The organism is Halomonas salipaludis (genome assembly GCF_002286975.1).
In the GTDB taxonomy this organism is placed as follows: domain Bacteria; phylum Pseudomonadota; class Gammaproteobacteria; order Pseudomonadales; family Halomonadaceae; genus Franzmannia; species Franzmannia salipaludis.
Map to the genome: position 1 here is coordinate 284,484 of NZ_NSKB01000007.1, position 88,215 is coordinate 372,698.

Genomic DNA, 88,215 nt, shown 5'->3' on the forward strand with positions numbered 1-88,215 from the left:
CGTGGTCAGCGCCCAAGGCGAGATCACCCTCGACTACGCCACCCTGGAGCGGCGTTCGCGTACCCTGGCCAGCGAGCTCCAGCAGCGGTTCCCGGCGGGCGAGCGTGCCCTGATCCTGCTCGACAACGACGAGCACTACGTGGTGGCGTTCTTCGCCTGCCTGTATGCCGGGGTGATCGCCGTGCCGGTGTTCCCCCCGGAATCGGCCAAACAGCAGCACCTGGCACGCCTGCTGGCCATCGCCGCCGACTCCCAGGCCGCCTGCGTGCTGACCTCGGCGGCGATCATCGAGGTACTGGCATCGGCCGGCGAGGGCTTCGGTAGCACCGAGCTGATCCCGGTGGATGGCGTGGACGAGTCCCGCGCCGACCAGTGGCGCGAGCATCGCCCGCAGCGGGGCGACGTGGCCTTCCTGCAATACACCTCGGGCTCCACGGCCACGCCCAAGGGGGTGATGGTCAGCCATGGCAACCTGATGGCCAATGAGCGGGCCATTGCCTCGGGGTTCTCGATCGGTGCCGATGATGTCTTCGTCAGCTGGCTGCCGCTGTATCACGACATGGGCCTGATCGGCGGCCTGCTGCAACCCATCTATCGCGGCATTCCCGCCGTACTGATGAGCCCGACCTTCTTTCTGCAGCGCCCGGTGCGCTGGCTGGAGGCGATCTCCCGCCACCGTGGAACCGTCAGTGGCGGACCCGACTTCGCCTACCGCCTATGCCTCGAGCGCATTCGCGACGACCAGCTCGCCGCGCTGGATCTCTCCAGCTGGCGGGTGGCGTTCTCGGGCGCCGAGCCGGTGCGCCACGCGACCCTTACCGGCTTCATCGAGCGCTTCCGCCCGGCGGGTTTCGCCGCCGACACGGCTGCCCCCTGCTATGGGCTGGCCGAAGTCACGCTGCTGGTAACGTGCAACCCACGCGGTACTGGCGTGGTGGGCACGCCGTTTTCCCAGTCGTCGCTGGCGCAGGGGCAAGCCAGCCCCGCGGCGGAGGGCAACACCCTGGTAGGCTGCGGTACGCCGCCACCCGACCACGCCATCGATATCGTCGACCCCCAGGGCCACCACTCCCTGCCGGCGGGCGAGGTGGGTGAGATCTGGGTGCATGGGCCCAGCGTGGCCTTGGGCTATTGGCAGAACAGCGCGGCAACGGCACACACCTTCGTTAGCCGCGATGGGGTGAGTTGGCAATCCGCTGACGGTCAGCAAGACGCCGACGGCAGTGTGGGGCGCTGGTTGCGCACCGGCGACCTGGGCTTCCTGCATGACGGGCAGCTGTACATTGCCGGGCGTATCAAGGACCTGATCATCCTGCGCGGCCATAACGTCTACCCCCAGGACATCGAGTGCGCTATCGAAGCCGAGGTGGAAGCGGTGCGCAAGGGGCGGGTAGCGGCCTTTGCCGTCACCACGCCGGAGGGGGATGAAGGGATCGGCGTGGCGGCGGAAGTCTCCTATGGCATGCAGAAGCTGGTGCCCGCCGATAAGCTGATCGATGCCCTGAGCGAGGCGGTGGGAACCGCCTGCCACGAGCCCCTGGCAGTTGCCGTACTGCTCAATCCCGGCGGCCTGCCCAAGACCACCAGCGGCAAGCTGCAGCGCAGTGCCTGCCGCCAGGACTGGGAGGCCGGCAGCCTGGATGCCTACGCCATTCACGCCTTCGGCCACTTCGTCAGCGGTAGCGACGATGGCGAGGAAGGAGACCCACCCGATGGCCCGGCAGCGCTTGGGCACGCTGCCGAAACCACTACGACAGCAACCTCGATCGAGAGTGAAACACAGCGCACCCTGGCAACGCTCTGGCGCCAGGTATTGAAGATTGACGACGACAAGCCGTTGGCAAGCGATGCCCACTTCTTCGCCAGCGGAGGTAACTCACTTGCGGCGGTGCAACTGGCGGGACGTATCAGTGAGCGCTGGGGCATCGAGTTATCGTTGAATGTGCTGTTCGAGCAGCCCCAGTTGTCTGCCATGGCCAGGGCCATCGAAGCGAGTCTGACGGCCTCATCGGATCAACGGGCGCTGGCCATCCCCCGTCTTGACGATGATCAGCGTCAAGGCGACCTACCGCTGTCGGAAGGTCAACGTAGCTTATGGCTGACATGGCAACTCGATCCCCAGAGCGCTGGCTACAACATGGCGGGGGCACTGCATCTCAAGGGAAGGCTGGACCTGCCGGCGTTGGAGGCTGCGCTGGAAGCTCTCGTGCAACGCCATGACATTCTACGTACCTACTACCCCACAAGTAGTGCGGGAGAGCCTGTTCAGCGTCTAGCGCAGGACTGGCAACCTGGGTTGCCCTGCATCGAAATATCTGGTGATGCCACGGAGGAGCGGGAGATGGCATTGCATGCCGCTCTCTCCAGGCTGGCGCGGCAACCTTTTGCGCTGGATCAAGAGCCGCCCTTGACCGTCACCCTCTGTCGACTGTCCCCAGAGCACCACGTACTGGCTGTCGTGCTGCACCACATCGCTGGCGACGGGTTATCGGTTCGGGTGCTGATCGATGAGCTATGTGCCCTTTATGAGAGCGCTCATACACAGCGTGATGCTGCGCTTGTGCCTCTGCCAGTGCAGTTTGCCGATTATGCCGTGTGGCAACAACAGCACCAAGCCGATGAGCGCAAGAGCCAATTGGCCCATTGGTGCGAACGGTTAGCCGGCGATCATCCCCCGCTAGCGTTGCCCTTGGATCGACCGCGGCAAGCACTATCCACACCCAGTGAAGGACAGCTGCGCTTTGCGTTTTCCCCTGAGATTAGCGAGCAGCTACGTCGCTTAGCCCGCGAGCGCAACGTCTCGCTCTACGCCGTGATCTTGGCGCTATTGAAGCTGACGCTGTATCGCTTTAGCGGTGAGACGGATATCAAGGTCGGGGCACCAATTGCCAATCGGCGTAAACCCGAACTCCAGGGCTTGATTGGCTACCTTATCAATGTCGTCGTGCTTCGCACCCAGGTAGATCCCACCGCGAATTTCGAACGACTGCTGGCGGAGGTGAATGCCACCCTGATAGATGCACAGCTGCATCAGGATGTCCCCTTCGATCAAGTGGTGGAGGCGCTACAGCTCGAACGGCAACCAGGGGTACATCCGCTATTTCAGGTGAAGTGTACTCAGCAGGAAATGTGGCAGGCGGAGCGCCATGTGGCTGGCCTGACCGTCCAAGCGGAGCAGGTATTCACGGGCATTGCCCATTTCGATCTGAGTCTCGATTTTTGTGACGAGCCAGAGGGAATAGCAGGTCTATTCGCCTACTCCGCAGAGCTGTTCGATGCCGCTACGATCGAGCGTTTCTGTCATGCATTCCGGTGCCTGGCTGAGCAGGTCGTCGCTGATCCGCAGTCTCAAACGGAGATGCTGGCGCTACCCGAGCCTATCTCCGTGCTGGAAGGCAACCAAAGCGAATTTCTTGCTCAGGATATACCCACCCTGCTGTCGAAAGCGGTGGCAGCTCATGCTGATGAGTTAGCCGTAGATGACGGGCAATACCGCTATACCTACGCCAGCCTGGATGCCCAAGCCCAGCGTCTGGCACAGGCACTAATTGCAAAAGGCGTTGGTTCCGAGGTGCGTGTTGCCATCCACGCCGAGCGTTCGTGCGAGTACGTACTGGGTATCCTCGCCGTACTCAAAGCGGGCGGGGCCTTCGTGCCGTTGGACCCACAGCTGCCGAGCGAGCGCTTGGCCTATCAACTGGCTGACAGCGGCGCTCGCTTAATGTTGAGCAGCACAGCTTGCGATTGGAACGGTGACGTTCCGGTCATGGCGCTGGCGTTTACCGACGATAAACCGGCCTCTATTGGGCCTGAACTACCCGTCATACATCCCCAGCAGACCGCTTATGTGATCTATACCTCTGGCTCCACGGGCAAGCCCAAAGGGGTGGCGGTCAGTCACGCTGCCCTGGCCAACTACGTGCAGGGCGTTCTGGAGGCGCTGGCGCTACCAGAGGATGCCCGCAACATGGCGATGGTGTCGACGGTAGCGGCTGATCTTGGGCATACAGTGCTGTTTGGTGCCTTGTGCACCGGGCGCACCTTGCACCTCATTTCCCCCGAGTGCGCCTTCGACCCGGATGCCTTTGCGGCTTATATGCGGGAACAGCAGGTGGATGTGCTGAAGATCGTACCGAGCCACCTGCGGGCACTGCTGAGTGCCGCCAACCCGGCCGATGTACTTCCGCACGAGCACCTGATTCTGGGCGGCGAAGCGACCGACTGGGCGCTACTGGCGCGTATCGCCGAACTCAAGCCAACCTGCCGGGTGCTCAATCACTACGGCCCCACGGAAACCACGGTAGGCATTCTCACCCAGCAAGCCGACATGGCCGATCGAGCTGCCAGCACGCTGCCGATCGGCAAACCGTTGGCCAACGCTCAGGCCTGGGTGCTCGACCCCTGGCTCAACCCGGTGCCGAAGGGCGTTGCCGGCGAGCTCTATTTGGGTGGTCCAGGGCTAGCGCAAGGCTATCTACAGCGGCTGGGGCAAACGGCGGAACGTTTCGTCGCCAGCCCCTTCCATGCGGGGGAACGGCTCTATCGCAGCGGTGACCGTGTGCGCCACCTGGCCGACGGTAGCCTGGAGTTCTTGGGCCGAGTGGACGAGCAGGTCAAGATTCGCGGCTATCGGGTGGAGCCGAGCGAGATCGCTGCCCTGCTGCGCGACCAGTCGGGTGTCTTGGAAGCCGAAGTGATCGCGCGGGAAAGCGAGGAAGGCCGTGCGCAACTGTATGCCTACGTGGTGATGGCAGCCGGGAGCGACCTCGATGACGCCGCGTTACTCGCGCAGCTGGGCGATCGCGTGCCGGACTATATGGTGCCCAGTGCCATGGTACGACTGGATGCCTTGCCGCTGACCGCCAATGGCAAGCTGGATCGCAAGGCGCTGCCCGAGCCAGTACAAGCCGATGGTGGTAAAGCCTTCGAAGCGCCCCAGGGAGAAGCAGAGGAGGCGTTGGCCGCGGTCTGGGCCGAGGTGATCGGCTGCGAGCAGGTAGGGCGCAACGACAACTTCTTCGAGCTGGGTGGCGACTCCATCCTCAGCTTGCAGATCGTCGCGCGCTCGCGCAAGCGTGGCTACAAGGTAACGCCCAAACAGTTGATGGAAGGGCAGACCGTGGCCGCCGTGGCGGCGATGGCCACGCCCTTGTCTACTGCGGCCCCTAAACAAGCAACTGCGCCCGATAAGGTGGCGCCCTTCGCACTGCTGCCGGTACAGCGCTGGTTCTTCGAGCAGAACTTCGCCGAGTCACACCACTGGAATCAGTCATTGATGCTGGAAGCGGCCAGTGATTTAGATGCCGCGCGGCTAAGGCGCGCCATTGAGGCAGTGGTAGATCACCATGGTGCCTTGCGGCTGCGCTTTGAGCGCATTGGCGATAGCTGGCAACAAGCCTATGGCAAGCTAGCCGATGATCTCTTCGAGCACCTCGACCTGAGCGATCATGCTGATCCGGCGCAGGCCATCACTCAGGCCGCCGATGCTGCGCAGCGCAGCCTGAGTCTGGAGCGGCCGTTCCGTGCCATCTGGATGGAACTGGGAGGCGAGCGCAGCGGGCGACTGCTGCTCGTGGCTCACCACCTGGTGGTCGACGGCGTCTCGTGGCGCGTGATTCTCGACGACCTGCAAGCGGCTTACACGCAGTTAAGTTCAGGGAATGCGATCGACCTACCACCGGCAACCACCTCGCTAGATGAGTGGGCGCGCGCCCTGGCCGACTACGCCACGTCGGAAGCCTTGGCTGAGCAACGCCCCTATTGGGAAGGCCTCGTCAAAGCGCCAGAACCCAGCCTACCGGCACGGAATTCCCAGGGCAGCAACAGCGTTGCCGATACCGCATCGCTGGCTGGCAGCTTATCGATTGATGCAACCACGCAACTGCTGGGGCCGGTGCATAAAGCCTACCGCACCCAGGTGGATGATCTGCTCCTCACTGCGCTGTCGAGCGCCCTATGCCAATGGGCTGGGCGAGACAGCGTACTGATCGAGCTGGAAGGCCATGGTCGCGAAGACCTGTTCGACGGTATCGATCTCAGTCGCAGCGTGGGTTGGTTCACCTCGCTCTACCCTGTGCGTTTGACGCCGGGCAGTACCGAACCGGGCTCGAGCCTCAAAGCCATCAAGGAGCAGCTTCGCCAGGTGCCCGACAAGGGGCTTGGCTACGGCGTGCTGCGTTATTTGAAAGAGGAACCCGCGCTGGTCGGCGGTGCCTACCCCCAGGTCACCTTCAATTATCTAGGCCAGTTTGACCGCTCCCTGCAGGGCGATGGGGCCTGGCGGCTCGCCAAAGAGAGCGCCGGGCAGCCCCGCGCGGCGCAAAGTGAGCGCCGTACCTGGATTGAGGTGGTGGCCTGGGTTCAAGAGGGCCAACTGCGCTTTCACTGGCATTACAGTCGTGAGATTCACAGCGAGGCAGAGATACATGCCTTGCGAGCAAGCTTCCAAGTGCAGCTAGAGGCACTGATCGAGCACTGTGCTAGTGGCGTTCGTGGTGTTACACCTTCGGACTTCCCACTGGCGGGGCTAAGTCAAGAGCAGCTTGACGGCTTGAGGTTGGATGCCGCCAATGTTGAGGACATCTACCCGTTGGCGCCGATGCAGCAAGGTCTGCTATTGCATACTCTGCTCAATCCGGGCGCGGGTATGTACATGATGCAGGATCGCTACCGGTTTGCTTCGCCCATTGATGTCAATGCTTTCGAGAAAGCCTGGCAGCGAGTCGTCGAACGGTATGAGGTGCTACGTACAGGGTTTGTTTGGCGCACCGAAGAGATGCAGTTGCAAGTGGTGTATCGGCAAGCCTCTTCACCAGTGGAATATATCGATTGGCGCGGTATAGACGAGGATGAGGCCGATCGTCGTTTGTCGGTGCTATTGCGTCAGGAGCTTGATGATGGCTTTGACATGGAACGGCCACCATTGCTAAAGGTACGCCTTATTCAACTGGCGGAGAATCTGTTCTACGTCGTGCAGAGTTTTCATCATATTCTGATGGATGCTTGGTGCCGTTCCCTGTTGCTCAGCGATTTTTTCCACTATTACGATGCCTATCGTCTCGGGACGAGTCGTGAGTTGACGCAACCAAGGCCGTATCGTGATTTTATCGCTTGGTTGCAGCAGCAGGATGCCAATGTGCTACGCAGCTATTGGCAACATGAGCTTGAAGGTTTCGATGAGGTAACGCCGATTCCTTATCTTAAACAGCACGGTTCGAACGAAAGTGTTGCCACGGTGGCTGATGTGTTCTCCTCGCTCTCCCACGATGAGAGTGCAAAGCTACAGAGCGTTGCCCGACAGCACCAATTGACGGTCAATACGATCGTGCAAGGAGCATGGGCTCTGCTGTTAGGGCGGCTTTCTCTGGTGGATGACATTCTATTCGGCGTGACAGTAGCTGGGCGTCCGCTAGAACTGGAGGGCATACAGGAGACGATGGGATTGTTCATCAACACTATCCCTCTGCGTGTGTCAGCCCCAGCACCTCAAACATCTGTCCTTGATTGGCTGCATGGGCTATTGGCGAAAAACCTGGAGATGCGTCAATACGAGCATCTACCGTTAGTCGAAATTCAATCGTTGGGAGAGCAGTCACAAAGACGCAGTCTATTCGATAGCCTCTTTGTATTCGAAAATGCGCCGATAGATGCCAGCATAACGGAGAAAATCCATGATCTTCATGTGTCTATCAAGGGCAACCGCACCCACACCAATTACCCCTTGACCGTAGTGGTGGTGCCTGGCGAGCAATTGATGCTGCAGCTCTCCTATGACGCTCGGAAGTTTGACGATTCCAAGGTCGAGAGGCTGCTCTCGGGCTTCCGTCAAATTCTCTTGCACATTATTGACAGGCCTGATGCTCCCTATCATGAATTGGACGTATTGCCTGTTAATGAGATGGAAATACAGCGGACGCAATCTAGAGGGCAGTCGATTGCTTATCCCTTTGAGCGAGGTTATATCGACCTGTTCCGTGAGCAGGTACGAAAGCATCCACGCCAAGTTGCCGTTCGCCATCAGGGAGACTCTCTCACTTATGATCAGCTAGAGGACACCTCCAATCGCATTGCCCAGGCGCTGCGGCAAGCCGGCGTGAAGAAGGATGATGTCGTGGCGCTGCATGCCGAACGCGGCCTGGCGTTGCCGAGCATGATCCTGGGCACGTTCAAGGCCGGCGGGGCGTATCTGGCGCTGGATCATCGGCTTCCGGATCAGCGTATCGCCGCGATACTGGCGTCCAGCCATGCATCGGTTCTTGTTGCCACTGCTGAGCAAACATCGCGTCTCGAAGCTGTGCTTGAATCCATGCCCAGCCCACCACGGATGTTCGTGTTCGAGGAACTCGCCGCGGCAGAAGATCCGAAGGGCGATGTCGCCATCCCGGTGCACCCCGATCAGGCCGCCTACGTCATCTATACCTCAGGTTCGACCGGTGAACCTAAGGGCGTGGTGGTCAGCCAGCGTGGCATGCTCAACAACCAATTGAGCAAGATTCCCTATCTGGATCTGTCGCCCCGCGATGTCATCGCGCAAACGGCCGCGCTGAGTTTCGATATCTCCGTCTGGCAAACTCTGGCGGGGCTGTTGTGTGGAGCCTGTATCGAGATCGTGCCTGATGAGATTGCACGCGACCCCAGTGCGTTGCTCCCTTATGTGCGCGACAACGGCGTCACGGTACTGCAAAGCGTACCTGCCGTGATCCAGGGGATGTTGAATACTGCCTCAGTCGACCTGCCAGCACTGCGCTGGCTGCTGCCCACGGGCGAAGCCTCCACGTCTGAGCTAGTGCGCCAATGGTTTGCACGCTACCCGACGATCCCATTGGTCAATGCCTATGGCCCTGCAGAATGTGCCGATGATGTATCCCTGCACTTGCTGCGAAGCGGCGATGACGGGTACTCCGCCGTGGTGCCGATCGGCCAGCCGGCTGATAACACCCAACTACTCGTTCTCGACAGTCAATTAAACCTATTACCTGTGGGGGTGAGCGGCGAGCTATATGTCGCTGGTGTCGGTGTTGGGCGGGGTTACCTGAATCAGCCGACGCTGACATCGGAGCGCTTTGTGCCCAACCCGTTTGCCGAGGTGCCTGGGGAGCGGCTTTACCGGACAGGCGATCTGGCCCGCTATCGCACCGATGGGGCGCTTGAATACATCGGGCGCACCGATCAACAGGTAAAAATACGGGGCCAGCGCATTGAGTTGGGTGAAATAGAGTCTCGGTTGGTGGAGTTCGATGTAATACGAGAAGCGGTTGTGGTGACCCAGGAAGGGCCGGGAGGAGCCAGGTTGGTAGCTTATACGGTCGCTCAGGCATATGAATCGATTGATGCGACCGAGCTACGCGAACGTCTGGGGCAGGTATTGCCGGACTATATGGTGCCAAGTGTGGTGATGATGCTCGATGCTTTGCCACTAACGCCCAACGGTAAGGTGGACCGCAAGGCATTGCCCGAGCCTGACTTCACCAGTCGTTCGCAATACGTTCCGCCCCAAGGTGAAACGGAAGAGGCGCTGGCGGCGATTTGGAGTGAGGTGCTGGGTGTCGAGCAGGTAGGGCGTCACGACAACTTCTTCGAGTTAGGGGGGCACTCGCTGTTGGCACTAAAGGTACAAGCTAGAGTAGAAGAACATTTCGATATACGTCTCCCTCTCCGCAGCTATTTCGAACACGCTACATTGGCCTCTATGTGTGAGCCTATTCAGGAAAGCAGGGGAGGTGCGGAAGAGCACGAGAGCGTACAGCTCGAAAAGATGGCAGCGCTACTAGATGGAATGGAGAGCTGAGATGGAACTCAATAAACACACGATTGCTGAGCGCTTCGCAAACTTGCCACGAGACAAGCAGAGCGTATTTCTTGAGGCATTAAGACAGCAGGATATCGACTTTTCGCAGTTGCCAATCGTTAGGTCTAATAATCAAGAGAGCAGAACACTCTCCTATGCTCAACTTCGTCAGTGGTTTCTGTGGCGTATGGATCCACAGAGCAGCGCTTACCATATTACGGGCGCTGTGACCCTTGAGGGATCGCTGGATGCTGAAGCCTTGCGGGATAGTTTCTCCGCTTTGGCAACCCGTCATGCAGCATTACGCACGGTGTTCCGTGACGATGGTGAGGGCGAAGTGATACAAGTGGTGCAGGCCGAGAGCAACTTCGTATTGCACGAAGTTGACCTGGGTCAGATGCCGAAGGATGAGCGAGCAGCAGCAATAGATAACCAGCTTGCTCGGCTTTGCAATGAACCTTTCAACCTGGAGCGGGGGCCGCTGTTACGGGTAGGGCTACTGCGCTTAGCAGAAGAGAAGCACCTTCTGGTCGTGGTCATGCATCACATTGTATCCGATGGCTGGTCGATGCAGTTGATCATCGATGAGTTTGCAGCGGACTACTCCGCTCGGGTTACGGGTGAGACGTGGCAGCCGCCAGCCCTGCCGATTCAATATGCCGATTATGCCCTCTGGCAGCGTCAATGGATGGAAGCGGGTGAAAAAGAGCGCCAGCTCGCTTATTGGAAGGCTGAGCTGGGAGATGAACACCCGGTACTGGAGCTACCGACAGACCGTACACGTCGCAACGATGGACACTACTATACTGCACGCCACGAAATTGTGATTCCTGCCTCGGTAGTAAGTGGATTGCGTCGACAAGCTCAGGCTAAGGGCGCTACCCTTTTTATGGCGCTACTGGCAGGCTTACAGGTGTTGTTGTATCGATATACTGAGCAGGAAAATATTCGGATAGGCGTGCCAATCGCCAATCGGCATCGTACAGAAACTCAAGGAGTGGTAGGGCTTTTCGTCAATACTCAGGTGATGTGCAACCAGTTAAATGGTCGCCTGAATTTGGCCGAAGCGCTAGAACAGGCAAAACGTGCGGCGCTTGGTGCTCAAGAACATCAGGATCTGCCTTTTGAGCAGTTAGTAGAAGCGCTGCAGCCGGAGCGTAGTCTGAGTCACACGCCACTATTCCAAGTGATGTTCAATTATCAGCAGCAGGATCATAGTGCGCTGATGGCTCTCCCAGGGTTGGAGTTGAGTACCTGGTCACTAGAAAAGAAAGAGGCGAAGTTCGAGCTGACCCTAAATGTGGATGAGTGTACTAATGACTGCCTTGAGGCAAGTTTTATTTATGCTGAAGAGCTGTTTGACTCCACCACCATTGGACGACTGGCGCAGCATTATGTCGTTTTCTTAAAGGCGCTGGCAGAGATGCCAGAAAGTGCGCTGAGTGATGTCGAGCTACTTGATAAGAATGAACAGCTGCAATTGAAGAAATGGGGAGGTATCACTCAAAGGTCCCCTGATGCTCTATCTACTCACCATCTAATTGAACGCCAAGCAGCGGCAGCCTCTGATATCACAGCGCTAGTATTCGAAGATCAGTCACTCAGCTACGCAGAACTCAATACCCGCGCCAATCGCTTGGCGCACTATCTGATTGGTTTGGGTGTAAAACCTGAAACCCGAGTAGGCATCGCCATGGAGCGCTCGGTTGAGATGGTGGTGGGGTTACTGGCTATTCTCAAGGCGGGTGGCACTTATGTGCCGCTGGATCCCGATTCTCCAGCCGAGCGGCTGACCTATATGGTCGAAGACAGCGGCATAACTATGTTGGTCACACTGCAACGCATACGTGAGACGCTGCCGGTAACTGATGGGATGAGTGTTGTTGAGGTGGATCGACTAGATGTAGCACACCACGCCTCTGCCAATCCGGAAGTGGTACTTCACAGCGAACATCTAGCCTACGTGATTTATACCTCGGGCTCTACAGGAAGACCTAAGGGAGTAGGAATTACGCATGGTGCTCTGAGCAATTACGTTGAAGGGGTACTGGAGGTTATAGCGCTACCTGATGATGCTCGTAGTTTTGCAATGGTATCGACAATAGCCGCAGACTTAGGCCATACCATGCTATTCGGTGCCTTGTGCAAGGGAAAAACTCTTCATTTGATTTCATCTGATAGTACGCTTGATCCAGATGCTTTTACTAGATACATGCATGAGCATGAAATTGATGTCCTCAAAATAGTGCCTAGTCATTTACGCGCTCTAATGAGTGTAAAGAGTCCGTTTAATACATTGCCGAGAAGATGTTTAATTCTTGGGGGAGAAGTAAGCGATTGGCCTCTGGTTAAATGGGTCTCAGACCTAAACCCATCTTGTCAAATTGTTAACCATTATGGCCCTACTGAGACAACTGTCGGAGCATTGACACAAAGATATGAAACTGCTGATCAGCGAGCATCTACGCTACCGATTGGCGACCCCTTGCCTAACATGCAAATTCGGGTACTTGACCCTTGGATGAACCTTGTGCCTCAAGGAGTGAACGGTGAACTTTATCTAGGAGGGGTGGGGTTGGCCCGCGGTTATCTGGGGCGTCTTGATATGACGGCGGAACGATTTGTAGCCGACCCCTTTGGTGAAGGAGAACGTTTATATCGCACCGGTGATCGTGTGCGGCAATTGCCAGATGGTAGCTTGGAATTCCTTGGCCGTATGGATGATCAAGTTAAAATCCGAGGTCATCGTGTGGAGCTAGGGGAAGTTCAAGCGCAGTTACTATTACAACTGGCGCTTCGCGAGGCGGTGGTGGTCTCTCAGGATGGAGCGAGCGGTTCGAGCCTAGTGGCTTATGTGGTTCCTCAGCCAGGCATTGAGCTTGACGTCACCTCAATACGCGACCAGTTAAGCCAACATCTGCCAGACTACATGGTGCCGGGAGCCGTGATCACGCTCGATGCATTGCCGCTGAATGCCAACGGTAAGGTAGACCGCAAGGCGCTGCCTGCACCGGATTTGGTCGGAAGCCAGCGGTATGAACCTCCGCAGGGGGAGGTCGAAGTTGCTCTCGCACAAATCTGGTCCGAAATATTTGACGTTAAGCGGATTGGCCGCCGCGACAACTTCTTCGAGCTGGGTGGCCATTCGCTATTGGCTTTGAAGGTGTTGGAGAAAATGCGGCATCGGAGGCTGACGGGGCAGGTACGCACGCTGTTTCAATGCCCGGAGCTAGCGGCCTTCGCCCAGGCACTGACGCAGACATCCGAGCGGCAGGACATCATCATCCCGCCCAATTGCATTTCCGATGACTGTTCGGCAATCCAGCCCGAGATGCTGCCGCTAGTCGATCTCAATGCCCAAGAGATCAGGGTTATCGAAGCAGCGGTGCCCGGCGGCGCTAGCAATATTCAGGATATCTACCCGCTGGCACCGCTGCAGGAAGGGATTCTCTTCCACCACCGGCTGCAGGAAGAGGGCGATGCCTATGTGACTCAACATTTGCTTGGCTTCGACAGCCGAGAATGGCTGGAAGCCTTTATTGCCGGTTTTAACCAGCTGATTACCCGCCACGATATTCTGCGTACCGCCGTGCTGTGGGAGAACCTGCGTGAGCCAGTGCAGGTGGTATACCGGCATGCCGAGCTGGAGCTTGAGTGGTTAGACTTGGATCATGCTTCTTCGCTTAGTGTCGCTGAGCAATTGAATGCTGAGGTGGACCCTGACCAACATTGCCTCGATGTGCGGCGAGCGCCGATGCTGCGTGCGGTAGCGGCCCATGATCCAGAGCAAAAACGAAAACGCTGGCTGTTGCAACTGCCAAGCCACCACCTGGTGATGGATCACATCACCCTTGAGCTATTGGTGGAAGAGATCGCCCTGATCCAGCAAGGCCGTGAAGATGAGTTGCCCAAGCCGCTGCCCTTCCGCAACTTCGTGGCGCAGGCCCGGCTAGGGGTAAGCCCAGAAGAACATGAAGCCTTCTTCCGCGAGCAACTGGGCGATATTGACGAGCCGACCGCGCCCTTCGGGCTACTAGACGCTCGAGGTGATGGCAGCGATATCGAAGAAGTACGTGTTCCTTTGGCAACGGAACTGGCCCTACAAGTTCGGCAGCAGGCGAAGCGCCATAGCGTCAGCACCGCCAGCCTGTTCCACCTGGCCTGGGCCTTGGTGCTGAGCAAGACCACTGGGCGGAACGATGTGGTGTTCGGCACCGTGCTGTTCGGCCGCATGCAGGGAATCGAGGGCGCCGAGCGGGCACTGGGGATGTTTATCAATACGCTCCCTGTGCGCATCAAGATGGGCACTCAGGATGTCGAGCAGTCCTTGCGCCAAACCCACGATGCGCTCTCTGAACTAATGCACCATGAACATGCCAGTCTTGGCCTTGCGCAGCGCTGCAGCGGGCTACCTAGTGGCATGCCGCTCTTTACTAGCTTGCTGAACTATCGTTACAGCTCTCCCCAGCAAGAGGGAAATCTCATCCAGGCCTGGAAGGGGATGGAAGTGCTGGGGGCCAAGGAGCGTACCAACTACCCGATTGGTATGGCGGTGGACGACCTGGGAGAAGGTTTTCAACTGGTGGGGCAGGTGAGTCGAGCGATCGGCGCGCAGCGGCTGTGTGATTACATGGAAGCCGCTGTAGCGGGCATCGTGGAAAGCCTACAAACGTCACCACGGAAAGCGATAAGTGAGATCAGCCTGCTAGGAGAAGAAGAACAGAGGTTGCTAAGCGAGTGGGGAGTGAATTCATACCAGCACCCCGACACTCAGCCAGTCCATCACTTGATCGAGCGCCAAGCTTCGGTAACGCCAGATGTTACTGCACTAGTATTTGACGATCAGTCACTCAGCTACGCCGAACTCAATGCCCGAGCCAACCAACTAGCCCACTATCTGATCGGCTTAGGTGTAAAACCTGAGACGCGGGTGGGCATCGCCATGGAACGCTCCATCGAAATGGTGGTAGGGCTGCTAGCGATCCTCAAGGCGGGGGGCGCCTATGTGCCGCTGGATCCCGAGTACCCCTCCGAGCGGCTGGCGTTCATCGCTGAAGATAGTGGCATCGAGCTGCTGCTGACCCAGCACCACTTGCGCGAGTCCTTGCCGCTAGCGGCTGGCCTTAGCGTTGTTGAGTTGGATCGACTGGACGTGGCACATCACGCCTCTACCGATCCATCGGTAACACTGGACGGCGAGCACCTCGCCTATGTGATCTACACCTCGGGCTCCACCGGGAGACCCAAAGGCGCTGCCATCCGCCATGATGCCTTGACCAACTGCATGGTGTGGATGCAGGAGACCTACCAGCTCACCGATACCGATGCCGTACTGCACAAAGCGCCATTCGGGTTTGACGTCTCGGTATGGGAGATTTTCTGGCCGCTGAGTGTTGGGGCACGTTTGGTGATCGCCCAGCCCGGAGACCATCGAGACCCCGAGCGCATCATCGAGCTGATCCAGCGGCACGGCGTGACCACGCTCAACTTCGTGCCCTCAATGCTCAAGGCCTTCCTGGCCTATCCCGACGTCAAGGCCAAGACACGGCTCAAGCATATCATGTGCGGCGGCGAGGCCGTTCCCGCCTCGCTTCAGCAGGATGTGGCGGAGTGTCTCGATGGGGCTAACCTTCACGATCTTTATGGTCCCACCGAAACCACCATCCATGTTACGCACTGGTGGTGCCGTGATGACGCTCACCGCCAGATCCCCATTGGTCGGCCCATTAGTGGTACTCGCACCTACATCATGGATGATGACCTTAACCTGGTGCCACCAGGTGTGACGGGAGAGCTGTACCTGGGTGGGGTAAGCCTGGCCCGTGGCTATCTCAATCGCAGTGACCTCACGGCGGAGCGGTTTGTCGCCGACCCGTTCAATGAGGGCGAGCGCCTCTACCGTACCGGCGACCTGGTGCGCTGGCGGGAGGACGGCCAGCTCGAGTACTTGGGCCGCCTCGATCATCAAGTGAAAATCCGCGGCCTGCGTATCGAACTTGGCGAGATCGAAGCCGAGCTGCTCTCTCAACCGGAGGTTCGCGAGGCGGTGGTGGTAGCGCAAGCAGGTTCCAACGGCTCTATGCTGGTGGCCTATGTGGTGCCCCAGGCCGACGGCGAACTAGACACCGCCGTTCTACGTGAGGGGCTGGGTCAAAAGCTACCGGATTATATGGTGCCGGGCGTCGTGATCATGCTCGAAGCACTGCCGCTGAATGCCAATGGCAAGGTGGACCGAAAGGCCCTGCCCGAGCCGGAGTTGGCCAGTGGCTCGCCGTACGAGCCGCCTCAGGGCGGGGTGGAAGAAGCGCTGGCGGCGATCTGGTCCGAGGTGTTGGGCGTGGAGCAAGTAGGTCGGCACGATAACTTCTTCGAGCTGGGTGGGCATTCTCTGCTTGCTGTGCAGATGGTGGCTCGTGTTCAAGCCGTTATATGCGTTGAGCTCAAAGTGTCCGAAGTGTTTAAACACCCACAACTCCACGGCTTAGCTGAATGTATTGCCGCATTCAACAGCGAATACTCCTTTGAGCAGTCACTCTCCGATATTGATTCCTTCATCGACAGCATGGATACCGTTCAATGAGTAATATCGATACCCGTCGTATTGCGGAGCGCTTTGCCGGATTGCCTGCCAAGCAGCGCCGTGTGGTTTACGACAAAATTCGTACTCAAGGATTGGGCATTGGCCAGTTTCCTATTCTCAGGCGCCCTGATTCTCAGTTGAGTATTTGCTCACCCTCTTATGCCCAACTGCGCCAGTGGTTTCTGTGGCGCTTGGATCCTCAGAGCAGTGCTTACCATATTACGGGTGCTCTGACCCTTAAGGGCTCGCTGGATACTGAAGCACTGCGGGGTAGCTTCGCCGATCTGGTGTCCCGCCATGAGGCATTGCGCACGGCGTTCCGTGACGACGGCGAGGGCGGGATGATGCAAGTGGTACAGGCCGAGAGCAACGTTGCATGGTGCGAAGTCGAGCTAGGCCATATGCCGAAGGATGAGCGAGAAGCGGCAATAGAGAACCAGCTTGATCGGCTTTGCAATGACCCTTTCGATCTGGAACAGGGGCCGCTGCTGCGAGTGGGGCTACTACGTTTAGCAGAAGAGCAGCACCTTTTGGTGGTGGTAATGCACCACATCATCTCCGATGGCCGGTCGATGCAGTTGATCATCGATGAGTTTGCTGCGGACTACTCCGCTCGTATGACAGGAGAGGCCTGGCAGCCACCCGCCTTACCGATTCAATATGCCGATTATGCAGTATGGCAGCGGCAGTGGATGGAGGCGGGTGAAAAAGAGCGTCAACTGGCCTATTGGCAGGCGGAACTGGGAGATGAACACCCGATATTGCAGCTGTCGACTGATCGCCCACGCCGTAACGATGGCCAATATCACGCTGCACGTCACGCAATAGTGCTCCCTGCCTCGGTAGTGAGCAGATTGCGTCAGCAGGCCCAGGCGAAGGGCGCCACCCTGTTTATGATGCTACTGACAGGCTTCCAGTCACTGCTATATCGCTATACCGGGCAGGAAGATATCCGGGTCGGGGTGCCGATCGCCAACCGCCACCGCACGGAAACTCAAGGCGTGGTGGGCTTCTTCGTTAATACGCAGGTGCTGCGTAACCCGCTGAATGGTCGCCTGAGCCTGGCCAAGGCGCTGGAACAGGGAAAACGTGCGGCGCTGGGTGCACAAGAGCATCAGGATCTCCCTTTTGAACAGTTAGTGGAAGCGCTGCAGCCAGAGCGCAGCCTGAGCCACACGCCGCTATTTCAGGTGATGTTCAATCACCAGCGGCAAGATTATGGCGCGTTGCAGACACTACCAGGACTGGAACTGAGCAATTGGCCACTAAATAAGGGAGAGGCGCAGTTCGAGCTGACGCTGGACGTGATGGAGCGCACGGATGGCTGCATAGAAACAAGCTTCGTTTATGCACAAGAGCTGTTCGACTTAACCACCATTGAGCGCCTGGCGCAGCACTATACGGCTATTTTACAGGCGCTGACAGAGACGCCGGAGTGTGCGCTGGGCGATATTGAGTTACTAGATCAAGGCGAACAGCGTCGATTACAGGAGTGGGGCGAAAGCTCTCAACGGTATCACGATTCATCGCCTATCCATCACTTGGTAGAACGCCAAGCTGAAGCAACCCCAGAGACCGAGGCACTGGTATTCGACGATCAGTCACTCAGCTACGCCGAACTCAATGCCCGAGCCAACCAACTGGCCCACTATCTGATCGGTCTAGGTGTACAACCCGAGACCCGGGTGGGTATCGCCATGGAACGCTCAATCGAGATGGTGGTGGGGCTGCTGGGTATCCTCAAGGCGGGGGGCGCCTATGTGCCGCTGGATCCGGATTACCCCAGCGAGCGGCTGGCCTATATGGTCGATGACAGCGGTATCGAGCTGCTACTGACCCAGCAGCCTCTTCGCGATACGCTGCCGGTGGCCGATGGGCTGAACGTCATTGAGCTGGATCGGTTGGATGTCGCTCACCATGCGTCGACCAACCCAGACGTGGCCCTGCACGGCGAAAATCTTGCTTATGTGATCTACACCTCGGGCTCCACCGGGTGGCCCAAGGGCGCGGCTAACCGCCATCGCGCGCTGAGCAACCGCCTGGCGTGGATGCAGGATGCCTACCGGCTAACGGCCGACGATGCGGTATTGCAGAAGACCCCGTTCAGCTTCGACGTCTCGGTGTGGGAATTCTTCTGGCCGCTGATGCAGGGCGCCCAGCTGGTGATGGCCCCACCGGGGGCGCATCGCGAGCCGGCGCAACTGGTCGAGCTGATCCGTACCCACAAGATCACCACGCTGCATTTCGTGCCCTCGATGCTGCAGGCCTTCCTGGCGCATGGCGAGGTAGAAGCCTGTACGAGTCTGACGCGCGTGGTATGCAGCGGCGAAGCGCTACCGGCGGAGCTGCAGAATCAAGTATTTGCTCGCATGCCTCACACGGCACTCTACAACCTCTATGGGCCCACCGAGGCGGCCATCGACGTCACTCACTGGACCTGCCGGGACGACGGGCGCAGCCAGGTCGCTATCGGCCAACCGATTGCCGGTGTCCGCACCTACGTACTGGATGGCGATCTCAACCTGACGCCGCCCGGGGTAGCGGGTGAGCTCTACCTCGGCGGTGTTGGTCTAGCGAGGGGCTACCTTCACCGCCCTGACCTAAGCGCAGAGCGGTTTATCGCCGACCCGTTAACCGAAGGAGAGCGCCTCTACCGCACCGGTGATCTGGTGCGCTGGCGTGAGGATGGCCAGCTCGAGTACCTGGGCCGCCTCGATCATCAAGTGAAAATCCGCGGCCTGCGCATCGAACTTGGCGAGATCGAAGCCGAGCTGCTCTCCCGGCCGGAGGTTCGCGAGGCGGTAGTGGTCGCTCAAGAAAGCTCTGGTGGTTCCAGGCTGGTGGCCTATGTGGTTCCTCAGGCTGACAGTGAACTCGACACCAGCTCACTACGTGAGGCACTGGGGCAGCGGCTGCCGGACTATATGGTGCCGGGTGTCGTGGTCGCCCTCGAGGCATTGCCGCTGAATGCCAACGGCAAGGTCGATCGCAAGGCTCTGCCCGATCCGGAGTTGGCCAGTGGCTCGCAGTACGCGCCGCCGCAGGGCGAGGTGGAAGAAGCGCTCGTGGAGATATGGTCTGAAGTCCTTGGCGTCGAACAGGTGGGGCGCCACGATAACTTCTTTGAATTGGGGGGCCATTCGTTATTGGCTTTGAAAGTGCTCGAGAAAATGCGGCATCGAGGACTGACGGCAGAGGTGCGCACGCTGTTCCAATGTCCAGAGCTGGCGGCCTTTACTCAAGCGTTGACGCAAGCACCCGAGCATACTGAGATCACCATCCCCCCCAATCTGATTCCTCACGATTGTCAGGCTCTCCAGCCCGAGATGTTGACGCTAATCGAGCTCAATGCCGAAGAACTTCGTGAGATCGAAGCCGCTGTGCCCGGTGGCGCTAGCAATATTCAGGACATCTACCCCCTGGCACCACTACAGGAGGGCATTCTCTTCCACCACCGGCTGCAGGAAGCGGGCGATGCCTATGTGACCCTGCGTCTACTGGGCTTCGATAGCCGCGAGAGGCTGGAAGCCTTTATTGCCGGGTTTAATCAGCTGATCGCCCGTCACGATATTCTACGTACCGCCGTGTTCTGGGAAGGACTCCGCGAACCGGTGCAGGTGGTCTGCAAGCATGCAGAGCTGGTACTCGAATGGCTGGACTTGGATGGTGCCCCATCACAGAGCGTGGCCGAACAACTGAATGCCGAGGTGGATCCTGAGCACCACCGCCTCGATGTTCGCCGGGCCCCCATGCTGCGCGCTGTGGCTGCCCATGATGTCGAACAAGATCGCTGGCTACTGCAGCTACCCAGCCACCACTTGGTGATGGACCACACTACTCTCGAGCTACTGGTGGAAGAGATCGCATTGATCCAGCAAGGCCGTGCAGATGAGCTACCCAAGCCCCTGCCCTTCCGCAACTTCGTGGCGCAGGCTCGGCTAGGGGTAAGCTCAGACCAACATGAAGCCTTCTTCCGCGAGCAGTTGGGGGATATCGAAGAGCCCACCGCCCCCTTTGGGCTGCTGGAGGTACGTGGCGATGGCCGCGATATCGAAGAAGTACGCGTTCCACTGGAAGCAGAGCTAGCCCAGCGGGTGCGGCAACAGGCCCAGCGCCATGGCGTCAGCACGGCCAGCCTGTTCCACCTGGCCTGGGCCTTGGTGCTGAGCAAAACGACGGGGCGGCACGACGTGGTATTTGGCACCGTTTTGTTCGGCCGCATGCAGAGCATCGCAGGTGCCGAGCGGGCGCTGGGGATGTTTATCAACACCTTGCCGGTGCGCATCAAAACGGGTACTCAAGGTATCGAGCAGTCTTTGCGACAAACCCACGAGGCCCTTTCTGAGCTAATGCATCACGAGCATGCCAGCCTCGGACTGGCTCAGCGATGCAGCGGGTTGTCTGGAGGATCGCCGCTGTTCACGAGTCTGCTGAACTACCGTTACAGCGCTCTCCAGGAAGAAGGAACGCCCACCCACACCTGGGAAGGACTGGAAGTGCTGAGCGGCCAGGAGCGAACCAATTACCCCATTGGTATGGCGGTAGATGATTCGGGAGAAGGCTTCCAACTAGTAGGACAAGTGAGCCGCACAATCGGCGCCCAGCGCCTGTGTGATTACATGTGCTCGGCCGTGGCAGGAATCGTGGAAAGTCTGCAAACGGCACCACGGCAAGCGATCAGTGAGATCAGCCTGCTAGGAAAGGATGAGCAGCAGTTGTTGAGCGAGTGGGGAGAGAATGCTCAGCAGTATTCTGACACTTCTCCAGTGCATCAGTTGATAGAGCGACAGGCGGAAGCAACCCCAGAGGCCACGGCCCTCATCTTCGACGATCAGTCACTCAGCTACGCCGAACTCAATACCCGTGCCAATCGTCTGTCCCACTATTTGATCGGTTTAGGCGTAACCCCCGAGACTCGGGTGGGCATTGCCATGGAGCGTTCCATGGAGATGGTGGTGGGGCTGCTAGCGATCCTCAAGGCGGGGGGCGCCTATGTGCCGCTGGATCCCGAGTACCCCTCCGAGCGGCTGGCGTTCATCGCTGAAGATAGTGGCATCGAGCTGCTGCTGACCCAGCACCACTTGCGCGAGTCCTTGCCGCTAGCGGATGGCCTTAGCGTTGTTGAGTTGGATCGGCTGGATGTGGCGCACCATGCCTCTAGCAACCCAGCAATAGCGCTGCACGGCGCGCACCTCGCCTATGTGATCTACACCTCGGGCTCCACCGGGAGACCCAAAGGCGCTGCCATCCGCCATGATGCCTTGACCAACTGCATGGTGTGGATGCAGGAGACCTACCAGCTCACCGATACCGATGCCGTACTCCACAAGGCGCCGTTCGGTTTCGACGTCTCGGTGTGGGAGATTTTCTGGCCGCTGAGTGTCGGGGCTCGTCTGGTGATCGCCCAGCCCGGAGACCATCGAGACCCCGAGCGCATCATCGAGCTGATCCAGCGGCACGGCGTGACCACGCTCAACTTCGTGCCCTCCATGCTCAAGGCCTTCCTAGCCTATCCCGATGTCAAGGCCAAGACACGGCTCAAGCATATCATGTGCGGCGGCGAGGCCGTTCCCGCCACGCTGCAGCAGGACGTGGCTGAGTGTCTCGACGGTGCCAATCTGCATGATCTTTATGGCCCTACTGAAACTACCATCCATGTCACGCACTGGTGGTGCCGTGATGACGCTCACCGCCAGATCCCCATTGGGCGACCCATTAGCGGTACTCGCACCTACGTCCTGGATGGTGAACTCAACCTGGTGCCACAGGGCGTCGCGGGAGAGTTGTACCTGGGCGGGGTAAGCCTGGCCCGTGGCTATCTCAATCGCAGCGATCTCACGGCGGAGCGCTTTATCGCCGATCCTTTCACCAAGGGTGAACGCCTCTACCGTACCGGCGACCTTGTGCGCTGGCGGGAAGACGGCCAGCTCGAGTACCTGGGCCGTCTCGATCATCAGGTGAAGATCCGCGGCCTGCGCATTGAACTTGGCGAGATCGAAGCCGAACTACTCTCTCAGCCAGCGATTCGTGAGGCGGTGGTGGTGGACCAGGAAGGTCCCAGCGGTTCGAGGCTGGTAGCCTATGTGGTTCCACAGGCTGACACTGACCTCGACAGCACCTCACTACGTGAAGCGCTGGGTCAAAAGCTACCGGATTATATGGTGCCGGGCGTCGTGGTCACCCTCGAGGCACTGCCGCTGAATGCCAACGGCAAGGTGGATCGCAAGGCCCTGCCCGGGCCTCATCTAGAGGAAGTCCGAGAGTACGTGGCACCCTCTACACCAGAGGCGCACCAACTCGCCGAGATTTGGCAGCAAGTGCTTGGCGTTGAGCGGATTGGCGAAACCGACAACTTCTTCGAGCTGGGTGGAGACTCCCTGTTGAGTCTACAAGTAATGAGCCGTGTACAGGCTCTAGAGGAGCCGAGACTTGCTTTTTCACTGCTCGATCTAATGCAGAAGCCGACCATAGCTTACCTATTGGGAAGAACGCCCGTTGAAGTCGAGCACGAAGGGGCCGTCATGCTCAACGGCGAGTGTGGCAGTCAGCCGCCGCTGTTCTGCATTCATGCCGTGATGGGGACGGTTTTTGACTATCAGCCGTTGGCTCGCCACTTGCAGGAAGTATGCACGGTTTATGGTCTGCCTTGCCGAATGTTGACCGACCCACGGCATCGAGATTCATCACTTGAAAAAATGGCTGATGACTACGTGGAGACGATACGTCGCATACAGCCCGTGGGGCCTTATCGGCTATTGGGATGGTCACTTGGTGGAGCATTGGCAGCTATGATCGCAGCGCGGCTTGAAATGCAAGCTCAGGAGGTGAGCCTGTTGGCGCTGGTGGATCCGTACATCCCCGGTAGCGGCCAGGAGAGTATTGATGATTGGCAGAAGGATTTTGCTGCCTATGTGTCGGTCATCTTGCCGGGTCTCTCATCTGAGATGGTCGCCAATAGTAATCACGATGCGTCCCATAAAGAGCCGAGTGAAACGGAGCTTGCCGTCAGGCTGGAGCGTCTACTCGTGGCAGACGATGCTCATGGCAGAGAAGGTTACCCTGCTCTAGGCGGTGAGGAACTGGCCCGGATCTTCTGTGTGTCACGACACTTGAAGTATCTATCACTACAGGCCGACGCCTTGCCGGCACTGAACTGTGAAGTGGACTGCTGGTGGGCGTCGGAAAGAGCCTGGGATGAGCGACAGGCGCTAGCGGATCAATTGAATCGAGCTCCGAGTACATCAATTGAGACTGCCAGTGACCATTTCTCGATAGTTGCTGATGGTGTCCTACTCTCCAAAGTGAAGAAGCGACTAAAAGTGAGTGCTGCAATACAGTCTAACGAATCTCTGCAGGCGTTATTTTGAAGATCTGTATGCGTTCGGTGAACATACCTTTCGCTGAGCCCGACTTTGGACTTGCCCCGGTGCCTCAGTGGTCGGCATCGCGTTGGAGCATGCTCTGAATGCCCATCTGGTTCACGAATGGATCCGTGAGGTTAGGTGGTCGGCGCCGGTGAGTGTCTCCCGGCGTTTGTTCCAGTGCCGATGGCAAGCACCACCACACCGGCATCGGCCAGCGCCGTGAAGCCGAGCCTATTTGCGTGCTACTTCCGAGTGCCAAAGGCACGGTGGACATCGAGTGGCGGGTGTCCGATGCGCAGGTCTGTCGGGCGCTGCCTCGGGATCTGCTGTCCTGATCCGTATCGACGAGATCTGATTGGCACCGAGCTGTTGGACATGCGCGCGACCCCGATACCGACCTGGCTCGGTTGGTGAAGGTATTCGGTACCGCCCGGCCGCATGCGCCTATCTGTTCGCCAACCGGTGCGGCAACTGCGCAGGTGCTGATCCACGATGGCCTGGGGCCTGCCTGTGTGCGCGTCGTCTCAATCAAGGCAAGTTCCATTGGGCCGACAACTGGCACCGCGACCGGGTGGAACTGTCCTGAGCAAGTGGCGGAGCTGGTCCAGGGCCTGCCCTGGCAGCGCATCGGTCCGGTGGAGGTCGTTTCAGTCCTGTAAGTCTCTCGGCGAACAGACCTCGACCATCATCGTTATCAAGGGTGAGAGCTACTAGCTAAAGGGGAAGCGACGGTTTAGAGATCCACAACCCTTAGCTTCACTAGGAAGGAAGAGCCGTCTCCCCCTCAAGCGACTTACCCTCATCCAGTGTTGACAGGATGAGGGTAAGTCTCTAGGATCTAAATGATAATTATTATAATTAAAATTCATGTTTCGTAAGGCTTAAAAAAAAGGGGAAGGTTATATGCTCAAGAGAAAATACGCTCTGTTCTGTCAGAGTGGGTTGCTTGTCACCACATTGGTTATGGTGCCGGTTTATTCTGCTGCTCAGGAAGAAGAAGCGGTCTCCGAATTGGAGAGCCTGACGGTCACCGCAGACAGGGTAGGGGCGCAGGGCCCAGATGTGGGCTATCAGGCAGAGCGAAGTCGAACAGCAACCAAAACAGACACACCTCTGTCCGAGACGCCTCGCTCGATATCGGTGGTAACAAGAAACCAGATTGAAGATCAGGGGGCACAAACGCTGGGCAACATTTTGGATTACGTACCGGGAGTCAATAGCGCTAACTACCCTGGAGGTGATGCGCTGGCTGGTGATATTTTCTATATACGTGGTATGAACCAGCGCGATTACGGATACGGTACCTATCGAGATGGTTTGCGAGTGCAATCAAATGCCTACGCGACATCTGCCGAACCCTATGGTTTAGAGCGAGTGGAGGTGCTCAAGGGGCCGACATCGATTCTATACGGTGAAAATATACCTGGTGGAATGGTGAACCTGGTCAGCAAGCGACCTACGTACGAACGCCAAGGAGAGGTCAATCTTAGCTATGGAACCCATGACCGACGGCAGTTTTCTTCTGATGTGTCGGGAGCTCTGAATGAAGATGGCAGCATCCGTGGCCGAATGGTGTCCTTGGTTCGCGAGGCGGATACGCAAATAAATAGCATGGGTGATGACCGCATCTACTTTGCCCCGTCGTTGGCCATCGATCTTAGCGACAGGGATACCCTGACCCTGCTGGGACAATATCAAAAGGACAGCACCGAGATTCAATTGGGGTTACCGGCATCGGGCACACTACTCGACAATCCAGGCGGTCGATTGGGCACCGATACCAACCTGGGGCATCCAGACTGGGATGGTTTTGAGCGGGAATTCTGGACATTGGGTTACGAATACGAGCACCGCTTTGATAATGAGTGGACGTTTCGCCAAAATGGGCGGTACACACGCTCCCTGGTAGATCGGCAAGAAACCTGGTTGCAATTCGTGGATGCTGGTTACGGTTCTAACATTGGTGCCTATAATCTTGATCGGGCCAATGAGTCTAGAATCTACTCCATCGATAACCAAGTGGTCGGCAATGTGACCACTGGATCGCTCGACAATACGTTCCTGTTTGGTGCCAGCTTCGACAAAACGTCATTCGAACAAACCCAGTATGCCAGCGACTTCGCCAGTGGTGAATTCTACCTTATCGATATTTTCGATCCCCGGTATAACAGTGAGCCGCAAACCTCTATGCTGTCTGACGATGGCGACCTCAAGCAGGATTTGGCAGGTATTTATACTCAGTGGCAAGGTAAGGTAGGCGGCTTGATCGCTCTCGCGGGCGTTCGTTACGACTGGGCGGATAGTGAATATGATGATTATATGGCAGCCAATAATAATAGCCGTCGCAGCGACGAGAAGCTAAGTTGGCAAGCGGGGTTGATGTATCAGTTTGACAACGGCATCTCACCCTACGTTAGCTATTCTACTACTTTTGTACCCGTTCAACTTAACACTGAAGATAACTTCAAGCCCATTACCGGCGATCAGGTAGAGTTAGGGGTAAAGTATGAGCCGGAAGGCTGGAATACCCAGGTGACGGTTTCTGCTTATGACATTAATAAGCAAGATGACGTTAGCTACGACGGAAGCTCAGGTGACTACCGCCAGGTTGGTGAAACCCAGTCCCAGGGTTTAGAAGTAGAGGTTAAGAGTGATATTAACGAAAGTCTGAGCCTTACCGCTGCCTATAGTTATATCGATGCCAGGATTGTCGAAGATGCTGGTTCGCGTTTAGAAGATGAGCAAATTACCGGTATTCCCCGCCATCAGGCTTCTTTCTGGGCCAATTATACTTTCCGGCAGGGGGCATTGAACGGTCTACAAACTGGTCTTGGTGTCCGCTACTTGGGAAAATCCTACGCTTATCCACCAGAAAGTCTTGATTACGGTACACTTGAGGTGGGTAGCGAGACGCTAGTCGATGCAACCATTGGTTATGATTTTGGCAATAACTGGAGCGCAAAGCTCAACGCCAAGAACCTTTTTGATCGTGAATATGTCGCTCGCTGTAATAACGGAGGGCGTTGCTATTGGGGGGCTGAACGCACTGTGCAGGGCACCATTTCATACAACTGGTAGTATGGTATAACTATGTGTCGCAACGCCGATATAGTTGGTGGTGCGACACTTATTCTTGGCGGGATGAGGTTGTAACTATGGTAAATGGTCAGCCGATAGTATAGGTTATTCAGCAGTGGTAGCATCTGAGAAGTTGCTTTCAGTCAGATGGCTGACAAGGTTGTTGGCAAAACGCTGAGCAGAAGGAAGCCCTCCCCAAGACCAATAGTTGATAGGAACGATGGTGTAATTACTCTCTTTTACGGCAGGCAAGTGTCGCCACTGGCCATTAGAGAGTAGCCGCTTCTGCCCTCCAGGTGGATCGTAGGGGCTTTCAAGAAATATCACTTTAGCGTCGATGTCAAACAGCGGCGTTGCGCTGACTGTGGTCATACCCCATTGGCCTAGATCCCCCTGCCAAGCATTCTGAAGGCCTAGACGATTTACTACCATGCCTTCAACACTTCCCTCGCCGTAAATGCGGGCATGGCGCTCATCAATCAGGCGTACTATTAATATAGGAAAGTCACTGCTGCCATCAAGCTGACTTCTTAAATCGTCAAAATAGCTATTGGTTTTCTCGATGTACTGATCAGCCCTGGCAGGGGCATGGACGAGGTCACCAAGCTGTCGAGTCAATTTTTCCACCGCTTCCCAATGGTCATGGTCGTCATTGTTACCGGAAAAATTATAAAGAAGATATTCCTTAACATCAGAGATTCTTCTAAGTCTTGGTTTTATGTTAACATGGGCAGGTGGTGAAATCAGAATGTACTGCGGTGGGTGGTTAGCAAGAAGCTCGTAGTTGGGAAGGAAGCGAGATCCAAGATTTTCCGTAAAGGGGATGATGCCACTTTGACGTGAATATGTTTCGTATCCCCTGAGACCCGCTAGGAATCTAGGCGGGTGGCCAATGGCGCTGAGTGTCTCAGCGATTGCAAAATCAAATGTCGCCAATGGTGTCTCGCTACTTATATCACCTGCCATCGTAACTTTGCTAATAGATACACCTGTTAGCATGGCGATCGATAGAATGAATATCGTATGGAGTATGGAGCGATAAAAAATGTCAATGCGATATTTCACAATTACTCCCAGTGTGTTTGGTATAAAGAAGTGTCGGCGGTCTCAAGTTTTAACAGCAATTCTACTGAAGAGGGGGCTAAACAGCTTGGCTGCCGTGATATTGTGGCCACAGTGGGAGATGGAATCAGCAAGGTGAAGTATTTTAACCGCCAGACAGGTGCCACTGGCGCGAGTCGTTGCAATCGAAGAAATGGGCTTGCCGTATCAGGGTGCCGCTGATCATCCAAGGCTGCTTGAGCAGGTCGGCAAGGCGATGTGCTCGTTGGCCAGCCGTTGCTCTGCAGATCAGCCCTTCGCCTTAGTGGGCCAGCGAGCCCTGGAAGATAGGGAGGCAGATGTTCGACCATTTGATGCTAGCTAGGAGTGAGAATTCACCCTATTTTCATGCAAAATCATTCTCATTTCAATTTTTGCTTGATGTGAGCGTGCTTACCTATCTGATTTGTCGTGGATATGGATTAGCGCGTCAACCTTGATCGTCGCTCTATAGTGAGTGCTGTGATCGCGGCATCGCCGCTGAATGCCAATGGCAAGGTAGACCGGAAGGCGTTGCCTGAGCCTCATACTAGAGAAAGTCCGGGTGCACGTCGCACTCTCCACAACAGAGGTACGCCAACTCGCCGAGATATGGTAGCCGATCATGCTGTGTGGCGCCGCTGATTGGAGTGTGTTTGACCATCTGCCAGTGTATGACATAGGCCGCTCCACCTGGAGCGGCCGGGTCATCGGGGGCTTGTCGCGTGTCAGTTGGTGCCTACCAGGGAAGCAGCTGGCGTATGCACACGGGGTGTTTGCGCTGCCGGGAGTGTGGCGTCGAGCACTTCGCAGATCTCCTGGGTGCGTGACGCCAAGATCGACAGCAGCGTATCGCTTAGGCCGTGGGTGGGCTCGCAGCAGCCCTGCAGGAAGATTGCCGGCTTGAAGTGGGGTGGGGTGAATACGCGGTAGTGACGATCGACGGCGAAGTCGCCGAGGTAGGGCTTGAGCGGGTCGAGCAGCGTCTCGTGCACGTCGCGCCGGTATCCCGTGGCCAGTACGACGGCGTCGAAGTTGGCCGTGTCCGTGGCGCCGCTATCCAGTTCGGTGATGTCCAGTCGCACGCCGTCCGCCGTCGATTCGGCATGGGTGACCTCATGGCGGCGGCGGAAGCGATGGCGCGTCTCGCCGGTGACCTTCTGCTGGTAGAAAACGTTGTAGATCTGCTCGATCAGCGCCAGGTCGGGCGCCGAGTAGTTGGTGCTCTTGTACTCCTGCATCAGCGCCTGGCGCTGGCCGGTGGGGTTGTTGAACACATAGTCGGTGTACTCGGGGTTGAAGATTTCGTTGACGAAGGGGCTGTCATCGGAGGGTTTGAATGCCCAGGCCCGGGTGATCAGGTCGACCTCGATGCCGGGGCGATTGTGGAGGTCGAGGAAGATCTCGGCAGCACTCTGCCCGGCGCCGACCACGGCGATGCGTCGCGGCGACTTTTGCCGCGCCAGCTCCTTGAGGTAGTGGCTGGAGTGGAAGACCCTGGGGTCGTCGTAGAGCCCGGCAAAGCAGGGCGGAACATTGGGTGCGCCGCCAACGCCGATCACTAGGGAGCGCGTCAGGCGCTCGTGGTGGTTGCCGTTGGCGTCTCGCGAGCAGACGCGTAGCAGCGTGATGTCATCGTCCTCGCCGTGGGGCAGCACTTCGACGACCTCTTCGCCATAGCTGCAGCGTTCCTCGAAGTGCGACGCCACCCAGGACAGGTAGTCGTTGAACTCGTGGCGGCTGGGGAAGAACGTCTGCAGGTTGATGAAGTCCTGCAGTCGGCCTTTGGCATGCAGGTAGTTCAAAAAGGTGTAGTGGCTGGAGGGCGCGCGAGGGGTGACCAGATCCTTGAGGAAGGAGATCTGCATATGGGCGTGGTCGAGCATCATGTCCGGGTGCCAGGCGAAGGCGGGCTGACGTTCGATGAAGAAGGCATCTCGTGCCTGCCCCCTTTGGTCCTGCTCTTCGAGGGCGATGGCCAGGGCGATGTTGGAGGGGCCGAAGCCGATACCGATCAGGTCGTGAATACGCATGTGAATCCTCGTGGGTGTCGTGGTTATTGAGAGAAGCGCGGGCCGGGTCTGGGGGCCGAGCCGGGGTGAGGCGGCTGGGGAATCCAGCTGCGCTCATTGAAGAAGTGCTCGCGTAGCTGCATGCCGAGCATGGCCCGCTTATGCGGGAAGTCGAATGCCTTGAGATGGGCGTAACCGCAGCGCGCCAGGTTGTGGAGCATCTTGGCGTTGTCCACGCGAGGCTCGATAACCAGGCGCTGGGTGCGGCAGTCGTCCAGAAACAGGTAATGGGAGATGGAAGGCAGCCAGGCGGCGACGTAGGGCGTGCCACGGAAGGCGGCTTCGCCGATCAGCAGATGCCAGCCGCGGTCGAAGTCATCGGCATCGTAGTAGGCACCGAGGCGGTCCTCCTTGGCCCAGTAAGCCTCGAAGTAGCCGAAGGGCTGGTCATCGAAGCAAGCGATCAGCGGCAGGGCGTTGGGATGGCTCAGGGTCGCTTCCAAGCGGTGGCGATGTTGGGCTAGGTCGCCCTGTTCCTCCCAGAAGTGGGCTACCACCGGATCGTTCATCCAGCGGCTGAAGCGCTCGAGGTCGTGTTCCAGATCGAGGACGCGAAAGCTCAGGGTGGCCTTCAACCAGGGAATATGGCGCCGATAGACGGTGCCCTCGGGCTTGGGCGGGCGGCGCGGATGGCGCTTCCCTGCGCTCAGCACCGGCTGCTGAGGGTAGGGCAACGGCCGAGGCGAGGGCAGCCACAGGCCAGGCTGTTGCCAGAACAGCTCGGCGGGCACCCAGGGCACTCCCTCGCTGTCGTCCACCACGATGCCGGTATGGCGTAGCGCCGGATACATGGCCTTCGGCCCCTGCAGCTGCAGCCACTGTGCCTCGGGGTGAAAGGCGAAGGCGGCGTCGATGGCCGCGAGGGTGGCCTCACGTCGTGGGGTACTGCCGGCGGGCCAGGTGAGCGCCAGCTGGCCGGCGCTTTGACCCAGCTGCCAGGTGGTGCTATGAGGGCCGCCCTCGATGCGTAGTCGGTGGGTCTCGGCATCGTGCTCCACTCGGTGTGGTATGTCATGGGGGTAGGAGACGAACTCGTTGGTTGCCGTGCGTTGCGCCGTGGTGTGCGGTTCTGCTTGAACGGTGGTAGACACTGCGGGGCTCCTGTCATGGGCTCGCGTAGGCAAGTGGCCTGCTCACTCTGATGACGAATGAGAATGCGCCTTGTTTAATTTTTGGGACGTCGGTCGATAACTTTTCTGGCGTGTCGCTCGTCATCTAAGGAAATGCCCCATCCGAGTGAGGTCGCTGTGCTCGCCTATCTGATTCGTCGTTCCCGTGGATTGATGCTGGCCGCTACCCTGGCCAGCGTTGCCGCAGGGCTATGCAGCGTGTTGTTGATCGCGCAGATCAACGCCGCCTTGACCAGCGATGCGGAAAACCGTGCTGGTATCGCCTGGCTCTTTGCCGCCGTAGCGGTGGCATTGATGCTGAGCCGCATGTCGTCTGCAGTGCTGTTTGAACGCCTGGGCCAGCACGCTCTGGCGGAGTTGCGCCGCTTCATCTCCAGGCGTGTCGCCGCCGCCGACTATCGTCATCTCGAGCGGGTGGGCAGTGCCCGGGTGCAGTCAGCGCTGTCGGAGCACAGCACCAATGTGGCGCAGTTCTTCGTCAGCCTGCCGGTGATCCTGACCAATACGGTGGTGGTGGTAGGCTGCCTCTGCTACCTGGCGCTGCTCTCCTGGCAGATCTTCTTGATGGCCATCGCCGTGATCGGTCTGGGGTCCATCGGCTACCACCTGGCGCACCTGCGGGCGATTCGCTTGCTCGATCAGGCATCGTCCGAGCAGGACCGCTTGTTCGGCCACTTCCGCGCTCTCACCGACGGCGCCAAGGAGCTACGCCTTAACCGGCCTAAGCGCGGTGCCTTTATCGGCGAGGTGCTGGAGGCCTCCATCGACGGCGTGCGGCGCCTGCGCACCCGAGGCATGTCGCTGTTCGTGGTCTCGACCAGTTGGGGGCAGTTCCTGATCTATGCCTTCATTGGCCTGGTGCTGTTCGTATTGGTGGGCGGTGGTCCGGATCAGACCCGGGTGATGACCGGTTTCGCTCTGGTGTTCGTGTTCATGGTGACGCCGCTGGAGGCGCTGCTGATGAACATCCCTCGCGCCAATCTGGCGCGTGTCTCGGCCACGCGTATCGGCGAGCTCACCGCGGATATGCCCGGGATGGAGGGCACTGCCGAGGGCACCGCACCGACCAGGCTGGAGCGCCTGGTGCTGAAGGGGGTCACCCACGGTTATTACCATGAGCAGAGCGACGACGTCTTCGAGCTGGGGCCCATCGACTTGACCTTCGAGCCCGGTGAGATCGTCTTCCTGGTGGGCGGCAACGGCAGCGGCAAGACCACCCTGGCCAAGCTGCTGGTGGGGCTCTACCCACCGGAAGGCGGTGAGATATGGCTCAATGGCGAGCGCATCGAGGCGCATAATCGCGATGCCTATCGGCAGCTGTTCTCGGTGGTGTTCTCCGACTTTCATCTGTTCGAGCGGCTGCTGGAGGCGCCGCGTGCCGATCTCGACGAGGAGGGCAACCGCCTGTTGGCCAAGCTGCATCTGCAGCACAAGGTACGGGTCGAGAACGGCGCCTTCTCCACCCAGGCGCTGTCCCAGGGCCAGCGCAAACGCCTGGCGCTGGTGGTGGCCTATCTGGAGGATCGCCCCTTCCTGGTCTTCGACGAGTGGGCGGCGGATCAGGAGCCGCTATTCAAGGAGGTGTTCTACCGCGAGGTGTTGCCGGAGTTGAAACGCATGGGCAAGGCAGTGCTGGTGATCTCCCACGACGACCGCTACTTCCCCCTCGCTGACCGGCTGGTGCGGCTGGAAAGCGGCAAGCTGTTGGCAGCCGAAGCGGTGGCTGGAGCGGAGGTGGTGTAATCAGAATTATCATTACTACTTGAGCGCCGGCTCATGCTGCGTCAAGTGGCTGCCCCACCGGCAGCGGTTCGTGTTGCCGGGCGGTAAAGGAGCAAGCCCGCGGCGGCGACTGCCGCGAACGATGCCCCCGCGATGAAGGTGGCCGGGGCGCCGAACAGGCTCCACAAGGTCCCGGCAATGATGCTTGCCAGCAGTAGCGCGCCCCCACTCACCAGGTTGAATATGCCGAAGGCGGTACCGCGCAGCTCGGCAGGTGCGTTATCGGCAACAAGCTTGGAGAGCAATCCCTGGGTAAGGGCCATATGCAGGCCCCAGCATGCGGCGCCAAGGAATACCGCCCACGATGATAGCGCCATGGCCAGTATGATGTCGGCGACAATCAGTGCCGCCAGCCCCAACAGCAGCAGCGCTCGTGACGACAACCGGTCGGCCGCGATCCCCGCCGGGTAGGCGAATCCGGCGTAGACGATATTCATGATGATCATGATCGCGGGTACGTAGGCAATGGTGAGCCCGACATCCTGGGCGCGGAGGATCAGAAACGCCTCGCTGAAGCGTGCCAGGATGAATACTGCCCCCAACGCAACCACCAGCCAGAAACGCAGTGGCAGGCGTGTGGCGTGTGCCAGTGTCAGGCGCTTTCGGGCGCCTGGGGGATGTTCTGGAGAGGTGGGCTCGTGCACCGTGAATGTCAGCAGCATCGCGATGAGCGCCGGTACCACCGCCACCCACAGCACGAGTTGGACATCGCCGGCGAGCCAGAGCATGAATAGCACCGCCAGCAGCGGACCGAGAAAGGCACCGACAGAATCCAGGGATTGGCGCAGGCCGTAAGCTGCCCCCCGCAGCCGTGGGGGGACGATATCGGCCACCAGAGCGTCACGCGGGGCGCCGCGGATACCCTTGCCGATGCGGTCGACGAAGCGTGCCCCGAATACCCACTCGACCGTCGGTGCGAGCGGAAATACCGGTTTGGTAAGTGCGCTCAGTGAGTAACCGAGCACGACGAGAAACTTGCGCCTGCGAAAGAAATCGCTGATCGCCCCGGAAAAAACCTTGGTGACCGCGGCAGTCGCGGCAGAGACACCTTCGATGATTCCGATCGTCAGCATGGATGCGCCAAGCACGCTGGTCATGAAGATCGGCAGCAGGCTATGGACCAGCTCCGACGAGATATCCATGAACATCGACACCATCCCGAGTACCCAGATGCTTCTCGGCAGGGAGCGATGGGCGCTTCCCGCGGCAGCCGGTGGCTGGGGGGAGTCGGGGCTTGGTGAAGCCATGTGGATTGTTCTCCTGACGCGTACTGTCCGTTCGTGCGGGCGGGGATGGTTCAGGAGGTGTGGGTTTTTGCTTGCTATGGTGCTCCCGATGCCCTGCGCGTGCTTTTGCAGGGCATTGTATGTGAATAAGAATCATTCGTGCAAATGTGTTGCGGATTTCACGGCAAATGGCGCCGTTGGCGACCTACTACTGTGATGTATCTAGCTTGGGGTAACGCTGCCGAGTATGCACCACATCGATGATAGCGACATGCTCGGTGGTAATGCGATAGACCACCAGGTAGTTAGGATGCACGACGGCTTCTCGAGTACCAGGGACACGGCCGTGACGGTATAGGTAAGGGTGTTGAGGCAGCGCCTGTACCGTCTCCTCGATCACCTCTTGAAGCGCTAGCGCCGCATAAGGATTGCGGTCACTCAGGTAATTGAGAATGGTCCACAACGACTCGCGAGCTTGGGGTTTCCACTCAATCGTTAGCATGGCGGCGACGCTTGGACTCCACCAAGGCTCGCATCTCGGCCATCACATCGTCATGTGCGATCGTGGGGCGTGGATCATCCATGCTGCGCTGGACGCGCTCACGAAACCAGCGATCATAGCGCTCTGCTTGTTCTTGAGTCTCGAACTCAGAGACAAGAGGATCTAGTCGTGTGCTCATATCCGCTCCTCTTCCATTGTCCCCAGTTTACGCCATCTTATCGGATGTGTCTGGTGTACCTAGCACGCCACGGCGATGCGATGCTCGCCGTTGGGGTGGGGCATGACCTGCATGGGCAAACCGTAGATCGCTTCCAGGGTGGCGTCGGTCATCATCTCTTCGGGGGAGCCGTGGGCCAGCACCCGGCCGCTGTGCAGGGCGAGCAGTTCGTCGCAGTAGCGCGAGGCCATGTTGATGTCGTGGAGCACGATGATCACGCATAGCTTGAGTTCGTCGCACAGCTTGCGGATCAGTGCCAGCACTTCCATCTGATGGGAGATATCCAGTGCGGCCAGCGGTTCGTCGAGGAGCAGGAAGCGACTCTCCTGGGCCAGCAGCATGGCCAGCCACACCCGCTGGCGCTCGCCGCCGGATAGGGTGTCCACCAGCCGGTCGGCGAAGTCCTCGGTATGGCTGAGTTCGATGGCGCGCTCGACAGCGGCCTTGTCCTCTTGGGTGTGGCGGCCCAGTAGCCCATGCCAGGGGTAGCGCCCGAAGCTGATCAGCTCGCGGCCGATGAGATTCTCGGCGCTAGGCAGGTGCTGGGGCAGATAGGCCACCCGGCGGGCGAACTCGCGCTGGCCCCAGTCACGCACGGGGCGGCCATCCAGCAGCACCTCGCCTTGGCTGACGGGCTGCTGTTGGGCGAGCAGCTTGATTAGGGTCGATTTCCCCGAGCCGTTATGGCCGATCAAGCCGTAGATCTTTCCCTCCTCGAAACGGTGCTCCACGGGATGGAGCAGACAGGTGCCGTTGACCTCGAAGGTAGCGCCCTTGACCTCGAACATGATGGTTTCCTTGCGCGGGTAGTCGATTCCCATAGAGTAAACGAGAATCGTTGTCTTTATCTACCGTGTTTGACTGCCTTGGGCGGATAGCCGAAGAAACGCGCGAAGGCTGTGCTGGAGAGCGTGCTTGGCAGCCGCGATTTGGCGGGCTTTACCCCCTCCTGGTCGGTTGAACATGCGTAGGGCAACAGGGAGTGTCGTTCGGAGCAAATCTGTTTTACACTGAAAGCAGTTTTGCTTCGACCTTGGAACAAAGGGTGGAATCATGTCTGCTACCAAGTCTTTCACCGCCAAGGATGTTTGTGCCGCCTTGGGCGGTATTAGCCGCTCAAGGCTGCACACATGGGCGCAGTTGCCACCTTTTTCCGACATACCGACGCGTGAGAGAAGCGCGCGACGCTATACGAAGGCCGATCTGCTGACGTTTGCCGTGTTGCAAACGCTCGAAGAGGCTTTCGGCATGAAGCGCGGGAATATGGGCAGCATTTCAGCCGCTGTCCACCATTATGTCAGCGCGCCACGCCAAGCGCCGCTGGAAGAGTGGGTCTTCATCCCGTGGGGCGAAGGATTCGTACGTTCGGTGCAGGAGAGCATCGCCAGCCCCGGTTGGGTGATTGATATGGCCAGGGAGCGTGAGCGTATCGATCTCTACCTGGGGCTCACCCCACCGCAGCAGGAGCTTCCCTTGATCACGAACGTCAAGTCGGGGCGCCAATAGGCTGGCTTATGGATGTGTTACTTGAATTCGGTGCACCTAGCGAGAGCTGCGTTGATCTGCACGACGAGCAGGATGTTCGACGCCTGAGATACACCGATCTGGTGCGGAATCGCCAAACGCCACTGGTCGACTATGTGGTCGAGCAGCAGGCTCAAGCGCTACTCTATGTTGTCGATCAAGCCCGTTTGCGTCACGACGATGTGCCGATTACGAGACTTCAGCGAACCCTGGCCATGCGTGGTGAGCCTGCCTGGCTGGGGGTATTGAAGCCGGGCCGACTGGATATTTATGCCACTGACTTGCAGCCTGCTGCTGCTGTCGAACCCGTCTGGTTTTCGCGAGACTCCCAGGAGGCCCCGAGCATTCTCCCAAGGCTAGCGCAGGGGGAAAGCCTTGCCCCGCCCGCCACGCTACGTCTACGCGATGCGCTACTCGACTTGATGACTGATGCCGGTGAAGCGCTACGTGGCCTTGGCGTATCGACTCACGAGGCCATCGCCCTGACCGGGCGAGCGCTTTTCCTGCGTTACTTGATTGGGCGCAAGATCGTACTGCCTGACCATCTGCCGAAAATCGCGCCCAGTGCTGCATCGCTGGATGCCTGTATGAGCAACGACGCCACACTGGCAGAGACAAACCTCTGGTTGGATAACACTTTTAATGGTGATCTCCTCGCACTCCCCGAAACGGATTACGCTGCTTATTTTCGTCAGCTTGTTCAACAACACGGACAGGCCGTCACGCAACCCTTGAGTGCAATCTTGACACTCGATACTGCCATTGAACCGGGGGTGTCACAACGACGCTTGGCGTGGGGGGATCTGGACTTCGACCATCTACCCATCGGTCTGTTGAGCGAGACCTATGAAGAACTGATTCATCGTTTCGATAAATCGGCGCGTCACGCCACCAGTGTCTATTACACGCCCTATCACATCGCCGAATATATGGCAGAAGAGGCGTTTCACGGGCTTCCGGAGGGTTCGGAAGCGCGGCTGCTGGATCCTGCCTGCGGCGCTGGCGTGTTTTTAGTGGCGGGGTTGCGCAAGCTGGTGGAACTACGCTTTCGTGAAACTGGCGAGCGGCCAACACGTGAGCAGATCCGGGGAATTCTCCATCAACAAGTGGTAGGTTTCGATACCAATGGCCATGCACGCACCCTGGCGGCATTGGCTTTATACCTCACCGCGCTGGAGCTTGACCCACATCCGGCGCCGGTGGAAGCACTGCGCTTCAAGAAACTGGAAGGCAGCGCCCTGATTGATGTCGCCGACCCGGGCAGCCAAACCGGTGAGTTGGTACCCATGGCAGGAAGCCTGGGCGACCATGTATTCGATCACTACCGTGACACTTTCGATGTGGTGATTGGCAATCCCCCTTGGACTAGCCTGAGCGTGAAATACGGCGCCATTGACTGCATTTTTACCCGGCGGTGCCGTGAGGTGGCTGCCCGGCGCGGCCTGGATAAGATTGCAGCCAACTACCATAATCCGGATCGTGTGCCTGACCTGCCTTTCGTTTGGGGAGCCATGGCGTGGGCCAAGCCTGGTGGTCGAATAGCCCTGGCACTGGCCGGTCGCTGGCTGTTCAAGCAGTCCTCAAAGGGCGTTGCCGCCCGCAATGCACTGTTCGAAGCGTTGAAGGTTACGGGCATACTCAATGGCGCCGCGTTGCGACAAACCCAGGTCTGGCCCAGTGTGGATCAGCCGTTTTGCTTGCTGTTTGCCGACAATGTGTTGCCGGAACCGAATGACCAATTCGTTTTCGTCAGCCCGCACTATGAGCCGGATTTGAATGATAAGGGTCTGTTGAGGGTCGATGCTAGTGATGCCAGCCCAGTGGCTTTTAGTCTGGTGATGAGCACCCCGGCTGCACTGAAGACTCTGTATCGCGGCACGGTGCTGGATATGGCCATTGTCAACAAGATCAAGCAGCGTGCGAAGTCTACGATAGGCGATTATTGGAAGGCGAGCTCCGGGCTTAACAAAGGACGAGGCTTTCAGGTGGCCAGCCGCGCCCAAGACGATACCTTTCTAGATGGAAAGCCAGAATTGCAGGCGGATTATGACCGCCACCCATTTAGAGTGCTCAATCAGACGCTGGATGGCTATATTCCGCGTGGACTTCACCGCACTAGGGCTCCTGAAATTTATAAAGCTCCATTGCTACTCGTCAGAGAGGCAAGTCGACAAGATCGCGGGCGCGGTCGAGCCTTGATAAGCGACTCTGATCTTGCTTACTCGGAGTCGTTCTGCGGCTATTCGGGTGCAGAGCATCCACAAGGCGATTTTCTGATTCGCTATCTGTTGGTCGCCATTCATAGCCAATTATTTGAATACGCTGCGCTGATGACGAGTGGAAAGTTTGGTGTCGAGCGTGAAGCCTTTCAGGTGTTGGATATCGACCGCTTCCCGTTTATTCCACCGGAGACTCTGTCAAATGAGCAGCGCCAGTCCATAGCAATTTGTGCTCAGCAGCTGATCGACAATGAACCTGACTGGCCAATGTTGGATCGCAGCGTGGCGCAACTCTATGGGTTGTCGTTGGCTGATCAGCAAGTCGTGTCCGATACCCTGGCGATCAATGCCCCCTACGCCTCTGCACGTGACAGAGGTCTAGCTCATATTTCGAAACAGCAGGCCCAAATATTCATTGATAGCCTGGAAAAAGACCTGGCCGCTGTCTTTGAAGTTGGGGGGCATAGTGTACGGGTGCAGTCGCTCAACAGCGCAAGTGAGGCTCTGCCTTGGCGTTTCTTTTCCATTTCCTTGGACGAAGCAGCCCCACCACCTGGACTTCCCGAGCAGTGGGTTAATCAGGCGGGTGGCCTCGGTGTTAGTCGAATCACCTTGCTGAGCGCAGATCAGTCAAGTCTGATCGTGGGCTTGCTCAACCGCTACCGATACTGGACGCAGAGCCAGGCCCGGCTGCTGGCATCAGAGCTGATCTGGGAATTTGGGGCACGTTTAGAGGAGCTCAGTCAGCAATGCGAGGACTGATGACAGGGGGTGGAGTGGCCGGAAGCCCCTGCGAGATTCCCATGTCTCTTATGGTGGTGGTTCAGAATACCCTTGCTCACGCTTGGCGACTTCTGCTCGAACAGGTCGACAATGGACAGTTTGCCATCTGCGGGGAAGAGGAAGATACGATCACCGAACGGCTCTATATGATCCTGGATGATCTCTACACCAATGAGCCGGATACCATTCAAGGATTTTCACTGTTTCAGCTCCCGGTTCGGGAAGGCAATTTGGCTAACCGAGCAGGGGACAAGCGCGATAACCAGCCCGATCTCGCCTTTCGCCCGCTAAGAGGGCTACTGGATACGCGAAGCAGTGCCATGGCAGCGATCTTCGTCGAGTGCAAGCCCATCGATTCGAAACATCCGGTTGGTAGCACCTATTGCAAGGCAGGTATCAGTCGGTTCGTCAGGGAGGATTACGCTTGGGCCGTGGATCGCGCCATCATGCTGGGGTATGTTCGCAATATCTGCCCACTACCCGAAGGGTTGGCGTATGTACTTAACCACGATGCTGGCCGTAAGGCATATCATGTCGAGGAAGGCTTGAGGCACCTGGGGAAGACCCCAGCGGGAGACGACGTTTACGGTAGCGTCCATCGGCGTGGAGCGAGCACTTCGCCGTGCCCTGATGAAAGCTCTCCTATCACCCTGCACCACCTTTGGCTTAGGCCCGTAGCGCCTTGCGAGCCTACCCGGTGTCACGTCCGGTAGCGCTGGAGGATAGCGGCGCACATCAACACTCCCTTATGTCACGCCTTCGGTTGCCGCCACCGCACGCTCGACGGCGCTGAAGGTGATACGCTCCTGCTCTAGTCGCACCCGCTCGCCCAAGCGGTCTGCGTGCAGTTCCTCGAACAGTGCCTGCTCGTCGGCGGTAAGCCGGGTGGGGTGGCCGGTGTAGCGCTTGTCCTCGGGCTCCTGGCCCCATAGAGGTTGGTGGGCCATCAGGGTGGCGCGGTCCATCAACAGGGAGCGCGCATGGGGCAGGCCGGCACGCAGGCGGTTGAGGATGCCGAAGCCGTGGGTATCGATGTCGCCCCAGTACCAGATGGCGGTATCGTGCAGCCAGGGGATCTCTCTCAGCCGCTCCAGGCCATAGCCCAGCCCGAAGATCACCAGGCTACCGGCGGCGTCGGGGAAGGCCAGGCCATTGGTGCGGTTCTCGGTGATGAACACGCGCCGCACCGGCAGGTTCAGCCCGGCGAACTCCTCCGGCGGAACCGCGATATCGCGCATACCGTGGATGGCCAGCGCCTGGTCGAGTAGGCGAAAGCGGGTCTGTGGCGCTTCCGTGCGCAGGCCATAGCGACGCGCGAAGCCCTTGACGCCGCTGGCATCGCGCTGGATGGCGGTCGCCGGTAGCACCACATCCAGCAGCTCGACGAGCAGGCTCCGGCGAGTTTCGATGAACTTGGTGTCGACGCCGGGGATATCCAATTGGCGCAGGTAGAGCCCCGGCCGCGGATTGGCCAGGAACCACGCCAACACGGCCAGCAGGCGTGGCCAGTCGTCGGCGTGGCGTAGCACGCTGAGGGGGCGGCGCGCTATCCAATCCCGCAGCTCGGGATGGTGGTGGAGCAGGGTGTCGGCCAGGGCCTGGAAGCGCTGGGCATCCTGTTGGCGACCAATCAGGCGCAGCGCCTGGGCCTCATCGGGGATCACCGCTGCCACCGGAATGGCGTTGCTGCCGTGGACCCGGTTGTTGACCTGCTGCCAGCGCAGGTCGTAGCCGTAGCCGCGTCTCTCCTGGCTCTGCTCCCTCAGCTCGTTCACCCAGTCCATCACCGCGCCAAAGCGCTCGGTAATATCACGTGCGCTGGGGCGGCGCAGGCGGATCTCCAGGGGGAACAGCGATTCGCCGGACATCCGGGCGGCGAGAAGGCGGCCGCTGTCCCAGGCCTTTTCCAGTTGCGCGCGGATGGTGGCGGGGGTACTCCAGCTCATGACGCGCTTATCATGTTGCGGGCGGCGCGCTCGGCGCGATACTCCTCGATGCTGAGGTTGCGCACCATGGAGTGCTGGCCGCCGTCGTTGTGCACATAGCCCACGTTGGCCACAAAGGGCTCGATGATATGGATTTTCTGCAGCGGAGTGATGATCAGCAACTGCAGATTGAGCCGCTGGAACAGCTCCAGGCCGTAGCGCGCGGATTCGTCGGAGCCGCGGCCGAAGGCTTCATCGATGACCACGAAGCGGAATGAACGTGAACTTTGCCCGCCCGTTTCGAGGCCGAACTGGTAGGCCAGGCTGGCGGCCAGCACCGTGTAGGCGAGCTTTTCCTTCTGGCCACCGGATTTGCCGCCGGCATCGGTATAGTGCTCGTGCTCGGCGTCGTCCTCTCGCCAGCGTTCCGAGGCGGAGAAGACGAACCAGTTGCGCACATCGGTGACCTTGCGTGTCCAGCGTTTGTCGGGCTCGGTCTGGCCCTCCCGCCCGCGCAGGCGCTCGATGATGGCTTTGACCTGCAGGAATTTGGCTTCGGAGTACTCCTCGGTTTCCGAGCCGGTCAGCGCCCCTTCGGTGCAGGCGCGCAGCGACTCGCGGAACTCGCGTACCTCGGGGTCCGGGGTCGGTTCGGCCTGCAGGCGGATATAGCGGTTGGGGTTGTAGTCGATGGCGTGCAGCGAGCGGTTGATAGTATCGATGCGTTCGCGGATCAGCTCGCGCTCCTGGTTGAGCTTGGCCTGGAAGCCGGCCACCTCGCGGATGGTGTTCTCCTTGAGCAGCTTGCGGAAGTCGGCTTCGAAGCGCGGCAGGTCGTCACCGACCAGCTGCTCGAGCATGCCGCGGTATTCGTCGCCGGAGGCGATGCTGACATCCACCTCGCGGGTCTCCAGTGGCCACTCGGTCTGGTAGCTACGCATGGCGTCGATGATGCGTTCGCCGAGGCGCTTGAGGCGTTTCTCCTCGGCGTCGATGCGCCCCTGAAGCCAAGTGCGCATCTCCCGCTCGGCATTGTCGCAGGACTCCACGGTCAGGCGCCGCTCGGGCAGGGCCTCGGGGCGTAGCGCGTCGAGGCGGGGAAAGTCGCTTTCGCGCACCGTGGCAGCGGTACGCTCCACCAGGGCTTCGGCCTCGGCCTGGGCCTCACCGGCCTGATCGTACTTGAGCCGTGCAGTGGCGCGTTCGTCGCGCAGCCCGGTCAGGCGCGCGTCCTGCTCCTTGAGCTCTGCTTCCAAGTCGCCGAGCTGCTGCTGGAGCAGGCGCAACGTATCCGAGGTCGCCTCGAGCGACTGGCGCTCCTCCTCGAGTCGCTGGATGAGCAGCGTCGGGGTGTGCCAGTCAAGCTCCTGAAAGTGGCGGTAGACATCGATCCGGTGGAGCAGGGTGCCGCGGGTTTCCAGTTGCTTCTGGATCTCCTGGGCCTGGCTCAGGGTGTCGGCCAGATGCTGTAGCCGTTGCTGCAGCTGATACTGCTGCTGTTCCAGGGCGGCGATCTTGGCCTCGTTGCTCCAGCCCAGCACGTAGCGAGCGCGGTCATTGATGGCGTGGCGGTCGTCCTTCTCGTGTCGCTCGCCTTTGGCCTTGATCTGGCCGCTACGGGTGATGGCGCGTTGCTCGCGGCGCAACTGCGCCAGGTCGCGGCAGCAGGCGTAGTCGAAGCGGCGGGCGAGCTCCTGTTCCAGCCAGGCGTAGAAGTCGGAGTCTGGCCGTACGGCGAGCTTGCGCACCAGGGAGTCCGGGTGCAGCTGCGGCAGGCCGGCGCCTTTCGGCTCGCGCACCCGGTAGTAGACCAGGCGTCCACGCAGGTGGGTGCGGTCCACCCACTCGGCGACCTCCTGATAGTGTGCATCCGGCACCAGCAGCGACAGGCCGAAATTGTGCAGCACGCGCTCGATGGCGCCCTCCCAGTCGCGCTCTTCATCACGCACCTGGATCAACTCACCGGCAAAGGGCAGCGACTCCACTGACAGCCCGGTGCTCTCGCACAGCCGCTCACGCAATGCCAGCATGGCGGCAGGGATGTTGGAGCGACGCTGGCGTAGGGAGTTCAGCTCGCGCTCGACCTCCTCGACACCCTCGCGGCCATCGCGGAAGGCGACCGCCGCCTCGGTTACCGCGTTCTGGGCCTCGGCCTTGCGGTCCTCCAGGGTCTCGAGGGCGTGTTCCACCCGCTGGCGGTTCTCCACAAACACCGCCTCGTCGCCCAGTGGGTCCAGCGCCAGGCGCTGGGTAAGCGTTTGGTACTCCTCGGCCCGCCGGCGGCGCTCATCGGCCCGCTCGCCCTGATCCTTGATCTGTCGCTTGAGTTGCTCCAGGCGGTCGCCGCCGTTGTCGGCAATGGCCTGCTTCAGCTCGTCGCGCTTGGCCTGGTTGTGCTGTTGCTCGCTGGCCAGCGCCTCAATACGCGAGGCCAGCCGTTCCAGCTCCCGCTCCAGCTTCTCCCGCCGCTGCTCAAGCAACTGTGCCTTGATCCCGGCGAACCAGGGTTGTAGCGCCTCGCGGCAGGCGGTGAGCTCCCGGGCCTGGTCGCTGGCCTCGGCGTAGCGGTCCAGGTTGTCGACCATCGGCTGCAGGGCGTTGATCTGCGCTTTCGCCTTGAGCACCGCCTGGTGGGCGCGGTCAAGGTCCTCGAAGTGACGGATCAGCGCGTCGATGCGCTCCTCCACCGCGAAGGCCTCCAGCATATGCCCACGCACGAACTCGGTGAGATTGCCGACCGATTTCATCGAGACCGTTTGGTTGAACAGCTCCAGTGCCTGCTCGCTGTCGAGACCAAAGCGCCGGCGGAACGCCGCCCCATAGGGCGGGAAGTGGTCGAACAGCTCCACCTGGGGCAGCTGGCGCAGGCGTTTGCGCAGGGCGTTGAGGTCGCTGCCGAAGTTGGCGAAGTCCTCGGTGATGGTCAGCGGTCGGTCGGCGACCACATAGCTGCGAGCGGGTTGCCCTTGGCTGTCGCGCAGCCAGAACAGCTGGGCCAGGGTGACATGCTGGTCGTAGCCGGCATGGTAGAACTGCGCGAGAATCACCGAGTAGCTATTGAAGTCGCGCAGGGCAACGGGCTTGGCGGCCAGGGCGCCGTCGCTGCGCTCGGTCTTATAGTAGCCAAGCACGTAGGAGCGCAGGCTACGCTCGCGCTGTTCGGCGCCGGCGGCCTTGTTGTAGGTGATGCGCTGGGCGGGTACCAGCAGGGTGGTGATGGCGTCTACCAGCGTCGACTTGCCGGAGCCGATGTCGCCGGTGAGCAGGCTGGTCTCGCCATTCGGTGCCAGGTGCCAGACTCGCTGATGAAAGGTCCCCCAGTTGTAGACCTCCAGGCGCTGGAGCCGAAACCCGGTGTGCGAGTCGCCGCCGGCGAAGTCGAACAGCGCGTTCTGCGGGTTATCCGTCATCGTCGTTATCCAGGTGCTGGCGGTAGTCTGCCAGGCGTTGGTCGAACTCGGCGAGCCACTGGGCGTCGACGAAGGCGGCGAGAATGCGGCGCACCTCGAAGCGCTCCTCCTGACCGCGCAGCCGGCGCAGGAACCCCAGCTCCACGACACGCTTGATATGGCCGTCCATGCGGTTCATCAGGCGCACTTCGTCACCGGTTTCGGGCAGGAACAGGCGCACCATGTCGGTGATCTGCTCGCGGGAGAGAATCAGCCGCGGATCGCCGCCGGTGGCGTCATGCTCGGCCAGCTTCTTGCGCAGCAGTGCCAGCAGCAGGCTGACCGGATAGCTGAGCTGGCGGCGTGGTACCAGGCGGGGCAGCTCCTCCTCGCCCTCCTCGGTCGGGCGCTGGCGCAAATAGGCGTAGCCCTCGGCTTCGTCCAGGATCAGCTCCAGCCCGAATACACCGGCATGGTCGCGTACTTGCGCCTGGAGTCGCAACAGATCCTGCCACGCTCCGGCCTGGTCATCGCGGTAGAGGACGCCTTTGAACAGCAGGATCAACACCGGAGACAGCGCCGGTTCGCGCTCGTTGGGTGGGGTGCCGGTCTCGTTCATGGGTGGGCTCCCTGGTGGCCACTAACGAAGATCACCGCGGGCAGGGTGGCGCGGCGCTGCTGGCCCTGGTCATCGGTCCAATACACGACCTGCTCCTGCGTTTCATCGACGAGGCCCAGTCCCTCCCCGGTGGCCAGGCTCAGCCAGGTCACTAGTTCCGCCAGTCCCTGCTCCAGTGGATGCCGCTGCAGCAGCGCCTCCAGGCTGATCTGGCGCTGGGTCTGCAGCGCCTGGCGTAGCCGGGCCCGCAGCCGCTCCTTGTCCACGTAGACTTGCTCGAATAGCGGGTCGGCGGCGATGTCCGCGGTTCCCTCCTCGAGCGGCGCCTGTTCGATATGTGGCTTGATGGGAGGGCTGAACAGCGGCCGATCCATGGCCAACTGGACGTCGGGGGCGGGGGCCTCCACGGTCATGAAAGGGGTGGTTGGCAGGTTCTCGCGCACCGCCAGGGCGTGCTGCTCCAACCCACGCAGCAGATCCATGATACGCCGGTTCTCCAGCCAGGCCTGGTCGTCCAGGTAGCGTCGCAGCTGCTCGGAGAGCCGGGCCACGGTGCGCTGGGTCGCCTCTCCGGCGGTCAGCCAGTCGTAGTGGATGCGGCGCAGCCTCGGGTCGGGGTTCAGCTCGGCGACCGGCTCCAGCGCCAGGATCGTCTCCAGCAGTTCGGTGAGCTCCTGCTGGCGGTCGGCAGACATCAGGAAGTCCCAGAAGGCACGAAAGCTGCGGCCCTGGTCGGAGTCTGTAATGGCATCACGCTGGCCCAGTACCTCCTCCAGTATCGCGGCCTTGCCGCCCTCCCAGGTGGCGATTCGTTCGCGTACCTGGCGATCCAGGTCACGAAAATTCTGCTCCACCTGGCGGAAGTCGGCCAGTAGCGCCCGAGCCGTGTCGGTGGCCTGAAGAAAGCGCTCGCGTAGTCGCGTGGGATCCATGAACGCCATATGGCCGGCACGAATCTCCTCGATCTCTGCGTCAATGGCGGCGCGGCGGCGGCTCAGTTCCGTGATGCGCGTCTCGGGATCCGTTTCGCTGTTCTGGGAAATGTCACGCAGCAGGTCGAAGACCAGCTTCAATCGCGACTCCGCCCCCACGAAGGTGCGCTGCTCGAGCCCGGCCAGCCACTGAATGGCTTGCTCGACGGCAGGTATCAGGTCGTAATGCGGCTCGTCCGAGTCGGCGGGAAAATAACGTCGCAGCCAGCCGCGTTCATCGCTGGCCCAGTCATTCAGATACTCCCGCGCGGGCTTGGGGAAGTGCCCTTCGCCCAGCCCCTGGCGAAGGTGGAACAGAAAGTCTTCCAGCCTTGCCGCCAGCTCCTGCTCCGGCAGGCTGCGCACATTGGGCTCGATAAAACTGCGATGCACGAAGGCAATGATCAGCGGCGCGTGGTCGGCCAGCAGCAGCCGCCAAGCGGGATGGTACTTACGTAGACTGGTGAGATAGTCGTAGTCCATGCGGCTGGATTATGCCTGACGACTAGCGGCACTTACCAACCCAGCCAACCACGCAGCCGCTGGCGAGGAGATGAGGAGGCGGCGCTGGTGCGCTGGGTGCTACTCGAGAGTTGTGCCGTGGCTTCCTTGAGCGGTGTCATGATCGCCGACAGATGGTGCTGGCAGAGTTGCCGGTTGAGGGCCGCGGGGCACTGTGCCATCAGCAGACCGCAGTGGTAAATCGCAGTATCCAGCGGCTGGTTGACCTCTTTGAAGGGCGCCGCCTCCTGACGGCAGCGCTGCAGCTCACCCAGCAGCATGCGCAGCGTTTGAGCATCCAGCCAGCAGGGCGTGTCGTCTCTTTTGGGTGAGGTAGCCACCGAGTTCTGGATCGCCTGGAAGGAGACGTGCAGGAAAACGCATGTGTAGTACAGCTGGGAGCGTTCCGCGGTCATAGGGCACCATAGAGCATCTCAATGAGATTGATTTGCATTCTGGTGCTTGGTAGCGATTATGTCAAATGCCGAAGCGAGCTACCCGGGCAGTCGTTGACACGCCGGAATATTTGAAAAAGAATAAGAATCATTTTTGAAAACAGCGTGGAGCCGCGCATGGCGACATACCGGCCGGTCGCCCCCCAGGCGTATCACACCGGTTGCCGGGCCTCTCTCGGCCAGCTCTATTACCACCACCAGCCCTGGCTGCAGCGCTTGCTGTGCCGGCGGCTGGGCTGTGATGCTGCTGCTGCCGACCTGGCCCAGGATGCCTTTGTGCGGCTGATGAGAACCCCGCGCAGTTTCGACTGCGACGAGGGCGTGAGGGCCTACCTCAGCCGCATGGCCAAAGGTCTGTGCGTTGACCACTGGCGCCGGCTCGACATCGAGCGAGCCTGGCAGGAATCCATCGCCGCCTGTGCCGATGCCGGCCTGCCCTCCGTCGAGCACCAGCAGATCGTCATCGAAACCCTATGCGAGATCGACCGCATGCTCTCTCGGCTACCGGAGAAGGTGGCGACGGCGTTCCTGGGCTCTCAGCTGCAGGGTAAGCCTTACCGGCAGATTGCTGAGGAGTTGGGCGTTTCCGAGCGTATGGTCAAGAAGTACATGGCCCAGGCCATGCTGCAGTGCGCGCTGATCGAAGCCGGGTTCGAGGCCAGCCTCTAGCATGGCGGGGGATGCCCACAGCACTGACGAAGCGGCGCAGCGGCAGGCGCTGAGTGAGGCCGCCGAGTGGTTTGCCGAATGGCAGGCGGGCGGGCTCGCTCCCACTCAGCGTGAGCGCTGGCAGGCGTGGTGGGAAGCCAGCAACGCCCACCGCTGGGCGTGGCAGCAAGTGGAGAGCGTGAGTCGGCGCTTTAGCAATGAGCTCGGCGAGTCGGATCGACAGCATGCCACCCAGGTGATTGGCCAGGCTCGCCAGCGGCGGCGGGGCCGGCGCCAACTGCTGGGCGGCTTGGCTAGCCTGGCCATGGTGGCCGTGCTGGTGGGGATTCTATGGCAATCGACGCCGCTAACCCAATGGGGGGCCCGTTGGGGTGCCGATTATCGCACCGCCACGGGTGAGATCACCCGCATCGTGCTGGAGGACGGCACCCAAGTGTGGCTGAACAGCGCCTCGGCTCTCGACGTCGACTACGACCCAGAGCGGCGGCGGTTGGTGCTGGTGGCCGGCGAGGTGTTGGTGGTCACCGGGGAGGATCCGGTGCGGCCGCTGTATCTCGATACCCGCAGTGCACGGCTCACCCCACTGGGCACCCGTTTTAGCGCTCGTGAACGGCCAGACGACGAGCTGTTGACGGTGTTCGAAGGCGCCGTGGAGATTCGCACCGGCGACCAGGCAGGGCAGCAGCAGGTGGTCGAAGCTGGCCAGCAGGCCAGCTACTCCAGTGCAGGCATTGCGCCGCCGGATGCCGCCCAAGGCGCCCGGGAGGCCTGGGCCAGCGGCATTCTACTGGCCGAAAATCTCACCCTGTCGGCCTTCGCCGAGGAGCTTGGTCACCACCATTGGGGCAGGATTCAGGTCGACCCCGCCGTCGCCGACCTGACCTTGCTGGGAGCCTACCCCCTCCACGACCTGGAGCGCACCCTGAGGATGATGGAAAGCGCGCTGCCGGTGCAGGCGCATCGCGTCGTGCCGGGTTGGATCAGGATCGAGGCTGGCGCAAAGGCAAGCGAGTAAAAACTTTGCTCTGCCCGGTTCCCCTTTTTTCGGCTGGTTCGATTCCTGAGTACAAGCTCACGAAAACAGCCACCAGGGGAACCGATCCATATGACCTACAAGCCCTCCTCGATTCAACCGCCTCTGCGCGCTCGCCGGCGCATGCTGGCAATGGCCATTCACCTTGCCGCGGCGGGGCTGGTGGCTATACCCATGACAGCGCTGGCTCAGCAAACGAGCCAGCAGCAAGTGCAGCAATACGACATTCCCCCCGGCCCGGTCAGCAGCGCACTCAACCGCTTTGCGGCCCAGGCCAGCATCTATATCAGCGGCGCCGGCGCGCTGGGGGAAGGGCGCCAAAGCCCAGGGCTTCAGGGCCAGTATGGAGTGGACGAGGGGCTGCAGCGGCTGCTGGCGGGCACTGGACTTGCCGCGGTGCGGCAGGGTGATGGGGGCTATCGGCTGGATTACATCAATAGGCAAGTTGACCAGAGCCTGGAAACGGTATCCGTCTACGGCACCCTTCCGGCCCGCTATGAAGCCCGCTACGCGGACTCCTCGGTGCGTCTTCCTAAAGATATTATTGATGTGCCGCGATCCATCGACGTCATTCCTGAGCAGTTCTTGCTCGATCAGCAGGCTCGAGAAATGGCTGATGCCTTTCGCCTATCACCCAATGTGGTTGTGGCTGATGGCTATGGTGGCACCCGGGAGCACTCATTGATTCGCGGCTTCAACCGCAACGATAACTTCTATCGTAATGGCGTTCCTTTTAGCCATGAGAGCCGTATTGATCCAGCCACTATTGATAACATTCAGCTAATCAAAGGGCCAGTTGCCGATATCGGCCGTATGTCACCAGGCGGCATCGTCAATATAGAAACCAAACAGCCGCAGTTCCAGCGCGAACATTCCATTTCGACAACCTTCGATGAGCATGGGCAACGACGTGGAACCATCGATCTCACGGGCCCCGTCGGTGAGAGCCAAAACTTGGCCTATCGGATCACGGGCTCGCTTGAGGACAGCGAGACATTTCGTGATACCAACGTTGACCGGCAGTTTTTGTCTTCTGCGCTCCTCTGGCAAGCTGATTCCGGTGCAAGCGTAGGCTTCAATCATGAGTATTCTAAAGATCGCCGAGAAATAGATAGAGGATTAATTACGGTACCAATGGGGGATTTGCGACGCCGACTAGCGGATGTTCCTTTTGATACTCGCTTCGATGGAAATATTCCCAATGAGCGCAACAGTGAATATCATCTTGCTGAGCTTGACGTTGTCATTCCGTTGGCAGATTCAGCCTGGGAAATCGACAACAAGCTCTTTTACTCGAGAGAAACGGGAGAAGACCTTCGTGCCGAAGTCATTTCTGTTGGAGCGGATGTTAGCAGCGAGCTTACTGAAGATACGCTAATTCGACGTGTCGGTGCCAACCAGAACAGTGTGCGCACATACAAATTTGCCCGCTCACAGTTGATTGGTGCAATCGATACGGCGATCCCCATTCGTGTGGCAGCGGGAGTTGAGTACCGAGAATTCAGCCATGAGTGGCGCAACTTAACCGGCGCCCCTCAAATTGGTGGTTCCGTCTCATCACCGAATTCTTTTACTCTTATCAATGATCTTGGCTCGCCCAGTAGCGACCAATTTTACGACGTTAGTCAAAAATCACATGGTATGTTTTCGTCTACCGAGTTCTCGCTAACGGACACAGTGACGCTTGACCTTGGGCTTAGATATGAAATATCTGAGAACAACTATCATAACGACAATTATTTAACAGGCTCGTCGACTGATATTGACTCAGGGAGTAGCAGTAAGTTGACAAAAGGTCTCGGGCTGGTTTGGGAGACCACGCCGGGATTGAATCTATACCTCAGCTACGCAGACACCTTCGAGCCTCAAAATATATATGTAGGAAGTCAAGAGGTATTCGAACAGGATCCCAGCGAAGGTCGGCAGGTTGAAGCAGGTGTGAAGTGGAGTTCTGCCGATAACCGTTACTTTATTACTGGTGCAGTCTTTGATCTTCGTGAAGACAATGTGGTTGAAACTATCAACGGAGAACCGGTGCCAACCGGTGGCATTACGTCTAAAGGCGCGGAATTTTCCATAGCCGCTAATCCGGTCGATGGCTTCAACCTGCGTGGCGCCGTTGGCCTGCTTGATGCCAAGATCGTTAGCGACAACGAAGCAACGAACGGTAATCAACCGCGTAACGTCCCTGATACGACAGCCAGTCTCTGGGCGAGCTACGAATTCCGGAACCCAGCGAGTGCGCTTAGGGGATTAGGTATAGGCAGTGGCATTACTTATGCCAGCAACCGCTATGGCGATAATGGCCATAGAAACAACCTTGGTGAAGCTCTCTATGGTTTTGAGCTTGGTGACTATACCGTTGTTGATGCTGGGCTCTGGTACTACCTCCCTGTTGGTAACGGCGACCGCTTGCGTTTTGACCTGGGTGTCAAGAACGTGACCGATGAAGAATATATTGTTGCTTCCGGTGGTAACACACGAATCAGTGTTGGCGACCCGCGAACATTCTATAGCGGCATACGCTTTGAGTTTTGATTGAACCCGCGACATGCTCAAGCTATAAGCGCACAAAATAGAGGAAAGGGGAGGGTCCCTTTCCTCTTTACTATCAATATTCACCGTGGTTTTATTTAAAAGTGATTTTCATGCCATGTTCCACTGTTTCCGCTAGGCTATTATTTAATGGTGTCGTGGTGGTGGCCATCATTACTGCTTTAACGCTGCCTGCTAAAAGTCTCGCGTCTTCGAATGCCTCATCCATTGCCGCACTTGATATCCGCATCGTCGAATCACTGTTGGCAATGAATGTAGTGCCTAAAGCACTCACGGGGTCTCAAACTCAAAATTTCTCTGCCGCCATGTTGTCGGATGCTACCGAGCTTGGCCTACTCTTCCAACCCAACCTGGAGCTTCTTAGCCTACTTTCACCCCGGCAGATTTTGATGTCACCAAATTTGACACAAATTACTGATAAATTATCTGGCATCGCGACGACGGTGAGCCTAACACCCTATGATAATGAAATAGGGATAGACCCCTGGCACCGACTAACCGACTTTACTCGTCAGCTAGGTAAGTACATCGGTGAGAAGAATTCCGCAGAAAACTTAGTACGCGAAAGCGAGCACCGTCTCCAGATATTGCGTGATAGGCTCCCCAGTGAACAGCCCCCCCTTTTAATCATTCGTTTGATGGATCATAACCATGCTCGGGTCTTTGGTAGCAACAGCATGTTTCAAGGTATCTTGGAACAGCTGGAGTTGACCAATGCTTGGAAAGGGCAGAACAATTACTTGGGCTTTACGACCGCCAGCCTTGACGCTTTGATAGATATAGACGCCCGCTTAGTCATCTTAGAAAGCCCATTCGCTAATAGCCCCGTTCGTGAACAGTTTTTCGCACAGGGTATTTGGAAGCATCTGCGCAGCTTGCAACGTGGTGATGAGATCTATCTGCCAGCTAATTTTATTCACTTTGGGGCTCTACCTTCTGCCCTAAGCTTCGCCGACCTGCTGGTCGAAGCCCTTGATGTGAGCAGTGATCATTGAGAACAGTATGATCGAATTATTGACGCCCATCTTCCGAGGAGAGTGGGCCCACTTCGGTGAAGGCCTGATCTGTAGGGAGGCTGTGGGGAATAACGCTTACCTGCTAGCCGACTTGCTCAATGAGCCGGAGAAGATCGACGAGATTCTGGTAAGGCGCGCTCGTTTTTATGGTGTTGACGATTTGCGACCAGTGGCATCGATCTGGTTACTGAAATACGTCACTCTTCTTGTTCCTCCTGTCGCCGTCGCGGCAACGGTGCTGCAGCATGGCTTCCCCGTCAGACCGCAGGATATATCGGTAATCTTGGATGAAGATGCCACACCAGTTACCTTCACCATTCCCCAGCTCGGCGAAAGTATTGCTGGCCTTGGCACCCAGCAACGTTATGCCCCTCTAATCAAGGAGCATCTGCAACCGTTGATTGCCTACCTCTCCTCGCACTCTGGCGTGCCGTCCAAAATTTTGTGGGGGAATGTTTCGCGGCGCTTGGAGACGATACTTACCCTTGCCCAACAACTAAACACACTGCCTCCCGAGACTACCCAGCGTGCTGCCAGCGATAGAGAGTTCCTGCTAGAGCGCCGCACCTGGCCCGACAACGAACGCAATCCGATGTTCGGCTCTAAACGGCAAGCAGCAAGGGTGACAGAGAATGGAGTAGTGCCGGTGCGGCTTCATCGCCACTGCTGCCTTGATTATCGCTTGCCAGAAGGTAGTTATTGCGGGCTATGCCCACTGTCACCTGAATTTCGCAAGCGAAAAAAACGGGTGCCTTGATCAACGGGGTCCCGATCACTGGCAAGGGCTTGTATCCTCCTGGGTCTCACAATATGATGACAATCATTATCATTTGCATAATGCTGAGGCCAGAAGGTCGCCATGTCGTCTGGGAACTACCCACTGCGCGAGCAGGTGCATACCCTGTATTCGGAACATCACCGCTGGCTGCTTGGCTGGCTGCGTAGTCGCTTGGGCTGTTCGCAGCAGGCGGCGGATTTCGCTCAGGATACCTTTGTTCGCATCCTGGGGCGTGACGACGCTGAACGCCAGGTTGAGGCTATCCGTGAGCCACGTAGCTTCCTGGCGACCATCGCCAATCGGGTCCTGATCGATTACTTCCGCCGCCACGCGTTGGAAAAAGCCTACCGGGAAAGCCTGGCCCAGCAGCCGGAACCGGTTGCCATTTCGCCAGAAGAGCAGGCCATCGTGCTGGAAGCGCTGCACGAACTGGATGCCATGCTCAGCGGTCTGGGTAGCAAAGTACGCCGTGCCTTCTTGTTGTCCCAGTTACAAGGCATGCGCTACGCGGATATTGCCCGTGAGTTGGGCGTATCGCTCAGTTCGGTCAAGAAATACATGGCCAAGGCCACCGAGTCTTGTTTGCTCTATGCGCTGGAAGCGGAACTGTAACGTTGACTGCTACAGCCCCCGATGAACTGACCCAGGCTCGGCGGGAGGCGCTACAAGCGGCTGCTCAGTGGTATGCGCGCCTGTGTTCGGAAGAGGCCGGTCCAGAAGATGAGCAGGCCCTGCGGCAGTGGTTAGGCAGCGATCCAATGCATCAGTGGGCCTGGCAGCGGGTAGATCAACTGCAGGCCCGGCTGGGGCGAGTGCCGGGCCACCTGGCGCTGAATACATTGGAGCGTGCCGAGCAGCACGTCAGTATGAGCCGTCGCGGCGTGTTGAAAGGGCTGGCATTGCTGTTGGGCACGGGGACTCTTGGCGTGGCTGCCTACCGCCATGCCCCGGTGGAGCACTGGCTGGCGGACCACCATACCGCTACTGGCGAGATCAAACAGCTGACGCTAGACGATGGCACCACTCTGATACTCAACACCGCCTCGGCCGTGGATATCCATTTTGACGTCAACGAGCGCCTGGTGGTGTTGCGCGAGGGCGAGATCATGGTGACCACCGGTAGTGAGAGTAGTGAGGACCCGCGTCCTTTTATTGTGCAAACGCCCCAGGGGAGGGTGCACGCCCTGGGCACGCGGTTCTCGGTGCGAATGCTGGAAGCGGAAACGCAGGTCGCTGTGTTCGAGCACGGTGTGGAAGTGACGACTCGCGCGGGGGCACAAAGCCTATGTGCTGCCGGCCAGCAGCTCGCGTTTACTGCCGACGCTACGTCTCCCCCGACGAGCCTGGTGCCTACGGATGACGCCTGGACTCGCCAGATGCTGGTGGTGCAAGACATGCGCCTGGATGCGTTTATCGCCGATCTGAGCCGCTTTCGAACGGGCGTTTTACGCTGCAGCCCCAGCGTGGCCCATTACCGCATCACCGGCGCTTTCAGGGTAGACGACACCGACCAGGCACTGCATGCGCTGACTAAGTCCTTCCCGGTATCGATCAATTCCCGCACGCGGTACTGGGTGGTGGTGGACGAGAAAAAATAATTTTTGCCAATGGCGGTACTTTTTTGTCCCCCGTTCGACCCACTGGTGAAGAACGCACTCTTTTGCTGCCCACCAGAGGGGACTCCATGCACGATACGAAGCTAAAAAAATCACGGCTCACCCAGGCGATTGGCGGTGCAGTGCTGTGCTCAGGGCTGTTGCTGCCCGGCGCTCTGCTGCCGCTGATCGCTCATGCCGAGCAACGAGCCCAACAAAGTGCGCAGCATTTTGAAGTGCCGGCCGGCGACCTGGGCAACGCCCTTAGCCACTTTGCCGCCAATTCCGGCGTGGTCATCTACTTTGATGCCAGCCTGACCGAGGGTAAGCAGACTCGCGGGCTATCCGGCGATTACAGCGTGGAAGGAGGGTTGCGGGCACTACTTAGCGGTAGTGGGTTGTCTTTGGTCAAGGAAACCGATGGTAGCTATCGGTTGGAAGAGCGGCCGGCTGATATGGAGTTGTCGGTCGTAGAGGTATCGGCTGAGCGCTATAGGGGCGTGGCCACAGAAGGAACCGACTCCTACACCTCTAACCGGGTAGCGATTGGCAAGCATGAGCAGTCGCTTCGGGAGATTCCCCAGTCTATTAGCGTGATCACCCGCCAGCGCATGGATGATCAGGGCATGACCTCGCTGATTGATGCCATGGAGCGTACAACGGGGGTTCACACGACACACTTTGGCGGCGATACCGCTACTTTCAGCTCGCGAGGCTACCAGATGGGTACGCTGCTACTGGATGGTAGCCCTGTGAGCGGGGGTATTGGCTACACTGATAGCAGTGCTTTCGACACGGCCTTGTTTGATCGAATCGAAGTCCTGAGGGGGCCGACAGGTATCCTGCAGGGAGCGGGAGAGCCCAGCGGTACTATCAATATGGTGCGTAAGCGCGCGCAACGGGAGTTTGGTTTCAATACATCTCTGACGGCGGGTTCGTGGGATGCCTACCGTGGGGTTATAGATACCACGGGTGCCTTGAACAGCGATGGCAGTGTGCGCGGGCGGTTTGTTGCTGTTTATGATGACCGTGATTCATTCCTCGACCATGTTGAGCGCCAAAAAACGGTGGGCTATGGCACGCTTGAGATAGATGTAACAGATAATACTACTGTATCACTCGGCGCAATTTATCAATCCGGTAAATCCACTCCTTTTTTGGGCTTGCCGGCTTATGCAGACGGCAATCTCCTGGATGTTAGTCGTTCTACCTTCCTTGGCTCTACGTGGGATGAGAAAGATGAGCAGCTGGAGCGTTACTTCATAGAGCTTGAGCATGCTATGCAGAATGGGGCTAGCTTTGTTTTGAAGGCTAATAGTTTGCACCGTGATACCGATACCGTGCAGAGTAGCGCATCAACGAGTTTCGTTGATCCGGCCACCGGCACAGTGGAAGTTTGGCCATGGCGCCATCGTTCGGTGATAGATGACAGGTCTCTCGAGGCGATCTTTAGCACTCCTTTCGCATTTTTGGATGGAGAGGGCCGCGTAACGCTTGGCGCCAGCTATCAGCGTGGTGAAAACAAGCATCCTTGGTCTGGTGGTGAGCGTTTTAATAAAAGTGTATTTAATCCAGATAATAATTCCGAAGAGGTGGGGTTCGCGCTTACGCATCGAGAACCTACAGTGGATAAGCAAACCGGACTATACGCGCAAACGAGCCTTGAGATGAGTGAGCGAACAACGCTATTGATGGGGGGACGCTTGAGTTGGTGGAAGACGACCCCGGGAGGCAGCCCTGAAGATGAATTCAAAGTAAGTGATGAATTTACACCCTATGTGGGTGTTATTTACGGTATTACTCCCGATGTTTCGACGTATGCCAGTTATACCAATATTTTTCAGCCACAAAACGATCTGAGTGCAACCGGTGATGTGTTGGAACCTCGAACCGGCAATCAGGTTGAACTCGGCTTGAAAGGGGAGCACTTTGATGGGGAGCTCAACTGGCATACTGCCATTTTCCGTATTGATGATGAAAACCGTGCCATAAACGACCCAGAGGTGCCGGGCGCTTCGATTTCAGCTGGCAAGGCCCGTAGCCAAGGCTTCGAAGCGGAAATCAGTGGCACGTTGCTATCTCGATGGGATATTTCGGCGGGTTACGCTTACACCGCTACGGAACTCGTTCGCGATCCGGGCAATGAAGGGCTTTCCTTCTCTCCCGAAACCCCCAAGCATAGCTTTAATCTATGGTCCCGCTATCGCTTCTCTGAAATGCCTAATGAAGGATGGCGCATCGGCGCTGGCATAAAAGCAGTGAGTGGTGCCCATGCGAGGCGTGGTGATGTCGTTTGGGAGAAAGGTGGCTATACACTGCTTTCCGCACAAGTAGGCTACCGGCTCAATGAGAATCTTGATTTTTCACTTAATGGTAATAATTTGACTGATAAGAAATACTATTCGCGTGTTAGCGGTAATACTCGCAATAACTATTACGGTGATCCGAGAAATGTCATGTTGACGATGCGCTACAGTTATTGATTATTGAAAATCCAAGCAGGGCGCAGGCGCTCTGCTTGATGGTTTCATGTCGGTGCTGAGTGTTGACCATTGGCTATGTTGCGCATGGCTGTTTATTGTGTGCTTTACCTGCTTGGGGTCGTTGGGGAATGGGGAGTCTTGCGCGTGCCGCTAAGTAAAAAGGCATTGATGATTATATGTGTCGTGCTGGCTTTATATGGATGTGAAGACGCCAGCGCTGAGAAATCTCCCGATGTTCTTGCTTATAGCTGGTCCATTGTAGAAACGCTCGTTGCGCTAGACCTCCCGCCCAGAGGCATGACAATGAAAAAAAGTTATGAGACTTGGGGAAGTATTGAAACTCTGCCTGAAGAGGTGATGGAAGTGGGCTTTCCGCCGAATCTCGAGCTTGTTTCGGAAATCTCACCCAGCTTCATCATGATAGGGTCAGATGGGCCTGCTCTTGATGGAAGATTGCCAGAGCACTATGCTACTTATCGCACCACACTTTACAACGAAGATGTTGATAGATGGTATGAAATATCGGAGTTTTCAATAGATATCGCGAAGATGGTTGGTCGTTTAGAGCTTGGTAATGAGTATGTAGGTTTTGTTGAAAACAGAATAGATAAAATGAAAAGGAGGGTGGCAGATTGGGAGAAGCCTCTATTGATTATTAGGGCATTAGACGATACGCACGTGAGAGTTTATGGCAAGAATAGCCTGCCTCAAGCCGTTGCCGACCGCCTTGGGTTAACGAACGCATGGGATGGTCCAACAAATGGTTGGGGGTTCTCCATAGTCACCGCTGCAGAGCTAGTAGGAATAGAGGCTCAGCTGATCATTGTGGAAGGGCCAAGATTATCAGGAGAGATGCAGGAAAAGCTCGCCGGCCATGGAATTTGGCAACATGTCCCCAGCGTCAAAGAGGGTACTGTCATCACGATTCCGCCGTTCTGGATATTTGGTGCTCTCCCCTCCGCCCTGCGCTTCGCCGAGGCCCTGGTCGAGGCGCTGGAGGCAAGCTCAGACCCTGAGGAGGCCTCCACCTGTAGTACCCTGTAGGAGCCAACATGGTCGACCTGATCCCCAACAGCTATGACGAATGGCGCTACTGCATTACCGAAATTTGCGGTATCTCGCTGACTGAATCCTATATCCGCAAGCGTATCAACTGAGGTTGTTGTTGGTACCGCCATTGTATTGAGATGTATTGTCATTTAGATTATTGCCTGTGGCGCCGCCTCGCCAGGGCGGTGTGTGCCAAACGATGACGGTGGGTGATGGCCTCTCTCAAGCAGCCGCGTGGGCAACAGGTAGCGTTCAATACTCTCTATAGTGAGCATCACGGCTGGCTGCGGCGCTGGTTGGGAAGCCGCCTGGGCTGCTCTCATACCGCCGCCGACCTTGCCCACGATACCTATCTGCGCATACTGGCGCGGGGTACCACCCCCGAGCCTGAGCAGTCACGTCGCTTCCTGACCCAGATCGCCAAGGGCTTGATGGTCGATCATTTCCGACGTCGGCGTATCGAGGCCGCCTACCTGGAAACCCTTAGCCTCATACCGGCGTCGCAGGCGCCGTCGCCGGAGGAGAAGGCGCTCACCGTCGAGGCGCTGGTCGAGATCGATGCGCTGCTCCACGAGCTTCCCGACAAGCCGCGGCGCGCCTTCCTGATGTGCCGGCTGGATGGCCTGAGCTACCGAGAGATCGCCGGGGCACTGGGTGTCTCTATCTCTTCGGTGGAGAAGTATATCGCCCGGGCGCTGTTGGTCTGCCACCACGCCATGCGTGAGTCCGCGCCATGAGTCGCCCGCCCGCCGACGCTCCTCGCAAGTGCTCTTCTCAAGAGGACGTCTCTCAAGACACCCTCTGTCCCCGCGTGTTGGAGCAGGCCAGCCTGTGGATGGCAAGGCTATGGAGCGACGATGCCACCGCGGCGCAGCGCGAGGCGTGTCTTCAGTGGCGGCAAGCCGCACCGGAGCACGAACGTGCCTGGCAGCAACTGCAGGCCATCGACGTCCGGCTCGGCGCGTTGCCTCGCCATGCCGCCCGCAGTGAGCTTTTCGAGTCCTCCCGCCAGGTATCACGGCGCGGCCTGCTGCAGTGGGGCGGTCTGGCGGTGTTGCTGGGTAGCCTTGGGTTCGGGCTGCCGCGCACGCCCCAGTGGCAGCGCCAGTTCGCCGATTATGCCACCGCTGTCGGCGAGACGCGGGAGGTGACGCTGAGCGACGGCACCCAGCTGCGCTTGGATACCGATACGGCGCTAGACGTGCGCTTCGACGCCGACCAGCGGCGTATCCGCCTACTGCGTGGAGAAGTGCTGGTCACCACCGCAGAGGCGCCGGACGTTCGCCCGCTCAGCGTGGTGACCCGGCAGGGGGCCTCCTACCCGATCGGGACACGCTTCAGCGTGCATCAGCACGACGACAGTACTCGAGTGCTGGTCTACCAAGGGCAGGTGATGCTGGAACGCCACGGTAGCAGCCAACGAATGACGCTGAATGCCGGCCAGCAAGGGGGCATGAATGCCGCGGGCATGACATCGCCGGCGCCTCTGGATCACGCCGTGCTGTCACGCTTCCAGGGGCGGCTGGTGGCTGAGCGCATGCGGGTCGCCGAGGTGGCCGAGACCTTGGCGCGATATCGCCATGGGGTGGTGCGCTGCTCAGCCGAGGTCGTCGACCTGCGAGTGAGCGGCGTCTTTTCCCTGGAGGATACCGACCGCGCCCTGGCCAGCCTCGCCGATGCCTTGTCGCTGGAGGTGGTCTACCGCACATCGCTGTGGGTCACCATTCAGCCGAGACCCGGTGGGTGAAATTGGGCGAAAAAATGTGGCGAAAGCATTGAGGGATTCGCGTTCTCGTTCGGAAGAGGCGATGTAGACATAAAAACTGCATCACTGAACGGGGATCTTCATGACGACGCAGCAAGCGCACTCACGCTTTATTCGAACGCCGTTGGCGCGAGCCATTCAATATGGTCTGCTGGCCGGTAGCCTGGCCGTTGGCCTGCCCGCGACTGGGCTGGCACAGGACGCGGCAGGGCAGGGCGCGACTACCCAGCAAGGCTATTCCATCGCAGCCGGGCAGCTCGACACGGCCCTCAACCGCTTTGCGGTGATGGCCGATATCGAGATTGCGTTCGATGCGGCGCTGACCGGCGGCGTGCAGACCGCCGGCCTGCAGGGGCATTACAGTGTCGATGAGGGATTGCAACGCTTGCTGGCCGGCACCGGGCTTGCCGCCGTGCGCCGCACCGATGGTAGCTATCGGTTGGAAGCGCGGCCGACGGACGTCGACCTGCCCCTGGTGCGTGTAGAAGCCGACTGGATACAGGAGACGGCCTATGGGCCCGTTCAAGGTATCGCCGCTACCCGCAGCGCAACAGGCACCAAGACTGATACACCGATTATTGAAATAACGCAGTCCATATCGGTAGTTAGCAGTGAGGAGTTTCGTAACTATGGGGCTCGGAATTTCACCGAAGCCTTGGCTTATACGGCTGGTATATCAAGGCAGGAAGGCGCCGATCGTAGTACTGAATCACTCAGAGTCCGCGGGTTCACCGTTGACAGATCCTATCGTGACGGCAGTAAATACCAAGCTAATGTTTATGACGGTCAGCAAGAGCTTTATGGTCTGGAGCGATTGGAAGTCTTAAAGGGCCCATCCTCTATTCTTTATGGCGTGGCCTCTCCTGGTGGGATGCTCAATGCTGTGAGTAAACGCCCTACCAGCGAGCCCCTGCGCGAGGTAAATGTCGAGGCAGGCAGTTTCGATCGGCGCCAGATCTCTGCTGATTTCTCCGATGCTCTGGATGAGGATGGCGTCTGGTCATACCGCCTGACCATGCTGCACCGGGATAGCGATACGTTTATCGACCATGTGCCGGATGATCGCACCTATATTGCCCCTACTTTAAAATGGCAACCCAACGAGAGCACCTCGCTCACTCTGCTGAGCGAGTATCAGCGCGATCAAACGGCCTATGTTTACGGGCTACCCAACAGTGGCACTATTCTTCCTAACCCGAACGGTCAAATTCCCCGGGAGCGATTTACAGGGGAGCCCGGCTATGATGAGTATGATAACGAGCGCTATTCGATTGGCTACTTGCTTGAGCATGATTTCTCTAACAGCCTTCACCTCCGTCATAGCCTTCGGACATTCCAAGCCGACCGGACTTACGATTCTATAAATATGGGACAGAGTAGCGACCAGCGGATCTATACAAGGATCGCTCAAGATCGACGCGATGCGTCATCAGGCTTGACCTCGGATACCTCCTTGCAATATGCCTGGGAGGCTGGCAATGCCGCCAACACCAGCATGATCGGAATAGACTACATACGGCAACGGCACGAAACCGAGCGCTACAATCGCACAGCCCTACCGCTTGATCTCTTTGATCCAGTTTATGGTAGCGCTGAGCTAGGTGATCCAGTGCCTTTTGCATGGTCGTCCAAGCAACGCAGCGAGCAGGTTGGCTTGTATGCTCAAAATCAGATGAAAATCGCCGAAAAGTGGGTTTTCCTGCTGGGCGGGCGACAGGACTGGACGGAGAATGAGAGCTCTCCTTACTTTGGCCCCACCGAGTGGAACCGCAGCACGAACAATGCCTTCACAGGGCGTGTAGGGGGTGTCTATCTTGCCGATAACGGTTTGGCGCCCTTTATCAGCTACAGCCAGTCGTTTGAACCTACCAGCGGCACTGACCGTAACGGCAATCAGTTCGAGCCCACACGGGGTGAGCAATATGAATTAGGCGTTCGCTATCAACCAGATGGGTGGGATACCATGCTCACTGCCACCGCTTACGAGCTGACACAGGAAAACGTCAGCGTCACCGATCCGGTGGATACCAGCTTCCAGACGCAAATAGGCGAGGTGCGTTCACGCGGTGTTGAGTTGGAAGCGAAGACGGCACTAGGCCCCAATGCCAACTTGGTCGCGGCTTATGCCTATACGGATGCGCGTACAACGAAGAGCAGCCCCGTTACGGCAGACCAGGTGGGTAGGAGAGCGGCCAATACCCCCTATAACCAGTTCTCACTATGGGGAGATTATCGCTTTGGCGATTTCGGCCTCCCAGGGCTGAAAATCGGAGGTGGCGTTCGCTACGTTGGCCCAACCCGGGCGACCTGGGTCGAGGGTGAGGTGCCGTCGTTTACGCTCATTGATACACGAGTAAGTTATGAAACTGGATCTTGGGTGTATGCGTTGAATGCCACCAATCTCACTGATAAAACCTATATCGAGTCCTGCACCTATGGCTGCTACTATGGCGAGCCGAGAAGCATTGTAGGCTCAGTAAGTTATCAGTGGTAACGTCATTACCAAGTTGGTCAAAGGCAGGCGGTGAGGCCGCCTGCCTTTGTTTTATAAAAGTCAGAATAGAAAATATATTGATGATCTATATGGGTGATTTGTTACCATCAGGCCGCATAAATTTCCTCCTAATTATACTTTTAAAGCTGTTCGTTTCCTTCGCTAATGCTGAAGAGTCCAAAAAGCTGATCGCTTTTGACTATGCCATTGCAGATACACTGTCGGCCTTGCATCAGCCTCCTATAGCGATGGCGGGCTTGGCACAATATAGGCGCTTCTACCGGGATCCCTTATTGCCTGAGGCTAGAGAGCTAGGGAATAGATTTCAGCCCAATCTTGAATACCTGGCGGCGTTGGAGCCTGATGCTATTCTAATATCGCCGCCGGCTCATTTGAATCTAGAGAATAAACTTTCCCGCATTGCTAATGTGAGACCGATACGGCTGCTTTGGAAAGGCCAGAAAGTATGGGAAAGCCTGGAAAATATGACTAGAGAATTGGGAGACTTGAGCGATAATCAGCAGAGGGCCAAGGAATTAATTAATGATGTCGAAGTCGCGCTGGCAGTAATGGCGGAACAGATTAAAAGAACTGGAGAGCCACTGTTTGTTGCGCAAATTATTGACGATCGTCATCTGCGACTCTATGGGTCTGGAAGCCTAGAAGATATGGTTCTCACTCGGCTTGGCTTGGAGAATGCCTGGCAAGGCCCTACTAACGACTGGGGTTTCAGTACATTAACCATTTCAGAGGCGTTTCAATTAGAGGGAAGGTTCATTCTTCTTAATCCGGCTTACTCTCAATACTTAACTGATTCAGCCCTGCCAACGTCGGGCCTATGGCAGCATTGGCTGGATGATCTTCCTATCAGTATAGAAGTAAATTATTGGTCGTGGGGAGGTTTCCCCTCCGCCCTGCGCTTCGCCGAGGCCCTGGTCGACGCGCTGGACGAGGCCGGTGACAGCGCCCCCGCTCCCAGGCGCTAATGCGATGTTGTCCCGTATGCGTATTTCAATGATAATCGTTTTCAATTAAAGTATGGCCCGGCTGAATCGTCTATGCAAAGGGGGCAGAACGCATGGCTGAAGGTAGTGTGCGCCACCAACGGGAACAGGGGCTGTGGGCATGACGGGGTATGCGATGCGCAGGGGGGCGCCGGCGCTTACCTGCTGGCTGCTGAGCCTGCCGCTGGTGGTGCTGTTCTGGCTGGGGCTGGAGGCCCAGGGCGGCATGGCGTTGGGCTTCAAGGCGCTGTTGTCGCCCTCGTTCGAGGATGTCGACCAGCTGCTGTTGCACTATGCGTGGTGGCCACGGCTCTCGGTTGCGCTGCTGGCTGGCGGAGGCCTGGCGCTGGCCGGAGTGCTGATGCAGCAGGTGCTGCGCAACCCGCTGGCGTCGCCTACTACGCTGGGGGTGGCCTCGGGGGCCAACCTGGCGTTGATGACGGCGACCTTGCTGGCGCCGGGACTGCTGGCCGTTGGCCGTGAGTGGGTGGCGCTGGCCGGTGGTGCATTGGCGGTGGGGCTGGTGTTCGTGCTGGCCTGGCGGCGCGGCTTGGCGCCGATCGTGGTGGTGCTGGCCGGGCTGGTGGTGAACCTCTATCTGGGCGCGCTGGCCACGGCGCTGCTGTTGTTCAATCACGAGGCGCTGTCGGGGCTGTTGATCTGGGGCGCCGGGTCACTGGCTCAGAATGGCTGGGATGGCGTGGCGATTCTTTGGCCGCGGATGGCCATCAGCTGCGTGCTGGCCTGGTTGCTGCTGCGCCCCTTGGCGGTGCTGGAACTGGACGATGCCAGCGCCAAGAGCCTGGGGGTGTCGCTTACCTATCTGCGCTTTGCGGGCATGGGGCTGGCGGTGTTCATCACCGGCAGTATCGTCAGTGTGGTGGGTATTATCGGCTTTATCGGCTTGGCGGCGCCTAATATCGTGCGCTTGGCGGGGGCGCGCCGCCTTAGCGAGCGCCTGCTGTGGGGCACGCTGCTGGGGGCGGTGCTGCTGGCCACCACGGACCTGCTGCTGCAGAACTTCACCGGCCTGGTGCCGATGCTGATTCCCACCGGTGCGGTGACCGGTGCGCTGGGGGCGCCGCTGTTGATGTGGCTGATCCCACGCCTCAAGTTGCACGGCAACAAGGCGCCCCAGCCGTCGGCCGTAATCGCGAGCCGGCATCCTGCTCCCGGCCGCCTGGCCACGCGGCTGGCCATTGGCCTGCTGTTGGCTGCCGCCCTGGGCCTGCTACTGGGGCAGGGAGTGAATGGCTGGTACTGGCTGTCACCGGATAACTGGAACGTGATGCAGTGGCGTATGCCCCGGGTGCTGGCGGCGGCGGCCAGTGGCTTGATGCTGGCGGTGGCCGGTACCTTGCTGCAGCGCCTCTCCGCCAACCCGATGGCCAGCCCCGAGGTGCTGGGTATCAGCGGTGGCTGTGCGATTGCCCTGATCCTGGGGATCTTCCTGCTGCCCGCGCCGACCAGCGGCATGCTGGTCGGCGTCGGCACCCTGGGGGCCTTTGCCACGCTGCTGATCCTGGTGGCACTCAATCGCCGCAGCGGCTTCGTACCGGAGCGCCTGCTGCTCACCGGGGTAGCGGTCACGGCACTGTTCGATGCGGTGCGCAGCGTGATGCTGGCAGGCGGTGATCCACGTGGGCAGCAGGTGATCGCCTGGCTGGCGGGCTCCACCTATTACGTTGATCTCACCAGTGCCCTGGTGGTGGGGACGCTGGCCGCGTTACTCACGCTGTGCACCCTGCCGCTGACCCGCTGGCTGGACATTCTACCCCTGGGGGCACCTACCACCCTGGCGCTGGGCATTGCTCTCAATCGTGCTCGCCTGGTGCTGCTACTGCTGGTGGCCCTGCTCACGGCCTGCGCCACTCTGGTGGTGGGGCCGCTCTCATTCGTCGGGCTGTTGGCGCCGCACATGGCCAGGTTGCTGGGACTATCACGCGCCCGCCATCACCTGCTGGGTGCGGCACTGGTGGGCATGCTGCTGATGGTGCTGGCCGACTGGCTGGGTCGCCAGGTGATCTTCCCCTACGACATGCCGGCCGGGCTGGTCGCGTCGCTGATCGGTGGCGCCTACTTCATGTGGGGGCTGCGCAGGCTGTGAGATGTGGCCGCCCATGGGCAGCCGGAGATGATGGTGCGCTGAAAGAGAGGAGGCGGATATGACAGGGATGGCAGAGTTGCCGGTGTACCGCAACGATGCGGCCGAGGCGCTGCTGTTACTCTATCGGCAGCCACCCCTGGATAGGCTCAAGGCACCCCGCTTTGGGGTGCCGGAGGTGCCGACTACCGCTATGTCCGACCTGCTCGAGCCTGGGGTGTTGGGGGAGACGATAAGCCGCTTTGCCGCCAGCTTCGGCGAGGGGGCCGATCGCAAGGCGGCCGCCTCGATCTGGTCGAAACACCACTTCAGCGGCGTCTCGATCCCCACCCTGGCGGCCAATCTACTGCTGGGGCAGGCGCTGCCGGTAGGTCTCGAGCAGATGCGTCTCGCGCTTGGCGACAAGGGGCAGCCGGCGCATATCTGGCTGCCAGATGGCGGCGAACCGCTGCCTTCGCAGCTCCCTTCGGCGCGCTTTGACTATCTGTTCGACGCGCACTGCGCACCGCTGATCGAGGCGCTGGCAGCGACCTCCGGCCTGGCGCCCAAGGTGTTCTGGAGCAATCTGGGGCACTACGTGGAGTTCGTGGGGAAGACCTGCTCACAGCATCCCGGTTGCAGCGGAGCGGGGGAGCCGCTATTGCGCTATCTCGACACCAAGACGCTTGCTGACGGGCGTCGCAATCCGCTCTACCAGCCGGTGCGCTATCTCGAGCTGGGCGGTGAGACTCCCACCCGGGTGCGGCGACTCTGCTGCGTCAAGTATCGGCTGCCCGATGAGCCGCTGTGCGGCGGCTGCCCGCTGAAGCCGGAAAACAAGCCGGCCAAGAAACGCCGCTAAGGCTGCACGACACGCTGTCGCGCTTGCCTTAGCGTTTCACTCTTTGAAGGAGCCAAGGTCAATGGAGCTGTTCAGGATCGTATGGCGGGATTACCGCTGGCCATTCGTGGCCGTGGTGGTGTTGAGTCTGGCCAGTGCTGGACTGGGCATTGGGGTCATCGCCTTTATCAATCAGCGGCTGCTGGGCACCTTTCCCGACCCCTGGGGCATCCTGCCGGAGTTCCTGGGCCTGATCGCGCTGTTGTTGGTGATCACCCTCGCCTCGCAGCTGGCTTTGACCACGCTTGGTCACCACTTTGTCTACCGGCTGCGTGGGCAGTTGATCAAGCGCATCCTGGATACCGACATCGAGCGCGTCGAGCAGATCGGCAGCGCTCGCCTGCTGGCTAGCCTGTCTACCGACGTGCGTTATATCACTGTGGCTTTCGTGCGCCTGCCGGAGTTGGTGCAGGGTGGGGTATTGACCGTGGGGGCCTGCCTCTACCTGGGCTGGCTGTCGCCCTCGATATTGGCGGTGACGGTGTTATGGACTGCGGTCACCGTGGCGGTCTGCATGCGCCTTGTCACCTGGGTCTACCAGCATATGGCCAAGCTGCGCGAAGTCGAGGACCGGCTCTACGCGGACTATCAGTCGGTGATCGAGGGGCGCAAGGAGCTGGCGCTCAACCGTGACCGGGCCAAGTGGCTCTATCGTGACGTCTATACGCCCAATGCCGATGCCTATCGCCACCATATCGTGCGTGGCGACACCTATCACCTCAGTGCGATCAACTGGTTCAACATCATGATGCTGGGCGCCATCGGCGTGGTGTTCTTTCTGGCCAATGGCCTGGGCTGGGCGTCGGCGCAGGTGGCCACCACCTTTTCTCTCACGCTGCTGTTTCTGAGGGCACCCTTGATCCAGGCGGTGGGGGCCGTGCCGACGCTGATCAACGCCCGGGTGGCGTTCGAGAAGTTGAGCTCGCTGGCTCTGGCGGATTACCGCGATAGTTTCGATAGCGATACTCGGCGCCACGGCTGGCAGGAGATCGTCCTTGAGCAGGTGACCTATCGCTATCCCGAAGAGGAGGCGCGGCCGGGCTTTGCGATAGGGCCTATCGACCTGACCCTGCGGCGCGGCGAGGTGGTGTTTCTGATCGGCGGCAACGGCAGTGGCAAGTCGACCCTGGCACGCTTGCTCACCGGGCTCTACCAGCCTCAGAGCGGAGTGGTGCGGGTCGATGGCCGGGCGCTGCAGGAGGCGGACTGGGTGACCTACCGCCAGCACTTCTCAGCGATCTATACCGACCTGCACCTGTTCGACCGCCTGATGGGGCCGGGAGGCGAGTCGCCCGATGCGACGCTAGTGGAGGAGTGGCTGGCCGCCCTGGGCATGCACAGCAAGCTCGACATCGAAGACGATCGCGTCACCAATATCAATCTCTCCCAGGGGCAGCGCAAGCGCCTGGCGATGCTGCTGGCGGTTGCTGAACAGCGCGATCTACTGTTGCTCGACGAGTGGGCCGCCGACCAGGATCCGCAATTCCGCCGCGTGTTTTACCGTGAGCTGTTGCCGCAGCTTAGGGCGCTGGGGAAGACGCTGGTGGTGATCAGCCACGACGACCACTACTTCGATCAGGCCGACCGCCTGCTGGAGATGCGCGGCGGGCAGCTGTATGAGCTGACCGGAGAGGAGCGTAGAGATGCGAGCCGGGATGCAGTCGCCAGGGTGGAGCAGTAGGCGCCGGTGTGACGGGCCATTGGGTTAACACTGCAAGGCGCATCAAGGAGCCAAGCGGCGTAAGTGAATCGGGCTGCCGCGGTGTTCAGGCCGCGGGCAGGGCCTCCACCAGGAGTTCGGCGAAGCGCCGTGCCGAGGGTAGGGCGCCAAAGCTCCACGCCGCTGGCAGCGTAATATAGGTATCGTCGCGGACGCCGGGTAAATGTTGCCATAGCGCACTGCGGCGGAGCTTCTCCTCGACGCCGGTGGGGTAGGGCTCAACCACCACGAGTTGCGCGTCGAGCTTCATCAGCTGTTCGAGGCCGACCAGGCTGAAACCCCAGGCGTTGGTCGGCTCCTGCCAGGCATTCTCCAGCCCGAGCCGATCCAGCACCGCTTGGAACAGGCCATTCTCACCGAAGACGCGTACGTGCCGCTCGTCCATGAACTGAATGATCAGCATGGGGCGGATCTCCTCGGGCAACTGCTGCCGCAGTGCTTCAATATGGCCGTCGGCCGCGGCGATCAAGGCGTCGGCCGCTGCGCTGCGCCCGGTCACCTCGCCTAGCTCGCGGGTCAGCGTTGCCGCTTCCTCCCAGGTGTCGCGGCCGGGCGTATAGAGGTGGAAGGTGTCGACCCGGCCGATTTTGCTCAAGCGCGGCGCCAGGTTGGCGAACATCGGCGAGATGACGATATGCGCGGGCGCTAGATGCGCCAGCAGTTCGGTATTGGGCTGGGAACGCAGGCCCAGGTCGATCACCTGGTCGGTTAGGTGGGGCTCGCCGACCCACTCGTGATAGGCGTCGACCTGAGCCACGCCGCGGGGCGGTGCCTCGAGGGCCACCAGGGTCTCGGCCAGGGTCCAGTCGATGCTGGCGATGCCCTCGGCATGAGAGGGGGAGGCATAGGTCAATCCGAGCCCCGACACCAGCATGAGCGAACCTCCTAGGCGACGCAGTCGCGAGGTAATGGAAGCAGGCATGTTGGAATCAGGGCCTTGGTGACGTCATTTCATGATAATGGTTGCTATTTCGATGCGTGAGTGTGCCATCTCATGCGCGGGCTGTCCATCTTCGCTGGGCGGTGATCAGAAGGTATAGCTGAGACTGGCCAGCACCCCGCGCTCGGCGCCGAAGTAGCAGTACTCCAGCGAGTTGCAGGCGGCGACGTACTCCTCGTCGGTGAGGTTGGTGACGTTGAGGCGGGCGCTGAGGCCGTCATAGCCGAGGCGCCCCAGGTCGTAGCCGAGGCTGGCGTCGACCAGGGTGTACTCGGGCACCTTGGCGGTATTGGCGCGGTCGGCCTGGATATCGGCGTAGTGGCGTACGCCGAGGCCGGCGTCGAGGCCGTCAAGCGCGCCGCTGTCGAACGCATAGTGCCCCCACAGGCTGGCCTGATGGCGCGGTGCATAGATGGCCCGGTTGCCCTGGTTGCCGTCGTCGCTGCGCTGGTAGGTGATGTCGGTATAGCTGTAGCTCGCCTGCAGGCGCACACGATCGGTGAGCTGGGTGTAGGCCTCCAGCTCGACGCCCTGGGATTGGATCTCGCCTACCGCACGATAGGGATCGGTGGGCTGCTCCTTGGTGGCGACGTTCTCCTGGTTGATGCGAAACAGCGAGACGCTGTAGCGATCCTCGCTGCCGGTGGGCTGGTACTTGAGGCCGGCCTCGAGCTGCTCGCCCTCCATGGGCGGCAGCAGGTCGCCCTCGGCGTCGACGAAGCTGGTTGGGGTGAAGGCGGTGGAGTAGCTGAGGTAGGGGGCCACGCCGTTGTCGAACAGATAGAGTAGGCCGGCGCGGCCGCTGAACTGGGTGTCGTCCAGCTCGCTGCGCTCGCCGCTGTCGAGGTTGGTGTTGGTGATGTCGACCCAGTCGTAGCGCCCGCCGAGGGTCAGCCGCCAGTTGCCAAGGGCCATCTGGTCCTGGAGGTAGATGCCGGTCTGGCGCAGTTCATGATCCTCGCGGGCGGACGGATAGATGGCGATGGGGTCGGCGCCGTATTGCGGGTCGAAGGCATCCAGGTTGGGGAAGGCGCCCGAGGGCCAGTCGACGCGGTTGTCGCGCTGTTGGTAGTCGACGCCCAGCAGCAGGGTGTGGTCGATGAAGCTGCCGCTGAGGTCGGCTTCGAGCTGGTTGTCGAGGGTCCAGGCCTCCAGCGACTCGTCGCCGCCGGCGTAGTAACGGGTCAGCTCGCTGTCCGAGCCCGGCGCCCAGCCAAAGCCGTAGACCTGATCCATGACCACATCGGCATTGAGGTAGCGCAGCCGCTGGCGCGCCCGCCAGTCATCGTTGACGTGGTGCTCCAGTTCGTAGCCGAGCATGCGCTGGGTGCGCTTGAACTGGTCGTACTCCGCTTCGCCGTCGAAGAAGTTGTTGGAGATGCGCCGGCCGTTGCGGTCGACCACGGCGCCTTCATAGGGCACGCCGGAGTGGTAGCCGCCTTCCGGGTCCTGCTGCAGGTAGGCGTACAGCGTCAGGCTGGTGGCATCGGTTACGTCCCAGGTCAAGGAGGGGGCGATGGCGTAGCGCTCCTCCTCGACGGGGCCGAACTGGGTGTCGGCGGCGCTGGCCAGGCCGGTCAGGCGGTAGGCCACGCGATTCCCGTCGCCGAGTGGCCCGGAGAGGTCGAAGGCCGCGCTACGCTGCTGGTTGTTGCCCAGCGAGAGGCGCAGTTCGCCGCCGGGTTCGAATTCGGGGCGCTTGCTGGTCAGCGCCACCACCCCGCCGGGGGAGGCGCGGCCGTAGAGCACCGAGGCGGGACCGCGCACCACCTCGATGCTGTCCAGGAACCACGGATCGACGCTCATCGAGCTGTAGGAGTTGCTGTCGCCCATCACCTTCAGGCCGTCGAGAAAGGTGTTGCTTAGGCTGCCGTCGGAGAAGCCGCGCAGCACCAGGTAGTCGTAGCGGTTGGAGGCGCCGACCTGGTTGCTGAACACTCCGGGGGTGTAGTTGGTGGCGCGCTGTACCGTGCGCGCGCCTTGGGTGTGCATATCCTCGCGGCTGATCAGCGATACCGCCTGGGGCGTTTCGACGAAGGGCGTCGTCACTTTGGTGGCGGCCTGTTGGGCGGTGACGGTGAGGGTATCGAGCTGGCTGGCCCGATCGTCAGCCTGGCCCCAGACGCAGGTGGTTGTGCTGCTGGCAAGCATGGCGATGGCGAGTGACAGCTGGTGCGGTCTGAGCATGGAGGCGATGTCCCCTGGCAATAATACAATAGGATCTTCTAGTAATGAGAATTATTACATTGTCGAGGGGCGCATGATGTATGCGCTGCGCCAGAAGACTTATGCGCTATGCCAGGGTATGGGCGAGACGCCGTGGGGAGACGCCGAAGTGGCGGCGAAAGGCGGTGGTGAAGTTGCTGGCATGGCGGTAGCCGCAGCGCTGTGCCGTCTGCTGGACGCTGAGCCCCTGGGCCAGGTACTCCCGAGCCAGGGTTAGCCGCCGCTGGCGTAGGCAGTCGAACACCGATTGGCCGAAGGCATGGCGAAACTTGCTGCGCAGGCTGCTGGGGCTCATCGCCGCGAGGCGTGCCAGGTCCTCTAGTCGGTGCGCTTCCATCGGCTGCTGCAGCAGGCGTTGGCGCACCGCCTCGAGTCGCGCCTGCTCGCCGGGCGAGACGCCGGGTTGCTCGAGTGGATGCGGCGGCATTGCGGGTTGCACGTGCGCCAGCAACTGCAGTGCCAGGCCCTCCAGCAGCAGGCGCTGCGCCCCGGGCTGCCAGTGGTCGTCCAGGGCGTGCTCCAGCGAGCCGACGAGATGCTCGGGCAGGCGCCAGATGGAGGGTGCTGACGCCCCCGCGGAGAGCGCCAGCTGTGGCAGCGCCGCGGCATGCTCGAGGCCCAGCATCAGGGTACGCAAGCGCTGGCCGGGGGCCTGACTGGCGTGCAAGGCATGCGCCGAGCCGGCCAGCCGGGTACTCATCGCCATGCCTGCCCTCAGGTGGCGTTCGCTGCCTCCCACCTGCAGCGTGACGCAGCCCTCCAGCACCACCAGGACCAGCAGCGCGGCCGACTGTAGCGACGAGGAGGCATAGTGCTGCAGGACCTCGACGTCGGAGTGGGTCAGGCGCATGCCCGGTCGCAGGGCGAACTCCTCCACCCGGCCCTGTACCACCGGCAGGCGGCCTTGGCGGGCGAAGCGGTAGGCGATTCCGAAGCGCCGTCCGTAGGCGGAGAAGTCATCGCCGCAGTAGCGCTGGCAGGGCGTTGGAGGCATCGCGTGTTGATTCTCGGTGGAGGAGTAGGACATGAGGGTATGATACACGAATGAGGTTTATTCGTATTTATCCTCGGGTACCACTATCCACTCGCGCCGTTCGCGTTGCTCTGCCATTCTGAGCTAGCATAGGGGGCTGCGGCCAAGCGCCGTGTCTTTTCTATCAGCAAAGGGAGGAGCTAGAGTCATGCCTCATACACTGCCCGATTTGCCTTACGCTTACGACGCGCTGGAACCGCACATCGACGCGATGACCATGGAAATCCACCATTCGCGTCACCACCAGACCTACGTCAACAACCTCAATGCCGCCCTAGAGGGCACCGGCCTCGAGGAGACGCCGGTAGACGAGCTGCTGGCCAGCCTGGACAAGGTGCCGGCCGACAAGCGTCAGGCGGTCATCAACAACGGTGGCGGCCACTCCAACCACACCATGTTCTGGGAAATGATGTCGCCCCAGGGCGGCGGTCAGCCCAAGGGCCAGGTGGCAGCCGCCATCGACGAGCAGCTGGGCGGCTTCGATGACTTCAAGGATGCCTTCAAGAAGGCGGCCCTGGGTCGCTTCGGTAGCGGCTGGGCCTGGCTCAGCGTGACTCCGGAGAAGAAGCTGGTGGTGGAGAACTCCCTGAATCAGGACAGCCCGATCTCCAACGGCAACACGCCGGTGCTCGGCCTGGACGTCTGGGAGCATGCGTACTACCTGAAGTTCCAGAACAAGCGCCCGGACTACATCGAGGCGTTCTTCAACGTGGTCAACTGGGATGAGGTCGAGCGTCGCTACCAAGCGGCAATCGCCTGATTCTCGACTGACAGCGTAAGACTGAGCGCCGCGGCCAAATGGCCGCGGCGCTCTGTTGTGTGCTTCTCGCCACCTTTCTTGATCTCCGTTAAGGTCTCGTCGGCGCAGCCGGCTAGACTGGCCTTGCCCGCGTACCGCCCGCTATCAGGGCGCCTCGCGCCTTGTCGCCTGGCTACCGCATGCGGGGGGTGCGTTTGGTCAATAGACACTATATATTGATTTCTTCATGGCAGAATTCACCAGATATGGTGTATCCTAAGAGACGTCGGCCAAGCCATACTTGCCTTGATTTGTAAGGAAACGATAACCATGAAGATTGAGATTTACAGCAAGCCCGCCTGCGTACAGTGCACCGCCACCTACCGCGCGATGGACAAGCAGGGGCTCGACTATGAGGTCATCGATCTGAGCCAGGATCCCAGCGCCCGCGCAACCGTGGAAGGCCTTGGCTACCGTCAGCTGCCGGTGGTAGTGGCCGGTGACGACCACTGGTCGGGCTTCCGTCCGGACCGCATCCAGGCGCTGGCGTAAATCGGGCTCGAGGTCACGGCAGGAGATCACCATGCTGGCTGAGCAGAGGCACCAACAGCCGAGTGCCGATCACGCCCAAGGCGAGCTGGTCTATTTCTCGACCAAGTCGGGCAATACCCAGCGCTTCGTCGAGAAGCTCGGGCTGCCGGCACGGCGCATCCCGCTGAGCCGCGATGAGCCGCCGCTGCGCGTGACCCGGCCCTACATCCTGATCACCCCCACCTACGGTGGCGGCAGCGCCGACGGCGCGGTGCCCAAGCAGGTGATCCACTTTCTCAACGATGCGCACAACCGCGGCCTGATTCGCGGCGTGATTGCGGCCGGCAACACCAACTTCGGCGCCGCCTTCGGCCTGGCCGGGCGCATCGTTGCCGACAAATGCGGCGTGCCGCTGCTATATCGATTCGAACTGCTGGGCACGCCGGACGACGTGGCCAGGGTTCAACAGGGAGTAGATGCGTTTTGGAAACGACAGCCATGAGCGAGATTCACCGGCCCGCCGGCCAGAGCGAGGGTGGACGCACGCTCGACTACCACGCCCTCAACGCCATGCTCAATCTGTATGGGCCGTCGGGCGAGCTGCAGTTGGACCGCGACCGCGAAGCGGCGCGCCAGTACTTCCTGCAGCACGTCAACCAGAACACCGTGTTCTTCCACTCGCTGGAAGAGAAGCTCGACTACCTCATCGAGGAGAGCTACTACGAGCCCCAGGTGCTCGAGCAGTACCAGCGCGCCTTTATCAAGTCGCTGTTTGAGCAGGCCTACGCCTACAAGTTTCGCTTCCCGAGCTTCCTCGGCGCCTTCAAGTACTACACCAGCTATACGCTGAAGACCTTCGACGGCAAGCGCTACCTGGAGCGCTACGAGGACCGCGTGTGCATGGTGGCGCTGAGCCTGGCCCGCGGCGACGAGACCCTGGCCCGGGCGCTGGTCGATGAGATCATCAGCGGCCGCTTCCAGCCCGCCACGCCGACCTTCCTCAACTGCGGCAAGCGTCAGCGCGGCGAGCTGGTGTCGTGCTTCCTGCTGCGCATCGAGGACAACATGGAGTCCATCGGCCGCGCCATCAACTCGGCGCTGCAGCTCTCCAAGCGCGGCGGCGGGGTGGCCTTCCTGCTCAGCAACATCCGCGAGTTCGGCGCGCCGATCAAGCGCATCGAGAACCAGTCGTCGGGCATCATCCCGATCATGAAGCTGCTCGAGGATGCCTTCTCCTATGCCAACCAGCTGGGCGCGCGACAGGGCGCCGGGGCGGTCTACCTCAACGCCCATCACCCGGATATCCTGCGTTTCCTCGATACCAAGCGTGAGAACGCCGATGAGAAGATCCGCATCAAGACGCTGTCGCTGGGCGTGACCATCCCCGACATCACCTTCGAGCTGGCCAAGCGCAACGAGGCGATGTACCTGTTCTCGCCCTACGACGTCGAGCGCGTCTACGGCGTGCCGTTCGGCGATATCAGCGTCACCGAGAAGTACCACGAGATGGTCGACGACTCGCGCATCCGCAAGTCCAAGATCAATGCCCGGGAGTTCTTCCAGATACTGGCCGAGGTGCAGTTCGAGTCGGGCTATCCTTATGTGATGTTCGAGGACAACGTCAACCGCGCCAACCCCATCGCCGGGCGCATCAACATGAGCAACCTCTGCTCGGAGATCCTCCAGGTCAACACGCCGAGCCTCTACGACGACGACCTCGGCTATCGCCATACCGGCGAGGATATCTCCTGCAACCTGGGCTCGATGAACATCGCCAAGGTGATGGATGCCGGCGATATCGGCACCAGCGTCGAGATCGCCGTGCGCGGCCTCACCGCGGTGTCGGAGATGAGCCACCTCTCCTCGGTGCCGTCGATCGCCGAAGGCAACGCCCACTCCCGCGCCATCGGCCTGGGGCAGATGAACCTGCACGGCTTCCTGGCTCGCGAGCACATCTACTACGGCTCGGAAGAGGGGCTGGATTTCACCAACCTCTACTTCTGCTGCGTGGCCTACCACGCCCTGCGCGCCTCCAACCGCCTGGCCATCGAGCGCGGCACGGCCTTCGCCGGCTTTGCCGACTCCGACTACGCCAGCGGCGTGTTCTTCGACAAGTACACCGAGCGCGAGTGGCAGCCGCGTACCGAGAAGGTCCGGGGACTGTTCGAGCGTGCCGGCATCGCCATTCCTAGCCAGGCAGAGTGGCAGTCGCTCAAGGCCTCGGTGATGGAGCACGGCCTCTATAACCGCAACCTGCAGGCGGTACCGCCGACCGGCTCGATCTCCTATATCAACCACTCCACCTCGAGCATCCACCCGGTGGCGGCCAAGATCGAGATTCGCAAGGAAGGCAAGCTGGGGCGCGTCTACTACCCGGCGCCCTATCTCGATGATGACAACCTGGCCTACTACCAGGATGCTTACGAGATCGGCCCGGAGAAGATCATCGACACCTACGCCGAGGCCTCGCAGCACGTCGACCAGGGCCTGTCGCTGACGCTGTTCTTCCCCGATACCGCCACCACGCGCGACATCAACAAGGCGCAGATCTACGCTTGGCGCAAGGGCATCAAGACGCTCTACTACGTGCGCCTGCGCCAGAGCGCCCTGGAAGGCACTGAGGTAGAGGGCTGCGTCTCCTGCAGCCTCTAGCGGCATGACCAGCCTGCGGCGAGATGAGCGCCGGGACAGCTCATCGTCTACCGGCGCCTATACCTCCTGGCCTTGCTTGTTTAACACGAGATTGAGATATGACTAACGCACACGCAGCACAGGGCACGGCGCCGCGCCTATCGCGGGTCGATGCCATCAACTGGAACCGCCTCCAGGACGACAAGGACCTGGAGGTATGGAACCGCCTGACCAGCAACTTCTGGCTGCCGGAGAAGGTGCCGCTGTCCAACGACATCCAGTCGTGGAACACCCTCACGCACCAGGAACAGCAGCTGACCATTCGCGTCTTCACCGGCCTGACGCTGCTCGACACCATCCAGAGCAGCGTCGGCGCCCCGGCGCTGATGCCGGATGCGCGCACGCCCCACGAAGAAGCGGTCTACGCCAACATCGCCTTCATGGAAGCGGTGCACGCACGCTCCTACAGCTCGATCTTCTCGACCCTGTGCACCACGCGGGACGTGGATGACGCCTTCCGCTGGAGCGAAGAGAACCCGACCCTGCAGGCCAAGTCGGACCTGATCCTCGAGCGCTACCGCGCCGACGACCCGCTGATGCGCAAGGTCGCCAGCGTGTTCCTCGAGTCGTTCCTGTTCTACTCGGGCTTCTACCTGCCGATGTACTGGTCGAGCCACGCCAAGCTGACCAATACCGCCGACCTGATCCGCCTGATCATTCGCGACGAGGCGGTGCACGGCTACTACATCGGCTACAAGTTCCAGCAGGCGCTGGCCGAGGCCACGCCGGAGCGCCAGGCGGCGGTCAAGGAGTACGCCTACGAGCTGCTGCTGGAGCTCTACGACAACGAGGTCAAGTACACCGAGTCGCTCTACGACGAGGTGGGGCTGAGCGAGGACGTCAAGAAGTTCCTCCACTACAACGCCAACAAGGCGCTGATGAACCTCGGCTTCGAGGCGCTGTTCCCGAGTAGCGTCACCGACGTCGACCCAACCATCCTCGCCGCGCTCTCGCCCAATGCCGACGAGAACCACGACTTCTTCTCCGGCTCCGGCTCCTCCTACGTGATCGGCAAGGCGGTGGCCACCGAGGACGAAGACTGGGCGTTCTGACCGCGCCCCAGGCCGCCTGCACGGCGGCCTTCCCTCCCACCCGCCAAGAGAACCCCTGTGAGCCCTGCACAGCCTTCCCGCAGCAGCAGTAGCTTCCATGCCCTGGTGCGCCTGCTGCGCTATGCCCGCGGCTACCGGAGGCGGATCATCGCCGCCACCAGCTGCTCGATCATCAACAAGATCTTCGACATCGCTCCCGAGATCCTGATCGGCGTGGCCCTCGACGTGGTGGTCAACCAGGAGCGCAGCTTCGTCGCCCGGCTCGGCTTCACCACGCCCCAGGAGCAGATCATGATCCTGGCGGTGCTGACCTTCTTCATCTGGGCCGGCGAGTCGATCTTCGAGTACCTCTACCAGATCCTGTGGCGCAACCTGGCCCAGCGGCTGCAGGCTGACCTGCGCCAGGACACCTACGAGCACGCCCAGCGGCTCGACATGGCGTTCTTCGAGGCACGCAGTTCGGGCCAGCTGGTGGCGACCATGAACGACGACGTCAACCAGCTCGAGCGCTTCCTCGACGGCGGCGCCAATGCGCTGGTGCAGGTCGGCGTCACGGTGGTGGCAGTGGGGGCGGTGTTCTTCGTCATATCACCGCTGATCGCGCTGCTGGCCTTTACCCCGATCCCGCTGATCGTGTGGGGGGCGTTCTACTTCCAGCGCAAGGCCGGGCCGCTCTACAGCGATGTGCGCGAGAAGGTCGGCGACCTTTCCAGCCGTCTCTCCAATAACCTCGCCGGCATCGCCACCATCAAGAGCTTTACCAGCGAGGCCCGCGAGGCCGAGCGCCTGCGCGTGGCTAGCGAGGCCTATGTGCAGGCCAACCGCCGCGCGATTCGAGTCAGCTCGGCCTTTATCCCGGTGATCCGCATGGCGATTCTGGCCGGCTTCCTGGCCACCTTTACCGTGGGTGGGATGATGGCGCTGCGCGGCGACCTCAACATTGGTGCCTACGGCGTGCTGGTGTTCCTTACCCAGCGCCTGCTGTGGCCACTGACCGGCCTGGCCGAGGTGATCGACCTGTTCGAACGCGCCATGGCCAGTACCCGGCGCATCCTCGACCTGCTCCAGGTGCCGATCACGGTGCGCGACAATGCTACCCGCGAGCTGGCCCAGCCGGTGCGCGGTGCGGTGAGTTTCGATGCAGTCAGCTTTCACTACCCCAGCAGCGGGGCGGGGGTCGAGGCGGTCAGTCTAGAGGTGCCGGCCGGCACCACCCTGGCGCTGGTGGGCGCCACCGGCTCCGGCAAGTCGACGCTGATCAAGCTGCTGCTGCGCTTCTACGACCCCGAACAGGGCACGGTGCGCGTCGACGGCCAGCCGGTGCAGAGCGTCAGCCTGGCCTCGCTGCGCCGCGCCATCGGCCTGGTCAGCCAGGACGTCTACCTGTTCGAGGGCTCGATACGCGACAACATCGCCTACGGCAGGCCCGAGGCCAGCGACGCCGAGGTGCTCGAGGCGGCGCGCACCGCCGAGGCCTGGGAGTTTATCGAGGCGTTGCCGCAGGGGCTCGAGACGCCGGTAGGGGAGCGCGGCATTCGCCTCTCGGGCGGCCAGCGCCAGCGGCTGTCATTGGCCCGGGCACTACTCAAGGACTCGCCGATCCTGATCCTCGACGAAGCCACCAGCGCGGTGGACAACGAGACCGAAGCGGCTATTCAGCGCTCGCTGAAGCGCATCGCCCACGGCCGCACGGTGATCATGGTCGCGCACCGCCTCTCGACCATCGTCCACGCCGACGAGATCGCCGTGGTGCATCGCGGCCAGGTGGTCGAGCGCGGTTCGCACCCCACGCTGCTGGAGCGCGACGGATTCTATGCCGCCCAGTGGCGGGTGCAGACCGGCGCGGCGCGAGCCGAGGATGTCATGCCGATGCGGTAATCTCGGCTTTAGTACTCCAGCGACCAGCTCACGGTGTAGGTACGACCGCGTCCTTGATAATCGTAGAGGTATTCCGGCCCATAGTAAGGGGAGTAGAACATCGCGGCGCGCTGGCCCCACACCGTCGAGTACTTCTCATCCAGCAGGTTCTGCACGCCCAAGCTGAAGCGTCCCAGGCCGGTGCGCTGGGCCAGGCTCAAGTCGACCGTGGTGGCGCCCTCGATGCGTCGATCGTCGGCGTCTTTCAGGTCGAAGGTGTGGTTGGCTTGCAATCGCGCCGAACGAAGATGATCTGCCCAGCCGACGAAGGCGGTGGCCGAGGAGAGGGACGCGTAGCGAGCATCGCGCTTTTCCCATTGGCCGTCGTCGTTTTGCTGCTCTGAACGGACCAGGTGCAGGGTACCGCCGGCCTCGACACCGTTGTCAAAGTAGCGGGTCAGCGCGCCTTCCAAGCCATAGTCGCGCTTCTTCTCGTCGACCACTGTGACGCTCAGGTCCTCGTCATTCTCCACGGCCTTGTCGGACCAGGAGTAGTAGGCTGCCGCCTGGACCATCCAGCCGCCGTCTTGATAGCGCCAGCCCAGTTCTACCTGGTCGGTTTCGATCGCTGACAGCGGATTGTCGGCGACGCTCACCTCCGCGCTCTTGCCGTAGTACTTGGCCGGGTCTGGCAGCTCGAACCCTTGGCTATAGCGCAGCCAGCTCTGGTGACCGTTGTCGAAGTCGTAGAGAGCGCTGGCATTGAAGAGGGTGGCGCTGTAGTCGTTCTCGCCGCCGGGAATGCTGCGGAAGTCGTCGACCTCGACATCCGTGCGTTGATGGCGAAGGCCGGCCGAGAGTTTGAAGGCGTTGTTGGCCCACCAGTCACCCTGGGCGAAGGCTGACGTGGTGTCGATGCGATAGCCTGGGTAGCGTGGCTCGACGCTGGTGGCCGATTGAACCAGGCCTCCGCTGGCATCGGTGGCGTTGCGACTGAAGATCATCTGGTTGGCATCGAAGCGTTCACGATCCAGGTCCAGGCCATAGCTCAGCGACAGCGTGTCGTTAAGCTCGGCATCGAACAGCGCCTTGAGCCCGGTCAGCCGGGTATTTTGCTGCGAGGCGCGGAACTCATAGGCATCGGGTGCGCTCCAGTTGGGATCCGGATAAGGGAAGGCCTGGAAGTTGGCGTCTTCCTCGCGGTGGAAGGCCTGCAGGTAGAAATTCTGGCCCAGCAGATCGGCATGGTGATATTGCAGGTTGAGCAGCCTACGGTCGGTGGCGGGATCGCGATCCGAGTGATATCCGTCGCGGATCTCGGCCTCGTTGAGGTTGGGGCTGGACGCGTCGAGGTTAGGGAAGTAGACGCCGCGATCGCCTTCGTAGCGCGAGCGGTAGAGTTGAGCACCAAGCTCGAGACTCTGGTCGTCATCCAGGTTGACGGTGAGGTTGCCGAGTACATCGATGCTGCGGTTGTCCTGCAGGTCGGTTTGGGCAATATCCGGGAATATCTCATCACCACGCCCATCGAAGTGGCGGCCGTTGTCCTGATAGGCGACTCCCAGATAGCCCTGAATGCGCTTGTTGCCGCCACTCACTGACTGGGCGACGCGCTTGTCGAAATCGTCGCTGCGATTGAAGCCGCTGGTGACGCCGACCTCGCTGCGCCAGTCTGGCCCGCCGACCCGTGCCTTGCGGGTGATGATATTGATGATGCCACCCGTGGCGCCGCCGCCGTAGAGGCTGCTGGCACCGGAGAGCACCTCCACGCGTTCGATGTTGAAGGGGTCGATACTGTCGAACTGGCGCGACAGGCCGCGGGAGCCATTCATCGAGACGCCGTCGATGAGCACCTGGGCACTGCGTCCGCGCAGATTCTGGCCATAGTTGGTGCGGCCTTGAGGCGCCAGGTCGAGGCCCGGTACCAGGCGGCCCAAGGCTGTTTTCAGGTCTGCGCCGCCTTCGATCTGTTGCTGCAGCTCGCTACTTTCGATCAACCATACCGCCCCGGGGATCTGGCTGATCTGGATCGGGGTGCGCGACCCCACTACCACCATCGTTTCCTGTGTCTCCGGCTCCTGAGCTTGCAGCGCAAAGGGGGTTGTGCCCACAGCCATGGTAAGGGAGAGGGTCAGGAATTTCTTCATGGGAGATCCTATCGGCGAAGAGATACCGGGGCTTTGGGCCCGGTGATTGTTCGTTAGCAACCGAAGGATAACCAGTGTCGAAATAAAGCTCAATAATATCTATTCGTATTTGTATTCCGCTGTTTTGCTGCTTACTCCTCTCGCTAGCGAAAGGGCGGGGTTAGCGATTGACCAAAATGGCGTTCAGCGCCACCGGCACCTCGTCGCCGATGCGCTGATAGCCGAGCAGGCTAAGCACGCTGCGCAGCGTGGAATTGGCCATTATCTCCTGGCCGTCCAGTGCCACCGGCTCGGCGGTGGTCACGCGCACCGTGTTGAGATCCTCGCGGGTGAAGCGCAGGTCCACCGGCTCCTGCTGGAGATTGCCGTCGGCGCGCACGCTGAAGGTCAGTGTCTCGACCATTGATTCGCCGATGTCGAGGGCATCGAGGCGCTCCGGCGGCAGCTGCGTATTCAGGGTCGCCAGCGGCATGTCGGTGATGCCGGAAAGCCACGGCGGCAGCGGCCCCAGCCGGTCCAGCGCGTCGGTCTGGTTGAGGCGCAGCGGCAGCGTCAGGATGCCATCCTCAGAAATATCGCCGCGCAGCTCGCGCACGCGGTGCTGATGCTCCACCGGGCCGTTATCGGTCAACTCGAAGATGGTCGCCTCGACCTGCGAGCGCTCGGGGTCGAGCTGCCAGTCGGCATGGGCGGGCAGGGCGGTGAGCAGGGCAAACAGGGCAAGATAGGCTTTCACATGAGTCTCCCGGTCAATGACACAGCAGAGACACGCCGCCGCGAGAAAAGTGCCCCATTCCAGCAATCCGCGCGCGGCTACGCTGGCCTCACCCATCAGCATTCGCTATCATACGCCCGCGCTTACGCGCTCCTCCCGATGGGCCTATAGCTCAGTTGGTTAGAGCAGGGGACTCATAATCCCTTGGTCGCTGGTTCGAGTCCAGCTGGGCCCACCAATGACTGCTTCCATATCGTACCTCCCATGGCTCAGCTTTCTCCCAACACCCAGGAAATTCTGGACTGCCTGCGCGCTACCGCTGCCGAGACCCTTGAGCGAAAGCGACGTCTTGGCCACTATGCGGTCATCTGGCAGGACGGAAAGCCTGTACTGATTGGCGAAGATGCCCCCGAGCAGCCTCAGTGCCAGCCTGCAGACGAACAGAAACCGAATTGATGCTGCGCCGCGGCGCCTGAACTTCTCGGCCCACCGGGCCTCTTCGTGGCTACCCCCTCACTGTGTATGATGGCCCCTACTCATCACCGAGACTTGGCAGCGGGCCTTTGCGTCCTTAGGCTGCTTAACAACAACACTCTCCTCTCCCCGAAGCGCACCTTGGGGGGTTACTTTTTTCGGGTATCCGGATTGGATGGTTGATGGTTGTTATCTTCAGACAGCAGCCACTCTCCCATGCCGCTATCCTCTAGAGCGTATACTCCGCGTCCCGAGCGCCACACCAGCCCCTTCTCACGCAGTGATTCCAGCCCGCGCTGAATCGTTGACGGTGCCGGTTTGCTCTTGCGCCCGGCACGGGCCTGTATCTCCTTGAGCGTGTCCTGGGTGAAGGGCGTAAAGGGTCGTTTATCGGCTGATGCTCGGGCCAGGACGAACAGGATCGCCTGCTGAAGGCCCGGCAGCTGGTCGAAATCAGACTGGAAAATGGCCAAGTAGTCCGCCTGAACCGCTTCGGCTCCCTGCTGCAGCAGCTTGCCCAGATCAGACGCCTGTCCAAGCTCCAATGCGACACGCTTGATAACGTCCCAGAGCAGCTCGGGGCGATGCCCCATGCGCTCGAAGGCCTGCGCGACATCGGTCACTTTGAAGGTGTTACCCGGCGCAAGCTTGGCGTTGACGTGCTGGGTGAACGCCTCGACAAAGTCGCTACTCAACAGTGGGAAGGGAGTGACGGTGTTGCCGAAGAAGGGTTGGTCCCGGCTCAGCACGAGTTGTGCCAGCTTGTCCCGGCTGCTCCCAGTGAAGACCAGGCGCAGGCCGGGTTGCTCAACGCCCAGAGTTAGCGCATCTCGGGCAGCCTTGAGCGCGAACATGGTGTTCATGCCCAGCTCGCTGCTTAGTGCGTGCTGCGCCTCGTCGACGAACAGGACCACCAGGCGCCCCGATGCCTCATGCAGTGCCTGGAGGGCCTCTGCCAGCGTGGCTTTGTCGGGCAGCGCCGGCTGTGAGAGATCCCAGGTCAGCGTCTGATGTAGGCTAACGGAATCAACGCCGGCCGCGCTTAACAGCTTCTTGATACGCGGCGCGTAGGCCTGCAACTTGGCCATGATGGCGCGCTCGATCAGCAAGCCAGGGTCAATATGCCGATTTGTCCAGAGATCGACGTAGACCACTTCCCAGCCCCGTTGCTCGCAAGCAGGCATAAGGTCCTGGCGCAGGAAGGTACTCTTGCCGGTGCGACGCGGCGCGGCTAGGAACAGCCCCCCGCTGTAGTCGATCAGGCCCTCGCCGGTGAGGCCGGCCATGATCGATTCTGCCAGCGCGGGCCGATGGAAGACAAAGGATCCAGGAACCATGGAATACGCCTCTTTACGCATGTATGCGTAAAATTATACACAACAGTGTTGAGTGGGGGTAATGTAGGCCCACGAAGCGGCTAACACGTTGTCGCCGGCGTCCCATGGACGATGCAGAGGCCTAAGTCGCCTGCTACTTGTATCCATGACGCGCTAGGCTGTTACGCATAATTACGCCAAGCGGTAGTTTGGTCAGAACCATCAGTATGTCATGGCGCTGCACACCGACACGGACAGCCCCCACGTCCACCTAACGATGAGGAGCCTGGGCTATGACGGCCGTCGATTGAACGTGAAGAAGGGCGACCCACAGAAGTGGCGAGAGGCCTTTGCGGCGGAGCTGGAGTGCCAAGGGGTAGAGGCCACGCCGCGTGCCACCCGTGGGGTGATCAAGAGGGGTGTCAGCCAAGTGGTGCACCACATTCGAGAGAAAGGTCTGACGCCACAGGTGGATCAGGCGAAGATTCAGCAGGTTGTCGAGGACTTCCGCGATCAGTGGGCTGGCAAGGCACCGAAGCCACGCCCCTGGGAGGATCGTATCAAGGAGCATCAGACCTATGTCCGCAAGGCCTGGCTGATGGCGGCGAAGGAACTCAACCAGAGCCACGACCCGGACGATCAGGAGCTAGCCAAGCGCATCGTGGCTTTTGTGGGTTCCATGCCGTCGATGAAGACCGAGCGCCACGAGCTCCAGGAGAGGGTCGTGGCACGGCTACAGCGGGGTGCTCAAAAACGCCAGGGGAGAGAGAAGGGCAAAGATCAGGATCATCAAGACGAACGGTAATATGGAGCGGTAGAACGACTGTTCCTGAATCGAGTCACTGGACCAGCTAGGTGGGATAGCTGGGTTGATAACGTAAAGAAGACTGGGTAAGCTGAGGCTAAGCCTAGCAACTTAGGCCCTTGTGGCCTACGAGGCATGAGTCATGCCTTGCAATGAAACGGTGAACAGCTCGAGGTTTCGCTGGCATCTTCTTTGGAGCCCAGCCGAAGTCTCGGCTGAACTCCAAAGAAGATGCCAGCGCGCTTAGGTAGGCTATGTCAAAAATCACAGATAGCACTTACTATAGAGCTATTTCGCCTATAAAAAATGCAGTGAATAAGGGCCGAGTGATACCGTTAGGTGGTACTCCTCGGCTCTTTTTTTTGTGCGGAGCAAATGGTCATGATGGAAATGTGTCTTATAGGAGGAAGCAAGTAAACGACTTTTTATTAAAAAATGTAGAGAATGCCCAAGTCATAATAGCGGAAAAATTCTTTGATGAATATAGAAGAAATAGCAGAGAGAAGAATGCTTTAGACTTTGAGCATGTTTTAACTAAGATGTCTGAAAAAGTAATAATAATAATGGAAAGCCCAAGTGCAATATGTGAGCTTGGCGCGTTTGCACATCATGAGCTTCGGCACAAACTGATTGTTATTAATGACTCTAGTTTTAAAGACTCGCCATCTTTTATAAATACAGGCCCTTTAGAAGCTGTTCGAGAGTGCTCGGATGAAAATAGAGTACTCTGGTATAAAATGTACCATGGAGATGTTGAAGGTAAAGATGGAGTTGCCGCTGTTTTTCATGATCTCAATAGTTTGGTTGAAAACCCCTCAGTGGCTAGTAAAAGAATTCCTTGTGAAGATCTTGATCCTTCTAATGCGATCACAGCGAAAACGGTGTTGTTCGTTCATGACCTAATTTTTATGATGAGAGAGGTTAAGTACAAGAGCCTGATTGATGCTGTTAAGATAGTGTTTGGCGAAAATAAAAAATATGACAATGTCAAAAAAATACTTACAATTCTTATTTCATTGGGTTTTATAGCCTACGAAGATCGTTTTTCAAAGATAAAGAGCATGCGCGGCAAGGCCTTTTTTAGATATTCGGATGATGACGGAGTTATGAGAAAAGGGTTCTTTCTTGATGGCTTGAAACAAAGAATGAGAGCTTGATTGTTATGTCAATCATTTCTGAGGTGAGCCGAGAACTCGACATGGTAGAGGATTCCTTTAGGGAGCAAATACGTCTTGCCCGTGGTAAGATAAAGCATATTAAAATAAAGAAGAAAAATGGTAAAGGTTTTAGGAGGATTGTAATTCCTCCTTGGGAGTTTAAGATTGTTCAGTACTGGACCATTTTAAACTATTTAAGGAATGTTAAGATTCATCGTTCAGCAACTGCTTTTCATGAAGGCGCATCCATTCGTACCAATGCCCTTTGTCATCGAAAAGGGAATTATTTTGTTAAGATGGATCTTTCTGATTTTTTCCCCTCTGTTGGGGTGGATGACTTTAAGAATGCATTGTATAAATATCATCCGGAATTTATCTGGCTCGAAAAGGAGCTTTCTGATAGTGAGTTTTTAGAGTCTATGTTCCACAAAGGTGTTTGTGCGATAGGCTTTCCCGCTTCACCATATATAGCCAATATATGCATGATTGAGATTGATGAGCTTATTGAGAGCAAGCTGAAAAATAACGTGGAGAGGTTTGGAAGATTTTCTTACACTAGATATGCTGATGATTTAACTATATCTATTGAAAGGAAAGGGTTTAAGAGGGAAGTGGAAGGAGTGGTGTATGAAGCAGTAAGAGAAGCATCTTTAAAAAATATTAAGGTTAATAAGGAGAAGACGAAGTACGGAAGCAAAAGTGGTGGGTCTGCGTTTGTTACTGGGATGAGAATTTGTAAGGATGGCCATATAACACTGCATAGGAAGTACAAGGATCATGTAAGACTATTGCTTTCCCTTTATAGCAAGGGAAAGTTGAAGCCTGAAGATAAGGGTAAGCTTTTGGGGCATCTGAATTATTGTAAATCCTCAGATCCTGAGTTTTACAATAAGCTCGTCCTTAAGTACTTTCAGTCCATTGAAAAATTAAAAAACTCTAATGGTTAATTTTTCCTTTTGTCCTGTTTGTTGACGGGAGTTAAAAAATAACTCCCGCCTTTAGTGCACTGTGTGCGTTATGTTGTGTTAGACCCAAAAGCGTCGGCAGCGAGAAGTGTAATGACCCCCTGGTTTCTGCACACCCTACGCCGCTAATAATGGATGTGCTCGGGGTGCCACATAGCCCAACGACTGATGTGGCCGCTCTTCGTTGTAGTACTGGATCCAGCGGCCGATTACCGCTCGGGCCTGGCCCAACGATTCGAACCGATGCTGCCAGATGCATTCTTCCTTCAATGATCGGAAGAAGCGCTCGACCAGCCCGTTTTGCTCCGGGGTGTATGGTGTCGTGAACTCCTGGGTAAGCCCGTAGGCCTTCACCGTCGCCGTATAGTGCCGACTGCTGAAGACCAGGCCATTATCTGAGCGCAGCGCCAGTGACTGATGAATGCGCCCTAACGCGCCGAATCGATGCACCAGAGCTTCTTCCAGCGCGGCTTCGGCGGTCTTGCTGCTGCCATTGTCCGATAATCGCCAGCCAAGGATCTCACGCGTGCAGCAGTCGATAATCACCGCCAGGCTGGCACGTCGATCCTTGCCGCACCATACATGGGTCAAATCAGTCGCCCAACGCTCGTCCGGACGTGAGGCGACGGATGGGAGACTTCGGGCACGAGGTCTGAAGCCCTGCGGGCGTTTACGTACCTGCCAACCCTTTAGCTGGAGGATGCGCTGGATCGGCTTACGGTTCTCACCCAGGACACAGGCCAGACGCCGGTAGCCATAGGTGGGAAACCGCTCCAGAGCCAGCTTCACACGCATGGCCAGGTCATGATTGATGACACGCTGACGAACCTTGGGCTTGTAGTAAACCGTCCGGCGTGGAAGGTTCAGCCACTGGCATAGCTTGGAAAGTGATACCACATGCCCTTCCTGGGCCAGTTCCGCCTGCAGCGACCTCACGAGTTCTCGTCCTCGTCGAGCAGGCGCTTGATATAGAGCGACAATTACTCTGGCCGGCCGACGACAACTATTGTGGCCGGTTGCCCTAAGCTTGACCGCTTGTCCCGACCCACCAGGGAGCCGGTATGGCGGTCACCAGCCAACAGGTCACGCTCTATATGTCGCAACGCCAACAAGGCCAGACCCAGGAGGTCGCCGCCGCCAAGGCCGGCCTCTCCGTCAGAACCGCTCGCCGCCTCGAACGCCGGGCCGAGTCCTCTGAGCTGCCGGCACCACGGCA

51 protein-coding genes, 1 tRNA gene and 1 pseudogene (1 of these 53 cut by a window edge) are annotated in these 88,215 nt (G+C 59.3%); 34 read left to right on the top strand and 19 right to left on the bottom strand.

The features are described 5' to 3' along the window. The 4 genes from CK498_RS19270 to CK498_RS19285 form a co-directional block, all read left to right on the top strand. On the top strand, positions 1-9,787 hold the 3' portion of the coding sequence (locus tag CK498_RS19270; RefSeq protein WP_095622477.1) for a non-ribosomal peptide synthetase. 104 nt of this gene lie to the left of the window's left edge; 9,787 of the gene's 9,891 nt are visible here — the last part of the coding sequence; its start codon lies beyond the left edge, outside the window; its stop codon occupies positions 9,785-9,787. A 1-nt stretch (position 9,788) separates the two neighbouring features. Further along, positions 9,789-16,367, top strand: coding sequence for a non-ribosomal peptide synthetase (locus CK498_RS19275; RefSeq protein WP_229359147.1), 6,579 nt, complete (start codon positions 9,789-9,791; stop codon positions 16,365-16,367). Next, positions 16,364-23,734: an amino acid adenylation domain-containing protein gene (locus CK498_RS19280; protein WP_095622479.1), complete on the top strand. Its 7,371-nt coding sequence runs from the start codon at positions 16,364-16,366 to the stop codon at positions 23,732-23,734. The genes CK498_RS19275 and CK498_RS19280 overlap by 4 nt, the downstream gene beginning before the upstream one ends. A gap of 900 nt (positions 23,735-24,634) precedes the next feature. Next, the gene (locus CK498_RS19285) at positions 24,635-26,809 is read left to right on the top strand and encodes a TonB-dependent siderophore receptor (RefSeq protein WP_095622480.1); all 2,175 of its coding nucleotides are present in this window, start codon (positions 24,635-24,637) and stop codon (positions 26,807-26,809) included. A 105-nt stretch (positions 26,810-26,914) separates the two neighbouring features. Here the strand turns inward: CK498_RS19285 and CK498_RS19290 are convergent, their stop codons facing one another. The 3 genes from CK498_RS19290 to CK498_RS19300 form a co-directional block, all read right to left on the bottom strand. Continuing rightward, on the bottom strand, positions 26,915-27,874 hold the full coding sequence (locus tag CK498_RS19290; RefSeq protein ID WP_095622481.1) for an ABC transporter substrate-binding protein: 960 nt from the start codon (positions 27,872-27,874) through the stop codon (positions 26,915-26,917). 743 nt (positions 27,875-28,617) lie between these two features. Further along, the gene (locus tag CK498_RS19295) at positions 28,618-29,922 is read right to left on the bottom strand and encodes a lysine N(6)-hydroxylase/L-ornithine N(5)-oxygenase family protein (RefSeq protein ID WP_095622482.1); all 1,305 of its coding nucleotides are present in this window, start codon (positions 29,920-29,922) and stop codon (positions 28,618-28,620) included. Positions 29,923-29,945: 23 nt separating this feature from the next. Then, positions 29,946-31,052: a GNAT family N-acetyltransferase gene (locus CK498_RS19300; protein WP_095622483.1), complete on the bottom strand. Its 1,107-nt coding sequence runs from the start codon at positions 31,050-31,052 to the stop codon at positions 29,946-29,948. A gap of 156 nt (positions 31,053-31,208) precedes the next feature. On the opposite strand from CK498_RS19300, the gene CK498_RS19305 reads away from it, so the two are divergent. Then, positions 31,209-32,834, top strand: coding sequence for a cyclic peptide export ABC transporter (locus CK498_RS19305; RefSeq protein ID WP_095622542.1), 1,626 nt, complete (start codon positions 31,209-31,211; stop codon positions 32,832-32,834). 41 nt (positions 32,835-32,875) lie between these two features. Here the strand turns inward: CK498_RS19305 and CK498_RS19310 are convergent, their stop codons facing one another. The 4 genes from CK498_RS19310 to CK498_RS19325 all read right to left on the bottom strand — a co-directional run bounded on the left by CK498_RS19310 (position 32,876) and on the right by CK498_RS19325 (position 35,606). Next, complete coding sequence (locus tag CK498_RS19310) at positions 32,876-34,120, bottom strand: MFS transporter (RefSeq protein ID WP_095622484.1); 1,245 nt, start codon at positions 34,118-34,120, stop codon at positions 32,876-32,878. 187 nt (positions 34,121-34,307) lie between these two features. Continuing rightward, on the bottom strand, positions 34,308-34,601 hold the full coding sequence (locus CK498_RS19315; RefSeq protein WP_095622485.1) for a type II toxin-antitoxin system RelE/ParE family toxin: 294 nt from the start codon (positions 34,599-34,601) through the stop codon (positions 34,308-34,310). After that, complete coding sequence (gene relB / locus CK498_RS19320; protein ID WP_095622486.1) at positions 34,588-34,779, bottom strand: type II toxin-antitoxin system RelB family antitoxin; 192 nt, start codon at positions 34,777-34,779, stop codon at positions 34,588-34,590. The genes CK498_RS19315 and relB overlap by 14 nt, the downstream gene beginning before the upstream one ends. 59 nt (positions 34,780-34,838) lie before the next feature. After that, positions 34,839-35,606: an ABC transporter ATP-binding protein gene (locus tag CK498_RS19325; protein ID WP_095622543.1), complete on the bottom strand. Its 768-nt coding sequence runs from the start codon at positions 35,604-35,606 to the stop codon at positions 34,839-34,841. A 265-nt stretch (positions 35,607-35,871) separates the two neighbouring features. Here CK498_RS19325 and CK498_RS19330 point away from each other — a divergent pair, with 265 nt between their 5' ends. The 3 genes from CK498_RS19330 to CK498_RS19340 are packed head-to-tail and all read left to right on the top strand — an operon-like array spanning position 35,872 to position 40,057. Continuing rightward, entirely contained in the window at positions 35,872-36,324 is a 453-nt protein-coding gene (locus CK498_RS19330) for a hypothetical protein (protein WP_095622487.1), read from the top strand. Positions 36,325-36,332: 8 nt separating this feature from the next. Then, positions 36,333-39,323 (top strand): HsdM family class I SAM-dependent methyltransferase, encoded by a 2,991-nt coding sequence (locus tag CK498_RS19335; RefSeq protein WP_095622488.1) that lies wholly within the window; start codon positions 36,333-36,335, stop codon positions 39,321-39,323. 41 nt (positions 39,324-39,364) lie between these two features. Next, on the top strand, positions 39,365-40,057 hold the full coding sequence (locus tag CK498_RS19340; protein ID WP_141246979.1) for a hypothetical protein: 693 nt from the start codon (positions 39,365-39,367) through the stop codon (positions 40,055-40,057). A gap of 33 nt (positions 40,058-40,090) precedes the next feature. On the opposite strand, the gene CK498_RS19345 is transcribed toward CK498_RS19340, so the two are convergent. From CK498_RS19345 to CK498_RS19365, 5 genes are read right to left on the bottom strand one after another with little or no spacing between them, the layout of a single operon-like run. Then, a complete protein-coding gene (locus CK498_RS19345) occupies positions 40,091-41,290 on the bottom strand; it encodes a DUF3322 domain-containing protein (RefSeq protein WP_095622490.1) in 1,200 nt (399 codons plus the stop codon). After that, positions 41,287-44,679, bottom strand: a complete 3,393-nt coding sequence (locus CK498_RS19350) for an ATP-binding protein (protein WP_095622491.1) — start codon at positions 44,677-44,679, stop codon at positions 41,287-41,289. The genes CK498_RS19345 and CK498_RS19350 overlap by 4 nt, the downstream gene beginning before the upstream one ends. Further along, positions 44,669-45,277 carry a DUF4194 domain-containing protein gene (locus CK498_RS19355; protein ID WP_095622492.1) on the bottom strand — a complete coding sequence of 203 codons (609 nt, stop codon included), beginning with the start codon at positions 45,275-45,277 and terminating at the stop codon, positions 44,669-44,671. Before CK498_RS19355 ends, CK498_RS19350 begins: the two co-directional genes overlap by 11 nt. Next, positions 45,274-46,731, bottom strand: coding sequence for a DUF3375 domain-containing protein (locus CK498_RS19360; RefSeq protein ID WP_095622493.1), 1,458 nt, complete (start codon positions 46,729-46,731; stop codon positions 45,274-45,276). The genes CK498_RS19355 and CK498_RS19360 overlap by 4 nt, the downstream gene beginning before the upstream one ends. A 32-nt stretch (positions 46,732-46,763) precedes the next feature. Next, positions 46,764-47,165, bottom strand: a complete 402-nt coding sequence (locus CK498_RS19365; RefSeq protein ID WP_095622494.1) for a hypothetical protein — start codon at positions 47,163-47,165, stop codon at positions 46,764-46,766. Positions 47,166-47,321: 156 nt separating this feature from the next. Between CK498_RS19365 and CK498_RS19370 the strand changes: the two genes are divergently transcribed. The 16 genes from CK498_RS19370 to CK498_RS19445 all read left to right on the top strand — a co-directional run bounded on the left by CK498_RS19370 (position 47,322) and on the right by CK498_RS19445 (position 68,312). Next, complete coding sequence (locus CK498_RS19370; RefSeq protein WP_095622495.1) at positions 47,322-47,873, top strand: sigma-70 family RNA polymerase sigma factor; 552 nt, start codon at positions 47,322-47,324, stop codon at positions 47,871-47,873. A 1-nt stretch (position 47,874) separates the two neighbouring features. Continuing rightward, the gene (locus CK498_RS19375; protein ID WP_095622496.1) at positions 47,875-48,888 is read left to right on the top strand and encodes a FecR domain-containing protein; all 1,014 of its coding nucleotides are present in this window, start codon (positions 47,875-47,877) and stop codon (positions 48,886-48,888) included. 90 nt (positions 48,889-48,978) lie between these two features. After that, complete coding sequence (locus CK498_RS19380) at positions 48,979-51,444, top strand: TonB-dependent siderophore receptor (protein ID WP_229359148.1); 2,466 nt, start codon at positions 48,979-48,981, stop codon at positions 51,442-51,444. A 110-nt stretch (positions 51,445-51,554) separates the two neighbouring features. Next, positions 51,555-52,457 (top strand): ABC transporter substrate-binding protein, encoded by a 903-nt coding sequence (locus CK498_RS19385; protein WP_095622497.1) that lies wholly within the window; start codon positions 51,555-51,557, stop codon positions 52,455-52,457. A gap of 7 nt (positions 52,458-52,464) precedes the next feature. Next, a complete protein-coding gene (gene fhuF, locus CK498_RS19390) occupies positions 52,465-53,235 on the top strand; it encodes a siderophore-iron reductase FhuF (RefSeq protein ID WP_095622498.1) in 771 nt (256 codons plus the stop codon). Positions 53,236-53,337: 102 nt separating this feature from the next. Continuing rightward, positions 53,338-53,868, top strand: a complete 531-nt coding sequence (locus tag CK498_RS19395) for a sigma-70 family RNA polymerase sigma factor (RefSeq protein WP_095622499.1) — start codon at positions 53,338-53,340, stop codon at positions 53,866-53,868. A 2-nt stretch (positions 53,869-53,870) separates the two neighbouring features. Next, the gene (locus CK498_RS19400) at positions 53,871-54,854 is read left to right on the top strand and encodes a FecR domain-containing protein (protein WP_141246980.1); all 984 of its coding nucleotides are present in this window, start codon (positions 53,871-53,873) and stop codon (positions 54,852-54,854) included. A gap of 86 nt (positions 54,855-54,940) precedes the next feature. Continuing rightward, entirely contained in the window at positions 54,941-57,334 is a 2,394-nt protein-coding gene (locus CK498_RS19405) for a TonB-dependent siderophore receptor (protein ID WP_095622501.1), read from the top strand. Between the two features lie 144 nt (positions 57,335-57,478). Next, positions 57,479-58,378 (top strand): ABC transporter substrate-binding protein, encoded by a 900-nt coding sequence (locus CK498_RS19410; protein ID WP_176475844.1) that lies wholly within the window; start codon positions 57,479-57,481, stop codon positions 58,376-58,378. Between the two features lie 218 nt (positions 58,379-58,596). Next, the gene (locus CK498_RS19415) at positions 58,597-59,121 is read left to right on the top strand and encodes a sigma-70 family RNA polymerase sigma factor (RefSeq protein WP_095622503.1); all 525 of its coding nucleotides are present in this window, start codon (positions 58,597-58,599) and stop codon (positions 59,119-59,121) included. Further along, on the top strand, positions 59,118-60,131 hold the full coding sequence (locus tag CK498_RS19420; protein ID WP_095622504.1) for a FecR domain-containing protein: 1,014 nt from the start codon (positions 59,118-59,120) through the stop codon (positions 60,129-60,131). Before CK498_RS19415 ends, CK498_RS19420 begins: the two co-directional genes overlap by 4 nt. A 100-nt stretch (positions 60,132-60,231) precedes the next feature. Further along, the gene (locus CK498_RS19425; protein WP_095622505.1) at positions 60,232-62,643 is read left to right on the top strand and encodes a TonB-dependent siderophore receptor; all 2,412 of its coding nucleotides are present in this window, start codon (positions 60,232-60,234) and stop codon (positions 62,641-62,643) included. Between the two features lie 80 nt (positions 62,644-62,723). Then, positions 62,724-63,629, top strand: a complete 906-nt coding sequence (locus tag CK498_RS19430) for an ABC transporter substrate-binding protein (RefSeq protein ID WP_095622506.1) — start codon at positions 62,724-62,726, stop codon at positions 63,627-63,629. 139 nt (positions 63,630-63,768) lie between these two features. Continuing rightward, positions 63,769-65,754: a Fe(3+)-hydroxamate ABC transporter permease FhuB gene (fhuB, locus tag CK498_RS19435; RefSeq protein ID WP_095622507.1), complete on the top strand. Its 1,986-nt coding sequence runs from the start codon at positions 63,769-63,771 to the stop codon at positions 65,752-65,754. 58 nt (positions 65,755-65,812) lie between these two features. Continuing rightward, positions 65,813-66,592, top strand: a complete 780-nt coding sequence (fhuF, locus tag CK498_RS19440; RefSeq protein WP_095622508.1) for a siderophore-iron reductase FhuF — start codon at positions 65,813-65,815, stop codon at positions 66,590-66,592. Between the two features lie 61 nt (positions 66,593-66,653). Beyond that, positions 66,654-68,312, top strand: a complete 1,659-nt coding sequence (locus tag CK498_RS19445) for a multidrug ABC transporter permease/ATP-binding protein (RefSeq protein WP_095622509.1) — start codon at positions 66,654-66,656, stop codon at positions 68,310-68,312. 85 nt (positions 68,313-68,397) lie between these two features. On the opposite strand, the gene CK498_RS19450 is transcribed toward CK498_RS19445, so the two are convergent. From CK498_RS19450 to CK498_RS19460, 3 genes are all read right to left on the bottom strand, one after another. Continuing rightward, on the bottom strand, positions 68,398-69,225 hold the full coding sequence (locus CK498_RS19450; RefSeq protein ID WP_217987810.1) for an ABC transporter substrate-binding protein: 828 nt from the start codon (positions 69,223-69,225) through the stop codon (positions 68,398-68,400). A gap of 153 nt (positions 69,226-69,378) precedes the next feature. Further along, positions 69,379-71,478, bottom strand: coding sequence for a TonB-dependent siderophore receptor (locus CK498_RS19455; RefSeq protein ID WP_095622511.1), 2,100 nt, complete (start codon positions 71,476-71,478; stop codon positions 69,379-69,381). Positions 71,479-71,584: 106 nt separating this feature from the next. Continuing rightward, positions 71,585-72,559, bottom strand: coding sequence for a helix-turn-helix transcriptional regulator (locus CK498_RS19460; protein ID WP_229359149.1), 975 nt, complete (start codon positions 72,557-72,559; stop codon positions 71,585-71,587). A gap of 139 nt (positions 72,560-72,698) precedes the next feature. Between CK498_RS19460 and CK498_RS19465 the strand changes: the two genes are divergently transcribed. The 6 genes from CK498_RS19465 to CK498_RS19490 all read left to right on the top strand — a co-directional run bounded on the left by CK498_RS19465 (position 72,699) and on the right by CK498_RS19490 (position 79,441). Next, positions 72,699-73,310 (top strand): superoxide dismutase, encoded by a 612-nt coding sequence (locus tag CK498_RS19465; RefSeq protein ID WP_095622512.1) that lies wholly within the window; start codon positions 72,699-72,701, stop codon positions 73,308-73,310. Positions 73,311-73,619: 309 nt separating this feature from the next. Further along, positions 73,620-73,841 (top strand): glutaredoxin-like protein NrdH, encoded by a 222-nt coding sequence (gene nrdH, locus CK498_RS19470; RefSeq protein ID WP_095622513.1) that lies wholly within the window; start codon positions 73,620-73,622, stop codon positions 73,839-73,841. 31 nt (positions 73,842-73,872) lie between these two features. Then, entirely contained in the window at positions 73,873-74,322 is a 450-nt protein-coding gene (gene nrdI / locus CK498_RS19475) for a class Ib ribonucleoside-diphosphate reductase assembly flavoprotein NrdI (protein ID WP_095622514.1), read from the top strand. Beyond that, positions 74,319-76,472: a class 1b ribonucleoside-diphosphate reductase subunit alpha gene (gene nrdE / locus CK498_RS19480; RefSeq protein WP_095622515.1), complete on the top strand. Its 2,154-nt coding sequence runs from the start codon at positions 74,319-74,321 to the stop codon at positions 76,470-76,472. The genes nrdI and nrdE overlap by 4 nt, the downstream gene beginning before the upstream one ends. A 98-nt stretch (positions 76,473-76,570) precedes the next feature. After that, complete coding sequence (gene nrdF / locus CK498_RS19485; protein WP_095622516.1) at positions 76,571-77,563, top strand: class 1b ribonucleoside-diphosphate reductase subunit beta; 993 nt, start codon at positions 76,571-76,573, stop codon at positions 77,561-77,563. A gap of 57 nt (positions 77,564-77,620) precedes the next feature. Beyond that, the gene (locus CK498_RS19490) at positions 77,621-79,441 is read left to right on the top strand and encodes an ABC transporter ATP-binding protein (RefSeq protein ID WP_095622517.1); all 1,821 of its coding nucleotides are present in this window, start codon (positions 77,621-77,623) and stop codon (positions 79,439-79,441) included. Between the two features lie 8 nt (positions 79,442-79,449). Here the strand turns inward: CK498_RS19490 and CK498_RS19495 are convergent, their stop codons facing one another. Next, on the bottom strand, positions 79,450-81,567 hold the full coding sequence (locus CK498_RS19495) for a TonB-dependent receptor (RefSeq protein WP_095622518.1): 2,118 nt from the start codon (positions 81,565-81,567) through the stop codon (positions 79,450-79,452). Between the two features lie 160 nt (positions 81,568-81,727). Beyond that, entirely contained in the window at positions 81,728-82,303 is a 576-nt protein-coding gene (locus tag CK498_RS19500; RefSeq protein WP_095622519.1) for a hypothetical protein, read from the bottom strand. Between the two features lie 140 nt (positions 82,304-82,443). Between CK498_RS19500 and CK498_RS19505 the strand changes: the two genes are divergently transcribed. Next, positions 82,444-82,520 (top strand) — tRNA-Ile (locus CK498_RS19505). 385 nt (positions 82,521-82,905) lie between these two features. On the opposite strand, the gene CK498_RS19510 is transcribed toward CK498_RS19505, so the two are convergent. Continuing rightward, positions 82,906-84,093: an ATP-binding protein gene (locus tag CK498_RS19510; RefSeq protein WP_095622520.1), complete on the bottom strand. Its 1,188-nt coding sequence runs from the start codon at positions 84,091-84,093 to the stop codon at positions 82,906-82,908. Positions 84,094-84,295: 202 nt separating this feature from the next. On the opposite strand from CK498_RS19510, the pseudogene CK498_RS19515 reads away from it, so the two are divergent. The 3 genes and pseudogenes from CK498_RS19515 to CK498_RS19530 form a co-directional block, all read left to right on the top strand. Then, positions 84,296-84,877 (top strand): annotated as a pseudogene (locus CK498_RS19515) (relaxase/mobilization nuclease domain-containing protein); the annotation flags it as partial. A gap of 254 nt (positions 84,878-85,131) precedes the next feature. After that, positions 85,132-86,034: a retron St85 family effector protein gene (locus CK498_RS25900; protein WP_141246981.1), complete on the top strand. Its 903-nt coding sequence runs from the start codon at positions 85,132-85,134 to the stop codon at positions 86,032-86,034. Positions 86,035-86,039: 5 nt separating this feature from the next. Next, entirely contained in the window at positions 86,040-86,981 is a 942-nt protein-coding gene (locus tag CK498_RS19530; RefSeq protein ID WP_095622523.1) for a retron St85 family RNA-directed DNA polymerase, read from the top strand. Between the two features lie 135 nt (positions 86,982-87,116). Here CK498_RS19530 and CK498_RS19535 read toward each other — a convergent pair whose 3' ends face one another. Then, entirely contained in the window at positions 87,117-87,935 is an 819-nt protein-coding gene (locus tag CK498_RS19535) for an IS3 family transposase (RefSeq protein WP_176475845.1), read from the bottom strand. Positions 87,936-88,215: the final 280 nt, after the last annotated feature.

Coding starts and splice junctions, on each gene's coding strand:
- CK498_RS19325 (WP_095622543.1), bottom strand. CDS start 35,606: ATGTTCGAGGTCAAGGGCGCTACCTTCGAGGTCAACGGCACCTGTCTG.
- CK498_RS19445 (WP_095622509.1), top strand. CDS start 66,654: ATGGAGCTGTTCAGGATCGTATGGCGGGATTACCGCTGGCCATTCGTG.
- CK498_RS19465 (WP_095622512.1), top strand. CDS start 72,699: ATGCCTCATACACTGCCCGATTTGCCTTACGCTTACGACGCGCTGGAA.
- CK498_RS19380 (WP_229359148.1), top strand. CDS start 48,979: ATGACCTACAAGCCCTCCTCGATTCAACCGCCTCTGCGCGCTCGCCGG.
- nrdH (WP_095622513.1), top strand. CDS start 73,620: ATGAAGATTGAGATTTACAGCAAGCCCGCCTGCGTACAGTGCACCGCC.
- CK498_RS19510 (WP_095622520.1), bottom strand. CDS start 84,093: ATGGTTCCTGGATCCTTTGTCTTCCATCGGCCCGCGCTGGCAGAATCG.
- CK498_RS19430 (WP_095622506.1), top strand. CDS start 62,724: ATGATCTATATGGGTGATTTGTTACCATCAGGCCGCATAAATTTCCTC.
- CK498_RS19415 (WP_095622503.1), top strand. CDS start 58,597: ATGGCCTCTCTCAAGCAGCCGCGTGGGCAACAGGTAGCGTTCAATACT.
- nrdF (WP_095622516.1), top strand. CDS start 76,571: ATGACTAACGCACACGCAGCACAGGGCACGGCGCCGCGCCTATCGCGG.
- CK498_RS19360 (WP_095622493.1), bottom strand. CDS start 46,731: ATGGACTACGACTATCTCACCAGTCTACGTAAGTACCATCCCGCTTGG.
- CK498_RS25900 (WP_141246981.1), top strand. CDS start 85,132: ATGTCAAAAATCACAGATAGCACTTACTATAGAGCTATTTCGCCTATA.
- CK498_RS19395 (WP_095622499.1), top strand. CDS start 53,338: ATGTCGTCTGGGAACTACCCACTGCGCGAGCAGGTGCATACCCTGTAT.
- CK498_RS19355 (WP_095622492.1), bottom strand. CDS start 45,277: ATGAACGAGACCGGCACCCCACCCAACGAGCGCGAACCGGCGCTGTCT.
- CK498_RS19405 (WP_095622501.1), top strand. CDS start 54,941: ATGCACGATACGAAGCTAAAAAAATCACGGCTCACCCAGGCGATTGGC.
- CK498_RS19285 (WP_095622480.1), top strand. CDS start 24,635: ATGCTCAAGAGAAAATACGCTCTGTTCTGTCAGAGTGGGTTGCTTGTC.
- CK498_RS19530 (WP_095622523.1), top strand. CDS start 86,040: ATGTCAATCATTTCTGAGGTGAGCCGAGAACTCGACATGGTAGAGGAT.
- CK498_RS19495 (WP_095622518.1), bottom strand. CDS start 81,567: ATGAAGAAATTCCTGACCCTCTCCCTTACCATGGCTGTGGGCACAACC.
- fhuF (WP_095622498.1), top strand. CDS start 52,465: ATGATCGAATTATTGACGCCCATCTTCCGAGGAGAGTGGGCCCACTTC.
- fhuB (WP_095622507.1), top strand. CDS start 63,769: ATGACGGGGTATGCGATGCGCAGGGGGGCGCCGGCGCTTACCTGCTGG.
- nrdI (WP_095622514.1), top strand. CDS start 73,873: ATGCTGGCTGAGCAGAGGCACCAACAGCCGAGTGCCGATCACGCCCAA.
- CK498_RS19455 (WP_095622511.1), bottom strand. CDS start 71,478: ATGCTCAGACCGCACCAGCTGTCACTCGCCATCGCCATGCTTGCCAGC.
- CK498_RS19350 (WP_095622491.1), bottom strand. CDS start 44,679: ATGACGGATAACCCGCAGAACGCGCTGTTCGACTTCGCCGGCGGCGAC.
- nrdE (WP_095622515.1), top strand. CDS start 74,319: ATGAGCGAGATTCACCGGCCCGCCGGCCAGAGCGAGGGTGGACGCACG.
- CK498_RS19340 (WP_141246979.1), top strand. CDS start 39,365: ATGTCTCTTATGGTGGTGGTTCAGAATACCCTTGCTCACGCTTGGCGA.
- CK498_RS19420 (WP_095622504.1), top strand. CDS start 59,118: ATGAGTCGCCCGCCCGCCGACGCTCCTCGCAAGTGCTCTTCTCAAGAG.
- CK498_RS19365 (WP_095622494.1), bottom strand. CDS start 47,165: ATGACCGCGGAACGCTCCCAGCTGTACTACACATGCGTTTTCCTGCAC.
- CK498_RS19330 (WP_095622487.1), top strand. CDS start 35,872: ATGTCTGCTACCAAGTCTTTCACCGCCAAGGATGTTTGTGCCGCCTTG.
- CK498_RS19310 (WP_095622484.1), bottom strand. CDS start 34,120: ATGGCTTCACCAAGCCCCGACTCCCCCCAGCCACCGGCTGCCGCGGGA.
- CK498_RS19295 (WP_095622482.1), bottom strand. CDS start 29,922: ATGCGTATTCACGACCTGATCGGTATCGGCTTCGGCCCCTCCAACATC.
- CK498_RS19345 (WP_095622490.1), bottom strand. CDS start 41,290: ATGAGCTGGAGTACCCCCGCCACCATCCGCGCGCAACTGGAAAAGGCC.
- CK498_RS19315 (WP_095622485.1), bottom strand. CDS start 34,601: ATGCTAACGATTGAGTGGAAACCCCAAGCTCGCGAGTCGTTGTGGACC.
- CK498_RS19370 (WP_095622495.1), top strand. CDS start 47,322: ATGGCGACATACCGGCCGGTCGCCCCCCAGGCGTATCACACCGGTTGC.
- CK498_RS19335 (WP_095622488.1), top strand. CDS start 36,333: ATGGATGTGTTACTTGAATTCGGTGCACCTAGCGAGAGCTGCGTTGAT.
- relB (WP_095622486.1), bottom strand. CDS start 34,779: ATGAGCACACGACTAGATCCTCTTGTCTCTGAGTTCGAGACTCAAGAA.
- CK498_RS19385 (WP_095622497.1), top strand. CDS start 51,555: ATGCCATGTTCCACTGTTTCCGCTAGGCTATTATTTAATGGTGTCGTG.
- CK498_RS19280 (WP_095622479.1), top strand. CDS start 16,364: ATGAGTAATATCGATACCCGTCGTATTGCGGAGCGCTTTGCCGGATTG.
- CK498_RS19450 (WP_217987810.1), bottom strand. CDS start 69,225: ATGCTGGTGTCGGGGCTCGGATTGACCTATGCCTCCCCCTCTCATGCC.
- CK498_RS19375 (WP_095622496.1), top strand. CDS start 47,875: ATGGCGGGGGATGCCCACAGCACTGACGAAGCGGCGCAGCGGCAGGCG.
- CK498_RS19425 (WP_095622505.1), top strand. CDS start 60,232: ATGACGACGCAGCAAGCGCACTCACGCTTTATTCGAACGCCGTTGGCG.
- CK498_RS19275 (WP_229359147.1), top strand. CDS start 9,789: ATGGAACTCAATAAACACACGATTGCTGAGCGCTTCGCAAACTTGCCA.
- fhuF (WP_095622508.1), top strand. CDS start 65,813: ATGACAGGGATGGCAGAGTTGCCGGTGTACCGCAACGATGCGGCCGAG.